This is a genomic window from Nocardioides dokdonensis FR1436 (genome assembly GCF_001653335.1).
Classification (GTDB): Bacteria; Actinomycetota; Actinomycetes; order Propionibacteriales; family Nocardioidaceae; genus Nocardioides; species Nocardioides dokdonensis.
Window position 1 is genome coordinate 1133848 of record NZ_CP015079.1, and the last position, 112929, is coordinate 1246776.

The 112929-nt window shown below is 72.1% G+C and carries 107 protein-coding genes (2 of these 107 cut by a window edge); 33 read left to right on the top strand and 74 right to left on the bottom strand.

The window, feature by feature from the left end; all coding sequences use genetic code 11:
- The 4 genes in view from I601_RS05430 to I601_RS05445 are tightly spaced (each overlapping or abutting the next) and all read right to left on the bottom strand, a layout consistent with a single transcriptional unit that may run on beyond the window.
- Positions 1–250 carry the beginning of an acyl-CoA dehydrogenase family protein gene (locus I601_RS05430; protein ID WP_068107191.1) on the bottom strand. It extends 890 nt beyond the left edge of the window, so 250 of the gene's 1140 nt are visible here — the first part of the coding sequence; it begins with the start codon at positions 248–250; its stop codon lies beyond the left edge, outside the window.
- Positions 250–2001 (bottom strand): acyclic terpene utilization AtuA family protein, encoded by a 1752-nt coding sequence (locus tag I601_RS05435; RefSeq protein ID WP_068107192.1) that lies wholly within the window; start codon positions 1999–2001, stop codon positions 250–252. Before I601_RS05435 ends, I601_RS05430 begins: the two co-directional genes overlap by 1 nt.
- Positions 1998–2813 (bottom strand): TIGR03084 family metal-binding protein, encoded by an 816-nt coding sequence (locus tag I601_RS05440; protein ID WP_068107194.1) that lies wholly within the window; start codon positions 2811–2813, stop codon positions 1998–2000. The genes I601_RS05435 and I601_RS05440 overlap by 4 nt, the downstream gene beginning before the upstream one ends.
- Positions 2810–3424, bottom strand: coding sequence for a TetR/AcrR family transcriptional regulator (locus tag I601_RS05445; protein ID WP_068114426.1), 615 nt, complete (start codon positions 3422–3424; stop codon positions 2810–2812). The genes I601_RS05440 and I601_RS05445 overlap by 4 nt, the downstream gene beginning before the upstream one ends.
- Before the next feature lie 455 nt (positions 3425–3879).
- On the opposite strand from I601_RS05445, the gene I601_RS05450 reads away from it, so the two are divergent.
- Together I601_RS05450 and I601_RS05455 are read left to right on the top strand one after the other, a co-directional pair.
- The gene (locus I601_RS05450; protein WP_218917660.1) at positions 3880–4893 is read left to right on the top strand and encodes a tyrosine-type recombinase/integrase; all 1014 of its coding nucleotides are present in this window, start codon (positions 3880–3882) and stop codon (positions 4891–4893) included.
- Positions 4890–6134, top strand: a complete 1245-nt coding sequence (locus I601_RS05455) for a tyrosine-type recombinase/integrase (protein WP_068107201.1) — start codon at positions 4890–4892, stop codon at positions 6132–6134. Before I601_RS05450 ends, I601_RS05455 begins: the two co-directional genes overlap by 4 nt.
- Positions 6135–6197: 63 nt before the next feature.
- On the opposite strand, the gene I601_RS05460 is transcribed toward I601_RS05455, so the two are convergent.
- From I601_RS05460 to I601_RS05485, 7 genes are all read right to left on the bottom strand, one after another.
- Positions 6198–6467 (bottom strand): hypothetical protein, encoded by a 270-nt coding sequence (locus tag I601_RS05460; RefSeq protein ID WP_068107203.1) that lies wholly within the window; start codon positions 6465–6467, stop codon positions 6198–6200.
- 76 nt (positions 6468–6543) lie between these two features.
- Positions 6544–7803: an HNH endonuclease signature motif containing protein gene (locus I601_RS05465; protein WP_068107205.1), complete on the bottom strand. Its 1260-nt coding sequence runs from the start codon at positions 7801–7803 to the stop codon at positions 6544–6546.
- 187 nt (positions 7804–7990) lie between these two features.
- On the bottom strand, positions 7991–10636 hold the full coding sequence (locus I601_RS05470) for an ABC transporter permease (protein WP_084527187.1): 2646 nt from the start codon (positions 10634–10636) through the stop codon (positions 7991–7993).
- Positions 10633–11364, bottom strand: coding sequence for an ABC transporter ATP-binding protein (locus I601_RS05475; RefSeq protein ID WP_068107209.1), 732 nt, complete (start codon positions 11362–11364; stop codon positions 10633–10635). Before I601_RS05475 ends, I601_RS05470 begins: the two co-directional genes overlap by 4 nt.
- Positions 11361–11504 (bottom strand): hypothetical protein, encoded by a 144-nt coding sequence (locus tag I601_RS21095; protein WP_157519901.1) that lies wholly within the window; start codon positions 11502–11504, stop codon positions 11361–11363. Before I601_RS21095 ends, I601_RS05475 begins: the two co-directional genes overlap by 4 nt.
- The gene (locus tag I601_RS05480; RefSeq protein WP_068107212.1) at positions 11501–12088 is read right to left on the bottom strand and encodes a PadR family transcriptional regulator; all 588 of its coding nucleotides are present in this window, start codon (positions 12086–12088) and stop codon (positions 11501–11503) included. The genes I601_RS21095 and I601_RS05480 overlap by 4 nt, the downstream gene beginning before the upstream one ends.
- Positions 12089–12267: 179 nt before the next feature.
- A complete protein-coding gene (locus I601_RS05485; protein ID WP_068107213.1) occupies positions 12268–15300 on the bottom strand; it encodes a S8 family serine peptidase in 3033 nt (1010 codons plus the stop codon).
- Positions 15301–15497: 197 nt separating this feature from the next.
- Here I601_RS05485 and I601_RS05490 point away from each other — a divergent pair, with 197 nt between their 5' ends.
- On the top strand, positions 15498–16256 hold the full coding sequence (locus tag I601_RS05490; RefSeq protein ID WP_068107215.1) for an SDR family oxidoreductase: 759 nt from the start codon (positions 15498–15500) through the stop codon (positions 16254–16256).
- On the opposite strand, the gene I601_RS05495 is transcribed toward I601_RS05490, so the two are convergent.
- From I601_RS05495 to I601_RS05530, 8 genes are all read right to left on the bottom strand, one after another.
- On the bottom strand, positions 16213–17274 hold the full coding sequence (locus I601_RS05495) for a VanZ family protein (RefSeq protein WP_068107217.1): 1062 nt from the start codon (positions 17272–17274) through the stop codon (positions 16213–16215). The genes I601_RS05490 and I601_RS05495 overlap by 44 nt on opposite strands.
- Before the next feature lie 11 nt (positions 17275–17285).
- Positions 17286–17975: a histidine phosphatase family protein gene (locus I601_RS05500; protein ID WP_068107219.1), complete on the bottom strand. Its 690-nt coding sequence runs from the start codon at positions 17973–17975 to the stop codon at positions 17286–17288.
- Complete coding sequence (locus I601_RS05505) at positions 17975–19066, bottom strand: phosphotransferase family protein (protein ID WP_068107221.1); 1092 nt, start codon at positions 19064–19066, stop codon at positions 17975–17977. Before I601_RS05505 ends, I601_RS05500 begins: the two co-directional genes overlap by 1 nt.
- Before the next feature lie 11 nt (positions 19067–19077).
- Positions 19078–19575 (bottom strand): thioesterase family protein, encoded by a 498-nt coding sequence (locus I601_RS05510; protein ID WP_068107223.1) that lies wholly within the window; start codon positions 19573–19575, stop codon positions 19078–19080.
- Positions 19576–19692: 117 nt separating this feature from the next.
- Entirely contained in the window at positions 19693–21213 is a 1521-nt protein-coding gene (locus I601_RS05515) for a hypothetical protein (RefSeq protein WP_068107225.1), read from the bottom strand.
- Complete coding sequence (locus tag I601_RS05520; RefSeq protein WP_237089561.1) at positions 21188–21898, bottom strand: ABC transporter ATP-binding protein; 711 nt, start codon at positions 21896–21898, stop codon at positions 21188–21190. Before I601_RS05520 ends, I601_RS05515 begins: the two co-directional genes overlap by 26 nt.
- Before the next feature lie 131 nt (positions 21899–22029).
- Positions 22030–24234 carry a 3-hydroxyacyl-CoA dehydrogenase NAD-binding domain-containing protein gene (locus I601_RS05525; protein ID WP_068107229.1) on the bottom strand — a complete coding sequence of 735 codons (2205 nt, stop codon included), beginning with the start codon at positions 24232–24234 and terminating at the stop codon, positions 22030–22032.
- Positions 24235–24269: 35 nt separating this feature from the next.
- Positions 24270–25481 carry an acetyl-CoA C-acetyltransferase gene (locus tag I601_RS05530; protein ID WP_068107232.1) on the bottom strand — a complete coding sequence of 404 codons (1212 nt, stop codon included), beginning with the start codon at positions 25479–25481 and terminating at the stop codon, positions 24270–24272.
- 132 nt (positions 25482–25613) lie between these two features.
- Between I601_RS05530 and I601_RS05535 the strand changes: the two genes are divergently transcribed.
- Positions 25614–26384, top strand: coding sequence for a MerR family transcriptional regulator (locus I601_RS05535; protein WP_068107234.1), 771 nt, complete (start codon positions 25614–25616; stop codon positions 26382–26384).
- A gap of 9 nt (positions 26385–26393) precedes the next feature.
- Positions 26394–27284 carry an NAD(P)H-binding protein gene (locus I601_RS05540; RefSeq protein WP_068107236.1) on the top strand — a complete coding sequence of 297 codons (891 nt, stop codon included), beginning with the start codon at positions 26394–26396 and terminating at the stop codon, positions 27282–27284.
- 87 nt (positions 27285–27371) lie between these two features.
- Here the strand turns inward: I601_RS05540 and I601_RS05545 are convergent, their stop codons facing one another.
- From I601_RS05545 to I601_RS05570, 6 genes are all read right to left on the bottom strand, one after another.
- A complete protein-coding gene (locus tag I601_RS05545; protein WP_068107238.1) occupies positions 27372–28454 on the bottom strand; it encodes a cytochrome d ubiquinol oxidase subunit II in 1083 nt (360 codons plus the stop codon).
- On the bottom strand, positions 28451–29869 hold the full coding sequence (locus I601_RS05550) for a cytochrome ubiquinol oxidase subunit I (protein ID WP_068107240.1): 1419 nt from the start codon (positions 29867–29869) through the stop codon (positions 28451–28453). Before I601_RS05550 ends, I601_RS05545 begins: the two co-directional genes overlap by 4 nt.
- Before the next feature lie 166 nt (positions 29870–30035).
- The gene (locus I601_RS05555) at positions 30036–30740 is read right to left on the bottom strand and encodes a CPBP family intramembrane glutamic endopeptidase (RefSeq protein ID WP_068107242.1); all 705 of its coding nucleotides are present in this window, start codon (positions 30738–30740) and stop codon (positions 30036–30038) included.
- A 16-nt stretch (positions 30741–30756) separates the two neighbouring features.
- Positions 30757–32226: a DEAD/DEAH box helicase gene (locus I601_RS05560; RefSeq protein WP_068107244.1), complete on the bottom strand. Its 1470-nt coding sequence runs from the start codon at positions 32224–32226 to the stop codon at positions 30757–30759.
- Between the two features lie 218 nt (positions 32227–32444).
- The gene (locus I601_RS05565; protein ID WP_068107247.1) at positions 32445–32639 is read right to left on the bottom strand and encodes a CsbD family protein; all 195 of its coding nucleotides are present in this window, start codon (positions 32637–32639) and stop codon (positions 32445–32447) included.
- Positions 32640–32726: 87 nt separating this feature from the next.
- Positions 32727–33203 (bottom strand): hypothetical protein, encoded by a 477-nt coding sequence (locus I601_RS05570; protein WP_157519907.1) that lies wholly within the window; start codon positions 33201–33203, stop codon positions 32727–32729.
- Positions 33204–33263: 60 nt separating this feature from the next.
- On the opposite strand from I601_RS05570, the gene I601_RS05575 reads away from it, so the two are divergent.
- Together I601_RS05575 and I601_RS05580 are read left to right on the top strand one after the other, a co-directional pair.
- Complete coding sequence (locus I601_RS05575) at positions 33264–34355, top strand: hypothetical protein (RefSeq protein WP_068107251.1); 1092 nt, start codon at positions 33264–33266, stop codon at positions 34353–34355.
- Positions 34355–34741: a hypothetical protein gene (locus I601_RS05580; RefSeq protein WP_157519909.1), complete on the top strand. Its 387-nt coding sequence runs from the start codon at positions 34355–34357 to the stop codon at positions 34739–34741. Before I601_RS05575 ends, I601_RS05580 begins: the two co-directional genes overlap by 1 nt.
- Before the next feature lie 18 nt (positions 34742–34759).
- On the opposite strand, the gene I601_RS05585 is transcribed toward I601_RS05580, so the two are convergent.
- The 7 genes from I601_RS05585 to I601_RS05615 all read right to left on the bottom strand — a co-directional run bounded on the left by I601_RS05585 (position 34760) and on the right by I601_RS05615 (position 41724).
- Entirely contained in the window at positions 34760–36226 is a 1467-nt protein-coding gene (locus I601_RS05585; protein WP_068107255.1) for a flavin-containing monooxygenase, read from the bottom strand.
- Between the two features lie 65 nt (positions 36227–36291).
- Positions 36292–37023 carry a glutamine amidotransferase gene (locus tag I601_RS05590; protein ID WP_068107256.1) on the bottom strand — a complete coding sequence of 244 codons (732 nt, stop codon included), beginning with the start codon at positions 37021–37023 and terminating at the stop codon, positions 36292–36294.
- 19 nt (positions 37024–37042) lie between these two features.
- On the bottom strand, positions 37043–38206 hold the full coding sequence (locus tag I601_RS05595; protein ID WP_068107257.1) for a CaiB/BaiF CoA transferase family protein: 1164 nt from the start codon (positions 38204–38206) through the stop codon (positions 37043–37045).
- Between the two features lie 61 nt (positions 38207–38267).
- Positions 38268–39182, bottom strand: coding sequence for a glycerophosphodiester phosphodiesterase (locus I601_RS05600; RefSeq protein ID WP_157519911.1), 915 nt, complete (start codon positions 39180–39182; stop codon positions 38268–38270).
- A 21-nt stretch (positions 39183–39203) separates the two neighbouring features.
- Positions 39204–39971, bottom strand: coding sequence for an amino acid ABC transporter ATP-binding protein (locus I601_RS05605; protein ID WP_157519913.1), 768 nt, complete (start codon positions 39969–39971; stop codon positions 39204–39206).
- Positions 39968–40834, bottom strand: coding sequence for an amino acid ABC transporter permease (locus I601_RS05610; RefSeq protein WP_068107261.1), 867 nt, complete (start codon positions 40832–40834; stop codon positions 39968–39970). Before I601_RS05610 ends, I601_RS05605 begins: the two co-directional genes overlap by 4 nt.
- On the bottom strand, positions 40831–41724 hold the full coding sequence (locus tag I601_RS05615; protein WP_084527193.1) for an ABC transporter substrate-binding protein: 894 nt from the start codon (positions 41722–41724) through the stop codon (positions 40831–40833). Before I601_RS05615 ends, I601_RS05610 begins: the two co-directional genes overlap by 4 nt.
- Positions 41725–41786: 62 nt before the next feature.
- Here I601_RS05615 and I601_RS05620 point away from each other — a divergent pair, with 62 nt between their 5' ends.
- The 4 genes from I601_RS05620 to I601_RS05635 are packed head-to-tail and all read left to right on the top strand — an operon-like array spanning position 41787 to position 46007.
- On the top strand, positions 41787–42317 hold the full coding sequence (locus I601_RS05620) for a PadR family transcriptional regulator (RefSeq protein WP_068107265.1): 531 nt from the start codon (positions 41787–41789) through the stop codon (positions 42315–42317).
- Positions 42314–44374, top strand: coding sequence for an NADPH-dependent 2,4-dienoyl-CoA reductase (locus I601_RS05625; RefSeq protein WP_068107266.1), 2061 nt, complete (start codon positions 42314–42316; stop codon positions 44372–44374). The genes I601_RS05620 and I601_RS05625 overlap by 4 nt, the downstream gene beginning before the upstream one ends.
- A gap of 32 nt (positions 44375–44406) precedes the next feature.
- Positions 44407–44856 (top strand): HIT family protein, encoded by a 450-nt coding sequence (locus tag I601_RS05630; protein WP_068107268.1) that lies wholly within the window; start codon positions 44407–44409, stop codon positions 44854–44856.
- Entirely contained in the window at positions 44853–46007 is a 1155-nt protein-coding gene (locus I601_RS05635; RefSeq protein WP_068107271.1) for an aminotransferase class I/II-fold pyridoxal phosphate-dependent enzyme, read from the top strand. Before I601_RS05630 ends, I601_RS05635 begins: the two co-directional genes overlap by 4 nt.
- 62 nt (positions 46008–46069) lie before the next feature.
- Here the strand turns inward: I601_RS05635 and I601_RS05640 are convergent, their stop codons facing one another.
- The 3 genes from I601_RS05640 to I601_RS05650 are packed head-to-tail and all read right to left on the bottom strand — an operon-like array spanning position 46070 to position 49498.
- Positions 46070–46996 (bottom strand): hypothetical protein, encoded by a 927-nt coding sequence (locus tag I601_RS05640; RefSeq protein ID WP_068107273.1) that lies wholly within the window; start codon positions 46994–46996, stop codon positions 46070–46072.
- Positions 46993–48066, bottom strand: coding sequence for a sulfotransferase family protein (locus I601_RS05645; protein ID WP_068107275.1), 1074 nt, complete (start codon positions 48064–48066; stop codon positions 46993–46995). The genes I601_RS05640 and I601_RS05645 overlap by 4 nt, the downstream gene beginning before the upstream one ends.
- A 28-nt stretch (positions 48067–48094) precedes the next feature.
- Entirely contained in the window at positions 48095–49498 is a 1404-nt protein-coding gene (locus I601_RS05650; protein WP_157519915.1) for a GH1 family beta-glucosidase, read from the bottom strand.
- Positions 49499–49514: 16 nt separating this feature from the next.
- On the opposite strand from I601_RS05650, the gene I601_RS05655 reads away from it, so the two are divergent.
- On the top strand, positions 49515–50192 hold the full coding sequence (locus I601_RS05655; protein WP_169834666.1) for a pirin family protein: 678 nt from the start codon (positions 49515–49517) through the stop codon (positions 50190–50192).
- A gap of 194 nt (positions 50193–50386) precedes the next feature.
- Here the strand turns inward: I601_RS05655 and I601_RS21885 are convergent, their stop codons facing one another.
- Both I601_RS21885 and I601_RS05665 read right to left on the bottom strand, forming a co-directional pair.
- Positions 50387–51568, bottom strand: a complete 1182-nt coding sequence (locus I601_RS21885; RefSeq protein WP_157519917.1) for a PKD domain-containing protein — start codon at positions 51566–51568, stop codon at positions 50387–50389.
- Between the two features lie 59 nt (positions 51569–51627).
- Complete coding sequence (locus I601_RS05665) at positions 51628–51927, bottom strand: hypothetical protein (protein WP_068107280.1); 300 nt, start codon at positions 51925–51927, stop codon at positions 51628–51630.
- An 80-nt stretch (positions 51928–52007) separates the two neighbouring features.
- Between I601_RS05665 and I601_RS05670 the strand changes: the two genes are divergently transcribed.
- The 3 genes from I601_RS05670 (at position 52008) to I601_RS05680 (ending at position 54719) form a co-directional block, all read left to right on the top strand.
- The gene (locus tag I601_RS05670) at positions 52008–52652 is read left to right on the top strand and encodes a hypothetical protein (protein WP_068107282.1); all 645 of its coding nucleotides are present in this window, start codon (positions 52008–52010) and stop codon (positions 52650–52652) included.
- Between the two features lie 148 nt (positions 52653–52800).
- Positions 52801–53994 carry an HNH endonuclease gene (locus I601_RS05675; protein WP_068107284.1) on the top strand — a complete coding sequence of 398 codons (1194 nt, stop codon included), beginning with the start codon at positions 52801–52803 and terminating at the stop codon, positions 53992–53994.
- A gap of 47 nt (positions 53995–54041) precedes the next feature.
- Positions 54042–54719 carry a hypothetical protein gene (locus I601_RS05680; protein ID WP_157519919.1) on the top strand — a complete coding sequence of 226 codons (678 nt, stop codon included), beginning with the start codon at positions 54042–54044 and terminating at the stop codon, positions 54717–54719.
- Between the two features lie 23 nt (positions 54720–54742).
- On the opposite strand, the gene I601_RS05685 is transcribed toward I601_RS05680, so the two are convergent.
- Together I601_RS05685 and I601_RS05690 are read right to left on the bottom strand one after the other, a co-directional pair.
- Positions 54743–55657, bottom strand: coding sequence for a diacylglycerol/lipid kinase family protein (locus I601_RS05685; protein WP_068107289.1), 915 nt, complete (start codon positions 55655–55657; stop codon positions 54743–54745).
- Complete coding sequence (locus I601_RS05690) at positions 55654–57216, bottom strand: FAD-binding oxidoreductase (protein WP_068107291.1); 1563 nt, start codon at positions 57214–57216, stop codon at positions 55654–55656. The genes I601_RS05685 and I601_RS05690 overlap by 4 nt, the downstream gene beginning before the upstream one ends.
- Before the next feature lie 74 nt (positions 57217–57290).
- On the opposite strand from I601_RS05690, the gene I601_RS05695 reads away from it, so the two are divergent.
- The 5 genes from I601_RS05695 to I601_RS05715 all read left to right on the top strand — a co-directional run bounded on the left by I601_RS05695 (position 57291) and on the right by I601_RS05715 (position 62197).
- Complete coding sequence (locus I601_RS05695; protein WP_068107292.1) at positions 57291–57902, top strand: TetR/AcrR family transcriptional regulator; 612 nt, start codon at positions 57291–57293, stop codon at positions 57900–57902.
- Positions 57899–59485 (top strand): glycerol-3-phosphate dehydrogenase/oxidase, encoded by a 1587-nt coding sequence (locus tag I601_RS05700; protein ID WP_068107295.1) that lies wholly within the window; start codon positions 57899–57901, stop codon positions 59483–59485. The genes I601_RS05695 and I601_RS05700 overlap by 4 nt, the downstream gene beginning before the upstream one ends.
- Positions 59486–59549: 64 nt before the next feature.
- A complete protein-coding gene (locus tag I601_RS05705) occupies positions 59550–60566 on the top strand; it encodes a sigma-70 family RNA polymerase sigma factor (protein ID WP_068114435.1) in 1017 nt (338 codons plus the stop codon).
- Positions 60563–61189 carry a maleylpyruvate isomerase N-terminal domain-containing protein gene (locus I601_RS05710; protein ID WP_068107297.1) on the top strand — a complete coding sequence of 209 codons (627 nt, stop codon included), beginning with the start codon at positions 60563–60565 and terminating at the stop codon, positions 61187–61189. The genes I601_RS05705 and I601_RS05710 overlap by 4 nt, the downstream gene beginning before the upstream one ends.
- Positions 61190–61228: 39 nt before the next feature.
- Positions 61229–62197: a helix-turn-helix transcriptional regulator gene (locus I601_RS05715; RefSeq protein WP_068107299.1), complete on the top strand. Its 969-nt coding sequence runs from the start codon at positions 61229–61231 to the stop codon at positions 62195–62197.
- Here the strand turns inward: I601_RS05715 and I601_RS05720 are convergent.
- Positions 62187–63227: a DUF2332 domain-containing protein gene (locus I601_RS05720; RefSeq protein ID WP_068107301.1), complete on the bottom strand. Its 1041-nt coding sequence runs from the start codon at positions 63225–63227 to the stop codon at positions 62187–62189. The two genes, I601_RS05715 and I601_RS05720, sit on opposite strands and share 11 nt — an antisense overlap.
- 151 nt (positions 63228–63378) lie before the next feature.
- Between I601_RS05720 and I601_RS05725 the strand changes: the two genes are divergently transcribed.
- Complete coding sequence (locus tag I601_RS05725; protein WP_068114437.1) at positions 63379–63894, top strand: NfeD family protein; 516 nt, start codon at positions 63379–63381, stop codon at positions 63892–63894.
- Positions 63895–63948: 54 nt separating this feature from the next.
- On the top strand, positions 63949–65463 hold the full coding sequence (locus I601_RS05730; RefSeq protein WP_068107303.1) for a flotillin family protein: 1515 nt from the start codon (positions 63949–63951) through the stop codon (positions 65461–65463).
- A gap of 120 nt (positions 65464–65583) precedes the next feature.
- On the opposite strand, the gene I601_RS05735 is transcribed toward I601_RS05730, so the two are convergent.
- The 3 genes from I601_RS05735 to I601_RS05745 all read right to left on the bottom strand — a co-directional run bounded on the left by I601_RS05735 (position 65584) and on the right by I601_RS05745 (position 70099).
- Entirely contained in the window at positions 65584–67062 is a 1479-nt protein-coding gene (locus I601_RS05735; protein ID WP_068107305.1) for an NAD-dependent succinate-semialdehyde dehydrogenase, read from the bottom strand.
- 180 nt (positions 67063–67242) lie between these two features.
- Positions 67243–69192, bottom strand: coding sequence for a penicillin-binding transpeptidase domain-containing protein (locus tag I601_RS05740; protein WP_068107307.1), 1950 nt, complete (start codon positions 69190–69192; stop codon positions 67243–67245).
- Between the two features lie 70 nt (positions 69193–69262).
- On the bottom strand, positions 69263–70099 hold the full coding sequence (locus tag I601_RS05745; RefSeq protein ID WP_068114439.1) for a TetR-type transcription factor C-terminal domain-containing protein: 837 nt from the start codon (positions 70097–70099) through the stop codon (positions 69263–69265).
- Positions 70100–70197: 98 nt separating this feature from the next.
- On the opposite strand from I601_RS05745, the gene I601_RS05750 reads away from it, so the two are divergent.
- The 3 genes from I601_RS05750 to I601_RS05760 are packed head-to-tail and all read left to right on the top strand — an operon-like array spanning position 70198 to position 73239.
- Positions 70198–71211 (top strand): phosphotransferase family protein, encoded by a 1014-nt coding sequence (locus tag I601_RS05750; protein WP_068107309.1) that lies wholly within the window; start codon positions 70198–70200, stop codon positions 71209–71211.
- 44 nt (positions 71212–71255) lie between these two features.
- Entirely contained in the window at positions 71256–72461 is a 1206-nt protein-coding gene (locus I601_RS05755) for an acyl-CoA dehydrogenase family protein (protein WP_068107310.1), read from the top strand.
- Positions 72462–72471: 10 nt separating this feature from the next.
- Positions 72472–73239, top strand: a complete 768-nt coding sequence (locus I601_RS05760; protein ID WP_068107313.1) for an SDR family NAD(P)-dependent oxidoreductase — start codon at positions 72472–72474, stop codon at positions 73237–73239.
- A gap of 22 nt (positions 73240–73261) precedes the next feature.
- On the opposite strand, the gene I601_RS05765 is transcribed toward I601_RS05760, so the two are convergent.
- The 7 genes from I601_RS05765 to I601_RS05795 all read right to left on the bottom strand — a co-directional run bounded on the left by I601_RS05765 (position 73262) and on the right by I601_RS05795 (position 79486).
- Positions 73262–74503, bottom strand: a complete 1242-nt coding sequence (locus tag I601_RS05765) for a cytochrome P450 (RefSeq protein ID WP_084527198.1) — start codon at positions 74501–74503, stop codon at positions 73262–73264.
- A gap of 2 nt (positions 74504–74505) precedes the next feature.
- The gene (locus I601_RS05770) at positions 74506–75651 is read right to left on the bottom strand and encodes a thiolase family protein (RefSeq protein WP_068107315.1); all 1146 of its coding nucleotides are present in this window, start codon (positions 75649–75651) and stop codon (positions 74506–74508) included.
- On the bottom strand, positions 75648–76001 hold the full coding sequence (locus I601_RS05775) for a Zn-ribbon domain-containing OB-fold protein (protein WP_084527199.1): 354 nt from the start codon (positions 75999–76001) through the stop codon (positions 75648–75650). Before I601_RS05775 ends, I601_RS05770 begins: the two co-directional genes overlap by 4 nt.
- A gap of 112 nt (positions 76002–76113) precedes the next feature.
- Positions 76114–76848 (bottom strand): SDR family oxidoreductase, encoded by a 735-nt coding sequence (locus I601_RS05780; RefSeq protein WP_068107320.1) that lies wholly within the window; start codon positions 76846–76848, stop codon positions 76114–76116.
- The gene (locus tag I601_RS05785) at positions 76845–77183 is read right to left on the bottom strand and encodes an EthD family reductase (protein ID WP_068107321.1); all 339 of its coding nucleotides are present in this window, start codon (positions 77181–77183) and stop codon (positions 76845–76847) included. Before I601_RS05785 ends, I601_RS05780 begins: the two co-directional genes overlap by 4 nt.
- A gap of 65 nt (positions 77184–77248) precedes the next feature.
- Entirely contained in the window at positions 77249–78010 is a 762-nt protein-coding gene (locus I601_RS05790; protein WP_068107323.1) for an SDR family NAD(P)-dependent oxidoreductase, read from the bottom strand.
- 93 nt (positions 78011–78103) lie between these two features.
- Positions 78104–79486: a phenylacetate--CoA ligase family protein gene (locus tag I601_RS05795; RefSeq protein ID WP_068107325.1), complete on the bottom strand. Its 1383-nt coding sequence runs from the start codon at positions 79484–79486 to the stop codon at positions 78104–78106.
- A 147-nt stretch (positions 79487–79633) separates the two neighbouring features.
- Between I601_RS05795 and I601_RS21100 the strand changes: the two genes are divergently transcribed.
- On the top strand, positions 79634–79837 hold the full coding sequence (locus I601_RS21100; RefSeq protein WP_068107327.1) for a ferredoxin: 204 nt from the start codon (positions 79634–79636) through the stop codon (positions 79835–79837).
- 11 nt (positions 79838–79848) lie between these two features.
- On the opposite strand, the gene I601_RS05805 is transcribed toward I601_RS21100, so the two are convergent.
- A complete protein-coding gene (locus I601_RS05805; protein ID WP_068107329.1) occupies positions 79849–80430 on the bottom strand; it encodes a TetR/AcrR family transcriptional regulator in 582 nt (193 codons plus the stop codon).
- Between the two features lie 172 nt (positions 80431–80602).
- On the opposite strand from I601_RS05805, the gene I601_RS05810 reads away from it, so the two are divergent.
- The gene (locus tag I601_RS05810; RefSeq protein WP_068107331.1) at positions 80603–80926 is read left to right on the top strand and encodes a 2Fe-2S iron-sulfur cluster-binding protein; all 324 of its coding nucleotides are present in this window, start codon (positions 80603–80605) and stop codon (positions 80924–80926) included.
- Complete coding sequence (locus I601_RS05815) at positions 80923–82146, top strand: NAD(P)/FAD-dependent oxidoreductase (protein WP_068107333.1); 1224 nt, start codon at positions 80923–80925, stop codon at positions 82144–82146. The genes I601_RS05810 and I601_RS05815 overlap by 4 nt, the downstream gene beginning before the upstream one ends.
- Before the next feature lie 114 nt (positions 82147–82260).
- Here the strand turns inward: I601_RS05815 and I601_RS05820 are convergent, their stop codons facing one another.
- Complete coding sequence (locus tag I601_RS05820; protein WP_068107335.1) at positions 82261–83370, bottom strand: LLM class flavin-dependent oxidoreductase; 1110 nt, start codon at positions 83368–83370, stop codon at positions 82261–82263.
- Positions 83371–83547: 177 nt separating this feature from the next.
- Positions 83548–84045 carry a flavin reductase family protein gene (locus tag I601_RS05825; RefSeq protein ID WP_068107337.1) on the bottom strand — a complete coding sequence of 166 codons (498 nt, stop codon included), beginning with the start codon at positions 84043–84045 and terminating at the stop codon, positions 83548–83550.
- 122 nt (positions 84046–84167) lie between these two features.
- On the opposite strand from I601_RS05825, the gene I601_RS05830 reads away from it, so the two are divergent.
- Positions 84168–84470: a hypothetical protein gene (locus tag I601_RS05830; RefSeq protein ID WP_068107339.1), complete on the top strand. Its 303-nt coding sequence runs from the start codon at positions 84168–84170 to the stop codon at positions 84468–84470.
- Between the two features lie 94 nt (positions 84471–84564).
- On the opposite strand, the gene I601_RS05835 is transcribed toward I601_RS05830, so the two are convergent.
- From I601_RS05835 to I601_RS05865, 7 genes are all read right to left on the bottom strand, one after another.
- Positions 84565–85818, bottom strand: a complete 1254-nt coding sequence (locus tag I601_RS05835) for a cytochrome P450 (RefSeq protein WP_068107342.1) — start codon at positions 85816–85818, stop codon at positions 84565–84567.
- Between the two features lie 11 nt (positions 85819–85829).
- Complete coding sequence (locus I601_RS05840; protein ID WP_068107343.1) at positions 85830–86279, bottom strand: nuclear transport factor 2 family protein; 450 nt, start codon at positions 86277–86279, stop codon at positions 85830–85832.
- A 75-nt stretch (positions 86280–86354) separates the two neighbouring features.
- Positions 86355–87296, bottom strand: a complete 942-nt coding sequence (locus I601_RS05845; protein WP_084527204.1) for an ABC transporter permease — start codon at positions 87294–87296, stop codon at positions 86355–86357.
- Entirely contained in the window at positions 87296–89416 is a 2121-nt protein-coding gene (locus I601_RS05850) for a dipeptide ABC transporter ATP-binding protein (RefSeq protein ID WP_084527206.1), read from the bottom strand. Before I601_RS05850 ends, I601_RS05845 begins: the two co-directional genes overlap by 1 nt.
- Positions 89413–90324, bottom strand: coding sequence for an ABC transporter permease (locus I601_RS05855; protein WP_084527208.1), 912 nt, complete (start codon positions 90322–90324; stop codon positions 89413–89415). Before I601_RS05855 ends, I601_RS05850 begins: the two co-directional genes overlap by 4 nt.
- Positions 90325–90328: 4 nt before the next feature.
- Positions 90329–91882 (bottom strand): ABC transporter substrate-binding protein, encoded by a 1554-nt coding sequence (locus tag I601_RS05860; RefSeq protein ID WP_157519921.1) that lies wholly within the window; start codon positions 91880–91882, stop codon positions 90329–90331.
- 188 nt (positions 91883–92070) lie between these two features.
- A complete protein-coding gene (locus I601_RS05865; protein WP_068107351.1) occupies positions 92071–93231 on the bottom strand; it encodes a thiolase family protein in 1161 nt (386 codons plus the stop codon).
- A gap of 146 nt (positions 93232–93377) precedes the next feature.
- Here I601_RS05865 and I601_RS05870 point away from each other — a divergent pair, with 146 nt between their 5' ends.
- Positions 93378–94961, top strand: a complete 1584-nt coding sequence (locus I601_RS05870; protein ID WP_068107353.1) for an AMP-binding protein — start codon at positions 93378–93380, stop codon at positions 94959–94961.
- Positions 94962–94966: 5 nt separating this feature from the next.
- Here the strand turns inward: I601_RS05870 and I601_RS05875 are convergent, their stop codons facing one another.
- The 14 genes from I601_RS05875 to I601_RS05940 all read right to left on the bottom strand — a co-directional run bounded on the left by I601_RS05875 (position 94967) and on the right by I601_RS05940 (position 111262).
- The gene (locus tag I601_RS05875; protein ID WP_068107355.1) at positions 94967–96355 is read right to left on the bottom strand and encodes a dihydrolipoyl dehydrogenase family protein; all 1389 of its coding nucleotides are present in this window, start codon (positions 96353–96355) and stop codon (positions 94967–94969) included.
- Positions 96352–97578, bottom strand: a complete 1227-nt coding sequence (locus I601_RS05880) for a dihydrolipoamide acetyltransferase family protein (protein ID WP_068107357.1) — start codon at positions 97576–97578, stop codon at positions 96352–96354. Before I601_RS05880 ends, I601_RS05875 begins: the two co-directional genes overlap by 4 nt.
- Entirely contained in the window at positions 97578–98561 is a 984-nt protein-coding gene (locus I601_RS05885; protein ID WP_068107359.1) for an alpha-ketoacid dehydrogenase subunit beta, read from the bottom strand. The genes I601_RS05880 and I601_RS05885 overlap by 1 nt, the downstream gene beginning before the upstream one ends.
- Positions 98558–99712, bottom strand: coding sequence for a thiamine pyrophosphate-dependent dehydrogenase E1 component subunit alpha (locus I601_RS05890; RefSeq protein WP_068107360.1), 1155 nt, complete (start codon positions 99710–99712; stop codon positions 98558–98560). The genes I601_RS05885 and I601_RS05890 overlap by 4 nt, the downstream gene beginning before the upstream one ends.
- Positions 99709–100791 carry a branched-chain amino acid ABC transporter permease gene (locus tag I601_RS05895; protein ID WP_068114447.1) on the bottom strand — a complete coding sequence of 361 codons (1083 nt, stop codon included), beginning with the start codon at positions 100789–100791 and terminating at the stop codon, positions 99709–99711. The genes I601_RS05890 and I601_RS05895 overlap by 4 nt, the downstream gene beginning before the upstream one ends.
- A gap of 5 nt (positions 100792–100796) precedes the next feature.
- Complete coding sequence (locus I601_RS05900; RefSeq protein ID WP_084527226.1) at positions 100797–101546, bottom strand: ABC transporter ATP-binding protein; 750 nt, start codon at positions 101544–101546, stop codon at positions 100797–100799.
- On the bottom strand, positions 101543–102436 hold the full coding sequence (locus I601_RS05905) for a branched-chain amino acid ABC transporter permease (protein ID WP_068107363.1): 894 nt from the start codon (positions 102434–102436) through the stop codon (positions 101543–101545). The genes I601_RS05900 and I601_RS05905 overlap by 4 nt, the downstream gene beginning before the upstream one ends.
- Complete coding sequence (locus tag I601_RS05910; protein ID WP_179948557.1) at positions 102433–103218, bottom strand: ABC transporter ATP-binding protein; 786 nt, start codon at positions 103216–103218, stop codon at positions 102433–102435. The genes I601_RS05905 and I601_RS05910 overlap by 4 nt, the downstream gene beginning before the upstream one ends.
- Positions 103215–104435, bottom strand: coding sequence for an ABC transporter substrate-binding protein (locus I601_RS05915; RefSeq protein ID WP_068107366.1), 1221 nt, complete (start codon positions 104433–104435; stop codon positions 103215–103217). The genes I601_RS05910 and I601_RS05915 overlap by 4 nt, the downstream gene beginning before the upstream one ends.
- An 84-nt stretch (positions 104436–104519) precedes the next feature.
- Complete coding sequence (locus I601_RS05920; RefSeq protein WP_169834667.1) at positions 104520–105701, bottom strand: alpha-hydroxy acid oxidase; 1182 nt, start codon at positions 105699–105701, stop codon at positions 104520–104522.
- Between the two features lie 11 nt (positions 105702–105712).
- On the bottom strand, positions 105713–107077 hold the full coding sequence (locus I601_RS05925) for an FAD-binding oxidoreductase (RefSeq protein ID WP_068107368.1): 1365 nt from the start codon (positions 107075–107077) through the stop codon (positions 105713–105715).
- 157 nt (positions 107078–107234) lie between these two features.
- A complete protein-coding gene (locus I601_RS05930; protein ID WP_068107370.1) occupies positions 107235–109007 on the bottom strand; it encodes a DEAD/DEAH box helicase in 1773 nt (590 codons plus the stop codon).
- Between the two features lie 101 nt (positions 109008–109108).
- Positions 109109–110953: a glutamine--fructose-6-phosphate transaminase (isomerizing) gene (gene glmS, locus I601_RS05935; RefSeq protein ID WP_068107372.1), complete on the bottom strand. Its 1845-nt coding sequence runs from the start codon at positions 110951–110953 to the stop codon at positions 109109–109111.
- Positions 110954–110968: 15 nt separating this feature from the next.
- Positions 110969–111262, bottom strand: coding sequence for a hypothetical protein (locus I601_RS05940; protein ID WP_218917756.1), 294 nt, complete (start codon positions 111260–111262; stop codon positions 110969–110971).
- 152 nt (positions 111263–111414) lie between these two features.
- Between I601_RS05940 and I601_RS21105 the strand changes: the two genes are divergently transcribed.
- From I601_RS21105 to I601_RS05950, 3 genes are all read left to right on the top strand, one after another.
- The gene (locus tag I601_RS21105; RefSeq protein WP_157519923.1) at positions 111415–111558 is read left to right on the top strand and encodes a hypothetical protein; all 144 of its coding nucleotides are present in this window, start codon (positions 111415–111417) and stop codon (positions 111556–111558) included.
- Positions 111559–111742: 184 nt separating this feature from the next.
- Entirely contained in the window at positions 111743–112408 is a 666-nt protein-coding gene (locus I601_RS05945) for a YceI family protein (RefSeq protein ID WP_084527230.1), read from the top strand.
- A 71-nt stretch (positions 112409–112479) separates the two neighbouring features.
- Positions 112480–112929, top strand: the 5' portion of a protein-coding gene (locus tag I601_RS05950) for a GNAT family N-acetyltransferase (RefSeq protein ID WP_068107374.1). The gene runs 474 nt beyond the window's last position; only the first 450 of its 924 coding nucleotides appear in the window; the start codon lies at positions 112480–112482; its stop codon lies beyond the right edge, outside the window.

The window sequence follows — 112929 nt, forward strand, 5'->3', positions numbered from 1 at the left end:
TGGTGAACAGCCCGGCCAGCAACCCGCTGGACGCGCCGGCCGACAGCATCCCCTCCTGGAGGTCGACGGAGTCGAGCATGCTGCCCCCCTCGCCACCGACCTCGGCGGGGAACGTCAGCCCGAGCAGCCCCTGCTTCGCAGCGGCCGCGTGCAGCGCGCGGGGGATGCTGCCGGCGTCCTCCCACTCCTGCAGGTGCGGCGCCACCTCGCGGCGGGCGAACTCCGCACCGAGCTCGCGGATCTCCGACATCAGAGCAGCCCCTCCTGCACGTGGACGGTGCGGGCGCGGGCCCACTCGCCCAGGCCCTTGGCCTGCGGGTCGAAGCGGGTCGAGGAGGCCACGCCCTCGCCGAGGAGTCCCTTCAGCACGACGTTGACGGCACCCAGGGTGGGCAGCACGTGCACCTCGATCGCGTCGTCGGGCAGCGCGGCGGCCTCGGGCAGCAGCTCGCGCACCTTGCGCGGGCTGATCAGCTTGGTCAGCCAGGTCACCCGCGCCGCGTAGTGCGGCGAGCCGTCGTGGGCCACCCACAGCCCCAGGTTGGCGTCGCCGCCCTTGTCGCCGGAGCGCGCGTGCACGAAGGTGCCCAGCGGCAGCCGGCGGTTGAGCGTGTCCGCGGGGGCGGGGTACGGCGAGGGTCGCAGCCCCACGGTGTGGTCGGCCTCGGTGAACGACGTCGGGTCCGCGACGACCTCACGGGTCCCGTCGGGCAGCACCACGACGTGCTCGACGGCCGACCGGTCGACGTACGCCGCCCGGTACACGCCGTACGGCGTGGGCTGGCCGGGTGGTCCGGTCAGGGTGAACCCGGGGTAGGAGGCGAGCGCGAGCTCGACCGCCGGGCCGGTGAAGGCCTTGGCGACGGGACCCGGCTCGCTGTCCTTGACCGTGCAGCGCAGCAGCACCGACGCACCCTCCTCGGTGTCGGCGTCGAGGCTGGAGCCGGCGGCGCGGTTCCACGTGACGGACTCCGCGGCCAGGCGCGGGGACAGCTGCTCGCGCACCCAGTCGGCCTTGGCCTCGATGTCGAGACCGGTCAGCACCAGCTCGATGCTGTTGCGCCAGCCGCCGAGCTCGTTGACGCAGACCTTGAGCCGCTCCGGCGGCGCCGAGCCGACCACGTCGCTGATCCGGACCCGGTCGGGGCCGGTCTGCTCGAGGCGCACCGTGTCGAGGTGGGTGGTGACGTCGGGGTTGAGGTAGCGGGTCGACTGGATCTCGTAGACCAGCTGCGCGGTGACGGTGTCGACGGTGACCGCGCCGCCGGTGCCGGCCTGCTTGGTGATCGTGCTGGAGCCGTCGGCCTCGATCTCGGCGACCGGGAAGCCCAGCGGCACCGACAGGTCGACGCCGGCGCGGGCGAGGTCGCGGAAGCCGCTGAAGTTGCCGCCCGTGGCCTGGGTGCCGCACTCGAGCACGTGCCCCACGACCACCGCCCCGGCGAGCTCGTGGTGCTGCTCGGGCGTCCACCCGAAGTGGGCGGCGGCGGGGCCGACGACCAGGGAGGCGTCGGTGACGCGGCCGGTGACCACGACGTCGGCGCCGGCCGCCAGGGCGCGGGCGATGCCGAAGCCGCCCAGGTAGGCGTTGGCGGTCAGGGCGCCCTCGAAGCCGAGCTCGGCGGCCCGCTCGCGCAGGTCGTCGCCCTCCACGTGGGCCACGGACACGTCGAGGCCGAGACCCTGCGCGACCTCGCGGACCTTGGCCGCGAGCCCGGCGGGGTTGAGGCCGCCGGCGTTGCTGACGATCCGGGTGCCGCGCTCCAGGGCCAGGCCCAGGCAGTCCTCGAGCTGGCGCAGGTGGGTGCGTGCGTAGCCGAGCGCGGGGTCCTTCATCGTGTCCTTGCCGAGGATCAGCATGGTCAGCTCGGCCAGGTAGTCGCCGGTGAGCACGTCGAGGGTGCGCCCGTCCTCCAGGCTGCCTTCGAGCATCTCGCGCATCGCGGAGATCCGGTCGCCGTAGAAGCCGGAGCAGTTGCCGACCAGCAGGTGCGGGGTCATCGGGTCTCCCTGCCAGGTCCGGCGGGGCCGGCGAAGGCCTGAGCGATGGTGAGCCAGTGCTCGGCGTCGGCACCGGTGGCCACCAGATCGGTGTCGTCGCGGTGCACGCGCTGGGTGACCAGCAGGCAGAAGTCGTACGCCGACCCCGTCACCGTCTGCGTGGCCTCCTCCGGGCCCCAGGCCCAGGTCTCGCCGGAGGGCGAGACGAGCTGCACCCGGAACTGCTCCGCGGGCGGCTGCTCGGCGTGCACGCTGTAGGAGAAGTCCCGCGTGCGCACTCCGAGGTGCGCCACGTGGCGGATGCGGTCGCTGGGCTCGGGGCGGGTGGCGAGGCCGAGCGGCACGAGGGCGTCGTACACGTCGAGCGCGTGCGCCCAGGTCTCCATGAAGCGCGCCGTGCCCATCGAGGTGGGCGACATCGGCGGCCCGAACCAGGGCATCTTCTCCCCTGCCGGCACCTCGCGCAGCGCGGTGGTCAGCGCCTCGCGCGCCGTGCCCCACCGCGCCAGCAGCGCCTGGGGGGTCAGTCGGGCCGCCTCGTGGGCGCTCGTGTCGACGAACCCCTCCGGGTCGCCGATGGCGGCCAGCACGACGTCGTCCCAGGCGGCCTTGCCCTCGGGGGTGCCGCTGCGCGCAGCGAGGGCGGCGACCTCGTCGGTCCAGGCGAGGTGCGCCACCTGGGTGGCCACGCTCCACCCGGGTGCGGGGGTGGGCGTGGCCCAGGCCTCGGCGTCCAGGCCGGCCACCGCCGACCAGAGCTGGTCGCCCTCCGCACGCAGGTCGCCCAGCAGGGCCTCGAGCAGGTCACTCATCGCTGTCTCCTCGTCAAGGTGGTGTCGAGCGTGTGCGCCCAGCGGTCCAGGATCCGGGCGCGCCGGGCGGCGTCGTCGCTGATGGTGTTGGCCAGGCCCAGGCCGCGGACCAGGTCGAGGGTGGCCTGCACGAGCTCGCGCACGCCCTCGACGGACTCGTCGGCGTCGAGCAGCTCGACGGTCAGCCGGTGCGTCTCGCGACCGACCTTCTGCTCCAGCGGCCCCAACGAGGCCTGGAGGCCCGGGTCGGTCCGGGCGGCGACCCACAGCTCGAGCGCGGCCACGAACACCGGGGAGGTGAAGTGGTCGCCCAGCACCTGCAGCACCCCGCGGGTGCGGGGCACGTCGGGCGGGAGCGCCGCGGCGGCGGCGGCCAGCTCAGCACCCCGGACCTCAGTCAGGTGCTCGACCGCCGCCACGACCAGGTCGTTCTTGGTCGGGAAGTGGTGCAGCTGGGCACCCCGGCTGACCCCCGCCCGCTCGCTGACCAGCGTGGTCGTGGTGCCCGCGAAGCCGCGCTCGACCAGCAGGTCGACAGTCGCGTCCAGCAGCCGCGCCCGCATCAACCGGGTGCGCTCCCCCTGGGGCACGCGGGCGGGGGTCTCGGTCACGGGCACAGCCTGGCCGTTCAACAACAAACAGTCAAGCCTGACTTTTGTCGTCAGATCCACCCGGCCGTGGTGGAGCTTTCGGACGACGGGTCTGCCAGGGCCGCTCGGTCCTTCCGACTACGAAGCCCTCGCACCATCCGCTCATGCCGAGAGTCGTGCGCGCGGGTCAGCGGTGACCCAGCAACCATGTGCCGACCGCATCCGGTTGCTGATGCACCGCCGACCTGGCCGGACGGGGGCCAGCGGTGAACCGGCAACCGAACGAGCAGTCAGAACGGTTACTGACGCACCGCCCGGAACTGCCGCTGATTGTGCGCTGTCGTGCTTGTTATGCACGTGATCCAGCAGGACATTTCGACCAGCCGTTGTGGCTGCCTGTCGACGGAGCTGGAGGCCCCGAGATGTCGCTGCTCGATCCGTGTCTGATCCGTTCTCGAGGGCCGTCGGGGCAGGTGGTGGCCCGGCTCGGGGTGCCGCTGGTCGATGACTACCTGGAGTTCCTGGAGGGGCGGTGTAGACCGAACACGGTGCTGGCTGCGGCCTATGACCTGCGGGTGTTCTTCGCGGTGGTGGCCAAGCCGGCCCACGAGGTCCGTGCCTGCGACGTGCTCGGTTTCATCACCGCTCAGCGCACCGGTCGCACCAGCACCGAGGCGCTGCAGCCGGTCGGTGAGGACGACGGCACGGTGGGGGTGTCGATGAGCACGGTGGCGCGGAGGTTGTCGATCATCTCGGGGTTCTTCGCCTATCTGCAGGCTCGTGGTGACATCACCGCGAACCCGGTACCGCGCGGTCTGCCCACGCGGAGGGAACGCTCGCGTCCGGGGCAGGGGGTGCCGCTGACCCGGCGCACGCGTCGGTTGCCGCGCATCCTGACTCCCCTCGAGGTTGACCAGCTCACCGCCGCGCTGCGCACGCACCGCGACCGGGCGATGGTCGCGGCGATGGTGTTCGGTGGGCTGCGGCGCTGCGAGGTCCTGGGGCTGCGGCTGGAGGACCTGCGGGTCGCGGAACGGCGGGTGTTCATCGCCGACGGCAAGGGCGGCCACCAGCGGCTGGTGCCGGTCTCATCGCGCTTCTTCGCCACCCTCGCGGCCTACCTGGACACCGAACGCCCAGCCGATGCGGACACCGACCGGGTCTTCGTGGTCCTCAAGGGGCCCACCCGCGGTCGCGCGTTGTCGGTACGCGGGCTGGACGAGGTCCTCGCCGGCGCCAAGCGGCGGGCAGGGTTGGCGCACGCGACCTGCCACGAGCTGCGCCACACCTGCCTGACCCGGCTCCGCGAGGCCGGGATGGCACTGGAGGCGGTCCAGGCCCAGGCCGGACACGCCTCGATCGAGTCCACCCGGATCTACCTGCACCTGGCCGATGACTGGCTCGCGGCGCAGTACCGCAAGGCCGCTGAGGTCCTCGACGCCCAGCTCTACGCCGGGCACCAGGACCCCACCGGTGGGAGCACCCGGTGAGCGGGCCGCTGCTGCTGCCGACCTGGGAGGAGCTGGGCGTGCGCCCGCAGGTGGTGGCCACGATGCGGCGCTACCTGGAGCAGCTCGGATGCGTGCTGCGCCCAGGCAGCGTCGCTGGCGCCGACCTGGCGCTGCGCTCGTTCGCTGCGTACTTGGTCGAGGCCGCCCCGGAGGTCACCAGCATCGCCCAGGTCACCCGGCGCCACGTCGAGGACTACAAGCCCTGGCTGGCGGCCCGTCCGGGCCAGAACAAGGACCGGGTCACCATCGCGACCCTGGCACACCGGCTCGGCACACTGCGGATGTTCTTCGTCCGCATCGATGAGTGGGGCTGGGACCAGGCACCACCACGGGTGCCGATGTTCCCCGGCGACCTGCCCCGCCAGGACCATCCGTTGCCCAAGGCGCTCGACGATGCCGCGGCCGCGAAGCTGCTCCGCGCCGCCCAGGCCGAGCCCCGGCTGCTGGTCCGCGTCACCATCGAGGTGCTCCTGCGCACCGGGCTGCGGGTCAGCGAGTTCACCGCGCTGTCTGCCGACGCGGTGGTCCAGATCGGCGCCGCACCCTGGCTGCACGTCCCGGTCGGCAAGCTGCGCGAGGACCGCTACCTGCCGCTGCACCCACACCTGGTGGTTCTCATCGAGCAGTACCGCACCGCTCACGTGCCCGCCGAACACCCGCTGCTGCTGCCCCGGGAGAACGGGCGAGCGTTGGACCGCCACACCGTCACCAGGTTCATCAACAAGGCCGGCACCGCAGCCGGATTGGCGCACATCCACCCCCACCAGCTGCGACACACCCTGGCCACCCAGGCCATCAACCGCGGCATGTCGCTGGAGGCGATCGCAGCGATGCTCGGCCACCGCAGCATGGACATGACGCTGCGCTACGCCAAGATCGCCAACCGCACCGTGGCCGATGAGTACTTCGCCGTCACCGACCAGGTCGACGCCCTCTACGCCAAGACCGAACCGCTGCCCGCCGACGCCATCGGACCCAAAATGGCCCGGCTGCGCCGCGAGCACCACCGACTCCTCGGCAACGGCCACTGCACCCGCCCCGCCGAGCTGGACTGCGCCTTCGAGTCGATCTGCGAGAACTGCAGCTTCTTCCAGACCAGCATCGAGTTCCGACCCACACTCCAGGCCCAGCACGACGACGCCGAGAAGAAGGGCCAACACCACCGCGCCGACCTCTTCGGCCAGCTCCTCACCGGCCTCACGGAAGGCGAAGCATCATGAGCGACCGCCCCGATCCTGTGCATAATGCCGATGAGCGGGCTGTCTCCCCGAAGAGAATCCGATCTAGTTCTCCTGTGCCTTTGATGTCCGTTCGCGCAGTACGCGGTGCGCAAGCCACCAGACGGCCACATAGAGCACCAGCCCGGCCAAGAAGTACGGCAGCGTTTCCAGAACGAAGATGATGCCGCAGTCGTCGCAGTCCTCAATCTGGGCAGGCGTCGTGTAGCCGCTCTGAAGGCGGCGAGACTCCGCGACTTGCCAGGCGATGGCCCATAGCGGAACCAAGCCGAGAAGGAACCAAAGCCACCTTGGCCCCCACTCTGACGTCTTCATGGAGGCAGAGTGTCACCTGGCGCTACACAGGGAGGCGAAACTAGCTATAGCGCCGAAGGCGTCACACAGGCCTCTTCTAGGTTCGTCGGTGGAACCGGACCTCGTTGTCGGGGCCGACATCGACGTCGTAGTCGGGGTCGTGGATGCGGCGGTGGTGGAAGGGGCAGAGCAGCCGACCGTTGACCAGGTCGGTGCGCCCGTCCGGGGACCAGGGCCGGTCGTGGTGGGCGTGGCACATCGCCGGTGGTGCCTCACAGTCGACAGCGGTGCAGCCCCGGTCGCGCACGAGCAGCGCGAGGCGTTGGGCGTAGGTGAAGAACCGGCGGCTGCGGCCCACGTCGAGCGGTTGGCTCCTGCCGCCGAGCACGACGGGCACGATCCCCGCCTCGCAGGCCAGGCGGCGTGCGGTGACGGCGCTGACGCAGCCACCGGTGTCCAGCGCCGCCGTAGCGAGCCCGCCGGTGAGGCTCTCGAGCGTCATCGTGACCACCACGGTGGCGTTCACTCCGCCCGCCTTCGGCAACGCCGCGGGGTCGAGGCGCTCGATGAGCTCCACGAACGCCTCGCCCAGCCGCACCGCCGACGGACGACGACGAGCACCCTCGGGTGTCTCGGCACCAGTGCTAGCGCGGTGGGCGATCTGGTGCTTCGGGGCGGCGTAGGCCAGCACGACCTTCTCCAGCATCTGCCCCACCACCAGCGGCACCGTGAACGTGCCCCGGTACCGCCCGTGGCCGTCCTCGCGGATCCGGAACACCGCCGCCTTCTCCGCCTCCCGCTCCTCGCGCGCCAGCCGCTCGGCCTCCCACGCCTCGGCCACCTCCGGAGCCACGACGTCGAGGATGCGCCGACCCAGGACCTTCAACGCCTTCGCGTCGTGGATCTCGGCGTAGGCCACCAGCGCCTTCTCCGCCTGCTCCACCACCCCGGCCTCGAGGTCCTCGGGCAGCACCTCCAACGCTGCGGTGATCACCACCGCCTGCTCGGCATTGACGTCACCGCGACCCAGCGCCTCCCGCACCAGCCCGTGCCGCGCGAGCCCCTCGGCGAGGCGGACCTCGCGGAACGACTCCCGCTTGGTCGAGCGGGTCGCGTTCGCGTGCCACACCGCCAACGACGGCGACGCGTTCCGCTCCCGGACCGCGATCGTCTCGGCGTGCGCGAGCGCCCGCGAGCGCAGCTCCACCAGCCGGGCCTCGGCCCGCGCGATCTCCACCAGCACCCGCGCGGTCACCTCCTGGCCCATCGACCAGACCGGCGCCTCGGCCACCGCATCGAGCGCCGAGTGCACCCGCGCGACCGCCCCGTCGATGGGGTGCGCGGCGAGGGTGGCCATGAGAGAAGTCTCCCAGGGCCCACCGACAAAGAAGCAGGTCAGAAGGGGTTTTCCACAGACCCAACCAAACTTTTCTCGATCACTTCCTCAAGCACATCGGGTGGCCGGTTAAAGCGGTGAGTAGGCAACCGTCCGAGCGACCAGGAAGGTTGCTGGGTCACCGCTCCGAGTCCCGTCCGCGGCACCCTCACTCCAACCGCGCCACCAGCGGCAGCCGCGACCGCGCCGCCAGCCCGACCACCGCTGCAGTGAGCAGCGGCAGCCCGAGGACGACGACGCCCAGCAGCAGCCACGGCACCTCCAGGTAGTGCGACGCCTCGCCGGCCTGCGATCCGTACGGCGCAGTCAGCGGGTAGCTGATCGCGATGCCGGGCACGAGCCCCACCAGCGCCCCCAGGACCGCGCCCACCAGCCCCACCACCAGCGCGTACGCCGCCGCGACGCCGCGGCGGGTGCGGGGGCTGGCGCCCACGGCGGACAGGGTGGCGAGGTCGGGTCGGGCGTCCGAGAGCGCGAGGAAGGTCGCGGTCAGGGTGCCGCCCAGCATCAGCACCGCGCCCAGCGCACCGAGGATCAGCTGCACCACCGCGATCTCGTCGGGGGTCTCGTAGCCGTGCTCGACGTAGAAGGACGGTCCGCCCAGGGCGTTGACGACCTCCTCTGCGTCCTGCTCCTGCGCGGCGCTCCAGGTGCCGTCGAAGACCAGCGCCGTGGTCGCCGGCTCGATGCCGAGCGCAGCCGCCGCAGGCGTCGACACGACGGCCTGCGCGTTGGCCGCGCCGCGGGTGACCGGCAGCGTGAGCGCTGGCACCGTCGTGCGCACCCGGTCCACCCTCCGGCCGCGCTGGTCGTACACCGTGGCGAGCATCCGGACCTCGGTGAGGTTCGCGCCGCTGTCGCTGAGCACCACCACGCCGCCGGCGGCCAGGACCTCCCGGGCCCGGCCGCGGTCGGCGTCGGAGAGCTCGTCGAGGCCGGTGAGGGTGGCGGGCAGGTCGCCGTCCGAGACCGGAAAGGAGCCGCCTGGCCCCTCCGCCCAGGACCACAGCACCGGCTCGCCCTGGCCCTCACCCTGCCGCTCACCACGGGCGCCGCGGAGCTCGACGTAGCGATCGACCCCGTCGCCGTCCCCGGCGATGCCCTGCACCCGTCGCACGTCGGCGCCGGGGAGCTCGCGGGCGAGCACCTGCTCGACGCTCGCCCAGTCCACGCGCCGGCCGTAGCCGGTCACGAAACCGTCGCCCTCGGACAGCTGCGCCTGGTAGGTCGCGGCGTTCTGGGCCTCGTCGCTGGTGATGGCGATGCCCAGCGCGACCACGCCGGCTACGGTCGCGGCCACGGCCGCCACCGCCGGCACCGTGCGGGTGCGGTGCCGGGCGGCGTCGCGAGCCGCGAACCGCAGCGTCAGCGGCAGCCGCCGGGCGAGCCGGGCGACGCCGACGACGACCACCGGGACCACCAGGACCATGCCGAGCACGGCCAGGATCGCCGAGCCGGCGATGAAGATCTCGCCGCTCGAGCGCCCGAGGGCGCCGTACGCCGAGCCCGCCACGCCGGCCGCGAGCAGCACGAGGCCGAGCAGCGGGGACCGCCGCGACGCCCGGGTGTCACCCCGCCGGCCGCCGAGGACCGCGACGACGTCCTGGCGCGCGGCGGTGAACGCCGGGACGGCGGCCGCCAGCAGCGCGCTGACGAGACCGAACACGCCCACCCCGAGCAGGTGCAGCCAGGTGACGTCGAAGGGGCCGAAGGGGCTGTCGCTGAAGGACTGGAAGAGCGGCATCAGCAGCCGAGCCCCCACGAGGCCGAGCCCGATCCCGACCAGGGCGCCGAGGAGCCCGAGGACGACCCCGGCACCGAGCACCACGCGGCGCGCGTCGCGGGGCGACCCGCCCGCGGCGGCGATGAGGGCGAGCGTGCGCGTCTGGCGCCGCGCACCGACCGCGAACGCGGGTCCCGCGAGGAGGACCACCTCGATCAGCACCATCACCACGACCAGCGCGAGCACGGTGAGCGCGGCGTCGTCGATCCCGCCGACCATCATCTGCGCCTCGGGCGCGAGCTCGTCGGCGCTGGGAGGATCGGCCAGCACGGCCCGGGAGAGCACCGTGACGCCCAGGCCGTTGAGCTCGCGCACCTGCGACCAGGTGACCGGGTCGCCCCCCACCAGGTAGGTCCGCTGGCCGTAGTGCGGCACGTCGAGGGAGCCGATCTCCCCGAAGACCCAGGGCTGGGACCGCGAGCTGGTCGACTCGGCGCTGCCCACGATGGCGCGGGTGCTGCCGTCGGCGAGCTCGAGGACCCCGCCGACCTCCGGCCCGCGCTCGAGCAGGGCGGCGTTGGCGACGACCTCGTCGCTGCCGCGCGGCCACCGGCCCGCGCTCAGCTCGGCCAGGCCCTGGGCCAGCGGGTCGTCCAGGTCGACCTGGACGACCTGGGCGTCCGCGACGCCCACGTCGGTGACGAACGCGGTGGCGCCGTAGCGCAGCTCGATCGCAGGCAGGTCCTCGGCGAGCGCTGCGCGCACGTCGTCGAGCGTGGCACCGTCCGGGCCCACGTCGTCGCCCTGCTGGAACGAGGCGACGTCGGGGTCGGCCACCTGCGCCACCTCGGCCGCGGTCCCGAGCTGCACCCGCGCCTGGGCCGCACCGACCCGGCGCTCGATGCCCTCGGCCCCGTCCAGCGAGGCGGTGCTGTAGACGGTGGCGGCGATCGAGACGGCCAGCACCGGCAGGGCGATCATCACCAGGACGAGGAGGCTGCGACCGCGTGCCCGCCGGGCGTCGCGCCAGGCGATGCGCAGCGGCAGCCGCCACCCGCGCAACCTGCTCATCGGGTCTCGCTGGGCTCGAGCAGGGCCTCGACCGGCTCGCTGCCGGACTCGTCGACGACCACGCCGTCGCGCAGGAAGACGACGCGGTCGGCCCAGGCGGCGTGCCGGGCCTCGTGGGTGACCAGGACGCCAGCCGCGCCGGCGTCGCAGCGGGCGCGGAGCAGCCGCAGCACCTCCTCGCCGGTCTCGCTGTCCAGGGCTCCGGTGGGCTCGTCGGCCAGGATCAGCCGCCGCTCCCCCACGATGGCGCGGGCGATGGCCACCCGCTGCTGCTGGCCACCCGACATGTCGTCGGGGAAGCGCTCCGCGAGGTCGACGATGCCGACCTCCTCCAGCGCCCGCAGCGCCGCCTTGCGGGCGGCACCGGTGCGCTCGCCGTCGAGCTCGCGGGGCAGCGCGACGTTCTCGACGGCGGTCAGGGCGGGGATCAGGTTGAAGCCCTGGAAGACGTAGCCGATGGAGGTACGCCGCATCCGGGCCCGCTCGGCCTGCGACAGCGCGACCAGGTCGGTGCCCTCCACCTCGACCCGGCCCCCGGTGGGCTGGTCGAGCCCGCCCGCGATCGTGAGGAGGGTCGACTTGCCGGAGCCACTGGGGCCCATCACCGCCACCAGCTCGCCGGCGTGCGCCGAGAAGGAGACCCCGCGCAGCGCCTCCACCCGGGTGGCGCCCTCACCGTGCACCCGGGTGACGCCCGTCAGTCGCAGCACGGCGCCGCCGGCGTTCATCGGGCCGACTCCTGCGTGGTCTCGCGGCGGGCGCGGGTGGCGGACACGGCCTCGCGCAGCCGGTCGGCCGACTGGACCAGCCAGCGCTGCTCCTCGCGGCGCAGACGGGCCGCCTGGGCGACCTGCAGCTCGCGGCTCATCGCCCGGCCTCCTGCTCGACGTCGGCATCGCTCGGGCGCCCGGACGGCGCCGGGGTCTGCAGGGCAGCGCGGCGTACGCGGGCCTCGCAGTGGTCGAGCCAGCGGATCTCGGCCTCGGCGGCGAAGACCAGCGAGTCGAGCACCAGGCTCCAGGCGAGGTCGGCGCGGCCGGTCGCCGCGTCCGCGCGCCGCTTGAGGCGGGTGTAGTCCTGCAGCGCGCCCATGGTGGCGCTGCGCTGCTGCTGGATGAGGGTGCCGACGTCGACGCCGGGCACCGTGACGGCCAGGGCGAGCTTGATCGCCAGCTCGTCACGCGGCGGCTGGGTGCGCTCGACGGGCGTGGTGAACCAGGCGGCGACCTCGTCGTGACCGGCGGCGGTGAGCCGCCAGATCTCGTGGCCCTCGTCGTCGGCGCCGGCGGGCTCCACGAGACCGTCACGCTCGAGGCGGGTCAGGGTCGTGTAGACCTGCCCGACGTTGAGCGGCCAGGCCGACCCGGTGCGCGACTCGAACTCCGTGCGGAGCTGGTAGCCGTACATCGGCTCCTGCTCCAGCAGCGCCAGCAGCGCCTGCTTGACCGACATCTCGTGCTCCCACCCGTCGCGGGCACTCGGGCCCTCGGACTGCGTACCGGGTATGTATACCACGTATGCATACCCGGTATCCAGCCTCACTCCGACCGACGCAGAACGGCCGCCCCGGTGTCCCGGGGCGGCCGCTCGCGCGTGCTGGTGTGGTGCTGGTGCTGGTGCTGGTGCTGGTGCTACTCGGTGACGACCGAGAGCACGGTCGGGGCCAGCGCCCCCTCGTAGGTCAGCAGGCCGAGGTACTCCGCGTCCGCCTCCAGGCCGGTCCAGCTCACGTCGAACGTGGTGGGCTGCTGGGCCTGGGTCGGGACCGGGTTCGGGTCGACGGTGAGGTCACCGAGGTCCGGACCGGCACCGACGAGGAAGGTGTCGAAGTCGTAGGCCATCGGGCTGCCCTCCGAGCCGGCGGCGTAGCCGTCGATCTCGAAGAAGTACGCCCCGGCCTCGGGGGCCAGCACGTCGACCCGCTCGTCGGCCGAACCGGTCGCGGACTGGCCGGCGTAGGCGTAGATCGTGGCCGGGTCGCACGAGTCGGCGGCGTAGACGAAGAGGTCCAGGTCGCTGCTGTCGTCGGCCACGTCGAGGTCGAAGCGCGCCAGGTCGACGCCCTCCGGGATCTCCACGCAGTCCGAGAGCACGGACCTGCCCTCCGCGACCGAGCCGTCGGCCGAGATGCCCTGGGCCAGACCGGCGGTGCCGATGGCCAGCTCACCGCTGCTGGACGGGGTGATCTCGACCGTGGTCGAGCCGTCGGTGCCGGTGCCCTCGACGGACAGCGGCGCCTTGACCGAGACCGGGCGCAGGGCGACCGGCAGGCGCATCTTGGTCGGGCCGGACAGCTTCACCACGCCCTGGGCGAACTCGCCCAGGGGCGCGTCGGTGCGGGTGAAGTCGATGGTGAGGTCCTCGATGTCGCCCTTGCGCTTGGCGGTGACGGTCGCAGGGTGGGTGGCCTTGAAGCCGGGCACCTTGACCTTGACCTTCCAGGTGCCGGTGCGGGTGGCGACCATGGTGCGGGTGAACGAGGCGGTGCCGGCGACCTGGCCCTGGGCCATCGAGGGCAGGTTGACCTCGGTGGCGGCGAGCGCGGGGACGCCGGTGTCGAGACCCTGACCGGTCAGGAAGCCGCGCCACTCACGAGCACCGGAGCCGATGAGCCAGCCCGGGTCGAAGAACTTCTTGGGGTTCACGATGCCGGCGCCCTGGGCGTGCGCGTCGTTCGAGGCGTTGCCCTCGGCCGTGCGGGTGCGGTTGGCGGTGGTCATCATCGCCGACTGCACGTCCTGGGGGGACCAGGCCGGGTAGGTGCCCATCAGGAACGCGCCCAGGCCCGCGATGTGCGGTGCGGCCATGGAGGTGCCGGAGTACAGGTCGTAGTCGCGATCGGAGTTCGTCGGCGGCGACACCGCGGCGAGCACGCTGGAACCGGGGGCCGCGATGTCGGGCTTGAGGATGTCGGACTCGTTCGCGACGGCCGGGCCGCGCGAGGAGAACCCGGAGACCTGCGGCAGCGGGGTGACCGTGTCGGTCTTGTTGCCCAGCAGGAACGCCGCGGTGGCGGACTCGCCGGCCTCGTCGATGTACTCGTAGATCGCCGCGCCGGCGGTCTCGTCGACGTGGACGGTCGGGATCACGTGGAAGTCGGCGTCGAGGCTGTTGGGCGTCGGGTTGACCAGGATCATCGCGACCCCGCCGGCCCGGGCGACCTCGGCGGACTTGTCGACGCGGGCGTAGGCGCCGCGGTCGCAGACCACGACCTTGCCGGCCGCGAGGGCCGGGTCCAGGGTGCCGGCACCGCACAGGGCGGCGTCGGCGAGGTCGTCGGTGCCGGCCACGGAGACCGAGTCGACGAGCGGGGTCGACGCGAGGCGCTCACCCGCGATCGAGGCACCCACGAGCTTGGTGCCGTCCCCGAGCTTGACGGTGTTCTCGAAGTTCACGTGCGTGGTCGAGGCCACCGTGGTCAGCCACGGGCTGTTGTGCGCCACGGTCGAGGCGTCGGGACCGCTGTTGCCGGCGGAGGCGGCGACGAAGACGCCGGCCTCGGCCGCGCCCTCGAAGGCCACCTCGACGGAGTCCACGACGGTGTCGGTGGCACCCGAGATCGAGAAGTTCAGCACGTCGACACCATCGGCGACGGCGTCGTCGATGGCACCCAGGATCGCGTCGGTGTAGCAGCCGCCGCTGTCGGGGTCGGTGTCCTCCCAGCAGACCTTGTAGACCGCGATCCTGGCGGCCGGGGCCATGCCGGACAGCTTGCCGAACTCGCGACCCTCGACCTCGACGCCCTTGACGATGTTGCCGGCGGTGGTCGACGCGGTGTGCGAGCCGTGGCCGCCACCGTCACGCGGGGAGAGGAACTCGTCCTCGGCCATCTCCGCGGTGCCCGCGGCGATCTGGGCCTCGAAGGAGTCGGAGTAGAAGCGCGCCCCGACGACCTTGTCGTTGCACAGGGTGACCTCGAAGTCGTCGCCCGCCTCGCAGGCGCCGGTGAAGACGCCTCCGTCGAGCTTCTCCATGCGGGTGTTGCCCTCGGCGTCCATGGAGATGTCCCACTTGGTGCGGGGCTGCTCGCTGAGCGCCTTCCCGGAGAACGAGGCCGACTCGGGCCAGTAGCCCGAGTCGATGACACCGGCCACGACGCCGTCGCCGGCCTTGGGACGCGGGCCGTGCTTGGTCCAGGCACCCTTCTTGCCGGTCATCCCGAGGGAGTCGCCGGTGTTCCAGGTGTCGAGCTCGCGGGTCTGGTTCTTCTCGACCAGCAGCACACGACGGTCGCCGGCGAGCTCGAGGGCCTGCTTGGCACTCAGGTCGGCGACGAAGCTGTTGCTGGCGATCGTGTTCGTGCTGACCGGGCGCACGCCCGCGTCACTGGCGAGCTCGCGCTGCGCGCGCTCCAGGTGGGCGCTGTAGGCGCGCACCTTGTCGGTGTCGGCGCGGAACTGGCCACCCTGGGGCGCGCGGGTGGGCGCGAGGCGCTGGGTGCCGCCGGCGTACGACGCCGCGGCGGGCTCGCGCAGGACGACGACGTAGCGCCCCGCGTCGTAGGAGGTCAGCGCGTCGGCGCCGCTCCGGGTCGGAGGGGTCGTGGAGTCGTCGGCGGCGGAGGCGGCCGGCACGGCGGCCGCGACTCCGGCCGCGAGCAGACCCGCGGAGATGAGGCCGATGCTGCGCCGGATCGCGGCGCTGCTCGAGGGGTTCGTGTGCACGAGTGTGTGTCTCCCTGTACTACCCGAGATCCCCACCGTGCGCCGAGCCCGAGAAGGTCGGTCGCGAACACGGGGGGTGAGGTGAACCACAACCCACGCGCCCCACCCGGGTCAAGCGATTGCCCCGGGGGGCATGGCAACAGTTTCGTAACGGTGCCCCGGTGGGTGGCCGCCGGGGTGGGCACCAGACTGGTGTCATGACCACCACCCTGATCACCGGCGCCTCCTCGGGACTCGGCGCCGAGATGGCCCGCCAGCTCGCCGCCCACGGCGAGGACCTCGCGCTGTGCGCGCGGCGCACCGATCGGCTCGAGGAGCTGCGCGCCGAGATCCTCGCCGCCCACCCCGGACGCCGCGTCGCCCTGCGCACCCTCGACGTCACCGACCCCGACCAGGTGCCGGTCGTCTTCGGGGAGCTGCGTGCCGAGCTCGGGGGGCTCGACCGGGTCGTCGTCAACGCCGGCCTCGGCAAGGGCGCCCCGCTCGGCACCGGCCAGGCCGCGGCCAACCGGGAGACCGCGACCACCAACTTCCTCGGCGCGCTGGCGCAGACCGAGGCGGCGATGGAGATCTTCCGGGCCCAGCGCTCGGGCCACCTGGTGATGGTCTCGTCGATGTCCGCGATGCGGGGCATGCCGAAGTCGATGACCACCTATGCCGCCACGAAGATCGGCGCGGCGTTCCTGGCCGAGGGCCTGCGCACCGAGCTGCACGGCACCGAGCTGGGCCGCACGGTCGACGTCACGGTGCTCTACCCCGGCTACATCGCCTCCGAGATGAACGAGCAGGTGGCCCAGCGCACGCCGCTGATGGCCTCGACCGAGAAGGGCGTGCGCTCGATGGTGGCTGCCATCGAGAAGCGCGCCGGCTCCGCCTGCGTGCCGGCCCTGCCCTGGGCGCCGATGTCGGTCGTCATGAGGCACGCTCCGCTGGGCGTGCTGAAGCGCCTGCTCTGAGGTCCAGGCCCGCGAGCACGTGGCTCAGGCCCCGGTGCTCGCGGGTGGGCCCGGTCGCCAGCAGGGTCAGCGCCAGGTACGCCGCCAGCGCGGCACCGCCCCACGGCAGGTCGGCCAGGCCCAGGGCGAAGACCGGGCCCAGGCCGGCGGCGAGCTTGACCACCCGCTGCGGCACCAGCAGCCAGCGGCGTCGCGAGCGGGTGTGCAGCGACACCACCCACTCACCGACGGTGCGGCCGGAGCCGAGCACCAGCACCGCCTCGAGCGCGAACGGAACGCTCCACTGCAGCAGCACCTGCAGGTCGCGCCAGGTGGGCAGGTCGAGGACGTAGACGTGGACGACGCGCAGCCCCAGCGCGACCGCCGCGCCGACGGCCACGACGAAGACCGCGTCGCAGGCCATCCCGACCAGCCGCCGACCCCAGGTGACGCGGCTCGGCAGCGGCCGGGCCTCCGGTCCGCTGCGGCGCACCAGGGCCCAGGAGGCCAGGGAGCCGAGCACGGCACCCAGCGTGTTGAGGAGCAGGTCGTCGACGTCCAGCAGCCGGTAGGCGCAGTCGTAGAAGCCCCACAGGCCGGTGCCCTGCGTGGTCTCGATCAGCGCCGAGGCGAGCAGCCCGAGCAGGCCCGCGACGAGCACGCCGCGCCGCAGCACGCGGCGTACGAAGAAACCGAAGGGCACGAAGAGCAGCACGTTGAGCGCCACCTGCAGGAACGCGGGCTGGCGCAGGAGCGCGCGCACTCCCCCGCTCTCGGGCAGCGAGACCCGGCCCACCGAGGTGAACGGGTCGAGCTGGGTGGGCCGGCAGACGAACGAGCCGGGGTCGGGCAGCGGCAGGAGGGTGTAGGTCCACAGCGCCAGGCCGTAGACCGCCGCGGCCAGCAGCACCAGCAGCTCGGCGGGCGGGAGCCGGCCGTGGCGGCGGTAGCGCACGGCCGCGGTCGGCACGAGCAGCAGCACCGCCACGACCGAGCCGAGCCCGATCGCGACGAGTGCGTTGAGGGCCTGGTCCGACACGATCGGCCGGCCTAGCGGTAGGTCAGCTGGTCGGGCGCCAGGTGCTCGTGCTCGTTGAAGGTCAGCAGCCGCGCCCCGGTGGACCCGACGACGACGCGGGTCACCGACGAGTTCACGCACACGGTGTTGAAGCGCTGCCAGGTCGCGGCGTACGACGCCGGGTCGGCGTCCTCGCCCAGCACCAGGGCGGCGCACAGCGCGGCCACGACGCCGCCGGAGGTGACCGCGACGACGCTCTCGCCGCGCCCGGCCCGCGCGGTGGCGGCCTGCAGCGCGCCACGGGCGCGGGCCCGGAAGGCGGCGTAGGTCTCGGGGTAGTCGGCGTCGTGATCCCCCGTGGTCCAGCGCGCGGTGGCCTGCTCGAAGACCCGTTGGAACGCGCGCCGGTCGAGCTCGCCCCGGTGCGCCTCGGCTGCGGGCGGGTCGGGCAGCGCGCCGATGACGCCGAGGTGGTCGAACTCGTCCCAGCCCTCGTCCACGGACGCACCGTCCCCGGCCCAGCCGGCGCCCTCGACGAGGGCCTCGGCGCTCTCGCGGTGCCGGCGCATGGAGCCGCGCACCACCGCGGTCGGGGTCACGCCGCGCGCGGCCAGCCAGGCCCCCAGCGTGCGGGCCTGGTCCCAGCCGGTCGGCGAGAGCACGTCGTAGTCGTCGGCGCCGAACGAGGCCTGGCCGTGCCGCACCAGCAGGACGAGTCCCATCAGCGGCCGTCGAGCAGCCGGCGGCAGCGCTGCTCGAGGTAGGCCACGACCTGGCCCAGCGGGGCGTAGGCCTCGTTGGTGGTCTGGCCGTCGACGTAGCGGTACCAGATCTGCTGGGCGATGACCGCGAGGCGGAACAGCCCGAAGACCTCGTAGAAGGCCAGGTCGTCGGTCGAGGGCGTGCGGCCGGTGCGCTCGCAGTAGCGCTCGACCAGCTCGGCGCGCGTCCACATGCCCCGGACGTGGGTGGGCTGGCGGCGGAAGAGCTGGAACGTCTCGTCGTCGTCGGCCTGCACCCAGTAGGCCAGGGTCGAGCCGAGGTCCATCAGCGGGTCGCCGACGGTGGCCAGCTCCCAGTCGAGCACCGCGCGCACCCGCGGGTCGCCGGGGCCGCCGTCGAGGACGAGGTTGTCGAAGCGGTAGTCGTTGTGGATCAGGACCTGCCCCACGTCGGCGGGCTGGTGCTCGGTGATCCAGGCCAGCACGTCGGACCAGTCACCGGTGTCGTCGGTGCGCGACCCGTCGAGCCGGGAGGTCCAGCCGCGCACCTGCCGGGCGACGTACCCGTCGCCGCGGCCGAGCGCGGCGAGCCCGGGCACAGCGGCCACGTCGACCGCGTGGAGCTCGACGAGGACCTCGAGGGCCCGCTCGCACAGCAGCCCGGCCGTCGCCGGCGCGACCTGGCCCCACGAGGCGGGCAGGTCCTGGCGCAGGATCGTGCCGGGCACCCGCTCCATCACGTAGAACTCCGAGCCCAGCACGGACTCGTCGCCCTCGTGGCCGATCATCACCGGCACGTGGTCGAAGACCGGCGCGAGCGCGGCCTGGAGGTCGTGCTCGCGACCCATGTCGTGCGCGCCGGCCGCCTTGCGACCACCCGGCGGGCGCCGCAGGATCACGTCGTACGACGTGTGGTCGGGGCGCGGCTGGCGCACCAGGTAGGTCAGGTTCGAGGCGCCGCCGCGGAACTGGCGGACCTCGCTGATCTCGTCGAACCCGGTGCGCGGTGCCAGCCACGCGGCCAGCGCAGCCACGTCGAAGGCGTCCTCGTCGCGGACGCGGCCCGCCGGGTTCTCGTCGACCGTGCTCATGGCGTCGGGGATCAGCGCAGCTGCATCGAGCCCGACACGGCCACCTCGAAGGGCAGGGCGGCGTGCTCGGCGATGCGGGCGTCGAGCGCGGCCGCGACGTCGTCGGGCCACGGCGCCGTCCGGCGGGTCTCCATGTCGATGTGGAGGAAGATCTCCTCCATCACGTAGCTGACCCGCTCGTGGGTGTCGTCGAGCAGGTAGACCAGCACGTGGGCCGCCCGCTCCGAACGACCCAGGAGGCGCACGCGCGCCGACATCTTGTCGCCGGTGCGGAGCTCGGCGAGGTAGAGCAGGTGGTGCTCGGCGGAGAAGCAGGCGTGCCCGTCGGCCGGCCAGTTCTGCGGGATGCCGAGCTCGACGAGCGACTCGTCGAGGCCCTCGCTCGCGATGCCGGTGTAGTGCCGGACGTTGAGGTGGCCGTTGGCGTCCTCGAACGCGACGGGCACGGGCTGCTCGGCCCAGGCCGGGAGGTCGACGAGCTGGCTGTAGGAAGGCTGCGGAGTGCTCACGGACCAAGACCCTACTGATCCGACCTCACCCTGCCAGCCCCATCCCGCGAGTCGGCGCAGATGTACCGCCTCGCGGGGACATCTGCGCCGGGTCGGCGCGACATGTGGGCCGGGTCGTCAGGCACTGACCGCGACCACGACCCGGGCGCGCTCGACCGGGTCGGACCAGCGGCGAGCGGTGCGCAGCAGCCGCGCGGTGGACCAGCAGGCGAAGGGCACCGCGGCCAGCAGGCACACCGCCGGGTCGTCGAGGCGAGCCAGCCCCGAGAAGAGCAGGCCCGTGACCGTGGTGCTCAGCGCCAGGCGGACCGAGTAGCCGACCATGGTCAGCGGCGGGGCGGGGGTGGCGCGCGCCGAGCGCAGGTCGACGGCGTACGGGCGCTGCAGCGACCAGCGCATGGAGGCACCGACGACCTGCAGCGTGACGACCACCAGGACGGCGAGCAGCGCGGACGCCTCGCCGGCGTCCGGCCGGCCCGAGCGCAGCCCGCCGAGCACGATCGTGGTCAGCGAGGCCGCGAGCAGGAACTCTGCCAGCACCACCGCGCGGGCGAGGAAGACCTGGTCGGGGCGCACCGGCAGGCTCTCGCGCCACAGCCCGCCGCGACCGTCGAGGCACCAGGCGTTGACGCCGAACAGCAGCGCGCCCCCGGAGGCCACCAGCCCCGGCAGCACCACGAGCTGGGCCCAGTCGAGGGCGCCGAGCAGCGCCACCAGGCCCGGGCCGACCGCGAGGACGGCCAGGCCGCGGCGCATCGGCACCGCTCGCCACACCGAGGCCCGGTCGGTGCGCACGAGGGCGCCGAGCACGGTCCGGGACAGGGGCCGGGCCTCGTGGACGCCCGACTCCAGCCGCAGCTCGTCGCGCGGGGCGCGCCGGGCCGCGAGGTGGGCGGGCACCGCACCCAGCACGACCGCCGCCAGCACCGCCGCCGTGAGCGAGACCACCGCCAGCGCCCAGTCCCGGTCGGCACCGCCGGTGAGCGCGACGACGAGCCGGACCGTGGGCACCCGGTCGAGCACGGGCACCAACGACCCGGTGACCTGCAGCGCCAGCACCGCACCGATGGCCCCGACCGTGGTCGCGCGGACCAGCAGCGGGCCGTGGCGCAGCCGTCGCACGGTCTCCACGCACCACGCGACGACCTGCGCCGCCGAGGTGGCCAGCGCCACCCACAGCGCCACGCCGACCTGCGCAGGCAGCAGCCGCTCGGGCCCCACGGCGTACGCCGTCGCCCCGAGGAGGCCCCAGGCCTGCAGCAGCCACGCGATGTTGAGGGGCGCGAGGAGCAGGGCCCCCAGGTGGTCGGTCGTCGGGCTGAGCGGGTGCACCACAGCGGCGTCGCGGGCGATCAGCTCCCGTCCGCCCCCGGAGGCGACCGCCGAGACGACCGCGACCAGGACCAGGGCCACGAGCGTCGTCGGCAGCAGCACCAGCACCTCGAAGGCGCGGTCGGACGACCCTGCTCCGGGCACCAGCGCGGGTCCCACGGCCACGGCCAGGGTGGCCAGCGCGAGGACCCCGACCGCGAGCCGGAACGGTGCCCGACGCCGCACGGCCCCGGCCCGGAAGGCCAGCAGCGCCCGGGTGTCGGCGACAGCGCGGGCCGCGTCAGTCCAGGAGCGCCCGGTAGGCACGTGCGCCCTCCTCGCCGGCCATCTCCGCGGCGCCGAGCTCGGCGACCCGGGCTCCACCGCGCAGCACCAGCATCGACGAGCAGGCCTCGATGGCGAGCTCGCGCAGGTGGGTGGAGACCAGCACCGTGGCGCCCCGCGCGCAGGCGTCGGCCACCACGTCGAGGGTCGCCTCGACGCCGAGCGGGTCGACGCCGTCGAAGGGCTCGTCGAGCAGCAGCACCGCCGGCTCGTGCAGGGCCGCCAGGACGACGGAGAGCCGGCGGCCCATCCCGTGCGAGAAGCCGGCGGTGACCCGGTGGGCGGCGTCGCCGAGCTCGAAGCGCTCGAGCAGGTCGCGGGCCCGCTCCTCCCAGCCCCGGGGCAGGCGGCGCAGCCGCGCGGCCAGCTGGAGGTGCTCCCACGGCGTCGCGCGGGGCACCAGCCCGCCGACGTCGGGGCAGTACCCGACGGCGCGCTTGGCCTCGAGCGGCTGGCGGCGTACGTCGTGCCCGGCGACCCGCACGGTGCCCGCCGTCGGCGGCACCACGCCGGCCAGCACCCGCATCGTCGTGGACTTGCCGGCGCCGTTGCATCCCAGCAGGCCGGTCGCCCGCCCCGCCTCGGCCACCAGGTCCACGCCCGCGACGGCCTCGACCGCGCCGAAGCGCACGTGCAGCCCTCGCACCTCGACCCCGGGTTCGCCCACCTGCAGAGTCTCCCCGACCCCGTGCGGGAGCGTCGGACGATCCACGAAACGCGGCCGGGCCGGCGCCCCCGGAGGGACGCCGGCCCGGCGTGGTTCGTGCGGTGCAGCAGGTGCTGCGTGGTGCGGACGGCTCAGGCGGGGAACCCCTCGCCCGTCGCCGCCATGTCGCGCAGGTGCTGCGTGGGGCGGAAGCGCTCGCCGTAGGTCTCGGCGAGCTCGTCGGCGCGACGCACGAACGCCTCGAGCCCGACCTCACCGTCGGCGTGCTGGTAGCCGGTCATGAACTGCGCGGCGCCACCGGTCATCGGCGGGAAGCCGATGCCCATGATCGAGCCGATGTTGGCGGCCGCCGCGGAGGTGATGACGCCCTCCTCGAAGCACTTGGCGGTCTCGAGGGCCTCGGCGAAGAGCATCCGGTCCTTGCAGTCCTCGATCGGGGGCTGCTGCTCGGCGAGCGGGAACAGCTCGGAGAGGCCGTCCCAGATCGTGGTCCGCTTGCCCTGCTCGTCGTAGTCGTAGAAGCCCGCACCGCGCAGGCGACCGGCACGACCGGCCTCCAGCATCCGGCTGACCACGGCGGTGCCGGGGTGCTCCTCGACCTGGACGCCGTCACGCTCGTTGGCCTCACGGGTGGCCTTGGCGATCTTGCCCATCAGCTCGAGGTTGAGCTCGTCGGAGAGCTGGAGCACCGGGGCGGGGTAGCCGGCCTGGCTGGTGGCGCGCTCGATGGTCCACGGCGCCACGCCCTCGGCGAGCATCGCCATGCCCTCGTTGACCATGAAGCCGATGACGCGCGAGGTGTAGAAGCCCCGCGAGTCGTTGACCACGATGGGCGTCTTGCGGATCTGCTGGACGACGTCGTAGGCCTTGGCCAGCGTCACCTCGGAGGTCTGCTCGCCCTTGATGATCTCGACGAGCGGCATCTTGTCCACGGGGCTGAAGAAGTGCAGGCCGATGAAGTCGGCGGGACGGTCGACACCCCCGGCGAGCTCGCTGATCGGCAGCGTGGAGGTGTTCGAGCACAGCAGCGCGTCGTCGTTGACGTACGGCGCCACCTCGGCGAAGACCTTGGCCTTGAGTGCCGGGTCCTCGAAGACGGCCTCGATCACCAGGTCGCAGCCGGCCAGGTCGGCCGGGTCCGCGGTGGCGGTGATCCGGCCGAGCAGCTCGTCGGACTTCTCCTGGGTGAGCTTGCCGCGCTCGACGGCCTTGGCGTTGAGCTTCTCGGAGTACGCCTTGCCCTGGGCGGCGTTCTCGGCCGAGACGTCCTTGAGGACGACCTGCATGCCGGCGCGGGCGCAGGAGTAGGCGATGCCCGCCCCCATCATCCCGGCACCCAGGACGCCGACCTTGGTGGCCTTGAAGGGCTCGATGCCCTGGGGGCGCAGCTTGCCGGCGCCGATGGCCTGCAGGTCGAGGAAGAACGCCTGGATCATGTTCTTCGAGCCCTGGTTGACGACCAGGTTGGTCAGGTAGCGCGACTCGATCCGCGAGGCGGTGTCGAAGTCCCGGCTGGCGCCCTCGACCGCGGCCGAGAGGATGGCCCGGGTCGCGGGGTAGACCGCGCCCTTGGTCTGCTTGCGCAGCAGCGCCGGGAAGACCGGCAGGAAGCCGGCCAGGCCGGGCGAGCGCGGGCTGCCGCCGGGCATCTTGTAGCCGGGGGCGTCCCACGGGTTGGCGTGGGCGTCGGGGTTGGCCCGGATCCACGCCTTGGCGGCCGGGACCAGCTCCTCGCGGGTGGCCACGAGCTCGTCGACGAGGCCGACCTCCTTGGCCTGGGCGGGCTTGAACTGCTTGCCCTCGAGCAGCACGCTCATGAGGGCGTCCTGCAGGCCGAGCATGCGCACGACGCGGGTGACGCCGCCGCCGCCGGGCAGCAGGCCGAGGGTGACCTCGGGCAGGCCGAGCGAGACCTTGGGGTCGTCGACGACCACGCGGTGGTTGCAGGCCAGGGTGATCTCGAGGCCGCCGCCGAGGGCGGCGCCGTTGATGGCGGCCACGACCGGGCGGGGGAGCTTCTCGAGCCGACGCAGCGAGGCCTTGACGTCCTCGGCCATCGCGAACACCTCGGGGGCGTCGCCCGGCGTGGTGGTGACCATCGACTTGAGGTTGCCGCCGGCGAAGAAGGTCTTCTTGGCGCTGGCGACGACGACGCCGGTGACGGCCTTCTCGTCGGCCGCGATCTCGTCGTACAGCCGGTCCACGCAGGCGTTCATCGACGTGCGGTAGAGCTCGTTCATGGTGTTGGCCGACGCGTTCGGGTCGTCGAGGGTCAGGGTGACGATGCCGTCGGCGTCCTTCTCGTAGCGGACGGCCGTCTCAGTGGTGGTGCTCATGCGGTGTGTGCTCCTGGAGATCGGTGAGAGGGACGTCAGACGAGCTCGACGATGGTGGCGATGCCCATGCCACCGCCGACGCAGAGCGTGGCCAGGCCGCGCTTCTGGTCGCGGCGGGCCAGCTCGTCGATGAGCGTGCCGAGGATCATCGCGCCGGTGGCGCCGAGGGGGTGGCCCATCGCGATCGCGCCACCGTTGACGTTGGTGATCTCGTGGCTGATGCCCATGTCGCGCATGAAGCGCATCGCCACGGCCGCGAAGGCCTCGTTGATCTCGAACAGGTCGATGTCGCCGACCTCGAGACCGGCCTTGGCCAGCGCCTTCCGGGCGGCCGGGGCCGGACCGGTGAGCATGATCGTCGGGTCGGCGCCGGAGACGGCCATCGAGATGATGCGGGCGCGGGGGGTCAGGCCCAGGTCGCTGCCGACCTGCTCGTTGCCGATCGCCACCAGGGCGGCGCCGTCGACGATGCCCGAGGAGTTGCCGGCGTGGTGGACGTGGTTGATCTTCTCCACCCAGTGGTACTTCTCCAGCGCCACGTCGTCGAAGCCGGCGTCGCGGCCCGGCTGGGCGAAGGAGGGCTTGAGACCGGCGAGGCCCTCGGGGCTGGTGTCGGGCCGGATCGTCTCGTCGTGGTCAAGGATCGTCAGCCCGTTCATGTCGCGCACCGGGATGACCGCGTCGGCGAAGTAGCCGTTGGCCCACGCCTTGGCGGCGCGGTGGTGCGACTCGGCGGCGTAGGCGTCGACGTCGTCGCGGCTCCAGCCCTCCAGGGTCGCGATCAGGTCGGCGCCGATGCCCTGCGGCACGAAGCCGGTGGCCAGCGCGGTGGCCGGGTCGGAGGCCCAGGCCCCGCCGTCGGAGCCCATCGGCACGTTGCTCATCGACTCGACGCCGCCGGCGAGCAGGAGGTCCTCCATGCCACCGCGCACGCGGGCCGCGGCCTGGTTGACGGCCTCGAGGCCCGAGGCGCAGAACCGGTTGAGCTGGACGCCCGCGACCGTGTCGGGGTAGCCCGCGGCCAGGGCCGCGGTCTTGGCGATGTCGCCGCCCTGCTCGCCCACCGGGGTCACGACGCCCAGGATCACGTCGTCCACGCGGTGCGGGTCGAGGGTCGGGTTGCGCCGCTTGACCTCGTCCAGCAGCCCGACCACGAGGTCGACGGGCTTGACCTCGTGCAGCGAGCCGGCCGCCTTGCCCTTGCCGCGCGGCGTACGGATGTGGTCGTACACGAATGCTTCTGCCATGACCGTCCTCGGTTCTCGGGTAGCGCCGCGACCGCCGGAAGGCGTGGGCGCGCACGTTCTGACTCGATTGTGACACTATTACTGTCAGTGTCGTCAAGGACCAGGACGACCCGATCCGTGCGGAGGGGTGTGATGGGCGCCACGTCGAGCGAGCGGCCCGAGGGGCTGCTGACCCTCGAGGAGCTGACGGCGCGGGTCGGCATGAGCGTGCGCAACGTGCGCTTCTACACGACCAAGGCCCTGGTGCCGCCGCCGATCCGGCACGGCCGCTCCGGCTACTACAGCGACGACCACGTCGCGCGGCTCGAGCTCGTGCGCGAGCTGCAGGGCCACGGGTTCACCCTCGCCGCCATCGAGCGCTACGTCGCGGCGGTGCCCGACGACGCCAGCCCCGAGCAGATCGCGCTGCACCGCACGATGCTCGCCCCCTGGCAGGCGGAGGCCACCGAGCAGATGAGTCGCGCGGAGCTCGAGACCCGCGCCGGGCGCACGCTCAGCGACGACGACCTCGACCTGCTGGCGGCCCTGGGCATCCTGCGCCGGCGCGGCTCGAGCGCCGAGGTGACCCCCACCCAGCTCACGGTGGGGCTCGGCCTGCTCGACCTGGGCTTCCCGACCGCGGCCGCCGAGTCGGCCGCGGAGGTCTACGCGCGTCACGGCCGCCAGATCGCCGAGGAGCTCAACGACCTGTTCCGCACCCAGGTGTGGCCGGCCTACAAGGAGGCCGGCGCCTCGGCCGAGCGGATCCGCGAGGTCGTCGAGCGGATCAAGCCGTTGTCGATCTCCAGCCTGGTCGCGGCCTACGAGGCGGCGATGGACGAGAGCCGCCGCGAGGAGATCGAGGCCCGCGCCGCCCGGGCGCAGCCGTCGCTGGGTGACCCCCCGGGGCCCGCGACTGCCTAGGGTGGGGGGATGAGCCCCACCGTCCTCGTCACCGGAGCCACCGGCTTCGTCGGCCGCCGTCTCGTGCCCGCCCTGATCGACGCCGGCCACGAGGTCAGGGCGATGACCCGCCGACCCGAGCAGTACGACGGCCCCGGCGAGCCGGTCCACGGCGACGTGGACGACCCGGGCACGCTCGGTGAGCCGCTGTCCGGCGTCGACGTGGCCATCTACCTCGTGCACGCCCTCGACGACAACGACTTCGAGCGCAAGGACGCCGCCGCGGCGAAAGCCTTCGCGCTCGCCGCGGCGGCCAGCGGCGTACGCCAGATCGTCTACCTGGGCGGGCTGGGCAAGGACGGCACGGACCTCTCCCCGCACCTGCGCTCGCGCCGCGAGGTGGAGTCGCTGCTGGGCACGTCCGGGGTGCCGGTGACGGTGCTGCGCGCCGCGATCGTGGTCGGCGCCGGCGGCATCTCGTGGGAGATGACCCGCCAGCTGGTCAAGAACCTGCCCGCGATGGTGGTGCCCAAGTGGGCCGCCACCCGCACCCAGCCGATCGCCGTCGACGACGTGGTGCGCTACATCGTCGGGGTCACCGGCCTCGAGGACTCCTACGACCGCGTGCTCGAGATCGGCGGCGCCGACCAGCTCTCCTACATCGGCATGATGCAGGAGGCCGGTGAGGTGATGCTCGGGCGACGGATCCCGGTGCTCAAACTCCCGGTCGGCACCCCGGTGCTGTCCTCGTGGTGGATCAAGCTCGTCACCGGCGTCGACACCACCACCGCCGGCAACCTCATCGAGTCGATGGGCACCGAGGTCGTGCAGACCGACTACGCCATCCGCGACCTGGTCCCCGGCGAGCCGCTCACCTACGCCGAGGCCGTCCGCCGCGCCCTCGAGGACGACAAGGACTGACCCCCCCCGACGGCCGAGCGGTCACTTCTGCACCATCGAGCAGTCACTTCTGCACCATCGAGCAGTCGGTCATGCACCTTCGAGAGGTCAGGTCCGGCCCCGCCGGCGTACGCCGTCCGGGTGCGGAAGTGACTGGTCGGCGGTGCGAAAGTGACCGCTCGTCGAGTCGGGTGGGCTGGTCCAGCTCTCGCTCTGGGTGAGCCACAGCAGGTAGCCCAGCGCGGGCAGCACCAGCACGACGGCGATGCCGACCACCACCAGCAGCCCCTGGAGCGTCGCGGGCGCGCCGGCGGCGTCGCTGATGGTCACCTCGTCGACCAGCAGCCAGGGGTACTGCGCGACGCCCCACCCGCTGACGACCGACGCGACGGCGGTGACGGCGCTCCAGCGTGCCGGCCCGAAGCGGCGCAGGGCGACGAGCGCCACGGTGCCGGCGCCCGCGACCGCGGACAGCACCACCAGCGGCAGGGCGCGGCCCGAGAGCCCGGCCCACAGGGTGGGGGCGTCGTCGTGCAGCGGGACGAGCGCGGCCAGCACCAGGGCGCCGGTGACCAGCCCCACGGCGAGCACGCGGCGGCGCAGCTGGTCGGTCAGCCGGGCCCGCCCGGCCCGGTCGGCGTCGGCGACCAGGAAGACCCCGGCCAGGAAGGCACAGGTGCCGACGGCGACCACGCCGCCGACGAGGGACGTCGTCGTGAGCCACGAGCCCCACGGGTCGCCGTTCCCCTCGGGGGGCACCCGCCCGGAGGCGATCGCCCCGGCCACGGTGCCCAGGAAGAAGGGGGTGATCAGCGAGGAGCCCGCGAAGACGACGCCGAAGAGGCGCGCCTGGCGCAGGGTGGCGGCGTACTTGCGGAACGCGAACGCCGACCCGCGCAGCACGATGCCGCCGAGGGCGAGGAGCAGCGGCACGACGAGGGTGCTCATCACGGCCGCGAAGGTCTCCGGGAAGCCGGTCCACCACAGGACCAGGACGAAGATCAGCCAGACGTGGTTGGCCTCCCAGACCGGACCGATGCTGTGGTCGACCTGGCGGCGCAGCTCGGCGCCGCGGCGGGCACCGCCGGCGGTGAGGTCGAAGAAGCCGGAACCGAAGTCGGCGCCGCCCAGCACGGCGTAGGCCAGCACCCCGGTGAACATGGCGGCCGCGACCGCGATCTCGAGGCTCATCGGGTCGTGCCCACCCGCTCGGGCCCGTAGGGGCTGGGCAGGTCCTCGTCACCCTCGCGCCAACGGCGCGCCATCGAGCGCAGCACCGTGACGGCGCCCACGGTCATCGCCGCGTAGACCACGGTGCTCACCCCCAGCAGCCACCACAGTCCCGAGCTGTCCCCTGCGGCCTCGACGGTGCGCATCACGCCGTAGACGACCCAGGGCTGGCGACCCACCTCGGTCGCGACCCAGCCGGCCTCGAGGGCCACCACCGCGAGCGGGCCGGCGAGGACCACGCCACGCAGCAGCCAGGTGCCGCCCCGCGCGCCGGGGGTGAGCAGGTCGTGCCCACGCCAGCGGGCGACCCAGTAGATGATCGCGACGAGGGCCAGCAGGGTCCCGATGCCGACCATCGACTGGAAGGCCAGGTGCGTGATGTTCACCGGCGGGTGCTGGTCGGCGGGGATCGAGTCGAGACCGGGCACCGGTGCGGTGAGCGAGTTGCGAGCAATGATCGAGCCCAGGTAGGGGATGTCGATCGAGAACCGGGCCTCGCCGTCGATGAGCAGCCCGCCCAGGCGCAGCGGGGCGGGGCTCTCGGTCTCGGTGGCCAGCTCGAAGGCGGCCAGCTTGGCCGGCTGGGTGTCGGCGAGGCGCGAGCCGAGCAGGTGCCCGATCAGCGGCTGGGCCACGGCGGCCACCGAGGCGAAGGCGAACGGCACGGTGAAGCCGAGCCGGTGGTGGCGGTCGCGGCGACCGCGCAGCATGCCGGCGGCGTACACCGCGGCGATGCAGAAGCCGGCGACCATGAAGGCGGCCACCCACATGTGCAGGAACTGCCACAGCACGCCGCTGTTGAACATCGCGGCCCAGGGGTCGACGTCGGTGACCTCGCCGTCGACCATCCGGAAACCGGTGGGGTTGTTCATCCAACCGTTGACGGCCAGCACGCTGAAGGTGCCCGCGATGCCGGTGAGCGCCATCGGGACCAGCATCAGCAGGTGCTGGCGGGGCGGCATCCGGCCCCAGCCGTAGAGGTAGATGCCCAGGAAGATCGCCTCGAGGAAGAACGCGACGCCCTCGAACGCGAACGGCAGACCCAGGACGTCCCCGAAGGTGCCCATCAGCCCCGGCCACAGCAGCCCCATCTCGAAGCTGAGCACGGTCCCGGAGACCGCGCCGATGGCGAAGAGGACCGCGGAGACCTTGGCCCAGCGTCGCGCCAGGACCAGCGCCACCGCATCCTCGCGGTAGATGCCGCGCCAGTGCATCACCGCGATCATCGTCGGGAAGGCGACGCCGAAGCAGGCCAGGATGATGTGCCAGCCCAGCGAGAGCGCCATCTGCTGGCGCGCCGGGAGGAGGCCCGCGGGCTCGGGGAGGTCGGCGGCCAGGACGCCGAGGCTGCTCAGTGCGGAGAGGAAGGGGTCCACACCTGGGACCGTACGCCGCTCCCGTGGCCGCCCCCAGGCTTTGTGAACGGATTCACGAAGTCGGTCCGGCCCCGCCGGCGTACGCCGTCAGGGTGCGGAAGTGACCGGTCGAGGGTGCGGAACTGACCGGTGGATGGTGCGAAAGTGACCGCTCGTCGGACCGGGGTCAGAGGTAGATCAGGGGCAGCAGGAAGAGCATCGACAGCGACCAGGTCAGGTGCGTCAGGATCGGGGCGAGGATGCCGCCGGAGGCGCGGCGCTGCAGCCCCACGACGACACCGAGCAGCACCGCCGCGAAGCTGAGCATCACGTTGCCGGTGGCCAGCGTCGCCACGGTGTAGGCCACCGTCGTGACGGTGACCGGGTGCCGGGTGACGGCGGCGAACGCCGCCCCCCGGAAGAACAGCTCCTCGGCGATGCCGTTGAGCGCGGTGACGAAGACCAGCAACGCGATCGGCGTCTGCTCGGTGTAGCGCAGCACCGACCGGATCTGGCGCACCAACGGGTCCGCCAGGGAGACCTCGCGGATCACCAGCGCGCCGACGGTGAACACCGCCACGAGCAGGACCCCCAGGAGGATCGGGGACAGCACGGGTCGGCGCAGCCCCTCGCCCCGCGAGATCCGGCCCAGGTGCAGCGGCCCCGAGGTGAAGGCACCGACGGCCCACACGGCCGCCAGGACCAGCGTGGCCAGGTAGAAGTCGCTGCTGCCGGGGTCGGTGCGCAGCGAGAAGCCGAGCACCACGGCTCCGACGAGGACGAACCCGATGGTCACGAGCTGACGTCGACGCAACGCTGTCGGGGTCTGCTGGTGGTCCCGAGGGACCACCTCCCACAGGCTGCGGCGTACGAACTCGCGCACCGGGCTCATCCTCTCGTCGTGTGGATCAGCGCATGCCCGCGCTGAACTTCGCCGCACCGTGCGAGCCGCCACCGGAGGCCGACTGGCCGGAGCCGGAGCGCGAGCGACCACCCTGGCCGCCCGAGCTCTTCTGCGGGCCCTGCTTGGCCTGGCCGCGACCGCCCTGGCCACCGCCCTGGCGGCTCTGCCCGCCGGAGGGGGCTGCGCCGGCACCGCTGCGGCGACGGTTGCGACCGCCCCCGCCGGCACGGGCGCCGCCGCCCGACCCGGAGGTCGAGCCGCTGGCGGGACGGGGAGCCTCGACGATGATGCCGCCGGGCACCAGCACGCGCTCGCCGGGGGCGAGCTCGGCGAGCACCGGGTGCGAGACCGTGTCGAGGCGGGTGATCGTGGGCTTGATGCCCGCGGCCTTGGTCAGGTCGCGCACGTCACGCTCCTGGTCGGGGGTCATCAGCGTGATGACCGTGCCCGAGGCGCCGGCGCGGGCGGTGCGGCCCGAGCGGTGCAGGTAGGCCTTGTGCTCGGCCGGCGGGTCGGCGTGCACGACCAGCGCCACGTCGTCGACGTGGATGCCGCGCGCAGCGATGTCGGTGGCGACCAGCGTGCTGGCCTTGCCGGAGTGGAAGGCGTCCATGTTGCGGGTACGCGCGTTCTGGCTCAGGTTGCCGTGCAGCTCCACCGAGGGCACGCCGCTCTTGTTCAGCTGACGCGCGAGCGCCTTGGCGCCGTGCTTGGTGCGGGTGAAGATGACCGTGCGGCCCGGAGCGCTGGTCAGGTCGACCAGCACCGGCACCCGGTGCTCGCGGGACAGGCGCAGCACGTGGTGGTCCATCTGGACGACCGGCGACTGCGCCGAGTCGGCCTGGTGGGTGACCGGCTTGGTCAGGTAGCGACGCACGAGGACGTCGATCGCGTTGTCCAGGGTGGCCGAGAAGAGCAGGCGCTGGCTGTCCTTGGGCGTGGCGTCGAGCAGGCGGCGCACGGCGGGCAGGAAGCCGAGGTCGGCCATGTGGTCGGCCTCGTCGAGGACGGTCACCTCGATGTCGTCGAGGCGGCAGTGGCCCTGCTTGATGAGGTCCTCGAGGCGGCCGGGGCAGGCCAGCACGACGTCGGCGCCGCGCTTGAGGCCCGCGACCTGCGGGCCCTGGCCGACGCCGCCGAAGACGGTCTGCATGGTGAAGCCGTGGACCTTGGCCAACGGGACGAGGGCCTCGTGCAGCTGGTTCACCAGCTCGCGGGTCGGGGCCAGCACCAGGGCGCGGGGCTTGCCGGCGCGCGGGGTGCGCCCGGAGGCAGCCAGGCGGGCCACCAGCGGCAGCAGGAAGGCGTAGGACTTGCCGGAGCCGGTGCGACCCCGGCCCAGGACGTCGCGTCCGGCCAGGGAGTCCGGCAGCGTCGCGGCCTGGATCGGGGTGGGGACGGTGATCCCGGCGGCATCGAGCACGCGGGTCAGGTCGGTGGGGACGCCGAGCTCGGCGAAGGAGGGTGAAGACACGGTAGGACTACTCACTGTTGGCGTGTCTCGCCAGAACGTGCTGCGCTCGGATGAGACGCACAGCAGCCTCTCGCAGGAGAGGGACGCGGCGCCGAAGCGCCAGCGGGGGGCCCGAGGCAAGACTGGACGGGCTGCTCCCCACCCTAGGGGGAGCAGCCCTGGACGACCTAGTCGCCGCACACGTGTTCCGCACCACGTCGTGGCGCGGGACCGGGCGGCTACTTGGTGAAGCCGTCCTTGATGTCCTTGCCGGCGTCCTTGATCTTCTCGCCGGCGCCCTTGACCGAGGCGGAGGCCTGGTCGCCCTTGCCCTCGCCCTCGAGCTCGTGGTCGTTGGTGGCCTTACCGGCGCCTTCCTTGCCCTTGCCCTTGAGGTCCTCGGCCTTGTTGGACGCCTTGTCAGCGAGTCCCATTGTGATACCTCCTGGTGTCGGGTGGATGTCGCCACCAATGAACCAGCACGACTGCCGGGGGACATCACCCCTGCGGGTCGGCGGCGGCTACGCGGTGAACAGCGGCCGCGCCCCAGGCGGCGGCGGTGTCGGGGCGTCCGGCTGCTCGTCCAGCGCGGCACCGGCCGCCCGCGCCTCCTCGCGCAACCGGGTGACGAACTCGTGCACGCCGGGGTTCACCAGGTCCTGACCCTCGGAGACCATGCGCAGGTAGAGCGGCCGTCCCTGGCGCGGAGCCACCCAGGGCCTGCCCATCGTGGAGAGGCCGACCTGGGCGATGTCGCGCAGCGGCAGCGCATGCCGGGTCACCCGGCCCTGCACCACCAGTCGCTCCCCCTCCACCCGGACGCAGCGCCACAGGTCGGCGAGCAGGAGGCCCCCGGCCAGCAGGAAGACCGCCCCCACCGGGTTGCTCCTCAGCAGCAGCCCCAGCCCGATGGCGAGGAGCACGGCCCCCACGCTGGCGCTGCGCAGGCGCGTCGTGCTGTGCGGACGACCCACGAGACCGTTTGACGACATCGACATGTGGGCAAGTGAAGCAAACGCCGCCGACGCCGCGTCCCGGCCGCACCGACGAGGAGTCTCATGGGCCAGTTCGACGTCCACCCCTCAGCCCTGAACACGTTCTCAGGCATCCTCTCCGGAGGCAGCGACAGCGTCGACCTGGATCGGGCGTTCTCGACGACGGCGGTCGGCTACGTCGACTCCTACTCCTCGGTGCCGCACGACGCGGGTGACCTCTTCGCCGAGATCTACCTGGCCAACCGCAACGTCGTGACGCACCTCGAGGGGATCTACCCGCAGGTCGCGACGATCCTGCGGAGATCGGCGGCGGCGCTCGACACCTCCGCCCAGGTCTACCGCGACACCGACACGCAGGTGAGCGCCAAGGCGGACGCACTGTGGCCCGGGGTGGCCCCGCACGCCCTGGACGAGGCACCGTCGTCGCGCGCCCGGGTCGTCGACCCGGCGTCCCTGCTGTCGGCCACGCCCTCGAAGGACGCACCGATCCCGGACATGGTGCACTGGGTGATCGACAAGGCGGGTTGGTTCTCCATCGCCGGCCTCGCCCTCAAGATCTGCTCGCTGTTCGGGCTGGACCCCGTGAAGGACCTCACCCAGGCGGTCGTCGGGGACTACGACGAGCTGGCCCAGGCCGGTCACGCGGCCGAGGCGCTCGCCGCCTTCGAGCGCCAGGCGGCCGAGACGATCGTCGTGGGGCTGCAGCAGATGACCAGCCAGTGGAGCGGCGTGGCCGCCGACGCCGCCACGGCCTACTTCCACGAGCTGGCCAACGCGCTGGGCACGCATGCCGCCGAGCTCGACACCCTGGGTGAGAAGTACGAGCTGCTGGTGCAGACCTGCGCGCAGATCGCCGAGCTCCTGAGCGGAGCCCTCGCGAACGCGATCGACCAGGTCCTCATCTGTGTCGCAGAGCTGGCAGCGGCGGGCTGCCTGGCCTCCGTGCCCGGCATCAACGTCATCATCAGCGTCATCGGCGCCTACCAGGTCTGGAAGACCCAGCAGGCCGTCGCCCTGTTCCTCAAGTACACGGGCAGCGTCACCACGGCGGTCGAGAGCTTCCTCGGGCTGACCACCTTCATCGCCTCCGCCTTCCGCGACGGTGACATCGACTCGACCTTCCCGACGGCTCCCTACGCGAACGGGGCCCAGTGATGGCCGACGTCGACGACTTCTCCGGGATCGACCAGCTCACCCGTGGCGACGTGGCGCAGGCGCGGCGCCTCCGGGCGACCCTGGCGGTGATCTCGCGCCGCACCGAGGATCCTGAGCTGCGTCAGCTCGTCAGGTCGGTGCTCGCCGGGCGTGAGAGCGTCCGCCGTGTCTTCGCGCACGCCTCGTTCTGGCAGATGGCCGAGACGAGCTTCGACAACCTCCAGCGGGGCCTCGACCAGCTCAGCCCCGAGGAGCGTGACCTCGTGGCCGAGGAGACGGGGAGCGCACAGACCGCGGACGCCGAGATCGACCAGCTCCGCGAACCCGCGGCCGACCCCGGTGAGGGGCCCGGCCGCGAGGACCGCGGCCCGCACCGCTGGGGGTGACCCGGGCACCGGGCGCGCTCAGCGGAAGGTCAGCACCCCGTCGTCGATGGGGTCGCGGCGGATCGTGCGCAGGTCGGTGAGGTAGTTCTGCTTCAGCATCCACGGCGCGCGGTCGCCCTGGCGCGGCAGCTCGTCGAGGGCGCGCACGACGTACCCGGACTGGAAGTCCATGAAGGGCCGCTCGGCGACCGTGGGGTCCTTCTCCGCCACGAAGGAGCGGTGGCCGTGCTCGCGCAGGTGCTCGAGCATCCGGACGGCGAAGTCGGCGACCAGGTCGGCCTTCAACGTCCACGAGGCGTTGGTGTAGCCGATCGTGTAGAGGAAGTTGGGGATGCCGGAGAGCATCAGCGACTTGTAGGCCATCGTCTCGTGCAGCTTCATCTCGGTGCCGTCGACGCTGAGGCGGATGCCGCCGAAGGCCTTGAGCTTCAGCCCGGTGGCGGTGATGACCACGTCGGCCTCGAGCTCGGCGCCCGAGGAGAGCCGGATCCCGGTCTCGGTGAACGTCTCGATGGTGTCGGTGACCACCGAGGCCTCGCCGCGGCGCAGCGCGCGGAACAGGTCGCCGTCCGGCACGAAGCACAGCCGCTGGTCCCACGGGTTGTACGCCGGGCGGAAGTGCGTGTCGACGTCGAAGCCGTCGGGCAGCTGCTTGACCGTCTGGTCGCGGATGAGCTTCTTGCCCCACTCTGGCTTGCGCTGGAAGAGCTGGTAGGAGATGACCGCCTCCATGATGTTCTTCCAGCGGGTGATCGGGTGCTTGATCCTGGCGGGCAGCCGCGAGAGCCTCGCGGCCACCGGGTCGGTACCCGGCCGCGTCAGCACGTACGACGGCGAGCGCTGCAGCATGGTGACGTGCCCGGCGGTCCCGGCCATCGCCGGCACCAGGGTGATCGCGGTGGCGCCGGAGCCGATGACGACGACCTTCTTGCCCGTGTAGTCGAGGTCCTCGGGCCAGAACTGCGGGTGCACCAGCCGGCCACGGAAGTCCTGGGCGCCGGGGAACTCGGGTGCGTGGCCCTCGTCGTAGTCGTAGTAGCCCGAGGCGGCCCACAGCAGGCCGCAGGTGGTCTGCTGCTCCCGGTCCTCGTGCTCGTAGGTGACCGTCCACCGGTGGGTGCTGCTGTCCCACGACGCGGCGCTGACCCGGTGGTCGTAGCGGATCCGCTGCTCCACGTCGTACTCCTCGGCGACCGTGCGCAGGTAGTCGAGGATCAGCGGACCGTCGGCGAGCGCGGTGTCGCTGGGCCAGGGGCGCCAGTGGTAGCCGAAGGTGAACATGTCGGAGTCCGAGCGGATGCCGGGGTAGCGGAACAGGTCCCAGGTGCCGCCGCTGACGCTGCGGCCCTCGAGGACCGCGACGCTGGTCCCAGGGACGCGGGACAGGACCTGGGCCGCGGCACCGATGCCGGAGAGGCCGGCGCCGACGACCAGCACGTCGACGTGCTCGGGTGCGGTCGCGTCAGGGGACTCGGGAGTGCTCATGGACGGGAACTGTAATCGAGATCCCGTGCTATTGACAGATGTTCAGCAACAGGACCTGGGCGGTGTCAGCGCGCGTAGAGCTCGACGAACCGGGCCAGCAGCCGCGGCGGCGCGGTGACGTCGGCGGCCCGGGCGCCGGCGAGGGCGTCCTCGAGGCCGCCGGGGGCGACGTACCCGTGGTCGCGGTAGATCGTGAGCCGCCGCACCAGCCCCTCGGCGTCGAGCTCGGGGTGGAACTGGGTGGCGTAGACGTGGCGGCCGAGCCGGAAGGCTTGCACCGGGCAGGTCGCGGAGCCGGCCAGCAGCACCGCGCCCTCCGGGAGGCGGGCCACCGCCTCCTTGTGGCCCACGAACGCGTCGAAGCGCGCAGGCAGCACCCCCAGCAGCGGGTCGTCGAGCCCGGCCCCGGTCAGCGCCACGTCGAGCGCGCCGACCGGCTCGCCGTAGGTGCGGTCGACCAGGCCGCCGCGCAGGGACCCGAGGGTGCCGATGCCGTAGCAGGCGCCGAGGAAGGGGGAGTCCGCCGCGACCACCCGCAGCGCCAGCGCCCGCAGCTCGGCCTCGACGCGGCGCTGCACGTCGCTCTTGGCCTCGGGCGGGTCGGAGAGGTTGAACGGACTGCCGCCGAGCACGACCCCGGACCAGTCGGCGAGGTCGACCTCACCGAGGGCGCCCCGCTCGAGCCGCACCCGTCGTACGTCGCGCTCGTCGAGGCCGGCGCAGCGCAGTACGGCGTGGTACTCGCCGTCCGCGGCCTCGTCCTCGGCGCGCGTGCCGAGGAACAGGAAGGGCAGCACCCGCGCAGGCTAGTCGCTCTCAGGCCTCGGCCTGGACCGCGGCCCCTCGCTCGATCAGCCCGTCGACGTCCGCGACCCCCCAGGCCGTCAGGGCCTCGCGGGTGTGGGCACCGGCGACCGGGGCCGGGGGCAGGTCGAGGGTGGCGGCGGTGCGCGAGAACCGCGGGGCCGGCTGCGGCTGCACGAGCCCGTCCTTGGTCACGAAGGTCTCGCGGGCCGCGAGGTGCGGGTGCTCGACGGCGCGGCTCAGGGGGAGGATGCCGGCCACGCAGGCGTCGGTGCCCTCGAAGAGCTCGACCCACTCAGCCTGGGTGCGCTGCGCGAAGGTCTCGGCGAACAGGGCCCGCATCTCGTCGTACTGCTCGAGCTCGAACTGGCCCGGGCAGCGGTCCTCCACCCCCAGCAGCCGCACGAAGGTGGCGAAGAACTGGGGCTCCAGGGCGCCGACACTCATGTGCTGGCCGTCGGAGGTCTCGTAGATGTCGTAGAACGGGGCGCCGCCGTCGAGCAGGTTCGAGACCCGGTCCTCGGTGAAGACGCCGGAGGCCAGGAACGAGGCGCCCATCGCGTTGAGGTGCGCGGTGCCGTCGACGATCGCCGCGTCCACGACCTGGCCCTGCCCGCTGACCTTGGCCTCGAGCAGCGCGGCCAGGATCCCGATGACCAGGTACGTCGACCCGCCGCCGAAGTCGCCGACGAGGTTGCCCGGGAAGTGCGGGCGGCTCCTGTCCTGGCCCAGCCCGTGCAGCGCGCCGGTGATCGCGATGTAGTTCATGTCGTGCCCGGCCGCGGTGCTCAGCGGACCGCTCTGGCCCCAGCCGGTCATCCGGCCGTAGACGAGCGCGGGGTTGCGCCCGTGGCACTCCTCGGGGCCCAGCCCGAGCCGCTCCAGGACGCCGGGGCGCATCCCCTCGACGAGCACGTCGGCGCTCGCGACCAGGTCGAGCACGGTGGCCACGGCCTCGGGGTCCTTGAGGTTCAGGGCGACGCTGGGCCGGCCCCGGTTGAGCAGGTCGTGGCTGCCGCCGCTCAGCATCTGCCCGCCCGGCCGCTCGACCCGGATCACGTCGGCGCCGAGGTCGGCCAGGATCATGCAGGCGTGCGGTCCGGGACCGATCCCGGCGATCTCGACGACGCGGACGCCCTTCAGCGGACCGGTCTTGGTGCCCAGCTCGATGCTCATGGCACGCATCCTGACAGCACCGCTGTCACGGTGCCAGCGGGAGGTTCGTCCGGCGAGACGCTCAGCGCCCCTGGCCCTGCTTCCGGCTCCAGGTCCGGTAGCCGGGGACGTCGTCGGTCATCACGCCGTCGACGCCGTAGCGGCGCAGTCGCGCCCAGTCCCGGCGGGCCTGGGTGTTGCGGCCCAGCACCAGCAGGCCGGCGGCCTGCAGGCGGCGCACCCGCTTGCGCGTGAGCTGACGCACCCAGACGTTCACCCCGTCGACCCAGGTGGTGGGGTCGCGGCGCGCCCGGTGCACCTGCTGCTTCCACGAGGTGACGATCCACTGCGTCTCGAGGTCGGGCACCGTCTGCTCGGCCAGCGCCAAGGTCGGTGCGTGGAAGCACAGCAGCAGCGTGCGGTCCCGCATCCCGGCCTTCTCGACCGCGGCCCGGAGCCGGGTCAGGGCCGCGGCGTCCCACTCGGCCCCGGGGTGCCGCTTGATCTCCAGCAGCAGGTCGACGTCCGTGCCGCGCAGGTAGGCCAGCGCAGCGTCGAGCGAGGGCACCGGCTCGCGCCCGCGGACGCCGCGGCAGTGGCTGCGGATCCAGCGCAGCGAGCGGCGTACGGCGGGTCCGCGGCAGGTGGTCGTGCGGTCCAGGGTGGCGTCGTGCAGCAGGACGAACCCGCCGTCCGCGGTCAGCGAGACGTCGAGCTCGACCGCGCTCGCCCCGGTGCCCACCGCCCGCTCCAGCGCCGGCAGGGTGTTCTCGGTGACGTGGCGGGCCGGCGCCCCGCGGTGCGCCACGACACGGTAGTCACCGACGTGGGTGCTCGCCGCCGCGTCCTCCTCGGCCTGCGCGGCCGGGCCGCCGGACGCCAGCGCGAGCGTCAGGGCCGCCGTGGTCACGGCGCGGGTCATCCTGGTCGGGCTGTGCCGCGCCATGTCCTCGTACGTCCTCTCGACCGCGCCGCAGTCGACGCCAGCGGAGATCACACCAGGGCGCGGCCCGTGCCGTCAGGCGTTCGGCGCACGTGTGGTGTTCGTCCCACCGTCGAGCACCCGCCGGAGGAAGGCGCGGGTGCGCTCCTCGCGAGGGTTCGTGAAGATCTGCGACGGCGGGCCCTGCTCGAGGATCCGCCCGTCGTCGAGGAAGGCGACCTTGGTGGCCACGTCGCGGGCGAAGGCCATCTCGTGGGTGGCCAGCACCATCGTGGTGCCGCCGGCGGCGAGCTCTCGCACGATGTCGAGGACCTCCCCGACCAGCTCGGGGTCGAGCGCGGCGGTGATCTCGTCGAGCAGCAGCAGCGTCGGCTGCGTGCACAGGGCACGGACGACGGCCGCGCGCTGCTGCTGACCGCCGGAGAGCCGGTCGGGGTGCTTGTCGACGTGCTCGGCCAACCCGAAGCGCTCCAGCAGCTCCAGCGCCCGCGTGCGGGCGGCCCTGCGGCGCAGGCCGTGGGCGTGCCGCGGGGCCAGCGTGCAGTTCTCCAGGACCGTGAGGTGCGGGAAGAGGTTGTAGGCCTGGAAGACCATCCCGATCCGGCGGCGCACCTCCCGGGGGTCGGTGCGGGGGTCGGAGATCTCCCGACCCTCGAAGGTGATGACCCCGTCGTCGATGTCCTCGAGCAGGTTGAGGCACCGCAGCAGGGTCGACTTGCCCGAGCCCGACGAGCCGATCAGGCACACGACGTCGCCGGGCTCGATGCTCAGCGAGACGTCGTCGAGCACCACCCGGTCGCCGTAGCTCTTGCGCAGCCCGGTCACCTGCACGAGCGCGCTCACAGCGACCCCGCCCGCTCGCGCTCCATGACCCGGCGCTGCAGCCAGTCGGTGAACCGGGCCAACGGGACGGTGAGCACGATGAAGAAGAGCGCGACCACGACCAGCGAGGTGTAGTTGAAGTTGTACGACGCGTAGTCGCGCGCGGCGAAGACGCCGTCGTAGACGCCGACGAGCGAGACCAGGGCGGTGTCCTTCTGCAGCGAGATGAAGTCGTTGAGCAGCGGCGGCACCACCCGGCGCACCGCCTGCGGCACCACGACGTGGCGCAGGGTGCGCACCGGCCCGAGTCCGAGCGCCCGGGCGCTGGCGATCTGGGAGGGGTGGATGGACTCGATCCCGGCCCGGAAGACCTCGGCGACGTAGGCGGAGTAGGACAGGATCAGCGCGACCGTGGCCCAGACCAGACGGTCGGTGGTCAGGCCCTGGAGCTGCAGCGCCGGCACGCCGAAGCCGAGCAGCACCACCAGCAGCAGCGTGGGGATGCCGCGCATGATGTCGGTGAAGGCCACCGCCACGATGCGCACCGGGGCCAGCCAGGCCGAGCGGGTGCCGCGCATGACTGCGACCAGCAGCGCCAGCACCAGGATGGCCGGCTCGGCGACCAGGAAGATCCGGACGTTGAGCCAGAACGCGTCGAGCATCAGCGGGAAGGAGTCCTGCGCCGCCGACCAGGAGAAGAACGTCTCGCGCACCTTCTCCCAGCCGGGCGAGAGCACCAGGCCGACGCCCAGCAGGACGAAGAACGCAGAGGTCGACGCGCCGGCGACGAGCAGGGAGCGTCGGCGCAGGCGGCGGCGTACGTCCTGCCGCTCGAGCTCCCGGTCGCTGGGCGCCCAGGCCGGCCCCGGGGCCGGGATCGTCACTGGAGGGTGGGCACGTCGACCACGTCGGAGAGCCACTCCCGCTCGAGGTCCTCGAGCTCGCCGTCCTCCTGCATCGCGGCGAGCGCCGCGTCGACGCAGGAGGTGAGCGCACTGTCCTTCTCGAGGAGGATCCCGAACTCCTCCTGCTCACCGGTGTCGGGCTGGAACTGCCCGACGATGGTGCTGCCCTCGATCTCGACCGCGGAGATGTAGAAGGCGGTGGGCAGGTCGGCGAGCACCGCGTCGATCTGGTCGTTGGCCAGCGCCTGCTTGGCGGCGTTGGTGTCCTCGAAGACGGCCGGGTCGGTCTCGGGCTGGACGATGTCGCGGATCGCGGTGAGCGAGGTGGTGCCGGTCTGGGCACCCAGACGCAGGCCCTGCAGGTCAGCCAGGCTCGTGGCCTCGGCGCCGGCGGTGCCCTCGAGCGCGATCACAGCCTGCGCGGCCTGGTAGTAGCCGGTCGAGAAGTCGACGACCTCGGCGCGCTTGGGGGTGATCGAGATCTGGTTGATGTCGAAGTCGAAGTCCTTGGCGCCGGGGGCGTAGGAGGTGTTGAACGGGACCCGCGCCCAGCTCACCTCGTCCGCGCCGAAGCCGAGGCGCTCGGCCACCGCGTAGGCGACCGCGGACTCGAAGCCCTCGCCGTTGGTCGGGTCGTTGTCGGTGAACCACGGCTCGTACGCCGGGGTGTCGGTGCCCACGGTCAGGGTGCCGGCCTCGAGGAGCATGTCGTCGGTGACGCAGGTGGCCGGGTCGACGTCGGCGTCGACCGAGGCCGAGGCGCCCGGGTCGGACGCGGTCGGCTCCTCGTCGGCGGGCGCGCAGGCGACCGCTCCGAGGAGCAGGGGCAGGGAGGCGAGGGCGGGGACGACCGCAGACCGGCGCAGCATGGGTGCATCGTAGGACGACGCGGGGCTTGCAACTCGTTGCATAGGTCGTTCATGATGTCCGCATGGCCCTCGAGCACGCCCTGCTGGTCGCCCTGCGCGAACAGCCGGCCTCCGGACTCGAGCTCAGCCGACGCTTCAGCCGCTCGATCGGCTACTTCTGGAGCGCCACCCACCAGCAGATCTACCGGGTCCTGGGGCGGATGGAGTCCGACGGCTGGGTCGGGGCGACCACGGTCGAGCAGGCCGGCCGACCGGCCAAGAAGGTCTACGAGGTCACCCCCGTCGGGGCCGAGGTGCTCGCCTCCTGGCTGGCCGAGCCCACCGGCGCCGAGCCGCTGCGCTCGGAGCTGGCCGTGAAGATGCGCGGCGCCTCCTTCGGGGAGCGCGCCGCGGTGCTCGACGTGGTCCGCGCCGAGCTCGTCGAGCACGTGGCCCGCCTGGCCCGCTACGAGCAGCTGACGGCCCGCGACTACCCCGACCCCACCACCCTGACCGGCCTGGCGCTGGACCAGTACCTCGTCCTGCGCGGCGGGGTGCTGACCGAGCAGACCTGGGTCACCTGGCTCACCGAGTACCTGGAGGCACACGCATGACCAGTCCCTACCCGCACCTGCTCAGCCCGATCACGCTCGGCTCCGGCCCCGCGGCGCTGACCCTGCGCAACCGGGTCGTGATGGGCTCCATGCACACCGGGCTCGAGGACGCGCCCTGGCACGTCGCCAAGCTGGCGGCGTACGCCGCGGAGCGCGCACGCGGCGGGGTCGGGCTGATCATCACCGGGGGCTACGCCCCCACGAAGCGTGGCTGGCTCAAGCCGTTCGCCTCCGAGATGACCACCCGGATGCAGGCCATGCGGCACCGCCAGGTCACCGACGCGGTCCACGAGGAAGGTGGCGCGATCGCGCTGCAGGTGCTGCACGCGGGCCGCTACGGCTACCACCCGCTCATCCACTCGGCCTCGGCCCGCAAGAGCCCGATCACGCCGTTCAAGCCGTCCGCGATGTCGGCGGCGCAGGTCGACCGGACCGCGACGGCCTTCGCGAGGAGCGTGGCGCTCGCGGTCAAGGGCGGCTACGACGCGGTCGAGGTCATGGGCTCCGAGGGCTACCTGATCAACCAGTTCCTCGCCGAGCGGACCAACGACCGCAGCGACGCGTGGGGCGGCAGCGCCGAGAAGCGGATGCGCTTCCCCGTCGAGGTGGTGCGCCGCACCCGCGACCTCGTCGGCGACGACCTGCCGATCGTCTACCGGATCTCGCTGCTCGACCTCGTCGAGGGCGGCCAGAGCTGGGACGAGGTGCTGACCCTGGCGCAGCTGCTCACCGAAGCGGGCGTGAGCGTCCTCAACACCGGCATCGGCTGGCACGAGGCGCGGATCCCCACGATCATCACCCAGGTGCCGCGGGCCGCGTGGCGCTCGGTGACCGCACGGCTCAAGGCCGAGGTCTCGGTGCCGGTCTGCGCGTCGAACCGGATCAACAGCCCCGAGCTCGCCGAGTCGATCCTCGCCGACGGCGACGCCGACCTGGTCTCGATGGCGCGCCCGCTCCTGGCCGACCCCGAGTTCGTGGTGAAGGCCGCCGCCGGCCGGGCCGACGAGATCAACACCTGCATCGCCTGCAACCAGGCCTGCCTCGACCACACCTTCGCCAACAGGACGGCCTCCTGCCTGGTCAACCCGCGCGCCTGCCGCGAGACCACGCTGGTCCTCGCCCCCACGCGCGTACGCCGCTCGGTCGCCGTCGTCGGCGCCGGCCCGGCGGGCCTGGCGACCGCGGTCTCCGCGGCCGAGCGGGGGCTGGCCGTCACCCTCTTCGAGGCCTCCCCCGCCCTGGGCGGGCAGTTCCGCCTGGCGATGGCGGTGCCCGGCAAGGAGGACTTCGCCGAGACGCTGCGCTACTACACCCGGCGCCTCGAGGTCCTGGACGTCGACGTGCGGCTCTCCTCGCGGGCGACGCCCGACGACCTCGCCGGCTTCGACGAGGTCGTGGTGGCCACCGGCGTCGAGCCGCGGCTGCCCGCCCTGCCCGGCGCCGACGACCCGCGGGTGGTCTCCTACGCCGACGTCCTCTCGGGCCGGGTCGTGCCCGGTCGCCGGGTCGCGGTCATCGGTGCCGGCGGCATCGGCGTCGACGTCAGCCACTGGCTGGTCCACGACCCGGCCGCGCCCGGCCCCGACGAGCAGGCGGGCGTCGACGAGTGGATGGCGCACTGGGGCGTCGGCGACCCGAGCCTGCACCCCGGCGGGCTGACCGAGCGCAAGCCGCGCGAGCCGTTCCGGGAGGTCACGCTGCTGCAGCGCAAGACCTCGGTCATCGGCAAGGACCTGGGCAAGACCTCAGGGTGGGCGCACCGCGCCGTGCTCAAGCAGTCGGGCGTCACCCAGGTCGCGGGTGCGACGTACGAGCGCATCGAGGCGCGCGCCGACGCCGTCGTCCTGCACGTCACCGTCGACGGCGAGCCGCGCGGGCTGGTCGTCGACCACGTGGTGCTGTGCGCCGGCCAGGAGTCGGTGCGCTCGCTCTTCGACGACCTCCGCCACGCCGAGGCGCACCCCGGCCTGCACCTCGTGGGTGGTGCCGACGTGGCCGCCGAGCTCGACGCCAAGCGCGCCATCGAGCAGGGCACCCGGGTGGCGGCCGCCCTGTGAGGACCTGGGGCACCGCTGACTAGGGTCGGGGCATGCCGGGCGAGATCCACCGAGACGACAGCTGCCTGTTCTGCGCGATCGTGGCAGGCACCATCCCCTCCACCAGGGTCGACGAGGACGAGCGGACGGTGTCCTTCATGGACATCAACCCCGCCTCCGACGGCCACCTGCTCGTGGTGCCGCGGGCGCACGCGGTCGACCTGACCGACATCACGCCGGAGGACCTGGGCGCCTGCGCACTGACCGCGCAGCGGCTGGCGAAGCGGCAGCTCGAGGTGCTCGGCGCCGACGGGGTGAACCTGCTCAACTGCACCGGCGAGGCGGCCTGGCAGAGCGTCTTCCACTTCCACCTCCACGTCGTGCCCCGCTACGTCGACGACCCGGAGCGCGACCGTCTCACGCTCCCCTGGACCCCGACCGCCGGCGACCCCGACCGGATCGGCGCCGCGGGGCGCCGGCTGCAGGACGGGGCCGGCAGATGATCCGCGACCTCACCGACTCCGAGGCCCGGGCCGCCCTGCCGCTGAAGTGGGGTGCGGTGCCGCAGGGCACCGTCCCGGCCTGGGTGGCGGAGATGGACTTCGCCCCGCCGCCCGCGGTGACGGCCGCCCTGACGGCGGCGGTCGGCCGCGGCATGCTCGGCTACTCCTGCCACCCCGGCACCGCCCAGGCCGCTGACCTCAACGCCGCCTTCCGCGGGTTCGCGGAGCGGCACTGGGGCTGGGACGTCCCCGCGGACTCCTCCACCCCCGTCGGCGACGTGGTGACCGGGCTCCGCCTCGCCCTCGACGAGCTGTGCCCGCCGGGACCGGTGGTCGTGCCGCTGCCGTGCTACCCGCCCTTCCGCGACGTGGTCGCGCTGGCCGGGCGCGAGGCGGCGTACGTCGGGCTCGACCCCGACCACGACCACGACGACCGCGCCGCCGCCGCACTGGACCTGGCGGCCGTCGAGCAGCACCTCGAGGCCGGGGCCCGCACCGTGCTGCTCTGCCACCCGCACAACCCGCTCGGTCGGGTCGCGCACCGCGCCGAGCTCGAGGCGCTGCGCGACCTGGTGCACGCGCACGGCGCCCGGGTGCTGGTCGACGAGGTCCACGCGCCGCTGGTGCTGCCCGGCCAGGAGCGCTTCGTCCCGTACCTGAGCGTCGACCCCGAGGCGGTGCTGGTCACCAGCCACTCCAAGACGTTCGGCACCCCCGGCCTCAAGACCGCCCAGATCGTGCTGACGGACCCCGAGGAGACCCAGCGGCTGCGCGCGCTGCCGATCGCGGCCAACCACGGCCACTCCGGCCTCGGGATGGTCGCCGGCGCGGCCGCGTGGCGCGACAGCGACCTGTGGCTGCACGCCCTGCGCTCCCGGCTGCGGGTGCAGGCCGAGGACCTGCGCGACCTGCTCGCCGAGCACCTGCCCCAGGCACGCGTGCGCCCGCTCGAGGCGACGTACCTGGCCTGGCTCGACCTGCGCGCCTACGGCGTCGCCGACCCCGCCGCCGTCGCGCTCGAGCACGGCGTGCGCCTGGCGCCCGGCCACGACTACCAGCCCGGCCTCGAGGGCCACGTCCGGCTCAACCTCGCCACCTCCGAGCAGCGGCTGGTCCAGATCGTCACCCGGCTCGCCGCCGCCCTGACCTGACGGCCGAGCGGTCACTTTCGCACCGTCGAGCGGTCACTTTCGCACCGCTGACCGACGGTGGGTCAGACCTCGAGGCGGCCCTTGCGGCGCACGAGCGGGCGCTCGGCCCGGGGCAGCCAGGTCCGGGTGACGTGGTCGACGACGTGCACGCCCTCGGGCGACTCGATGCGGTGCAGGCCGGGGACCTCGTGACCGCGGCCCTCCTTGAGGGCGGAGTAGACCTGCCACTCGCGGCGCTTGCGCGGGGCGCGGGAGCTGTCGAAGTCCATGGCGCTCCAGTGCGCGAACTCGTCGCGGTCCAGCCACTTCAGCTCCACGCACAGTCCCTCCGGCGCGACCAGGCGGGTGGCGGACTCGGGGAACTCGCGCACCTCCCACTCGAAGGCTTTCACGAAGGTGAACTCGGGGCCCATCGGGTAGATCCACGGCTCCAGGAACCGGAAGCCCAGGTCGAGCCAGGCCACCCGGTCGCTCTCGACCGACAGCGGGTGGCGCGGGACGGCCACGACCGCGTCGGAGTCCTCGAGCTGCCAGGCCAGGTCGCGCAGGATGCTCACGCCCTCGCGGGTCAGCACCATGTCGCCGTCCCACTTCATCGAGTAGGCGGTGCGGACCTGGGAGAACGACCAGTTGTAGAAGTGCGTGAGCGAGTGCACCGAGTCGGGTCGCGTGGCCAGGTGCTCGGTGCCGGCGCGCGCCACCTGGAAGGGGTACGACGTCACGGTGACCCGGTCGGCGGCGCCGCACTCCTCGGCGACGCGTCGGGCCACCTCGGGGGTGCCGTCGTCGGAGAGGTTGTCGACCACGACGACGTGCTGGACGGCCTCGAGCATCGGTGGCAGCACCCAGGGCAGGTTGTGCGCCTCGTTCTTGAGCCGGAAGACGCAGGTCAGGCCGGGGGCCAGCGGCCCGTCCTGCCAGGGCCAGCGCACGTCGTAGTCGTGCTCGCCCTCGAGGCTGGGGATGTCCGCGCCCCGCACCGGGCTCATCCGCGCTCCCGCCCGGCGACCTTGCGCAGGCCGCGGCGCACCGACGGCGGGACCATCGCGCGCACCGAGTGCGGCACTCGCTCGACCGCGCTCGGCGCAGCGGCGGCGGCCCGGGCGCCCTCGCGGCGCGCCGCGTCGGTGGTGGAGCCGGTCAGCGCCTGCGCCTCGTCGTACATGTCGGCGTACGCCGCGCGCAGCCCGTCGAGCGTCGCGTGCACCTCGGGGGTGTCCCCGCCGTCCTCGGGCAGCCGGTCCAGCGCCTCCCAGGTGGCCTGGGCCAGGTCGCGCAGCCGGGTCGGCACGTCGACGTCGGCCCAGGTCAGCGCGGCGCGACGCAGCGAGGGGTCGATGAACTGGTGCACCCGACGGATGTCGTTGGCCGAGGCGGCCTTGACCGCGTCGAGGTCGAAGCGCTGACCCAGGCCGAAGACCGGGACCGTCCAGTCGTCCAGCAAGTCGTGGTAGCGGACGAAGGCACGCGCCTGGCCGCGGGTGCTGCGCTCGAGGTGCAGCATCAGGTTCACCCAGGCGGCGGTGCGGTGCACCTCGCTGGTGCGGGCGTCGTGGGCGCGCTGCCGGGAGCCGACGACCTCGGTGACCGGGCGCAGCAGGACGGCGTGGCCCACCTCGGCCTGGCAGCGCATGGCCGCCGAGCGCCACTGCCCCAGGAACCACGCCAGCCGCGGGTCCTTGAGGACCAGCTCGGGCCCACCGGCGACGAGCTGCTCCTCGAGCCAGTCGTGCACCCGGGTGCGCAGCGGCTCGAAGTTGTTCAGCCGCCCGGTGTCGAACCACGCCGAGGGTCGGGCGTCGTCCATCGCCACGTTGGTGCGCTCGAGCAGCTCGTCGTGCAGGTCGAGCACCCACTGCGACTGCGCGAGCCTTTTGGGCCTGGTCTCGTCGGCCGCCACCTCGGGAGCCGGCACGCCCATGCCGAGCGCCTGCAGCGCCCCGGCCATGGCGCTGGTGCCGCTGCGCTCCGGACCCGCCACGAGCACGACGCGGCGCGGCGCCGCCGCGGGGACAGACGGCTGGGCGGGGGGCTCCGAGATGTGGGGGGCGTCGACCATGGAGGTCACCCTACGAGGTGCGGACGGGTCAGCCGACCGAGCGGCTCTGGGCGGCGATCAGCGCGGCGTACCACTCGAAGGAACGCTTGGGGGTGCGCACCTGGGTGGCGTGGTCGACGTGGACCAGCCCGTAGCGCTGGCTGTAGCCGTGCACCCACTCGAAGCTGTCGAGCAGCGACCACACGTAGTAGCCGCGCACGTCCACACCGCGCTGGCACGCCGCGGCGACCGCGCGCAGGTGGGCGTCGAGGTAGGCGATGCGCTCCTGGTCGTCGACGACGCCGTGCTCGTCGGGGCCGGTGCCGTACGCCGCTCCCGACTCGGTGATCATCAGCGGCGGCAGGGCCGCGCGGTAGCGGGCCCGCAGGGTGATCAGCCACTCGCGCAGCGCGGCGGGCACGATCGGCCAGCCGATGTCGGTCTCCGGGTAGCCGACCAGCGGGTAGAGCGCGAACGGGATGGGCGACTCCTCGGGCGCGGCGCCGACCCGGATGGGGCTGTAGTAGTTGATGCCGTAGAAGTCGAGCGGCTGGCGGATGGTGGCCAGGTCACCGGGGCGCACCGCCTCCTCCACCAGCGGCTCGAGGTCGACCGGGTAGCGACCCAGGAGCATCGGCTCGAGGAACATCCCGTTCCACAGGGCGTCGAACAGCTTGGTGGCGCCGACGTCGGCGGGGTCCTCGCTGCGCGGCCACATCGGGGCATGGTTGTTGGCGCAGCCGACCGAGGACGCGCCGGCCGCGCGCAGCTCGATCACCGCCCGACCGTGGGCGAGGAGCAGGTGGTGGGCGACCGGCAGGCTGTCGAAGCCCATCTCGCGCCCCGGGGCGTGCATGCCGCTGGCGTGACCCATGATGGTGGCCGTGCTCGGCTCCACGACCGGGATCCAGTGCTCGACCCGGTCGGCGAGCCGCTCCCCCACCACGGCGGCGTACTCGGCGAAGCGCTCCACGGTGTCGCGGTTCAGCCAGCCGCCGTCGTCCTCAAGGGCCTGGGGCAGGTCCCAGTGGTAGAGCGCGGCCATCGGGGCGATCCCGTGGTGCAGCAGCTCATCGACGAGGCGGTCGTAGAAGTCGAGGCCGGCGGCGTTGACCGGGCCGCGACCGGTCGGCTGGACCCGCGACCAGGAGACCGAGAACCGGTGGCCCCCGACGCCGAGGCGCTCCAGGAGCGCGACGTCGTCGCGGTAGCGGTGGTAGTGGTCGCAGGCCGGGTCGCCCGTGGAGCCGTCGAGGACGGTGCCGGGCAGGTTCGAGAAGGTGTCCCAGATCGAGGGCCCGCGCCCGTCGACGTCCGTGGCGCCCTCCGCCTGGTAGGCCGAGCTCGCCGTGCCGAGCCGGAAACCCGGAGGCAGCGCGGGCGGCCCGGGCGGCACGGTGGCCCGCTCGCCGGACGGGGCGCCGGGCGGGCTGTCGGGCGTTGGCTGCTGCACCGGCACAATGATGCCTGTGACCGTCGAGATCCGCCGAGGAACCTCCCGCTTCTCGACCCGGGTGCCGGGTCGGCTGACCCGGCACGCCTTCTCGTTCGGCGAGCACTACGACCCCGAGCGGCTCTCCTTCGGCCCGATCGTGTGCCACGACGACCACCTCGTCGCCGGCGGGCAGGGCTTCGACGAGCACGCCCACAGCGACCTCGAGATCGTCACCTGGGTCGTCTCCGGCGCGGTGCGCCACGTCGACTCCTCCGGCCGCGAGGAGGTGGTGCCCGCCGGTTCGCTCGCCGTGCTCTCCGCCGGCAGCGGCGTCCGGCACGCCGAGACCGCCGTCCTCGGCGCCGGCCCGACCCGCTTCGTGCAGACCTGGCTGCGCCCCGACGAGACCGGCACGACGCCGTCGTACGCCGTCGCGGCCGTGGACCCCGCAGCGACCGGGCTCGTGCCCGCGCCGCTGCCGGTCGGTGTGGCCGGGGCCCGGCTGTCGGTGGCGCGGCTGCGCGCGGGCGAGCGGCTCGAGCTGCCGGCCGCGCCACGGCTGCACGCCTTCCTGACCCGCGGCGCGCTGCTGCGGTTCTCGCTGGCCGAGCCGCTGGCCGCCGGGGACGCGTGCTGCTTCGTCGACGAGCCGGCCCACCCGGTGGTCGCGGCCGTCGACACCGAGCTCCTGGTGTGGACCTTCGCGTCCTGAGCTCGCCCTGAGCCCCGTCCGCGCCCGGACGCACCACGACCCCGTCGGTCCTCGGTCGACGGGGTCGTGGTGTGGTTGTGAGCTCCGGTTGGTCAGCGGCTACCCCCCGGGGTACGCCTGCCTAACGACCCGGTGCACGGACGGTCACTGGGCCCCACGCGGTGGTCTGGACCAGGGCCTCCCGGACCGGCGCCTCAGCGCTTCTTGGGCTTGCCGATCTTGATGACGAACCTGGTCCTCACGGTCTCGATGCCGTCGCTCACCAGGAGGACCACGCGGTACTGACCGCGGAAGTCGTAGTGGTTGATGGCCCTCTTGTCGCGGGACTTGTTGCCGTCACCGAAGTCCCAGCGGTAGCTGAGCCTGTCACCGTCCGCGTCGGTGGCCTTGACCCGGAAGCGGATCGGCGACTTGGCGCGGGCCTTGCCCTGCCCCTCGAGGGGCTTCGCCGCGATCTTCTTGATCTCCGGCGCCCGGTTGCCCGGAGGTGCGGTCACGGTCTGGGTCGCGGTGGCGGTCGCCGTGGCCGTGGGCTGGCTCGTGACGGTGGTGGTCGCGGTGGCCGTGGGCTGGCTCGTCACCGTGGTGGTCGCGGTGGCCGTCGGGTCGCTCGTCACGGTGGCCGTGGCCGTGGCTGTGGCCGTGGCCGTCACCGTGGTCGTCGGGTCGGGACCGGGGGTCTTGTCGCCGATCCGGTACGAGCAGGTGCCGACGGCGTGGTCGGCCTCGGCGTCGATCACGACCAGGGACCGCGAGGACACGATCGTGAAGTCGCTGACGACGTCGCCGACCTTGAAGGCGGTCTGGGCCGGTGAGGAGCCGGTCAGGTCTGCCTGCGCGAGGGTCACCGTGACGACGTCGAGCGCCGGGTCGAAGCTGCCGGCGAGGCCGCTCTTGAGCGTCGCCCCGGCGGCGTCGAGGAGGCTGTAGTCGCCGGGCGCCTCGATCGGCAGCGTGGGCTGCAGGAGTGGCCGCTCGGCCCGGACCGTGTACGACGCCCCGTTCAAGGTGAAGCTCCACGTGAAGAGCTCGCTCGCCCCCCGCAGTCCACCGCTGAGCACGGACAGGTCGCTGACCTTGATGTGGAAGGTGATGGCGTCGTCGGTGTCGTTGGTGCTGAGCCAGGCCTCGCGCAGGTCGAGGCCGTCGGGGTCGAGGGCGGGGTCGACGGGCACGATCAGGAGGTCGTTGACGTCGCCCGCGGGGTCGAAGAGGCGCGCGTCGTAGGCGCAGCTGCTGGGGGCCGTGGCCGGCGCCGCGGGCGCGCTCACGGCTGCGAACACCGCGAGGACCGGCAGCCCCACGAGGGCCGTGCAGGCCGCCGTGGCCGTCGCCGCGGTCCGTCTCCAGGAACGGTCGGTGGGGAGAAGCCTCATGATGGGGGTCGCTTCCGGTGGAGGATGGCGCTCGGTGGATACCTAGGTTCAACGCGGCTTCACCTCAGGGGTGACCCCCCACGACCGAGTGGTCTAGTCGGGCCGGCCCCCGGGCGACCCTCCTGGCGCAGGTCCTCCTCGCCGAGCCCGCCGAGATGGGTCGCCAGCGCTACCAGCAGCAGGAAGCCGCCCCAGATCAGACCACCGACCAGGACCATGCCCGGCGCCTGCAGGTCGCCCGTGACGCGCACCAGCAGCAGGGCCAGCGCGGTGGCGATCGCGATGGTCCAGCCACCGCGGCGCGCGAGCCGGGCGGGACGGGTGGTCGAGGGCCCGGGGGGCGGCACGGGCTCGGTCACACCCGTCACTGTAGGGCGCCCCGGTCTGGCCCCGGCCGGCCCCGGTCGGGCCGCCGCCGGCGATGCGGCAGGCTGGTCGCATGGAACCCGACAGCACCCGCGAGCGGCTGGCGACCTGGCTCGAGGAGCTCGGCCTGGTCGACCACCTGGCCGAGGCCGGGCTGCCGAGCCTGGCCCGGGCCGACGACGGCCGTGCGGTGTGGACCGATCCGCGCACCGGCGGCGAGCTCGACGACGCCCAGGTCGCCGACCTCGACGCGGTGCTGCACCAGGAGGGCAGCGACCCGGCGCACGCCGTCCCGGTGCCGCTGCTGCAGATCGCCCGGCAGGCGCGGGTGCACGACGAGCTGCTCGCCAGCGCGTGGCACACCTACGAGAGCCTGGCCCGGCTGCGTGGCGCCACGCTCGAGCGGACCCGGTTCGCGGTCCACAAGGCGGCCGGCCAGCACCGGCTGCTGGTGGTGACCGGGCCCTCCGGTGCCATGGTGCCGGCCTTCCAGCTCGACGCCGACGGAAGCGTGCGCCCCGAGGTGGTGGAGCTCCTCGAGCCGTTGCTCGCCGCCGGCATGGACGTCTGGAGGACCTGGGCCTGGCTGACCCGGCCCGCCGCCCTCGCCGCCGGGCTGGTGCCGGCCGAGGCGGTCGTCGGTGAGGACCCCGCCGACGCCGACGTCGTACGCCGCGCCGCGCAGCGGCTGGCCCGCACCGTGGCCGGGAACGGCTGACGCGGACGGGACGGCCCCGAAGCGCCCAGGTGCGGTCGAAGCGACGCGCCGCGAGGTCGCTGCACCGGATCGATCCAGGTGCGTCAGCTCGTCCACAGCCATTCTCAGGCCCTGGACAGGGGTCCGCGAGCCACCTAGAATCGAACACATGTTCGAGACGGATGTCGACCCGCTCCCCGGTACGCCGGGCGAGTGCGTCGCTGCGCTCGAGGAGCTGGAGGCGCTCAAGGCCCACCTCGCCGCCCGCCAGGTGCGGATCACCGCCCACCTCGACGACCTCCAGGCCGACGCCTCCGACCGCTCCGTCGGCGCCCAGGTCGCCCTCGCCCGCCACGAGTCACCCCACCGCGGCACCCGGCTGCGCGCGATGGCCTGCACCGCCGAGGCCGAGCACCTGCCCATGAACACCCGCAGCGCCTACGACACCCAGCTCGGTGACCTGCTCAGCGCCCGCACCACCCTCGGCGACCGGGCGCTGCGCCTGGCCGCACAACGCATCGCGATGCACCTCGACGAGCAGTCGGTCCTCAAGCGCCGCGAGCGCGCCCACCGCAACCGCCACGTCACCTGCCAACGACGCGAGGACGGCACCGCCCAGATCACCGCCACCGTCTCCGACGTCCACGCCGCCGCGATCATGCAGTCCCTGCACGCCCGCGCCGCTCAGGAGAAGGCCGCCCAGGACACGTGCGACGAGGGCGAGGAACGCTCCTTCGGCCAGGTCGTCGCCGACCTGTTCGTCGCCCGCCTCACCGGCCAGGTCACCGCCGTCGCCACCCCCATCGCGCTCAACCTCGTCGTCTCCGCCGAGACCCTCCTCGGCGACAGCGACGAACCCGCCGAGCTGGTCCCCATGACAGGCGGCGCCGGCGGCCCCATCCCCGCCTCCGTGGCCCGCAAGCTCATCACCTGCGCCCCCGAACAAGGCACCCGCGTACGGCGGCTCTTCGCCGACACCGAGCACCTCGTCGCCATGGAGTCCACCTCCCGCACCTTCGACGGACTGCTGCGCCAGTTCGTCACCCTGCGTGACCGGACCTGCCGCACCCCCTGGTGCAACGCCGCGATCCGACAGCACGACCACATCACCCCCGACCACGCCGGCGGCCCCACCAGCGCCACCAACGGCCAAGGGCTCTGCACCGCCTGCAACCAGCTCAAGGAAGAACCCGACTGGACCCACACCGCCCTCCACCGAGATGACCTCGACCCCCACGAAGTACAGATCACCTCACCCGCCGGCCAGACCACCCATACCCGTGCACCCGACCCACCCGGCCTCGCCCCACCCGCACCCACCTGGATCGAGGAATGGCCCGGACACTGGGTCCTCACCGCCTGACACAGGCCTCGCTCGGTCCCTCCTGCTCACTCCTCTACTCTCGGCCCGTGCTCCACGGAACCGGTGACAGCGATCGCGGCATCGAACCGCTGCGTCGACCGGACGGTGCGTCGCTGCGGGCCTGGCGCGCCGATCCGGTGCTCTCGGCCCTGCCGGACCAGTTCGCTCTCTCGCGTGCGCCGGGGCGACCGCTCATCCTGGCCGCGGCGGCGGCGTCCGCCGCTCTGACAGCGATCGTCGCGCTGAGGTTCCACGCGCTGGTCGAGTGGCTCCACGACGGTCGAGGTGGCGTCATACAGAAGCCAGGCGAGCTTCCGATCGTGGTCGACGCCGAGACGGGTCCCAGAGTCGTCGTGGGGGCAGCCCTGATGATCTTGATCTGCTTCTCGGTCGCACTGGTCTATCACTGGCAGAGCAGCGCAGCGCGCTGGAAGGACCTCGAGACCGGGCGGCGGCTGCACACCCGACGTCGTTTCGTCACCGGCGGGGTCGAGGACGCCGCCGCGTTGCTCGCGTTGTTCCGCGCCGGCGACCTCTCCTCGCTGCCCTCCTTCACTGGCTCCCGACACGGGGCGATCCGAGTGACGACGCACACCGATTCCAGCGACAAGCGGGTCTTCCTCACCATCACGCTGGCCAGGGACGATGACCTGGTCGCAGCGCCCCTCATCACTCTCGGAGGGCCGGAAGCGACCCGATTCGGTCTGCCGGACGCCCCGCGGTGACGGTGGCGCGTCGCCTGGTCCAGCTAACCGATGACCCGGAGCGCCCCTGGACGCACCTGCACCACAGCGGGCGCTGCGCCGAGCGGGGGCAGCTCGCCGAGCGGCTCGCCGTCGCCGCCGACCTGGAGCGGGGTGCGACCGTCGGCGTTGAGCTCGATGCGCGCGCCCCGCAGGCAGGTGACCTCGGGCAGCTCGACGTGGGAGCCGTCGTAGATCTTGGGGAACGACCGCACCAGCGCGGTGCGGGAGGCGGCCTCGACCACGATGACGTCGAGCAGCCCGTCGTCGACGATCGCACCGGGCGCGACCTTCATGCCCTTGCCGTAGTAGGCCGAGCCGGCCACGACGACCAGCGCGGCGGCGTACTCCTGCGCCTGTCCGTCGACGCTGACCCGGAAGCGTCCGGGCTGGTAGGTGGCGATGGCGCGCACCGCGGCCACGGGGTACTGCAGCTTCTGCGGGGTCCACCGCATCCTGTCGACCAGGGCCGCGGCGCGGGCGTCGATGCCGGAGTAGACCGATCCGGCGACCAGTCGGGTCGGGCCGCCGGGCGGCGCCCACTCGAGCAGGTCGACCTCGCGCACGGCCGTGTGCAGGAAGTGCTCGGCGATCTCCGCCGGCTCGGACGGCAGCCCGAGCATCCGGGCGAAGTCGTTGCCGCGCCCCGCGGGCAGCACCCCGAGGATGCCGCCGGCCTCGGAGACCGCGCCCGCCAGGTGCGAGACCATCCCGTCGCCACCCACCGACACCACGACGTCGCCGCGCTCGACGGCGGCCAGCACCAGCGCATCGGTGGCGCGCGGGCCCGGTGAGTAGGTGACGTCGACCGACGCCCCAGCGTCGCGCAGCAGCCGGGCGACGGGCACCACGGCCTCGGGGGCCGCGCCGCCGCCGGAGTGCGGGTTGACCAGGAACGTGAAGGAGCGGGGCGCGCTCACGGGATCAGCACTCCCGGGTTGAGCACCCCGGTCGGGTCGAGGTCGGCCTTGACGGCTCGCAGCACCGAGGCGCCCAGGTCGCCGATCTCGGCGCTCAGCCACGGCCGGTGGTCGGTGCCGACCGCGTGGTGGTGGGTGATCGAGGCGCCCTGGGCGACGATCGCGTCGTTGGCCGCGGCCTTGGCCCGCCCCCAGCGCCCGAGCGGGTCGTCCCCGGCGGAGGTGGCCACGGTGAAGTAGAGCGAGCAGCCGGTCTCGTAGACGTGGGAGAGGTGGCACAGCACGATCGCCGACCCGCCGTCGGCGCCGAGCTCGCGCTCCAGCGCCTCGCGCACGGCGGCGTACAGCGCGTCGGCCCTCGACCAGAACGTCGCGGTCTCGAGGGTCTCGACGAGGACGCCGACGTCGAGCATCGAGTCACGCAGGTACGGCGCCTGGAACCGGCCGTGCTCCCACGACCGGCCCGGCTCCTCGCCGAGCGGGGTGCCACCGAGGCCGGCGAGCACCTCGGTGACCGCGGCGCGGCGGGACTCGACCTGGGCGCGGGTGCCCTCGTGGCCCACGATCATCAGGCACCCCGAGGACTCCTCGCCGATGGCGTCGGGACGGGCGAGGTTGAGACCGGTCTCGGCCTCGTCGGAGAGTCGCAGCACGGTCGGCAGCATGCCCGACTGGACCAGGGTGCGCATCGCGGTCGCGCCCTCGGCGAAGGAGGACCAGCGCCACCCCTCGTAGACCTTGACCTCGGGCAGTCGCCGCACCCGCACGGTGACGGCCGTGATGACGCCGAACGCGCCCTCGGAGCCGAGCACCAGCTGGCGCAGGTCGGGGCCGGCGGCGTTGGCCGGCGACGAGCCGAGCCGCCACTCGCCCCGCGGCGTGGCCACCCGCAACCCGACGACCATCTGGTCGAAGCGGCCGTAGCCCGCGCTGGACTGGCCCGAGGAGCGGGTGGCGGCGAACCCGCCGATCGAGGCGTGCTGGAAGGACTGCGGGTAGTGGCCCAGGCACAGACCGTGCTCGGCGAGCAGCGCCTCGGCCTCGGGGCCGCGCAGGCCCGGCTCGAGGGTGGCGGTCATCGAGATCTCGTCGACCTCGAGCAGCCGGTCGAGGCGCACGAGGTCGAGCGAGACCAGGCCGGCGAACCCGTCGCGGCGCGCGGCCAGGCCCCCGGTGACGCACGTGCCCCCGCCGAAGGGCACGACGGCGACGTGGTGCTCGACCGCGAGGGCGAGCACGGCCGCGACCTCCTCGTGGCTGCCGGGCCGCACCACCACGTCGGGGGCGTCGACGAGGTCACCGACCCGGGCCCGCAGCAGGTCGGGGGTCGACTTTCCCCGGGTGCGCAGGCGGCGGGTCTCGTCGTCGACGTGCACGTGCTGGGCGCCGACGGCGGCGCGCAGCGCCTCGAGCACCACCTCGTCGGTCCCGACCGGCGGCAGTGCGACGTCGGTGGCGGCCGGGGACTCGCTCAGCCCGAAGGCGAGCTCGACGAGGCCGCGCGCCGCGTCGGGCAGCACGGTCGCGGCGGCCGGGTCGCCCCACCGCTGCGGGTGCATCTCACGAGGGTGTGCGCCGGTGGGCAGGTCGCTGGATCGAGTGGTGTCCTGGGTCACGTGTTACAGTGTTACACATGACGTCACTTAGTCACAAGCAGGAGGTAGCAGACCCCCGCGACAGCTACCTCGACGCGGCCCGCGCCTGCATCCTCGACGTCGGCTGGCGGCGTACGACGCTCACCGAGGTGGCGCGCCGTGCCGGCGTCTCCCGGATGACGATCTACCGCTCCTGGGCCGACATGCCCACCCTGCTCGCCGACCTGATGACGCGTGAGTGGGCGGGCCTCGTGGCCCGCTCCGTCGCCGACGAGCAGGAGTCCGCCCCGGCATCCGAGGACCTCGTGGACACGCTGGTCGCGGAGGTGCTGCGCACCATCCACGCGCTGCGCCACAACGAGCTGTTCGTGCGGATCGTCGAGCTCGACCCCGACCTGGTGCTGCCCTACCTGTTCCACCGCCGCGGCCGGTCGCAGGAGCTGATCGTGACGATGCTGACCGACGAGATCGTCCGCGGCCAGGCCGCCGGTGTGGTCCGCACCGGCCCGGCGCCCGCGATGGCGCGCACCCTGGTGCTCGCGGTGCACGGGTTCGTGCTGTCGCTGCACACGATGGTCGACGACACGGTGGGTGCCGCCGAGCTCGACGGCGAGCTGCGCCACCTGCTGGTCCGGATGCTGCGCCCGTGAGCGGCCCCACCCGCATCCGGGCCGGCCTCACCGACGCGCCCACCGACGTCGACCTCGTCGTCATCGGTCTGGGCGTCACCGGCGCCGGCGTCGCGCTCGACGCGGCGACCCGTGGTCTGGGCGTGCTGGCCGTGGACGCCCACGACCTCGCGTTCGGCACCTCGCGCTGGAGCTCGAAGATGGTCCACGGCGGTCTGCGCTACCTCGCGCAGGGCCAGGTCGGCGTCGCCCACGAGAGCGCCGTCGAGCGCGGCATCCTGATGGAGACCACCGCCCCGCACCTGGCCCGCGCGATGCCGATGCTGATCCCGATCACCTCCGGCACCGCCCCGCTGCAGCGCGTCCTCTCGCGCAGCGGACTGATGGCCGGCGACCTGCTGCGACGCGGCGCCGGCACCGACGTCGAGACGCTGCCCCGCCCACGGCACCTCTCCCGCACCGAGGCGCTCGCGATGGCACCCGGCCTGCGCCCGGCCGGGCTGCGGGGCGCGCTGCTCGGCTGGGACGGCCAGCTCGAGGACGACGCCCGCCTGGTCACCACCATCGCGCGCACCGCGGCGGCGTACGGCGCCGAGGTGCGCACGCGCGCCCGGGTCCTGCACGCCAGCGGCACCGAGGTGGCGCTGCGCGACGAGATCACCGGCGCCACCAGCACCGTGCGCGCCCGTGCGGTGGTCAACGCGACCGGCGTCTGGGCGGGCGACCTGGCCGACGAGGTCACGCTGCGCCCCAGCCGCGGCACCCACCTGGTGCTGCGCGGCGACCGGTTGCCGGGGCTGCGCACCAGCGTCTTCGCACCCGTGCCCGGCTCGACGAGCCGCTTCGTGATGGTGCTGCCCCAGCCCGACGGCACCATCTACGTCGGGCTCACCGACGAGCCGGCCCCGGGCCCGGTGCCCGACGTGCCGCAGCCGACCGAGCCCGAGATCGGCTTCCTCCTCGACGTCGTGGCCGCGACCTTCACCGGTCCGCTGCGCCGGGAGGACGTGGTCGGCGCGTTCGCCGGGCTGCGCCCGCTGCTCGACGTGGCCGACTCCGAGGGGGTCGACTCGACCGCGGACCTCTCGCGGCGCCACGCCGTGCTGACCGGACGCACCGGGATGGTCACGGTCGTCGGCGGCAAGCTCACGACCTACCGGCGGATGGCGCAGGACGCGGTCGACGCCGCGGTCGCCCACGCCGGTCTCGACGCCGACCCGTGCACCACGCCCACCCTGCCGCTGCTCGGGGCCGCGCCCCGGGTCGTGCTCGACGCGCTGGAGGAGCCGGTCCGCCTCGTGCGTCGCTTCGGCACCGACGCCGCGCTGGTGCTCGCCGAGGCACACGAGGTGACGGGGCGCGCCGGTGAGCAGCTGAGCGACGAGGAGCTGCTGGCCCCGGCGGCGCCGACGGTGCCGGTCACCCTGGCCGAGCTGGTCTTCGCCGTGACCCACGAGGGTGCCCACGACGTCGACGACCTCCTCGACCGGCGTACGCGGGTGGGGCTGGTGGCGCCCGACCGGGCGCTCGCCGAGCCGCTCGCCGAGCGCGCCCTCGCGCTGGTGCAGCGCGCTCGGGCGAACGGGTCGCTGCCCCGGCGATGAGTCTGGGGCCCCGGTCGGGTCCGTCCCTGGACGACCCACCCGAGGAGCACCCATGATGACGAGCATGACCGGACCCACGACCCGTCAGCCGGACGTGGCGCGCGAGGAGCTGGGCGACTTCCCGGCCCTCACCGAGCGCTACTCGCGCGAGCTGTTGGCGCACTGCTACCGCATGAGCGGATCGGTGCACGACGCCGAGGACCTGGTGCAGGAGACCTTCCTGCGCGCCTGGAAGGCCTCGGCCGACTTCCAGGGCCGCTCCTCGGTGCGCACCTGGCTCTACCGCATCGCCACCAACGTCTGCCTGACGAACCTGGAGGGCCGGCCCCGCCGACCGCTGCCCAACGGGCTCGGCACCGCCGACCAACCGGCGGGCGACGCCCTCGAGCAGGACCACGAGATCGCCTGGCTCGAGCCGGTGCCCGACGCAGCGGTCGTCGTGGCCGAGCGCGACTCCATCCGCCTGGCCTTCGTAGCGGCCCTGCAGCACCTGCCGGCCAAGCAGCGCGCGGTGCTGATCCTGCGCGACGTGCTGCGCTGGCGCGCCGCAGAGGTCGCCGAGGCGCTCGACACCTCGGTGGCCGCCGTGAACTCCGCCCTGCAGCGCGCCCACGCGCAGATGAGCGCCCGCGCGCTCACCGAGGACACCGTGCAGGAGGACCTCTCCCGCGAGCAGCAGCACCTGCTCGAGCGCTACGTCGACGCGTTCTGGCGCAAGGACGTCGACCAGATCGTCTCGATGCTCACCGCAGAGGCCGTGTGGGAGATGCCGCCGTTCACCAGCTGGTTCCGCGGGCGCGCCAACATCGCCTGGCTGATCAGCCACGAGTGCCCCGGCGGCGCGCGCGAGATGCCGATGATCGCGACGTCGGCGAACGGCCAGCCCGCGTTCGGGATGTACATGCGCGGTCCCGACGGCGACTACACGCCCTTCCAGCTGCACGTCCTCGAGCTCTCCGGCACCCCGGAGGATCCCCGGATTCGCCAGGTCGACGCCTTCTTCGACCCCCGGCTCTTCGCGACCTTCGGGCTGCCGACGAGCCTGCCCGCCGACCACGTCCGCGAGGGCGCACCGGCGTGAGCACGCGGCTCGACCGGGCGGTCGGGCTGCTGGAGCGCTCGCTGATCGGCACCCGCGAGGCCCTGGGCCGGGTCCGTCCGGCCGACCTGGCGCGACCCACCCCGTGCGCCGCGTGGGACCTGGGCGCGCTGCTCCGGCACATGGACGACTCCCTGGGCTGCTACCTCGAGGCCAGTCGGGGACTCCTCGGCCTGTCGTCGGCCGCGGTGGGCGACGACGACGCGGACCCCGCGGCCTCGTTGCGGGCCAGGGCCTGCACCCTGCTCGGCGCCTGGAGCGCGGCGGCCGAGCAGGGACTGGACGAGGTGGCGCTCGACGCGCGTGTCGGCCGACCGTCCCCGGCAGCGCTGCCGGCCGACCTGCTGGTCAGCACGGCCGCGCTCGAGATCGCCGCCCACGGCTGGGACGTGAACCGCTCCCTGGGCCACCGCCACGACCTGCTGGACGAACCGCTTGCCGCAGCACTGGTCCCGGTGGCCCGCTGCACCGTCGGCGCGGGGCGGGAGGCACACCACTTCGCAGCGCCCGTCGTGGCAGCCGCCGGAGCCGGCTCCCGGGACCTGCTGCTCGCGATGCTCGGCCGCGACCCCGGCTGGACCGCGCGTCCGGGTCCACTGGGATAAGTCGACTTCGACCTCTTTACCTTGGCTACGCTTCCGGCCATGGCACACGCCGGGTCGGGGGGCCCGTCCCCGATCGCTCACGCCCTGCAGGTGCTGCGCGCCGGTCGCGTCGACGAGGCCACCACCCTCCTCGACGCGCTGGACGTCGTCCCCCTCCCCGGGACCGAGCGGGCCGGCCTGCTGGCCGCCAGGGCCGACGTGCTGGTCGGGCGCGGCGACCTGGCCGCCGCCGCCGCGCTGGTGGGCCCGCTCACCCGGCTCCTCGGGCGACCCGGGCCCGACGGACGGGCCACCGGAGCCGTGGCCCACCACGCCCTGGGCGACCTCGCCGCCGCCGCCGGCCACCTCGAGGCCGCCGTGGAGCACCAGGCGCGCGTCGGCAGCCTGGCGCCCGACGCCGATCCCGAGCAGCTGCCGTGGCGGGCCCACCAGGCCGTGGCCCTGGTCCGCGCCCGCCGAGGGCACGAGGCCGACCAGCAGGCCCGCGCGCACCTGCGCCTGGCCCGGGCGGCGGGCTCGGCGTACGGGATCGCCGTGGGGTTGCGCACCGTCGCCACGGTCACCCGCGCCGGGGAGGGCCTCCACCTGCTCGAGGAGGCCCGCGAGGTGCTCGCCGACGTCGAGGCCGCCCGTCTGGCGGCCCAGGTCGACACTGACCTCGCCGGCCTGCTCGTCCTCGCCGGCGAGGGTCCCTCGCCCCGGGTGCTGGCACTGCTGCGCGGGGCGTCGACGTACGCCGCCGCCGAGGGCCTGTGGCCGCTCCAGCAGCGCGCCCGACGCCTGCTGGACCTGGTCGGGGCGGCACCGTCCGGGGCCGCCGAGGCGTTGGCCGGGCTGACCGTGGCCGAGCGCCGGGTGACGGTGCTCGCGGCGCAGGGCCTGAGCAACCGCGAGATCGCCACGGCGCTCGTGGTGACCGTGAAGGCAGTCGAGTGGCACCTGTCGCGGGTCTACCGCAAGGTCGGCGTGCGCTCGCGCCGCGAGCTGCCCGGCCTCCTCACCGGCTGAGTCGACCCCCCGGTCCCGTGGACCCGGCCGTCCAGGTCAGGGTGCGTCCGTGCCCGTGCGTCCACCCCACCGAGCGACCGTCGACCCCCAGCACGAACGACCCGGAGGGCGGGGGCGGGCCGGTGCGGGTGACCTCCGGCAGCACGTCGGGTCCCTCGTTGCTGATCCAGTGGCAGGCGCCGGCGTCGACCAGGTCGTGCAGCAGCCGGGACGCCTCGACGCGGGCCGGCGCGGGCAGGTAGCTGAGCACCGCGCTGTGCTGCACCACGACCCGCCCGTGCGCCGCCGCCCGCTCGACGAGGGCGGGCAGGGCCTCCACCAGGTCACCGCTGACCAGGTCCGGCGGCTCACGCCGGGCCACGTCGATCGCAGCACGCAGCACCCCGCGCCGGTCCTCGTGCTCGGGCCAGACCAGCGTCTCGAGCCAGGCCATGGCGTCGGTGTCGGTCACGTCGAGCGGGTTCAGGTCCACCCCGCCCCGCCAGGCCACCGTCGGGAGCCCGGTGGGCAGGGGGACCGATGCACCGTCGTGGCCGTCGACGCGGCACTCCAGCACCGGCCGACCGGGCTGCGTCCCGACCTCGTGGGACCCCGGCCGGTCCGCGACCCGGTAGCGGTAGCCCCACCGGTCCGGGTAGAGGCACAGGCCCGCGCTGGCGCCGATCTCCACCAGCGCCACCGGCTCCGGACCCAGCGCCGCGAGTCCGGCCAGCGCCGGCAGCAGGGTCGCCATCCGCGCGGCCTCGTTGGTCTGGGTGGCCCGGCTGAGCACCGTGGCCCGGATCGTCCCGTCGTCCCCCAGCAGCGCCGCGCGCAGGGCGGCGTACGGCGCCGGGGCCGTGAGGCCGTGCCACCGGACCGCGGCGAAGACCAGGTTCGGCTGGCGCTTCGGCTCCGGCAGGGTCTCCAGCCAGGCCTGCACCTCAGGGTCGCCGACGACACCGCGCGCCCACTCCCCGAAGCACGGGGAGTCCTCGGTGTACCTCGCGAAGTCCTCGTAAACCGCGACCACGTCACCCTCGAGCAGCATCCCCCCAACCAACACCGACCCGGCCCAGATGTCGCGTCGACCCGGCGCACATGTCTCGCTATCCGGGTGTGGCTGCCCGGTAAAGGGGGATGATGAGCGGGTCGGGCCGCGAGGAATGCGTCACCGGCACCGGCTGCGGGAGGGTGGGCACGTGACGACGTACCTGATCATCGCCGTGCTCGGTCTCCTGGTCCTCCTGGTCTCGCTCGTCGTGGGCGACCTGCTCGACGGTGCCCTCGACGCGCTGGCCGGCGACACGTTCTCCAGCGCCGTGATCGGCGCGTTCCTGGCCGCGCTCGGCTTCGGCGGCGCGCTGGCCGAGGGGCTCGGCGCCCCGGTGCCGGTCTCGTTGCCCGCCGGCGCCGTCGCGGGCGTCGGGTTCGGCTGGTTCGCGGCCTGGCTGACCCGGCTGCTGCGCTCGGACACCTCCGGCTCCACCCCGCGCACCGACGACACCCTGGGCCGTGAGGGGGTCGTGGTGACCGCGATCCCCGCCGACGGCTACGGCACCGTCAAGGTCCTCGTCGGCGGCCACGCGATGCGCCTCAACGCGCGCCTGGACACCGACCACCCGATCCCCGTCGAGCCCGGCACCCGGGTGCACGTCACCGGCGCCATCTCCCCCACCGCCGTGACCGTCGCGCCGACCTGGCGCGAGCTCGGCTGAGGCCCCGATCCACGCTCCACCTGTCCTGACCCCGCCCCTCCAAGGAGCCCTTGAGTGAATCCGTCCGTATTGATCCCCATCGCGGGGTTCGTCGTCCTCTTCGTCCTGCTGGTCCTGCTGGTGACCAGCCGCTACAAGGTCGCCGGGCCCAACGAGGCGTTCATCGTCACCGGCCGCAAGGGCAAGGCCGTCGTCAACCCCGAGACCGGCGAGCTGACCACCGACCTGTCGGGCCAGAAGGTCATCCTCGGTGGCGGCACCTTCGTCATCCCGTTCGTGCAGAAGCTGGGCACGCTGGACCTGTCGTCGCGGCGCATCTCGGTGCAGATCCGGGGCGCCGTCTCCGGGCAGGGCATCAAGCTCAACGTTGAGGGCGTCGCCATCGTCAAGGTCGGCGGCAACGCCGACCAGATCCGCCTGGCCGCCCAGCGGTTCCTCTCCCAGCAGCAGGACGTCGAGCCCTACACCCAGGAGGTGCTCGCCGGAGCGCTGCGCTCGATCGTCGGAGGGCTCACCGTCGAGCAGATCATCCGAGACCGTGCCGCCTTCGCCCAGCGCGTGGCCGACGAGTCCGAGAACTCGCTGACCGGCCAGGGCCTGATCCTCGACACGTTCCAGATCCAGGACGTCACCGACGACGGCAGCTACCTGGCCGACCTCGGTCGGCCGGAGGCCGCCCGCGTCGCCCAGGAGGCGCGCATCGCGGAGGCGAACGCCCGCCAGGCCGCCGAGCAGGCCCAGATCGCCGCCGAGCAGGAGATCGCCATCTCCCAGCGGGTGCTGGCCCTCAAGCAGTCCGAGATCAAGGCCGAGACCGACGCCGCCTCCGCCCAGGCCGCGGCCGCCGGTCCGTTGGCCCAGGCCGAGCGCGACCAGTCGATCTTCACCGAGCAGGAGAAGGTCGCGGTGCGCCAGGCCGCGCTGACCGAGCGTCAGCTCGAGACCGAGGTCCGCAAGCCCGCCGACGCCGAGCGCTACAAGGTGGAGCAGGAGGCCGAGGCGAAGCGCAGCGCCGAGATCGCCGCCGCCGAGGCTCGCAAGGCCGCCACCATCGCCGCCGCTGAGGGCCAGGCCCAGGAGGCGCGGCTGTCGGGTGAGGCCGAGAAGTCCCGTCGTGCGGCCCTCGCCGAGGCCGAGGCCATCGAGGGTGAGCGTCGCGGTGCCGCCGAGCGCGACCGTCGTGTGGCCGAGGCCGAGGCGACCCGCGCCGAGGGTGAGGCCCAGGCGGCCGCCGTCCTGGCGATCGGGCGCGCCGAGGCGGAGGCGATGGACAAGCGCGCCGAGGCCTTCGCGCACTACAACGACGCCGCCGTGCTGCAGATGCTCATCGAGGTGCTGCCGCAGATCGCGCGGGAGGTCGCCGCTCCGATCAGTGCCATCGACCAGCTGACCGTCATCTCCTCCGACGGGGCCGGCGCGATGCCCAAGCAGGTCGTCGACAACGTCACCCAGACCTTGAGCATGCTCAAGACCACGACCGGCCTCGACCTCGAGGCGCTGATCAAGAAGTCGGTGGCCAACGCCGCTGCCGGCACCGGCCTCGAGGTCGACGCGACCACCCCGGAGTAACCCGCCGCCCCGAGTCGGCGCAGATGTCTCACTGAGTCGGCGCGGATCTACCCCACCCAGGGAGATCTGCGCCGGCTCAGTGGGCTATCTGGGCCGGGTCGGCGAGATATTTGGGCCGGGTCAGCTGCCGGGCAGGGCCACGTAGGTGGTCTCGAGGTACTCCTCGATGCCCTCGAAGCCGCCCTCGCGGCCGAATCCGGAGGCCTTCATGCCGCCGAAGGGCGCGGCGGGGTTGGAGATGAGGCCGGCGTTGATGCCGACCATGCCGAACTCCAGGGCCTCGGCCACCCGGATCGTGCGGGCCAGGTCGCGGGTGTAGACGTAGGAGGCCAGGCCGTACTCGGTGTCGTTGGCGCGGGCGACGGCCTCCTCCTCGGTGCGGAAGGTCGTGATGGGCGCGACCGGGCCGAAGACCTCCTCGGCGTTGATCGCGGACCCGGCAGGTACGTCGACCAGGACGGTGGGCGGGTAGAACCAGCCCTGCCCCTCGGGGCGCTCGCCGCCGACGACGACGCGGGCGCCGTCCTCAACCGCATCGGCGACCAGGCGCGAGACCGAGTCGACCGCGGCCTCGTCGATCAGCGGGCCGACGTCGACGCCGTCGTCCTGGCCGCGGCCCAGCCTCAGCGCACCCATCCGGGCGGCGAGCTTCTCCGCGAACGACGCCGCGACGTCCTCGTGGACCAGGAAGCGGTTGGCCGCGGTGCAGGCCTCGCCCATGTTGCGCATCTTGGCCAGCATCGCCCCGTCGACCGCGGCGTCGACGTCGGCGTCCTCGAAGACCAGGAACGGGGCGTTGCCCCCCAGCTCCATGCTCAGGCGCTGCAGCTGGTCGGCCGACTGGCGCACCAGGGTGCGCCCGACCGCGGTGGAGCCGGTGAAGGAGACCTTGCGCAGCCGGTCGTCGGCCTGGAGCTGCTTGCTGATGTCCTTGGCCCGGGTCGAGGGCAGCACGTTGAGCACCCCGTCGGGCAGCCCGGCCTCGGCCAGGATGGCGGCCAGCGCCAGCATCGTCAGCGGCGTCTGCGCGGCCGGCTTGACCACCATCGTGCAGCCCGCGGCGACCGCGGGGCCGATCTTGCGGGTGCCCATCGCGAGTGGGAAGTTCCAGGGGGTGACGAAGAAGCACGGACCCACCGGCTTCTTGATCGTCAGCAGTCGGCTGCCGCCCGCCGGCGCCTGCATCCACCGACCGTGGATCCGCACGGCCTCCTCGGCGTACCAGCGGAAGAACTCGTTGCCGTAGGCGACCTCGCCGCGGGCCTCCTGGAGCGTCTTGCCCATCTCCAGGCTCATCAGCCGGGCCAGGTCGTCGGCGCGCCGGCCGATCATCTCGAAGGCGCGGCGCAGCACCTCGCCCCGCTCGCGCGGTGCGGTCGCGGCCCACGAGGCCTGCGCGGCCACGGCCGCGTCGAGCGCCTCGACCGCGTCGCCCACCGACGCGTCAGCGACCTGGGTCAGCACGGAGCCGTCGGCGGGGTCGTGCACGTCGAAGGTGGCGCCGCCCTCGGCGTCGCGCCAGCGACCTCCCACGAGGAGTCGGCGGTGCTCGTCGGGGAGCAGCGCTCCGAGGGCGGAGGTGTGGTCAGGACCGGTCATGGGGCGATCCTCGCACTCCGTGACCTTGTTCCCAATGCTTCACCCCGCTGGGCGATGCGTGGCATAATCGTGGTGTCGACTTCGGAGGGAGCACTCAGAAGACGACTGTGAACCCCTCGCCGACCCCATGCGGCGGGGGGTTCATCTGTTCCGGAGCGGGTGCCCGCCCAGGGGTCCGGCTCAGCCGCCCTGGGCCGTCCGCAGGAACGACTCCAGGATCGGGCCCGCCGTGCCGGAGCCCGAGTCGCCCACCTCGACGTAGACGGCCACCGCGAGGTCGCCCTGCGCGGCGACCATCCAGGCGTGGGTGAGGATCTTGCCGTCGCGGGCGAACTCCGCGGTGCCGGTCTTGGCGATGGCGTCGGGCCCAGGCAGGTCCGCCAGGCCTCGTCCGCTGCCGTCGGTGACGACGCCACGCAGCATGGAGCGCAGGTCGGCCGCCTCGTCCTTCGTCAGCGGGGCTGCGCCCTCGGGCGGGTCGTCGGTGAACCCCTCCACCAGCGTGGGGACCACGGTGGTCCCCTCCTGGACGCTCGCGACCACCGCCGCCATCGCCATCGGCGAGGCCAGCACCTTGCCCTGCCCGATCAGCGAGGCGGCGGCCTCGGTGTCGCTCCCGGGCTGCGGGACGCTGCCGAAGTACGCCGGGAAGCCCAGGTCGTGGTCGATCCCCAGCCCCAGCGTGGCCGCGGCGTCGTAGAGGTCGGTGCCGTCGATCTTGTCGGCGCGCGCGATCAGCGCGGTGTTGCACGAGCTCGCGATCGCCCGGCGCAGCGTGATGTCGCCGAGGTCGCCCGCCGGGTAGTCGGAGTAGTTCTTGAACGCCTTGCCGTCGACGACCACCCGGGGCGTGCAGGGCACCGTCGAGTCCGGGGTCAGGCCGGCGCGCAGCAGCGCCAGGCTGGTGACGATCTTGGAGGTGCTGCCGGGGGCGGCCTGCCCGTAGGTGGCCACGTTGGTGGTCCCGCTGCCGGGACCGTTGGCCGCGGCCAGCACCTCGCCGGTGCTGGGCCGCAGGGCGACCAGCGCACTGGCGGGCCCGACCCCGGACAGCAGCCGCTCGGCCTCGCGCTGGAGGCCGGCGTCGAGGGTCAGCCGCAGGTCCTCGCCCGGCACCGCCTCGAGCGCAAGCAGCTCGCGCTCACCGCCGCTGCCCGCCCCGTCCTCGACTGCACGGACCAGGACCCCGGGGGTGCCCTGCAGCTCCTCGTCGTAGCGGGCCTGGAGGCCGGAGAGCCCCGCCTGGTCCCCGATCCGGTAGGTGTCGGGGTCGGCCTCGATCATCTCCGCGGTCACCTCGCCGACGCTGCCCAGCAGCGCCGCGGCGAAGTCGCGGGTCGGGGCCAGCGGCTGCTCGCCGGCGATCGCCACGACGCCCGCGACGTCCGGGTAGCCCTGCGCCAGCGCGCTCGGCACGTCGTCGCGGCGGTAGACGATGGCCTCCACGAAGGCCTCGTCCCCGGACGCGGCCACCCGGTCCCGGTACGCCGCGGCGTCGAGGCCGGCGAGCGCGGCCAGCCGCCCGGCCGCACGCAGTGCCTGCTTCTTCGACACCTGCCCGCGGTCGACGCCGAAGCGCATGACCGGTCGAGCGGTGACCAGGCGGGCCCCGCCGGCGCCGCGGACGTCGCCGCGCTCGGCTCCCAGGGTGGAGGCGTCGAGCACCTCGCCGTCGCCCAGGCTCGGCTCGACCACGGCCGGCTGCCACACCGCGCGCCACTCGTCGTCGACCAGGCGCAGGCTGGTGCTGGTCTCGTAGGCCCACTCCCCCACCGGCAGCGACCAGGTCCAGGCGAGGTCGACCTCGGCCACGTCGTCGTCGTTCTCCCGGACGTCGAGCACCTCGATCCGCGGGACGGCGCCCGCGAAGGCGGGCTCGAGTCCGGCGACGACCTCCTGGTGCGCCTCGTCGGCGGCCGCGGAGGCGGGCTCGGCGAGCGGCACCGCGCCCGGCTCGCCCGCCGCGAGGGCGGCGGCGTACGCCTCGGCGGCGGGGCGCGGGTCGGGGCCCGAGACCTGGTCAGCCACCTGGTCGCAGGCGCTCAACGCGGTGGTGGCCACCAGCGTGAGCGCCAGCACCGCGCCCCTGGTCGGGGACGCGGTGCGGGACGAGCGGAGCCGAGGACGCATGGCCCGGTTCTACCAGGCCCCGCGTGGCGCGAGGTGCGACGACCTGGATCGCCGGGGCTCTCGCGGCGACTCAGCGCGCATTCATCAGGGAAAGCGCGTAGCCGGCGTAGCGCCGGGCCACTTCTTCGGCACTCAGCCGACCATCCAACCGGAACCAGCTGGGCAGGGCGGTGCACATCGTCGCGACAGCCCGGGCGGCGGTGTGGATGTCGGGGCAGTCGAAGGCGCCGGCTGACTGGCACCGAGCCGCTTGGTCGTCGAGTGCGTACTGGACCTCGTTGCGCAGCCGGGCGATCCGCTTCAGCTCGGCTCCCTCGAAGGAACGCATCTCGCTGGCGCCCACGAAGGCCAGGTCCCCGCGGACAGCGTGGAACAGGGCGAGCGCCTCGACCATGCGCGCGAACGACTCGACCTCAGAGCCGCCCTCGACCCGGGCAGCCTCGATGCGCCAGGAGATCTCACTCATGGTCACGTCGAGCACCGCTGAGAGCAGCTGCTGCTTGCTCGCGTAGTGGTGGTAGACCCCGGCCACGCTGAGCCCGGACTCCGCTGCCACCTCCCGCATCCCAGCGGCGTGATAGCCCTTGCGGACGAACACGCGGGTCGCTGCTTCCAGGACGGGGCCCATCTCGATCCGGGAGAAGTCCCGCCAGTCCCGGTCCTGGTCCCCCGGCAGGGCGGGGACCTGTGCCGTCGTGGGTTCTCCCGCGAGCAGTCGAGCAGCCGGCACGTCGAGCAGCTCAGCGAGGCGGTGCAGCCTCTCCAGCGACAGCGGCGTACGACCGAGCTCGATGCCGCTCAGGGTCGCGGGGCTCACCTCCAGCTGGAGCGCCACCCGCCGAAGTGAGAGCCCTCGTGCCTCCCGGGCGCTCCGGACCGCACTGCCGTGCGCCGTCTGTTCAGTCACGTTGAACATGTTAACCGATGCAAGTGCTGCTCAACGCGAACTGAACATGTACCGTACGATCATTCGGTCTGCACACGTTCCCTGCCCGTTGGAGTGCCATGACTTCCGATCTCATCCCGCTCGACCGCCTCGCCCCCGCCATCGTCGCGGCCACGGGCGACGCGCGCTGGGCCCACCCACGCGCCGAGCTGATCAGCGGCGGCAAGTCCAACCTGACCTTCATCCTGAGCAGCGATGCCGGTGAGCTGGTGCTGCGACGTCCCCCCACCGGTGAGCTGCTGCCCAGCGCCCACGACATGGCGCGCGAGGCGCGGGTCCAGCAGGGACTCGCCGGGACCGACGTGCCGGTGGCCAGGGTGGTGCTCAGCGACGCGGGCGAGCTGATCGGCATCGGCTGCTACGTGATGGAGAAGGTCCCCGGTCACGTGATCCGCGCCGACCTGCCTGCAGGCTACGCCGACCGTCCTGACCAGCGCCGGACCATCGGACTGGTCTTCGCCGACACCCTGGCCGCGCTGCACGCGGTCGACCCGGGGGCGGTCGGCCTCGGCGACTACGGCCGCCCCGCGGGATTCATGGCGCGACAGGTGCGCCGCTGGACCGGGCAGTGGGAGGCCAGCCGGACCCATGAGGTCGAGGAGATCGACGAGCTGGGTCGTCGGCTGGCCGCTGCCGTTCCCGAGCAGCAGCGGGCCACGATCGTGCACGGGGACTTCCGCCTCGACAACGTCGTCCTCGACGCCGCCGACCCGGGGCGGATCAACGCGGTCCTGGACTGGGAGCTCTCCACCCTGGGCGACCCGCTCTCCGACGTCGGCCTGCTGATGCTGTTCTGGCGCACCGAGGGCGAGCCGTCGCTGAGCCTGATCCCCGGCGTCACCCACCTGCCCGGCTTCCCCAGCCGCGACGAGATGCTCCAGCGGTACGCCGACGTCTCGGGCGCCGATCTCTCCGACATGGCCTTCTACGAGGCCTTCGCACACTACAAGTTCGCGATCATCGCCCAGGGCGTGCAGGTGCGGGCCGCCGCCGGGGCGATGGGTGGCCAGGACTTCGGCAACCTCGACGACGAGATCCGCCAGCTCGGCCAGTCCGGCCTCGAGCTCGTCTGACCCCTGCCCGACCACAGCCCGACCTCGACTACAAGGAGATCCCCATGGACTTCGCCCTCTCCCCCCAGGCCGCCGAGGCCAGCGAGAAGATGTGGGACTTCATGCGCTCCCACGTGTTCCCCGCCGAACCCGTCTGGAGCGACTACCTCCGCGAGCACGGCGAGAACGCGCACCCACCGGTGATGGAGGACCTCAAGGCCGAGGCCCAGCGCCGCGGCCTGTGGAACCTCTTCCTGCCCAAGGTCTCCGGCCTCAGCAACCTCGAGTACGCCGCTGTGGCCGAGATCTCGGGGTGGTCACCGGTGATCGCCCCCGAGGCGATCAACTGCCAGGCCCCTGACACCGGCAACATGGAGACCCTCGAGCTGTTCGCCACTCCCGAGCAGCGTGCGCAGTGGCTCGAGCCCCTGCTGCGGGGCGAGATCCGTTCAGCGTTCGCGATGACCGAGCCGGACGTGGCCTCCTCCGATGCCACCAACATCACCACCCAGATCATCCGCGACGGCGACGACTACGTGATCAACGGTTGCAAGTGGTGGATCACGGGCGCGGCCGACGAGCGCTGCAAGGTCTTCATCGTCATGGGCAAGACCGACGAGACCGCCGAGGCGCACCGCCAGCAGTCGATGATCCTGGTCCCCCGGGACACCCCCGGTGTCACGATCGTGCGCAACCTGCCGATCTTCGGCTACTCCGACCAGCACGGCCACTGCGAGATCACCTTCGACAACGTCCGGGTGCCGGCGAGCAGCCTCCTGGCCGGCGAGGGTGACGGGTTCAAGATCGCCCAGGCACGCCTGGGCCCCGGGCGGATCCACCACGCCATGCGCGCGATCGGCATGGCTGAGCGAGCCCTGGCCCTGATGGTCGACCGGGCCACGAGCCGCGTCGCCTTCGGCAAGCCGCTCTCCGAGCAGGCCAACGTCCTCGACCTGATCGCCCAGTCCCGGATCGAGATCGACCAGGCCAGGCTGCACGTCTACAACGCCGCGTGGTTGATCGACCAGCACGGCGCCAAGGGCGCCCGCAGCGAGATCTCCGCGATCAAGATCTCGGCTCCCGCCATGGCCTGCGCGGTCATCGACCGGGCCATCGAGGTCTTCGGAGGCATGGGCGTCTCCGACGACACGGTGCTCGCCTACTTCTACGCCTGGGCCCGGGTGCTGCGCATCGTGGACGGACCCGACGCGGTGCACCGCCGCACCGTGGCTCGGGTCGAGCTCAAGAAGACCCCTCCCTACGTCGGCTGAGGAGATCCCCATGGACCCGCTTGCTCGTTTCCGTCTCGACGACAAGGTCGTCGTCATCACCGGCGCCAGCTCCGGGCTCGGAGTCGGCTTCGCCCGCGCCGTGGCCGCCGTCGGCGCGACGGTGGTCCTCGCGGCTCGCCGCGAGGACCGGCTCGAGGCCCTGGCCGCAGAGCTGCGGGGGCAGGGCACCACCGTGCTGACCCGACGCACCGACGTGTCGGTGCTCGAGGACTGCGAGGCGCTCGCGGCCGCCGCGGCCGCCGACCTCGGCCGCATCGACGTGCTCGTCAACAACGCCGGCATCGGCCTGGCAGGCAGCGCGTTGCGACAGGACCCGGACGACTACCGGCGCACCATCGACATCAACCTCAACGGCACCTACTGGATGTCTCGGGCCTGTGCGCCACACATGCCCGAGGGGTCGGCGATCGTCAACGTCGCCAGCGTGCTGGCCAGCGTCGCATCACGGTTCCCGCAGGCGGGGTACAGCGCGAGCAAGGCAGGCGTGCTGGGTCTGACCCGCGACCTCGCCCAGCAGTGGTCCAGACGCCGCGGCATCCGGGTGAACGCCCTGTGTCCGGGGTTCTTCGACTCCGAGATCACCGCCTCCGAAGGCGCCGAGAACCTGCGCGCCATGGTGGCGGAGAGCGCCGTGCTGGGCAGGTACGGCGACCAGGAGGAGCTCGACTCCGCACTGCTCTTCCTGGCCAGCCCCGCGTCGTCCTACATGACCGGCGCCTCGCTGGTCATCGACGGGGGCCTCAGCTCCAGCGTGTGATCGTGGTGGCTCCCGGTGCGGGTCAGGAGGCGTTGAGCCTGACCGGGAGCCGCTTCATCCCCCGAGTCAGGATCACCCGATCCCACTCCAGCTCCTCACCCGCCAGCTCCATGCGCGGGAACCGCTCCAACAACCTCGGCACCACCACCGTGCCCTCCAACCGCGCCAACGTCGCACCCAAGCAGTAATGCACCCCCACACCGAACCCCAGGTGCCCCACACCCTTGCGCGTGATGTCGAACCGATCCGGATCCTCGAACACCTCCGGATCCCGATTCGCACCCGCCAACATCACGAACACCCGATCACCAGCACGAATGGTCCTCCCACCCAGCTCGATGTCCTCCGCCGCGATCCGCACCACCGACTTCGCCGGCCCATCGAAACGCAACATCTCCTCGATCGCCGCACCCGCCAACGAACCGTCCGCACGCAACAGCTCCGCCTGGTCCGGATGCTCGATGAACGCCAGGACACTGTTCGCGATCAGGTTCGTCGTCGTCTCATGACCACCGAACAACAAGTTCACACAGATCGCGACCAGCTCGTCCTCGGTCAACGACTCCTCACCATCACGCGCCTGCACCAACGCTGAGGCCAGATCATCACCAGGCACCTCACGCACCCGCTCCAACAACGCCGAGATGTAGCCCACCAGCTCCAACATCCCCACCCGCGCCCGACCATGACGATCAGGATCATCCAACGCCCCGAACACCAGGGCCGAGATGTCATCGGACCAGTCCTTGAACCGCTCCCGATCCTGCGCAGGCACACCCAACATCGACGCGATCACGATCGCCGGCAACGGGAACGCCACCTCACGAATCAGGTCGACCACACCATCAGCAGCCTCAGCCTCCACCCGAGCCGCCTCCACCAGCTCATCAGCGACCCGCTCCACCTCACCCCGCATCGACGCGATGATCCGCGGCGAGAACGCCTTGTGCACCAACCGACGAAACCGCGTGTGCTCCGGCGGATCCCGAAACACCAACCACCGGTCCAACAGCTCGAACGTCTCCACCAGATCCAGATCCGGACGCGCCCGCGCCCGCTCCCGCGCAATCACCGGCGCAATCCGATCCGACGAGAAACGCCCATCCGTCATCGCCACCGACACATCCGCATGACGCGTCAACACCCACGACCGGTACCGCGCATTCCAGTACACCGGCTCCACCGCACGCAGACCACCCAGATACCCATACGGATCCGCCACCGCACACGCCGACAACATCTCGTCATCCAACCCGGCCTTCATCGTCAGATCCCCCTTCGCCCGAACAGGGCCACGACGCACGCGTTCCCGTCGACGCCGGACACCCCGCCGCCCATCGTCTCGACCAGACCCACCTGCGCGCCGTCCACCTGGCGGCCTCCGGCCTCGCCGCGCAGCTGCCAGACGACCTCGGCCGCCTGGGCGACACCGGTGGCACCCAGCGGGTGCCCCCGGGAGAGCAGCCCGCCCGACGGGTTCACCGGCAGCTGACCGCCGAGGGCGGTCCGTCCGGACTCCGCGTAGTGCCCGGCCATCCCCTGGGGGGCCAGGCCCAGGGCCTCGGTGGTGGTGAGCTCGCCGATGGTGAACGCGTCGTGGACCTCTGCGAGGTCGACGTCGTCGGGCCCCAGACCGGCCAGCTCCATGGCCGCCAGGGCCGTGTCGCTGATGAGCTGGTAGCCCCACACGTCCGGGCTGCGGTGGTCCCAGGGGCCGCCCGCCTGCTGGGCGGAGGCGAGCAGCTCGACGTCACGCGGCGAGGCCGAGGTGGCGCTGAGCACCACCGCGGCCGCACCGTCGGAGATGGGGCTGCACTGGAGCAGCGTGAGCGGGTCGGAGATCATCACCGAGCCCAGGACCTGCTCGACGGTGTACTCGCCCGAGTACTGGGCCCGGTCGTTGTGCATGGCATGGCGGTGGTTCTTCACCGAGACCGATGCGAGCTGCTCGGGCGTGACCCGCCCCTCGTGGAGCCAACGGCTGGCCTCCATCGCGTAGAGGCTCGGCATGGCCAGCCCGGTGCGCCCCTCGGTGTCGCTCTGCTGCGGGATGATCGGCCCCTTGAACAGAGTGCTCATCTGCTCCAGCCCGAGCACCAGCACCTCCTGGTAGCGGCCCTGGCGGATCGCGGTGGCCGCCTCGTGCATGGCCGAGGTCCCGCTGGCGCAAGCGTTCTCGACGGTGATGATCGGCAGGCCGGTGAGCGCGTACCCCTGCAACGCCCGCATCGCGACCCCCGGCTCACCGAAGACGCTCCCGACGTAGACCGCGTCGAAGGGTGGGAGGACTCCACCCGCGGAGGCACGGTCGGCGAGGGCCTCGCCGACCGCCGTCCAGGCCAGCTCCGCCGGGGAGAGGTGGGACTGCTTGCCGAAGTGGGAGGTGCCTGCTCCCGTGATGAAGACGCTCATGCCACGACCTCCACGACCACGTCGCCGTCGCGGGGCGCGAGGAGGCGCACGCGGGACTCGACTGCCGGTGCGCTCACCTCGGCTCCTGCGACGTGGGCCAGGATCCGCGGACCGTCGTCGAGGTCGACGTAGGCCAGCGCGTAGGGCGGGGTCCGGTCGCCGACGGCGATCCGGACCACCGTCGAGGCGTAGACCGTGCCGGTCGGGCCGAAGCCGGCCTCCTCCACCTGACCGCCGCAGGCCGCGCACACCGGGCGGGGCGTGGCCATCGGATGGCGGCACGAACGGCACTTCACTCCGACCACCAGCGGCCCTTCACTGGTGTCGACCTGCGGGCGCGGATCAGGCATCGGGCATGTCTCCTCGTGCGTTGGTTCGCAGGTCGCGCGGACGCGACCTGCGAGGGACGTAACCAAACGATAGGTTGTTCAAGGCGGCAATTCCAGCGCCCGCCGGTGGGGTTTACAAGGAGATGCCGCCGTCGACCATCAGCGTCTGCCCCTGGACCATCCCGCAGGCGGGCGAGGAGACCAGCTCGACGGCAGCCACGACATCGGACATCGCCAGGCCACGGCCACTGGGGTTCGCCCCCGCGGCCGCATCCAGCCGGTCCTGCGCCCGGTCCCCGAACATCGTCCGGAACGCCGGAGTGTCCAGCGCGCCGGCGGCCACGGTGTTGGCGCGCACCCCACGGGGCGCGAGCTCCACGGCCAGGTAGCGGACCAGGGCCTCGCCGAGCGCCTTGGAGGGACCCAGCGCGACGTACGACGGCACGTAGCTCCTGGCCCCGCGGCTGCTGATGTAGACCAGGCTGCTGCCGGGCTTGAGGACCGGCAGCAGCCCCTGCGCCAGCGGAACCAAGGAGGTGGCGTTGACGGCGATGGCCTGGGCCAGGCGCTCCGGATCGATCTCCAGCGCGCTGCCGGTGACAGCGAGCCCCGCGCAGTGGACGAACAGGTCGAGGGAGTCGGTGACCTCCGCGACAGCCGCCACGAGCGCGTCCACCCCGGCCTGGCTGCCGACGTCGGCCTTGACGAGGTGGGTTCGCCCACCGGCCGCCTCGACGGCCGCGACCGCCTCCTGCGCCGCAGCGTCGTTGGCGTGGTAGTTGATGACCACGTCGTGACCCAGGCCGCCCCAGTGCTCGGCGATCGCACGACCGATGCCGGAGGAGCCTCCGGTGACCAGGACCGTCATGCCGGGCTCAGCTCTGCCTCGACCTCGGTGCCGATGCCGACCTCGAGACTCACCCCGAAGCGCTCGATCATCACGCCGGCATCGGCCCGCATGGCGGCGAACTCCGGGGACTGCTCGCTGGCCTGCAGGTCCGCCTCGGAGTCGTAGTGGAGCTCGGCGACCCGGTAGAACGAGGGGTCGCTGCCCCCCAGGTTGGTGTCGGTGCGGATCGCCACGAGCTTGCGCAGGTGCGGCGACCGCGCCGCGGCCGGGAGGTGGACCTCCGCGTAGTGCTTCTCGAAGGCCTCGACGTCCTCGCTCTTGGGCGCTGACCAGCAGGCGATGATCTTGTACATGGTGTCTCCTGAGTTCTCGAGGGTGTGTGGGGGACGGCTTGAGGTGCGGGCGCGGGACCTGACGGTCAGCGGGAGCCCATCCGCATTCCGGCGTCGAGCCGGATGGTCTCGGCATTGAGCATCGGGTTGGCGATCACGTGCTCGACCAGGCTGGCGAACTCGTCCGGGTCCCCGGCCCGCGAGGGGTGGGGCACCTGGGCAGCGAGCGAGGCCTGCACCTCCTCGGGCTGCAGGTCCACGAGCGGCGTCCGGAAGAAGCCGGGCGCGATCGTGTTGACCCGGATCCGGTGCTTGGCCAGGTCACGGGCGACCGGCAGCGTCATGCCGACGAGGGCCGCCTTCGAGGCCGAGTACGCCGCCTGCCCGACCTGGCCGTCGTACGCCGCGGCGGAGGCGGTGTTGATGATGACGCCACGCTCCTCGCCCTCGAGCGGACGTGCCACCATGGCCTGGGCGGTGAGCCGGAGCACGTTGAAGGTCCCGACGAGGTTCACCTCCAGGATCTTGCGGAACTCCTCCAGCGGGAACGGACCGTCCCGGCCGACCACCCGGAAGGCGTTGCCGATCCCGGCGCAGTTGACGGCCACGCAGAGGTCGCCGAGGCTCTCTGCGAGCTCGATCGCGGCGTTGACCTGATCGGTGTCCGTGACGTCCGCCGGCGCGAAGCGCACCTGCTCGCCGAGCTCGGCGGCGGTCTCGTCGCCGGGCGAGGAGGGCAGGTCGACGATCACGACCAGCATTCCCGCCCCGGCCAGGCGCCGTGCGGTGGCACGCCCCAGACCCGATGCGCCTCCTGTGACGAGTGCGACCCTTCCGGTCACCTCCATGGTCTGGTCCTCCTGGCTCGGGTGCTGGCTCTGGTGCGGACGTGAGGCTGGCTCTGGTGCGGGCGGGCGCGCGCTGGCCGGCCGGGCAGCCGGTCAGGCGCGCGGTCGCTCGTCGACGACGCGCCGGGCCTTGAAGACGGTGGACGGCAGGGTCCCGGGGTCGAGCATCTCGACCGGGATCCGGATCCCGGTCAGGCTCTTGAGCCTGGCCTCCCCGGCAGCCTGCGCCCGCTCGCGTGCGGCGTCGTCGGTCACCACCGCCGGGTCCCACTCGGCCCGCACCACGATCTCGTCGAGCGCGCCGCGCTTGGAGACGTGGATGGTGAACTCCGGCCCGAAGCCCGGCACGCTGCGCAGCCCGGTCTCGATCGCGCTGGGGAAGATGTTGGCGCCGCGCACGACGAGCATGTCGTCGAGGCGCCCCAGCACGCCCTCAGGCAGACGCGGGTAGGTCCGCCCACAGGGGCAGGGCTCGTGGGTCAGGTACGACTCGTCGCCCGGCGCGAAGCGGATCATCGGCTGGGAGGTGCGCCAGAGATGGGTGTAGACGAGGGCTCCGCGTCGGCCGTCCGGCACCGGGACGTTGAGGTCGTCCTTGTCCACGATCTCGGGGTAGACCTCGTCGGAGATGATGTGCGTCCCGGTGCCGGCAGGGCAGCCGACATTGGCCTGGAAGGGGTACATCTCTGAGGTGGAACCAGCGTCGACCAGGGTGGCGCCCCACCCCTCCTCGAGGATCTCTCGGGTGCCGGGCAGGCTGCCGCCGGGCTCACCCCCGACCAGGAGCAGCTTGACCGAGCTCTCCCTGAGGTCGATGCCACGCTCGGCGGCGACCGACATCAGGTGCATGCAGTAGGACGGGGTGGCGCTGAAGACGGTCGGGCGGAGCTGTCCGATGCACTGCAGGTGCTTCTCGGACTCGGTGACGCCGAGGGGGAAGAGTGCGGCGCCGATCCTCTCCACACCCTGGACCACGCCCCACCCGCCGAAGAAGAGCCCGAACGGGAAACCGACCTGGACCAGGTCGTCGGGGCGGACTCCGGCACACCACTGCGCCATCGCGTGCACGTCTGCGGCCCGGGCCCAGTCGTCGTTGCTGACCGCGTAGAGCGTCGGCACGCCCGACGTCCCCGACGAGCCGTGGATGCGAGCGATGTCGGCCATGTCGGTGGCGAGCGTGTAGCTGCCGAACGGCGGGTGCTCCTGCTGGTCGGCGACCAGCATCTTCTTCGTGATCACCGGGACCTTGGTGGTGAAGTCCTCGAGGGTCTTGACGTCGTCGGGGTGGAAGCTGTGCGCGTCGTAGTGCCGACGGTAGAAGGGCAGCTCGTCGTACACGCGGCGCAGCTGCTGCTGGATGCGGCCGAGCACCAGCTCGTCCCGCTGCTCCGGCGCCATCGTCTCGCGGGCCTCGTCCCAGAAGCGCGGGTAGCCGCGCTCGTCATGGTTCTCAGAGGCAGGGGGGGTGCTCGTCATCGCAGGCTCCTCGCCGATCCGCGCAGCGCCCAGTCATCGCGGAGCGAGGTCAGGCGACCACGGCGTCGTCTGTTAACCGACCGTTTGTCTGGTTACACTCTGCATGAATGTGACCGTCAGCACAAGCAGTCAGAGCGGAGAAATGACATGAGCGACTCGGACATGGTGCAGGTACGCGTCGACGAGGAGGTGTGCGTCGGATCGGGCACCTGCGTGATGGTCGACCCCGCGCACTTCACCCTCGTCGACGGCAAGGGGCGAGCCCCGGGCGAGCCCGTCGAGCGGACGGAGGACCTCGAGGACGCTGTCCTGGACTGCCCGGTGCAGGCCATCCTGAGCGCCCGGGCCTGAGCCGCGGAGCGTCAGCCCTTACGTCGGGCCAGCGCTCCGGAGAGGAAGATGTCGGAGAGCTGGGCTGCCTTGGCGCGAGCCTGCGCCGGATCGCCGGGCTCGTACCAGCGGGTCATCCAGTTCAGCGCCCCGATCAGCGAGCGAGCCGCCATCTTGGTGTCGAGCGCGCTGTCGAAGTCGCCGGCGCCGACCCCTTCGACGAACACCTGCTCCACCAGGGACATGTACTCGCGATCCATGTCCGTCCACTCCTGCGAGATCCCCCTGCCGGCGATCTCCTGGACGTAGACGCTGACGTAGGGAAGGTGCCGGTCGATGATCTCGATGTGCACAAGAGCGATCTGGCGGAGCTTCTCGGAGGCGGGGAGGTCCTTGGCGTGGAGCTGCCGGGCATGGCTGAGCAGCTCCTCGGCATCCGGGCGGACCACGGCGAAGAGCAGGTCTTCCTTGGACGTGATGTAGTTGTAGAGACTGCCCTTGAGCATCCCGACCTCGTTCGCCACGTCCTCGAGGGAGGCGCCACCGAAGCCCTTCTGGCTGAAGACGCGCGCGGCTGCCGCGACGACGTCGTCCCATCGACTTGGACGAGGCACGACACACCTTCCGCTCAGGGTTCGGGTTGGGCTCCGCAGCCTGGCCGTCGGAACGGGGGCAACATATCCCAGCCGGAGTGCTTCCGACTCCGCGGACCGCAGGGTGGTTTATTTCCAACCGTTTGTTTGTTAACGTGATTTCATCATCCCCCCCTCTTTGGGAGAAGCGCGCATGAGCACAGTCGTCTTCATCGATCCCCACGGGGAGCGTCGCACTGTCGAAGCCACCCTCGGGCGCTCCTTGATGGAAACCGCCATCGACCACGACGTCCCCGGTGTGGTCGGGCAGTGCGGCGGGTCCCTGGCCTGCGCCAGCTGTCACGTCTACGTGCAGCAGCCCTGGAGCGCCCAGGTGGGCGGCCCCTCCGACATGGAGGACGACATGCTCGACGGCGCACTCGCCGAGCGGCGCCCGGAGAGCCGGCTCTCGTGCCAGCTCACCATGAGCGAGGAGCTCGACGGACTGACCGTCGAAGTGGCACCGGAGCAGCTGTGAACGGCCACGTCCTGGTCGTCGGGGCAAGTCACGCCGGCGTGCAGCTCGCCGCCCGGCTGCGCGAGCGCGGCCACCGAGGACCGGTCACGCTCGTCGGCGACGAGACCCCGCTCCCGTACCACCGGCCCCCGCTGTCGAAGGCCTACCTGGCCGGCAGCGTCACGCCCGACTCGATGTCGCTGCGCCCGGAGACCTTCTACGCCACCAAGGAGATCTCGCTGCTGCGGGGCACCCGCGTGGAGGAGATCGACCTCGAAGCCGGGACGGCCCGGACCTCGACCGGCGATCACCTCACCTTCGACCACCTGGCGCTGACCACCGGTGCCGCAGCTCGCCGCCTGGAGGTCCCGGGTGCTGAACTGAGAGGCGTCGCCCACCTGCGCGACATGCGGGACGCCACCGGCCTCCGCGACACCCTGGGCTCCGTGCGCCGAGCCGTCGTGGTGGGCGGCGGGTTCATCGGCCTCGAGGCCGCTGCCGTGCTGCGCCAACGCGGCGTGGAGGTGACCGTCGTGGAGTTCGCGGACCGGCTGATGGCTCGCTCGGTCTCCCGGGAGATGTCCGACTTCTTCGCCGACCTGCACCGGGACCAAGGGAGCCGCGTGCTGCTCGAGACCGGGGTGGTCGCACTGGAGGGCACCGACGACGGCTGCGTCGGGGCAGTGGCGCTCGACGACGGGACGGCCCTGCCCGCAGACCTGGTGGTCGTGGGCATCGGTGTGGTCCCCCGCACCGGACTGGCGGACCAGCTCGGGCTCCAGGTCGACGGCGGCGTCCTCGTCGACCGCCGGGCCCGCACCAGCGACCCCCGCGTGGTCGCCGCAGGTGACGTGACCCTGCTTCCCCACCCTCTGGAGCCGGGCACCCTGCTGCGCCTGGAGTCCGTGCAGAACGCCACCGACCAGTCCGACATCGCGGCCGCCACCCTCTGCGGGCAGGACGTCTCCTACGACGCGGTGCCGTGGTTCTGGTCCGACCAGTTCGACCTCAAGCTGCAGATGGCCGGCGCGGCCACCCGCTATGACGACGTGGTGGTCCGCGGCTCCGCCCGCGAGGGTGGCTTCACGGTGCTCTGCTACCGCGACGACCGACTCGTCGCCGGTGAGTGCGTCAACGCGGGCTCCGACTTCGTCGCCGTGCGCCGCGCGCTGGCTGCGGGTACGTCCTTCCCCAGGGATCTGGCGGCCGACATCTCGGTCAAGCTCAAGACCCTGCTGTGAACCGTGCGTCGCTGACGCACGAGCCGCCGCACGCCGCGAACCCCTGGCGCGACACCGCCGAGGTGTCGCGCCAGGGGTGATCTCGTCTCCGGGTGGTCCACCCGGAGCCTGGTGTCACTCCTGGCCGAGGGCGACCCGAGCCAGCCGGTCCCGCCGCGCCATGTGCTGGTGCGGCTGGAACTGCGGCATGACGTAGCGGGCGAACAGCTCCAGCGAGCGGTTCCACATGTCCGTGGTGACCCAGTCGCGGGAGTTGATGAGGAAGGTGCCGAAGTCGCCGGTCTCCTCGCGGATGTGGTGGATCTGCTCGATGCAGTCCTCCGGGCTACCGATCACCCACGGGATGTTCTCCACCATCCAGTCGAAGGTCAGCTCCTCGTCGGGCATGTTCTGGTCGAGCTTCATCAGGGCGCCGAGACCGAGGCCGCGCAGGTAGTCGTAGGAACGCGTCACACCCTCGCGGATCTCGTTGAGCGCGTCGTTGCGGTTGGCCGCCACGTAGACCTCGCGGCTCACCCGCCAGTTGGCGAGCGCATCCGACGCGTCCAGGCCGGAGTCCGCCGCACCCTTGAGGATCGCGTCGCGGTGGGCCACCAGGTCCGGCGCCGCCGGGTTGTCGGTGGTGTGCAGCGGCGCGAAGTAGACGCTGAGCGGAATCCAACCCCGGTTGCCACACTTCTCGAAGTTGTGGGTCCCGGTGAGTCCGGCGACCGCCATCGGCGGCACCACCTGGTAGGGACCGACCTGGAGCTGACGGTCCTCGTAGTGCCAGAAGACGCCCTCGTGGGTGACCGGGTCCTCGGAGGTGAGGAGCTTCCAGATGATCTCGAGGGACTCGTTGGTCCGGGGAGTGGCCTCCTCGGGGGCCATCTGGAAGAGCGCCTTGTCGGTGGGCAGCCCACCGCCGCCGAAACCGTAGATGAGGCGTCCGTGGGTGAGGTGGTCGAGGAAGGCCAGGCGCTCCGCCACCAGGAAGGGGTCCTGGTAGGGCAGGTTCACCACGCCCGTGCCGAGTCGGATCCGACTGGTGACCGCGGAAGCCTTGGCGATCATCATCTCGGGCATCGGGACGTTCTCGTAGCCGCCGGTGTGGTGCTCGCCGATCCAGAACTCGTCGAAGCCCAGCGACTCGGCCTTGACGATCTCAGCGATGTCGCGGTCGTAGGACAGCGTCCAGTTCTCGCGGGGCGGGTGCTCCGGCATGGTGAAGATTCCGAATTTCATGGTGGTTCCTCTGTCCTCTCGAGGGGGGTCGTGCCAGGGCGGATCTGGGTTCAGGCGGGTAGCAGCAAGCGACGCATCGGCTCGGTCCTGCGTGGGATGACTACGTGCGGGTCGCCGTCGTGCGCGGCCTCACGGCCGTCGGCCTGCAGTGCGGTCGCTGGTCGGTGGTGCCGCTCGTCACGCGATGGCGAGGGTGCGGAACTTGCTGCCGTGGAAGACCAGGGGCTCGACGGCCGCGTCGCACCACAGCTCGTGCACGCGCAGCAGCACGATGGCGTGGTCACCGGCGGGCACCACCGTGTGGATGCCACAGTTGAGCCAGGCGGCAGCCCCCTCGATGAAGACCGACCCGTCGGCGTTCTGCCCCCACGGGACGTCCTGGAAGCGGTCGCCCGCGGGCCGCGCGAGGTTGCGGCAGTCGGGGTCCTGACCGCTGGCCAGCACGCTCACACCGAGGCGCAGCAGCGAGCGGAGCTGACGCCAGGTCCGGGAGCTGTTCTGGATGCAGATGGAGACCAGCGCCGGGTCCATGGAGACCGACGTGAAGGAGCTCGCGGCCATCCCGGTGGGTTCACCGTCCACCATGGCACAGACCGCGGTGACCCCGCTCGGGAAGCACCCGAAGGCGGCACGCAGCTGGTCGGGTCCTACTTCTTGCGCTGGCAGCTCGATCACGATCGATCACGTCCCTCTCGGCGAGACACACGGTGGTGGGGCGGTGACAACGGTCGTAACCAACCATAGAGTAGGTTACGATTGCTGTGTCAAGCGTCACAGCAGCTCATTGGAGGAAAATCTTGTACCTGCTCGTGGACGCCTCTGGCTCTCGCCTGCACGACGATGACGACTTTCGACGGCTCGACCTCAGGCTCACCGACGAGGTGGGGGTCGACCGGCTCCCCGACACTCTCGAGGCCCTGCACCCGGGCTCCGAGATCGACGGCGACCACGTCTGGTTCCCGGTGGACGCCCTGCGCCGGCTCGGCCGGCCCCAGGACCCGCAGTGGGTCGAGCAGTTCGGGGCGATGATCGCCTACGCCGCCCGGTCGGGCTGGACCCGGGACGAGGAGAGGACCGTACGGCTCCACGTCGTGCCCTGATCAGGCGCCGACGCGTACCGCGGCGCCGGGACGCCACGACGCGTTCCCGGCACCGCCGTGGCGGACGGCCCGCCTCCCCGCGGTGCGGTGCGGGTCAGGAGGCGTTGAGCCGGACCGGGAGCCGCTTCATCCCCCGAGTCAGGATCACCCGATCCCACTCCAGCTCCTCACCCGCCAGCTCCATGCGCGGGAACCGCTCCAACAACCTCGGCACCACCACCGTGCCCTCCAACCGCGCCAACGTCGCACCCAAGCAGTAATGCACCCCCACACCGAACCCCAGGTGCCCCACACCCTTGCGCGTGATGTCGAACCGATCCGGATCCTCGAACACCTCCGGATCCCGATTCGCACCCGCCAACATCACGAACACCCGATCACCAGCACGAATGGTCCTCCCACCCAGCTCGATGTCCTCCGCCGCGATCCGCACCACCGACTTCGCCGGCCCATCGAAACGCAACATCTCCTCGATCGCCGCACCCGCCAACGAACCGTCCGCACGCAACAGCTCCGCCTGGTCCGGATGCTCGATGAACGCCAGGACACTGTTCGCGATCAGGTTCGTCGTCGTCTCATGACCACCGAACAACAAGTTCACACAGATCGCGACCAGCTCGTCCTCGGTCAACGACTCCTCACCATCACGCGCCTGCACCAACGCTGAGGCCAGATCATCACCAGGCACCTCACGCACCCGCTCCAACAACGCCGAGATGTAGCCCACCAGCTCCAACATCCCCACCCGCGCCCGACCATGACGATCAGGATCATCCAACGCCCCGAACACCAGGGCCGAGATGTCATCGGACCAGTCCTTGAACCGCTCCCGATCCTGCGCAGGCACACCCAACATCGACGCGATCACGATCGCCGGCAACGGGAACGCCACCTCACGAATCAGGTCGACCACACCATCAGCAGCCTCAGCCTCCACCCGAGCCGCCTCCACCAGCTCATCAGCGACCCGCTCCACCTCACCCCGCATCGACGCGATGATCCGCGGCGAGAACGCCTTGTGCACCAACCGACGAAACCGCGTGTGCTCCGGCGGATCCCGAAACACCAACCACCGGTCCAACAGCTCGAACGTCTCCACCAGATCCAGATCCGGACGCGCCCGCGCCCGCTCCCGCGCAATCACCGGCGCAATCCGATCCGACGAGAAACGCCCATCCGTCATCGCCACCGACACATCCGCATGACGCGTCAACACCCACGACCGGTACCGCGCATTCCAGTACACCGGCTCCACCGCACGCAGACCACCCAGATACCCATACGGATCCGCCACCGCACCCGCCGACAACATCTCGTCATCCAACCCGGCGTCGGTCGTCCCGCTCATGCTCGTCCCACTCATGAGTTCTGGATCAGCTGGTCGACGTGCTGGCTCTCGGAGCGCTCCGCGTAGGCGCCGTGGCGCCAGTCGAAGCGGATGCGCTTGGCCGTCCAGCGCCACACGCCGTCGTCGCATCGGGTCGCCGAGTCGATGTAGTGCCCGTAGGACATGGTCTCGGCGTCCTTGGTGCGCAGGAGCACGAAGTAGCCGCGAGTCTCGGCGGTGTCACCCTCGACCGAGTCGACCAGCACGTTCATGATCTGGTGCCGGTTGCGACTCTCCGCGGAGGCGTCGATCAGCACCGCGATCTGCTCGTGGCCGACGAAGTCGCCGCGGTCGCTGAGGGAGAACACGCCCTCCTCGGTGAAACAGTCGAGCACGTCCGCGGTGTTGCCGTAGTCGAGTGCGAAGCAGTACCTGGAGTAGAGGTTCCGCAGGTGGGCGTGGTCGAGCGCGAGGTCGGTCATGGGCATGCCTTTCGTGAGTGCCGTGCGGGAAGGGAGCCCGGACGAGAGGTCCGAGCGACCAGGGGGAGAGACAAGTCAGGAGTCGCGCATCCTCGGGTCGAGGTAGCGGTAGACGAGGTCGACGAAGACGTTGACGGCGATGGCCATGCAGCCGATGACGAGCGTGGCGGCCTGGATCACCGCGTAGTCGCGCTGACGCATGCCGTCGAAGATCAGCTTGCCCATGCCGGGGATCGAGAAGACCACCTCGATCACCACGACCCCGCCCACCACGGCCACCAGCTGCAGACCCGCGGTGGTGATGATCGGGATCAAGGAGGGCCGCAGCACGTGGCGCCACAGCATCCGCCGACCCTGGACCCCCTTGCTGCGTGCCGTCCGGACGAACTCCTGCTGGAGCGTCTCGGAGACCGATGTGCGGGTGAGGCGGGTGAGCAGACCGATCAGGCCCAGGGACAGGGCGGTCACCGGCAGCACCATGTGCCGCCCCCACTCCCACAGCCCGGCTGACAGCGGCTCGTAGCCGAAGGTGGCCAGCCCGGCCTGGCGGGCGACGAAGACGAGCAGCAGCAGGCCCACCACGAAGTCCGGCAGGCTGGTGCCGACCAGGGCCACACCGGAGGCAGCCTTGTCGGCCGCACGACCTCGTCGCAGCGCCGCGACCGTGCCCAGGACCACCGCCAGCAGCACACTGATGACGACCGCGATGAGCGCGATCTGGAGCGAGGGGACCATCTTCTCCCCCAGAGCCTCGGTCACCGGCTGACCCGTGAGGGCGGTGGTGCCGAGGTCGCCCTCGAGCACGTGGCCGAGCCAGCGCACGTACTGCTCGGGCAGCGGCTTGTCGAGGCCGTACTCCGCGGCGATGGCGGCCTTGGTCTCCTGGCTGGCCCCGTCGACGCCAGTGAGGCTGGTCGTGACGTCACCGGGCATCAGGCGGACCAGGAGGAAGGTGGCCATCGTCAGCAGGAGCAGTGCCGCGACCGCGCTGAGGACGCGACTGAGGAAGAAGCGCATCAGAGGATCTCCTCGGCCAGCTCGCGGTTGGGGGTGCTGCCGACGAAGTGGCAGGCCACCGGACGGGTCGCGGTGAGGTCCAGCATCGGACGCTCGCCCGAGCACTGCTGCCGGTCGGGATGGGCCATGGGACCGACCGGGCACCGGGTGTGGAAGGTGCACCCCGGTGGCGGGGAGGCCGGGCTGGGGGGGTCGCCCAGCAGCACGATGCGGCTCCGGTTCCGCTCCACGACCGGATCGGGGACCGGAGCCGCCGACTTGAGCGCCATCGAGTAGGGGTGCGTGGGCTGCTCCAGGACCTCACGGGCGGGACCGGACTCCACGATCCGTCCCAGGTACATGACCGCCACCTCGTGGCACAGCTCGCGCACGATGCCGAGGTCGTGGGCGATGAAGACGATGCCGATGCCGGTCTCGACCTGGATGTCGGCCAGCAGGTTCAGGATCTGGCCCTGGATCGAGACGTCCAGACTGGAGACGGCCTCGTCAGCGACCAGCATCCGCGGTTTGACGCACAGCGCGCGGGCGATCGCCGCGCGCTGACACTGCCCGCCGGACATCGAGGAGGGATACCGGTCCAGGTAGCCGCGGCCGAGGCCCACCCGCTCCAGCATCTCCGCCGCAGCCTGGTCGAGCTCGGCGCGTGGACCCGTCGCGCCACCGGCGACCAGCGCGATGCGGAGCGTGCGCCCGATGGTGAACGAACGGTTCAGTGAGCTGCGCGGCTCCTGGTAGATCATCTGCGCGTGCCTCCGGAACGCCCGGAGCCTGGCGCCCCTCAGGTCCGAGACCACCTCGTCGTCGAAGCGGATCTCACCCTCGGTGGTGGACTCCATGCCCACCAGCAGCCTGCCCAGCGTGGTCTTCCCGGACCCGGACTCACCCACCAGGCCGAGGCACTCGCCGACGCGCAGGGTCATGTCGACCCCGGCCAACGCCCGGACCGGTGGCCTGCCGCCGAACAGCCTGGACCGCTTGCCGTACTCCTTGACGATCCCCCGGGCCTCCAGCAGCACCGGTCCGGAGGCCGCGGCGGTAACCAGTGAGCTCGATGCCCCCACCGGGGTCTCCACGATGCTCAGCCGCTCGGTGCGCGGGGGCTCCTGGACCGCCGGGTTGAAGCAGGCGGCGCGGTGCCCGTCGGTGACCACGACGTCGTCCAGGTCCGGCCGCTGGGTCGAGCAGGTGGCGATGCGCCCCTCGCACCTGTCGGCGAAGGCACAGCGGTCCTCGGGGACGTTCGGCTCCGGGGGCTGTCCCGGGATGAAGCTGAAGCGGTCCGTGGCACGCGCGCCGTAGCCGGGGGTCGCCCGGAGCAGCGCCTGCGTGTAGTGGTGCTGCGGGTTGGCGAAGACCTCCGCGGTCGGGCCCTGCTCCACGATGCGGCCCGCATAGAGGACCAGCACCCGGTCGCACATGCCCGCGATCACGCCGAGGTCGTGGCTGATGAGCAGGGTGGAGGTCCCGGAGCCGGCCGAGAGGCTGCGGATCAGCTCCAGGACCTGCGCCTGGATCGTGACGTCCAGCGCGGTGGTGGGCTCGTCGGCGATCAGCAACCCCGGACTCATGGCCATCGCGATGGCGGCCATCACCCGCTGGCGCATGCCTCCGGAGAGCTGGTGGGGGTAGGCGTCGCGACGCGCCTCGGGGTCGGCGATGCCGACCATCGAGAGCAGCCGCAGCACCTCGGCCTTCACGTCGGGGTGCCCGCCGTGGGACTCGAAGACCTCTTCGATCTGCTGTCCGACCTTGAGCACCGGGTTGAGCGCGCGCAGAGCGTCCTGGTAGATGATCCCGACGTCCTTGCCCCAAAGCTGACGGCGCTGCTTCTCCGAGGCGCTGATCATGTCGCGTCCCAGGTAGGTCGCGGTTCCCGAGACCTCGAGCTGCAGCTCGTCGAGCAGGCCCAGGGTGCCGAGGACGGCGGTGGTCTTGCCGCAGCCGGACTCACCGACGATGCCGACGGTCTCGCCCGCCGCCACGTCGACACTGAAGTCGGAGACGATCGGGATCCCGGAGCCGCGGCGCGTCACGGTCAGGTTGCGCACCGACAGCAACGGCTCGCCGTCCGCCACGACGACTCCTCCGGAGCGGTCCTGGGTGGTCGTCGGCGCACTCATCGGCTGCTCGCTCGGGTGGTACGGCTCTGCGGGTCGAATCTCTCGGCCATGGCGTCTCCGACGAAGTTGAGGGCCAGCACCAGCACGGCGAGCACGGTGACCGGCAGGACGAGCTGGACCGGGGCGATGAGTACCTGCTGCTGCGCCTCGGCGGCCATCAGCCCCCAGCTGGGGCGTGGCTGCTGGGTGCCGACCCCGAGGAAGCTCAGGCTCGCCTCGATGATGATGGCGCGCGAGGCGATCAGCGTTCCCACCACGATCATCGGACCCATGGTGTTGGGGAAGATCTCCACGGCGAGCGTGCGCACGCCTCGGTGGCCCAGCCCCCTGCTGGCCAGCACGTAGGGGGCGGACTTCTCGGTCAGCACCGCCGCGCGCATCACCCGCGCGGTCAGCGGCGTGTACACCACCACCAGGGCGAAGACGGCGGTCCAGGTGCCGGGGCCGAGGATCGCCGCCAGGACCAGACCGAGGAGGATCGGGGGGAACGCCAGGACCCCGTCGATGAACCGGGAGACGACCCCGTCGAGCACTCCGCCGAAGTAGCCGGCGGCCGCCCCCAGGACGATCCCGCAGAGCAGGCTGCCCAGGGCGACGGCGAGCCCGACCACCCAGGCCAGGCGAGCGCCGTGCACCAGGCGGGAGTAGATGTCGCGACCGATCGCGTCGGTGCCGAGCAGGTGGCCCCCCTCCCCGAAGCCGAGCATCCGGTCCACCGGCACCGCCCGCTCGGGGTCGAACGAGGTGAGCAGCCCGGGTACTGCGGCTGCCACCAGGCTGAGGGCCAGCACCAGCAGCGCGATCCGGGTGGTCCAGCTGCCACCGGCGCGTCGCAGGCTGCGCCACCGCGGGCGGGGCAGGACGCCCCGCTCCGCGGTGGTGCCGGGCCCTGAGGGGCTCTTCGACATGCTCTCAGCCGTCCTTGAGGAACGCCTTCGACAGGCCCCCCTCGTGGTAGATGACGTTGTAGGTGCCCTGCTCGTAGCCCTGGAGGTTGTTGCCGACGCCGACGAAGATGGTCGGGTTCACGGTGTAGTACTGCGCCGCCTGGGCGTAGTTCTCCTCGAGGATCTCCGCGTAGAGCTCCTTGCGGGTCTCCTCGTCGTTCTCCGAGGCGGCCTGCTTGACCTTGTCGGTGAGCTCGTCGTCCTTGAGCAGTCCGGCCAGGCCGTTGTTGGCGTTGTCCTGGGCCAGGTAGGCGTAGGGACGGGTCGGGTCCGTGATCAGACCGATCCACAGGTAGATGACGTCGAAGTCGCCAGCGGAGGAGTCGGTGACGATGGTGGTGATGTCGACCTTGGTCAGCTTGGGCTCGAGCCCGATCTCCGTCCAGGCGGACGCCACGATCTGCGCCTCCTGCTCGGAACCGAGCGCGTCCCAGACCAGCACCTCGACCTCGGTGCCCTCGGCGCCGGCCTCCTGGATCAGCCGCTTGGCCTCGTCGAGGTCCGCGGTCACCGGGTAGTCGGACTCCACGAACCACGGGGACTCGGCGTCGAACGGCTGGTTGGTGGGTTCGGCGAAGCCTCCCCACCCGGCGGCGGCGATGTCCTCGCGGGACACGGCCAGCTGCATGGCCCGGCGGACGTCGACGTTGTCGAAGGGCGCCTTGGTGGTGTTGATGGCGAAGAAGTTGCCGCGGTTCTGGCTGTCGGTCTGCAGCTCGAAGGCCCCGCTGGCCGCCGACGCCTCCGCCTGGGCGGAGTCGAGCCCGAAGGCGAGGTCGAGCTCACCCGAGCTCAGCGCCTGCAGGCGGGCGTTGTCGTCGGGGAGGATGCGCAGCTCGACCTCCTCGATGTAGGCCGGCTCGCCCCAGTAGTCGGCGTAGCGGGCCAGGATCAGCCGGTTGTTGGGGGTGTAGGACTCCCAGGTGAAGGGCCCGCTACCGATGTGGGCGACCATCTCGTCACCGTCGAAGTTGTCGGGCGACTGGATGCCGGCCCGGCCCTGGATGCCCAGCACCGACAGGAACGCCGCGTTCGGCGCCGCCAGGTCGATCACCAGGGTCTTCTCGTCGGGGGTCTGCATCTCGTCGATCTGGGCGAAGAAGGCCTGCTGGCTCGCGCCGGACTCCGGCTTCGCGATGCGCTCGTAGTTCCAGACCACGTCCTCGGAGGTGACCGGGGAGCCGTCGTGGAACGTGGCGTCGTCGAGCTGGAAGGTGTAGGTGAGGCCGTCCTCGCTCACCTCCCACGACTCCGCGATCCCGGGGGCGGGGTTGGAGGCCTGGTCGACGCCCACCAGCGTCTCGTAGACCATGGCGCCCCAGGTCGACCCCGTCTCGCCGCGCACGGCGTGCGGGTCGAGTGCGTCGAGGTCCTCGGGGGCGCCCACGCGCAGGGTGCCGCCCACGGTCGGTTCGCCACCGTCTCCGGTCGTCTCGTCCGCCGATCCACCGCCACCGCATGCCGCCAGCGTCAGCGCGGCGATCACCGCGCCCGCCATCAGGCGAGTCCTTCGTGCCACTGCCATCTCCTTCGGTAGACCCGCCCGAGCAGGTGTGAGCCACGTCATACAGACAAGGCTCGACCCTATTAAACAAACGTGCGGTTGGCTAGTGCTCTGCACTGGCCCGCTGACAAAATGCTGGGAAGGGCCCGCGACGTGGCGCTGCCCGCCACCGGCACGGCGACGGGCAGCGTTCGTGCGGTCCCTCAGCGGCGCAGGTTCTCCACGATCATCGACATGCCCTGCCCGGCGCCGAGGCACATCGTGAGCAGGCCGTAGCGACCGCCGGTACGCCGCAGCTCGTTGGTCGCAGCCATCGTCATCCGGATCCCCGTCGCCCCCGGCGGGTGCCCGATCGAGATCGCGCCACCGTTGCGGTTGACCCGGGAGGGATCCAGGCCGAGCTCACGCACGGCGTTGAGCACGACGACGGCGAAGGCCTCGTTGATCTCCACGACGTCCATGTCGTCGGCGCCCAGGCCTGTGCGCTCGAACAGCGCCTCGGTGGCCGGCACGGGCCCGCGGCCCATGAGGCGGGGGTCGCACCCGACCACGGCCCAGTCGACGATCCGCGCCACGGGATCCAGGCCCAGCCGCTCGACGGCCTCACCCGAGACCACGCCGATGGCAGCGGCGCCGTCGTTGACGCCGGAGGAGTTACCGGCCGTCACGGTGCCCCCGTCACGGAAGGGGGAGTCCATCGAGGCCAGCTTGGCCGCGGTCGTCTGCGGCCGCGGGAACTCGTCCGCCTCCACCCCGACGAAGGCAATGATCTCCTCGCCGAGGTAGCCGGCCTCGAGAGCGCGGGCGGTGCGCTGCTGGCTGGCCAGCGCATACTCGTCCTGCTCGTCCTTGTCGATGCCTGCATGCGCAGCCAGCGCCTCGGCGGTCTGTCCCATCAGGGAACCGTCGAAAGGATCCTGGTAGGCCCAGTCGAGCATGTCCTCGACCTGGGGCACGCCGCGCTTGACACCCCACCGGGAGCGGATCACGTGGGGCGCGGCGGAGTAGACCTCGACCCCGGCCGCGACCGCCACCTCGGAGCGACCCAGGAGGATCTGGTCCGAGGCCGAGGCGATCGCCTGGAGTCCCGTACCACATGCCCGGATCACTCCCAAGGACGCCGCCGACTGGGGCAGACCCGCGTTGAGGGTGACCACCCGGCTGCCGAACGGGGCGTCGGCGGTGGTGTGCACGGTGTTGCCGAGGACCAGGTGGTCCACCTGGTCAGGAGCCAGGTCGGCGCGCTTGAGCGCCTCCTGCACCGCGGGGACCGCAAGGTCGCTCACGGCGACGTCCTTGAACCCACCCCCGAACTTGCCGAAGGCGGTCCTGGCTCCTCCGACGAGGTACGTCGATCGGGACATCACTGACCCTCCCCGCCCCGCAGGGCGAATGCTGGCGATCACCTGCGACGCGCTTCCATCACCTGTGACCTGTGTCTTATGGTGGGGCCCAGCATAGAACAACCATTCGTTTGCTAACACCCCTACACCGCTGCTGGAGCTCCCCCATGGTCATCTCACTCGCCCACCAGCTCGGCCACGCTGCTCGCGCACACGGCGCCGCGACCTGGCTCACCACCCCGCGGGAGGAGGTCAGCTGGGAGCAGGCGTGGGTGGGCGTGCGCCGCACGGCCACCGCCCTGCGCGAGGCAGGTGTGCAGCCCGGCGACCGGGTGGGCATCTTCTGCCGCAACGGGGTGGAGTTCGTCCAGACCTGGTTCGCGGCGCAGGCGGTCGGCGCCACCACGGTCCCGGTCAACACCGGCTTCCAGACGAACGAGGCGCGCTACGTGCTCGAGCACGCGAGGGTCCGGCTGCTCGTCGCGGACACCGACACGGTCGACGTCGTCCGCCGGGCCCGCGCGGACCTGCCCGGCCTGGACCTCGTCGTCGTGGTCGATGGCGACAGCGACGACCTCGGAGCCCACGAGGTCGGCTTCGCATCCTTCACCGACCTGACCCCGTTGGCCGAGGACGAGGTCCACGCGCCGACGGCCGCGGAGACCGCCTCGATCCTCTACACCTCCGGCACCTCGGGCCCCCCGAAGGGCTGCCTGCTCGGCCACGCCTTCTTCGACTTCGGCGCCCGCTCGGTGGCCAGCCAGCTCGAGCTGAGCGAGGCCGACGTGATGATGTGCGTGCTGCCGCTGTTCCACATGAACGCCCAGGCCTCGTCCGTGGCCACCTCGTTGCACGTCGGTGCTCGGTTGGTGCTTGAGGACCGCTTCTCGGCCCGCGGCTTCTGGCCCCGCGTCCGCGAGCAGGGCGTCACCGCGTTCAGCTACCTGGGCATCATCTCCGCCGCGCTGGCCAAGCTGCCTCCCAGCCCGCTGGACCGCGAGCACGAGCTGCGCGTCGCGATGGGTGCCGGGATGCCGGCCGATCTGCACGCCGGCTTCGAGGACCGGTTCGGCGTCAAGATGCTCGAGGTCTTCGGCATGACCGAGACGTGCATCGACCTGGCCACCCGCCTTGTCGACGACCGTCACGTCGGCCGTCGCTCGCTCGGCACGGTGGTGCCCGGCAAGGAGGCGCGGATCGTCGACGAGCAGGGGCAGCCGCTCGCCGACGGGCACCCGGGGCACCTCCAGGTGCGCGGCGAGGGGCTCTTCCAGGGGTACCTGGACGACCCGGAGACGACCGCCTCGTCCTTCGACGGCCCCTGGTTCCGGACCGGCGACCTGGCGGTGCGCGACACCGACGGCTGGTTCTACTACGTCGACCGTTCCAAGGACATCGTCCGCCGGGCCGGGGAGAACATCGGGTCGGTGGAGGTCGAGGCCGTGCTGTCGGCCCACCCCGCCGTGCAGTCGGCTGCGGTGATCGGTGTGGAGGATGACGTGGTGGGCCACGAGGTCAAGGCGCTGGTCGTGCTCCAGGACGACCACGCCGAGTCGCCCGAGCTGTTGGACGAGATCCTCCGGCACTGCGCCACCCACCTGGCCGCCTTCAAGGTGCCGCGCTACCTGCAGGTGCTGCCCGAGCTCCCCAGGACCGAGAGCCTCAAGATCCGCAAGGCCGACCTCCGCCGCACCCACGCCACGCCCGAGGGGAGCTACGAGCGGACCTGGCGCAGGCTGTCGCAGGCCTGACCGGCTCAGCGGCCGTGCAGGCCGAGCCCGAGCGCCAGGTCGGCCATCTCCCCGACCACCTCCGAGACCGACGGGTGCGGGAAGACCATGTCGGCCAGGTCCTGGACCACGGCGCCCATCTCGAGCGCGACGACCAGGCTGGGCACGACCTCCCCCGCTGCCGGGCCGGACAGCTCGAAGCCGAGCACCAGGCCGGTGACCGCGTCGTGCAGGAGCAGTCCGTCACCGTCGACGCCCAGGCCCAAGGCCCGACCATTGCCACGCAACGAGAAGCGGGTGGTGGCCACGTCGTGGCCCAGCGCCTGCGCCTCGTCCGGGGTCAGACCCGCGCGCGCCAGCTCGGGGGCCGAGTAGACGACGCTCGGCACGCAGACCGGGTCGAAGACCTCGTCCGCGCCGTGGGCGTTGTGGCCGGCGACCTTGCCCTGCGCCATCGCCCGGTGCGCCAGGGCGGGGCCCTGGGTCAGGTCACCGATCGCGAACACGTGCGGGGCCGAGGTGCGCAGCCGGTCGTCGACCAGCAGGTGGCCACCCGGCCCCCGGCGCAGGTCGAGCGGGCCGAGGTCGGGCAGGAGCGGCCTACGCCCGACGGCGACCACGACGTGGTCGGTCTCGATCCGCTCCACCTCGCCGGCCGCACTGCGCAGACCTACGGTGGTGCCGTCGTCGTCCTCGACGACGGTCGAGGTGCGGATCGACACCCCACGTTCCCGGAGAGCATCGAGGACCGGTCGCACCACGGTGGCGTCGAACCCGGCGAGCAGCCGGTCCTGCGCTTCCACCAACAGCACCTCGGCACCGGACGCGCCCAGGAAGGTGGCGAGCTCGACGCCGATCGCCCCGCCCCCGACCACGACGACGCGGTCCGGGGTGTGCCGCCAGTCCAGGACGTGGCGCGCGTGCACCACCCGGTCGTGGTCGAACGGAAGGGAGGCGAGCTCGACCGGGGCTGAACCGGTCGCGACCACCGCGTAGTCGAACTCCACCTCGGTGCCGCCGTCCGCACCCTCGACGGCCAGGGTGTGCTCGCCGGTGAAGCGTCCGAGACCGGTGATCACGCGGACCCGCCGGGCCCGCAGCAGGCCCGCGATCCCGCCGCGCAGCCGGCCCACCGTGTCGGTCTTGAACAGCTGGAGACCAGCGTGGTCGAGGGTGATCGGCGAGTTGCTGCGCGCCCACGGCGCGTGGACGACGCTCTCCACGGTCTCGGCGGCGTGCAGCAGGATCTTGCTGGGGATGCAGCCCTCGTTGAGGCAGACCCCGCCGAGATGGTCACGCTCGACCAGGGTCACCTCGGCGCCGAGGGTGGCCGCGCGGAGCGCGGCGACGTACCCGCCGGGTCCACCGCCGAGCACCAGCACCTCGGTCCGGACGCGTTCGGGAGCGGCGCTCATGCCAGTGCCCTCTCCGGCTCCTCGAGGAAGAGGGTCAGGTCGTTGATCATCGCGACGGCCTCCGCCCCGTCGATGAACCGGTGGTCGAAGCTGATCGACCCGGTCAGCACCGGACCTGCCTCGAGCCCGCCCTGGCCCACCCGGGGCGCGTCGGCGATCCGGGAGAGCCAGAGCGTGGCGACCTGGGGCGGGTTGATGATCGGGGTCGTCGAGACCATCCGGGACCGCTCCAGTGATCCCGTGCTCGAGACGGTGAAGGTGGCGCCGTCCATCTCCTGGGCGGTCAGCCTCTGGGCGTGCGCCCGCTCGGAGAGCTCGCGCACCTCGGCATGGACCCGGCGGGCGGACTTCTCCTGGACCGCCCGCACGGCGGGCACGGTGAGTCCGTGCTCGGTCGCGATGGCGACCGCCAGGTCGACGTGGCTGCCCACCAGCAGGGTCCGGCTCTCCTCGTCCACCCGGGCGTTGAAGCGCGGGTTGCGGACCAGGGCGGCCGACACCGCCTTGAGCATCAGCGCGAGCATGCCGACCTGCTCACCCTCGACCTCGCTGCGCAGGGCCGAGCGGAGCCGGAGCAGCCCGTCGCCGTGCACCGTGAACGTCGTCGTGGCCGTGGCGTAGGTGCGGGCCGAGTGCTCCAGCCGCTTGGCGGAGGTCAGCCGGACGCCGCTGAGCGGCAGCTCGGTCCACGACTGGCCCGGGACCGCCGGCGTCGGAGCCGGTGCCGGGGCCCGGTCCGGGGAGGTCGTGGCTCCGGGCTGCTCGAGGTCGGCGCGCAGGATCCGGCCACCGGGGCCGCTCCCCCGGACTCGGGTGAGGTCGATCCCCTGCTCGCGGGCCACCCGCCGTGTGGACGGCGCTGCCACGACCCGGCGGTCCCGGGTCCCGGGCTCGGCCGGCACCCCGGCCGGCTTCGCAGGGGGCTCGTGGGCCGGCTCGGTCTGCTGGGCCGGCTTGGCCGGGTCTGCCGGCTCGGTCTGCTGCTGCCCGGCCGTCTCGATCCGGGCGAGCGTGGCGCCGACCGGGATCACGTCGGTGACGCGCCAGGGGAGCTCACCGATCACGCCGTCACAGGGTGAGGGCAGCTCGACGTTGACCTTGTCGGTGCTCACCTCGGCGATCGGCTGACCCTCGGTGACCTGGTCACCGACCTCGACCAGCCAGGCCAGGAGCTCGGCCTCCGCGAGACCTTCTCCGACGTCGGGCAGCAGGAAGTCACGCATCAGAACTCGAACTCCGTCAGTCGCTTGATCCCGGCGGTGATCCGCAGGACGTCGGGGCGGTAGTACTCGTCCCCGGTGGAGAAGTTGTAGGGGACGTCGTGCCCGGTGACCCTCTCGATGGGTGCGTGCAGGTAGCCGAACGCCTTCTCCTGCACCAAGGTCGCCAGCTCGGCGCCGAACCCGCCGGTGCGCGCGGCCTCGTGCACGATGAGGACGCGACCGGTCCGCTGGACCGACGCCACGATCGCGTCCACGTCGAGCGGCACCAGGCTGCGCAGGTCGAGGACCTCGACGTCGATGCCGTCGGCGGCCAGCGCCTCGGCCGCCTCCACCGAGCGCAGGACCTGCGGCCCCCAGGTCAGCACGGTGACGTCGCGGCCTGCCCGGACGGTGCGCGAGGTTCCCGGCTCGAGCGCCTTGCCGTCCCGCTCCACCTCGCCGCGCAGCGACCGGTAGAGAGGAACCGGCTCGATGACCAGCACCGGGTCGGGGTCGGCGACGGCGGCGAGGAGGCTGCGGTAGCAGTCGTCGGGGGTGGTCGGGGTGAGGACCTTGATGCCGCCGCCGTGGGTGAAGTACGCCTCGGGGCTCTGGGAGTGCCAGAAGCCGCCCTTGATCCCGCCGTACGACGGAGCTCGCAGCACCATCGGACAGCTGTACTCGCCGCCGGTCATCCAGCGGTACTTCGAGGCGCAGAACATGATCTGCTCGAAGGCATCGTGGATGAAGCCGGAGAACTGCACCTCGACGATCGGCCTGAGGCCGTAGAGCGCCATGCCCACGGCGTGGGCGACTATCCCCTTCTCGTCCAGCGGTGTGTCGATCACCCGCTGGGGGCCGAACTGCTGCTGCAGCCCCTGGGTGGCCCGGAAGATCCCGCCGCTGACGCCGACGTCCTCTCCCAGCACCACCACGGAGCTGTCGGCCTCCAGGGAGTCGGCCATGGCCGCCGTGATGGCTTCCAGGACGGTGAGCTCGCTCAAGGCGTAGCCCCCTTCAAGTCGTCGGTCAGCTGGGCGAGCTGCTCGAGCAGCGCCCGGTCGGGAGTGGCCAGCACGTCGTGGAACTGGTCCTCGGGGTCCGGCTTCGGCAAGAGCTCCGCCGCGTGGATGGCCTCGCTGATCCTGGCGCGCTGGCCCGCCACCAGCGCGGTCTCCTGGTCGGCGTCCCACGCTCCGCGGCGCTCCAGGAACCGGCGCGCCCGGTGGAGCGGGTCCCACTCGGCCCAGGCAGCCGCCTCCTCGTCGGTGCGGTAGAGCTCGGGGTTGTCCGACGACGTGTGGAAGCCCTGGCGGTAGGTGACCGATTCCACCAGCGTCGGGCCGTCGCTCAGCGAGCGCTTCCGCAGCCGTGAGGTCGTCTCCCACAGCGCGAGGAAGTCGTTGCCGTCGACCCGGACGCCCGGGAGGCCGTAGCCCGCGGCCTTCTCTGCGAAGGTGTGGGTCGCGGTCTGCACCGAGTTGGGCGTGGAGACGGCCCAGCCGTTGTTCTGGCAGAAGAAGAGGATCGGCGGCCGGTGGACGCCCGCGAAGTTGAGCGCGCTGTGGAACTCCCCGCGAGAGGTCGCGCCGTCCCCGAAGTAGACGATGAAGGCCCGGTCGTCGCCCTTGAGCTTCGACGCCCAGGCCGCCCCGGCGGCGTGCGGGATGTAGGCCCCGACCTGCGTCGTGCAGGGCACGACGTTGCGGCTGCGGTCGCCGAAGAGGAGCGGCAGCCGACGGCCGCGGAGCGGCTCGGCCGCGCGTCCGAAGATCTGCGCGAAGAGCTGCTCCAGGGGCGCGCCGCGCCACAGCATGACCCCGGCCTCGCGGGAGGCGATGAAGATCCAGTCCTCCGGGTCGAAGGCAGCGCTGGAGGCGACGTGCGAGGCCTCCTGCCCCCGCATCGGGATCCAGAACTCCACGCGTCCCGAGCGCTGCAGCTCCCAGCCCCGCTCGTCGAGCAGGCGGGTGGTCACCATCGTCTCGTAGATGCGTCGCGCCACCGCGGGGTCGATGGTCGGCTCCTCACCGATCACCTCCCCGTCCTTGGTGAGGCGCTGGATGATGCCGTTCTCCTCGGCGTGGGCCAGGGGGGGCTCCACCAGCGTGCGGGGGGCGCCCGCGAACTTATGCCCAGTGGTCGGGGTGCTCATCGGGTGGATCCCTCCGGTTGCTCGGACCCACGTCGGGTCACTCGTCGTGCGGCGCGCCGCCAGATGCCGGCCAGCCCCTCGGGCTCGAAGAGCAGGAACAGCACCAGTGCGGTCCCGTAGAGCAGCACCGCCACGTGGTCGGCGCGGTTGTCGGTGGCCAGGAAGGTGGAGTACTCGGCCAGGTAGCTGAGAACCTGCGGCAGCGCCGTGATCAGGACGGCACCGAGGACGGAGCCGAGGACGCTGCCGAAGCCGCCGATGATGATCATCGCCAGGTAGGTGATGGAGAGCTCGAGGGAGAAGGACTCGGGCACCAGGTAACCCAGGTAGCTGCCGTAGAGCAGACCGGTGGCCCCTGCCATGCCGGACGAGACGGTGAAGGCAGCGAGCTTGTAGCGGGTGACGTCCACGCCGGCGACCGAGGCCGCGACCTGCCGGTCGCGGACCGCCATCATGGCGCGCCCCGGGCGGCTGCGGGACAGGTTGTAGATGGCGAACCCGATCAGGGCGGCGAGCGCGAGCGCTGCGAAGTAGTAGCGCACGTCGCGAGTCATCGGCAGGCCGAGCGCGTAGGCGGAAGTCCCCAGGTCGAAGCCGAAGACGTCGAGGTCGGTGGTCGGCGTGCCGCTCACGCCGCCGGTGACCCCGTCGAAGGCGACCACGATCCACTGCCCGACGTAGACCAGACCCAGGGTCGTGATGGCCAGGTAGAGCTCACGCAGACGCAGCGCCACCGGGCCGACCAGCAGTCCGACCAGCGCAGGGAGGCCCACTGCTGCGAGCACGATGACCGGGAACGACCAGCCGTGCTGACCGCCGTAGGCACCGACGTAGGCACCGACGCCGAGGAAGAACGCGTGGCCCACCGAGACCTGGCCGGCGTAGCCGACCAAGAGGTTGAGCGAGAGCGCACCGCTCGCGGCGATCGCACAGAAGACCGCGACCGTGAGCCAGAACGAGGATGCGATGAAGGGGAAGGCGAGGAGGAGGACGACCAGGAGGGCCGGTCCCAGGAGGCGTGCCGGTCGTAGGTGCTGACCGGCCCCTGCCCGGGTCCGGGCCTCGGGGACGTCGAGCATGCTGCTCACGACGCCACCCCCAGGTAGCTCTCCTGGATGACGGGGTCGTCGGCGAGCTCCGCACTGGCGCCGGAGCGCACCACCTTGCCGGCCTGGAGGACCACTGCGTGCGACGAGGCCTGCAGGGCCCGCTCGGCGTTCTGCTCCACCAGGAGCACCCCGATCCCGTCCTGCGCCAGGGATGCGATGGTCTCGAAGACCGAGTCCACGACCAGCGGGGCCAGACCCAGGGACGGCTCGTCGAGGAGGAGCACCTTCGGGCGGGCCATCAGGGCGCGCCCGATCGCGAGCATCTGCTGCTCACCCCCGGAGAGGTAGCCGGCCTGGATCTTGGGTCGCTGGAGCGCCGGGAACCTCTCGAGCAGCTGCTCGATGTCCTGGCCGATCTCCTTGTCACGTCGTGTGGACGCCCCGATCCGCAGGTTCTGCTCGATGCTCAGGTCGGCGAAGAGCCGACGCCCCTCGGGCACGATGGCCAACCCCGCCTTGATCCGGCGCTGGGCGGACGCCCGGGTGACCTCGCGACCGAGCACGGTGACCGAGCCGGAGGTCATCTCCCCCCGGTGCACGGGCATCAGGCCCAGGACGCAGCGCAGGAAGGTGGTCTTGCCGGCGCCGTTGGCGCCGAGCAGGGCCGTCACCCTCCCGGGTTCCACCGTCAGGTCGATGCCGTGCAGGACGTCGGCGTTCTGGTAGCGCGCACAGGCCCCGCGCACGTCGAGCGCAGCGGTGCCTTCCGGTGCGGGGGTCTTCATACCCGCGCTACCTCCTTGCGGCCGAACAGGCCGTAGGGCCGCACCATCAGGACGATGATCATGATGATGTACCCGCTCACCGCGCTGAAGTTGGCACCGAAGATCGCGCTCTCGGACAGGTAGCCGGCGACCATCACCTCCACGATGCCGATGGCCATGCCGCCGACCACGGCTCCGACCACCGAGTCCAGCCCGCCCAGGATGGCGGCCGGGAAGGCCCGCATGCCGAGCATCACCAGCTCCGGTCCGAGGGTCCTCGGGAAGAGGGAGGCCGCGACTCCGGCGACCACGGCGAGCACTCCGGCGATGGCCCAGGCGACCGCGAAGGTGCGTTGGATCGGGACGCCGCTCATCAGGGCGGCCTCCTGGTCGCTGGCGGTGCCCAGCATCTGCACGCCCAGGCTGCTCCACCTGAAGAAGGCGAAGACCGCGGCCATGCAGACGGCCGCCGCCCCGAGGATCCACAGTGAGGCGACGGGTGTCGTCACGCCACCGGCCAGCGTCACCGTGTCGGCACCCCAGGGGTCGCCGATCGGACGCTCCTTGCCCTTCCAGATCAGGTTCATCCCAGCGCGCAGCAGGATCTCGAAGCCGAAGGTGATCATGATGGCCGCGAAGAGCGGGCGGCCCAGCATGCGACGGGCGAAGATCCGCTGCATCAGCACGTTCAGGGCGGCGCAGATCGCTGCGGCCCCGACGAGCGCCACCCCCCAGGGCTGCTCCCAGCGCACCGCGAACGTGTACACGAGGTAGGCACCCAGCGGGAGCATCGCCCCGTGGGCGAAGTGGACGATCTTGGTGGCCTTGTAGATGATGGCGAAACCCATCGCGATGAGACCGTAGATGGAGCCGAGCACCATCCCGGCCAACAACAGCTGCGCTAGCTTCATGCTGCGTGCTCTCCCAGGTAGGCCCGGCGCACGGCCGGGTCGTTGATGACGGTCTGTGGGACGTCGTCGGCGATGAGACGTCCGAAGTCGAGGACAGCCACGCGCTCGGCCAGCGACATCACGAACCGCATGTCGTGCTCGACGACCACGATCGAGATGCCGAGGTCCTGGTGCATGCTGCGCACCAGGTCGGCCATCTCCACCGACTCCGATTCGTTCATGCCCGCGACGGGTTCGTCCAGCAGCATCAGGGTCGGCTCCATGGCCAGCGCCCGGGCGTACTCCACCCGCTTCTTCACCCCGTAGGAGAGGTTCTCCACGGTGGTCTCGGCGATGTCGGCGAGACCGCAGTACTCCAGGTAGTGCAGCACCTTCTCGCGCTGCTCACGCTCCTCCCGGGCCGCGCGGCCGTACCAGGCCATGCCGGCGAGCACACCGGTCCGCATGGCCAGGTGCCGCCCGAGGAGGACGTTCTGACGCACGGAGAGCTTGTCGAAGAGCTCGACGTTCTGGAAGACCCGGGCGATGCCGAGTCCTGCGATCCTGTGGGGCTGCATCCCGTTGAGCACCGTGTCGCCGTAGGAGATGGTGCCGGCGCTGGGACGGTAGACCCCGCTGAGGCAGTTGAGCAGCGAGCTCTTCCCGGCACCGTTGGGACCGATCAGAGCGCGGAGCTCGCCAGGTTCCACGGTGAAGCCGACGTCGTCCAGGGCCCTCAGGCCCGCGAACTGCAACCCCAGCCCGGTGATGTGCAGCCGCCGGGCGTTCGGGGTCTCGCTCACGGGGCGTCGACCTCGTCGGCGGCCTCAGCCACGAAGAGGTCCTTGACGAGCTCGAGGCCGTTGTCGGTCACCTTGTAGATGCGGGTCTCCTTGGTGGTGCCGTAGACGCCGTCCTCGCGGGTGAAGTCGACCGAGGGCGCGATGCCGCCGAAGTCGAGGGTCGCGGTCGAGAGTGCGTCCTTGATGCCCTCGCGGGTCAGGTCGCCCTCCTCGGCAGCCATGGCGATCAGGTCGGTGAGCCCCTTGGCCATCACCCAGCCGACCTGGATCTGCACGTCGGGCTCCTCGTCGGGACCGAAGGCCTCCACGAGCTCCTGCTGCCCCTGCTCATCGCTGTTCCAGGCCGCCCAGGGCGAGGTCACGTAGGCGACCTCCTTGAGCACGGATCCGGTCTTGGTCGCCAGCACCGTGGGGCTGTAGCCGACCGAGCTGATCATGGTCGGGACCCGGAGGCCCTGGCTGTAGCCGGTGCCGATGAACGAGGCGGCCTGGGCGGGCGCGGTCCCGACGAGCATGAAGTCCGGGTCACCACCGGAGAGCGTCTGGACGGCGCCGGTGTAGTCGGTCTCGGTGCTCGGCTTCGCGATGCTGGAACCCGCCTCCACGCCGTAGACCTCGGCACCGATCTCGACCGCGCGGCTGTAGTCCTCGTTGATGCCCGACTCGAGGTTGAAGTTGGAGAGCGTCTTGCCGGCGGCGTCGAGGTCACTCACCATGTAGTCGATGCCGCCGAGGGCCTCGTAGATGTACGGCGTGCTGATCGGGGGGTGCTCGGACTCCAGGTAGCTCTGGCTGTAGGTGCCGGGCCAGGAGAACACGTTGTCCTTGTCCATCTCAGGGACCACAGCCGCGGTGATGCCCTCGCCGACGGTGGTGACGATGCCGAGCACGTCGTCCTCGATCTTGCGGTACTCCTGAACGGCGCGCTGGGGGTTGAACTGGGTGTCCTTGACGACCAGCTCGACCTGACGGCCATCGATGCCGCCGTTCTCGTTGAGGTGGTCCACGTAGGCCTGCGCACCTCGGGCCAGCGGCTCACCGATCGCGGCCACCGGGCCGGTGAGGTCCGGCAGGATGCCGATGGTGATGGTGTCGTCGGTGACACCAGGCACCTCGCCGTTGCTGCCGGTCTCGATCGCAGCGCCGCCGCACGCGGTCACGAGGGAGGCAGCGGCACCTGCGGCGATGAGGACGCCTGTCTTGCGGAACGTGGTCATGGATGTCTCTTCCCTCGTGTGGCGCGGGTTACATTGTCGCCGAACGTAACAGACCGTCCGTTTGCCTACAAGAGGTGGACCGACTCAATCTGTGCGCGGCCCGCGCTCCCGAATGTGGGCCACGGATGGCGCGCCCACCAGCGCCAAAGCGCGAACCAGCTCATCGGTGAGGATCTCGAAGACGCGCTCCACGCCAGCAGCCCCGCCGGCCATGAGTCCGTAGATGAACGGACGGCCGGCAAAAACGAAGTCGGCGCCCGCCTGCAGCGCCACGGCGACGTCCTGGCCGCTGCGGATGCCGGAGTCGAACCAGACGACGGGGTCCGCCCCGACCTCGCCCCGGATCCGGCGCAGCGCCTCCAGGGCAGCCGGCGCCCGCCCGGACTGGCGGCCACCGTGGTTGGAGACCCAGATGACGTCGACGCCCAGGTCGAGCGCGGCGCGCGCGTCCCGCGGGTCCAGGACGCCCTTGACTGCCAGGGGCCCGTCCCAGATCCGACGGATCCAGGCCAGGTCCTCGAAGGTGACCGCGGAGTCGAACATCTGGTGGCCCAGGTCCGACAACGCGGCACCCGTCGACCCGAAGCTGCACCGGTCGACACCACCGGAGCCGAGGAAGCTCCACAGCCACCCGGGGTGCCGGAGGATGCCGAACGCCGAGCGGGGGTTGATGGTCGGGGGCACGGTGAGTCCGTTGCGCACATCGGCGGGGCGGAAGCCCGGGACCGGGACGTCGACGGTCACCACCAGCCCCTCCGCCCCTGCCTCTCGCGCCTCCTCCATCAGCCCGCGGGCAGCGACCCGGTCGCGCCAGACGTAGAGCTGGAACCAGTGCGCCCGCCCTGTGCCCCGGGCGGCCACCTCGTCGTTGCTCCGGGTGCCCATCGAGGAAAGCACGAACGGCACCTGTCGCCGAGCGCACCCGTCCGCGAGCGCGTCCTCGGCGTGCGGGTGGGAGAGTGCCGGGAGGCCGGTGGGAGCGATCCCGAACGGCACCACCGTCGGGGTGCCGAGCAGGTCGGCGGAGAGGTCGACGGCACTCACGTCCACCAGGACCCGCGGGACCAGCTCCGCGGCCCGGAGCGACTCCTCGTTCCGACGCACGACCACACCGTCCTCTGCGCCGCCGTCGACGAACTCGAAGACGACGCGAGGCACCTTGCTGCGAGCCAGGAGCCTGACGTCCTCGATCGAGTGCGCGCGCTCGAGGGGCGTCGACCAGCCCCACGAGACCCACGACCGGATCTGCAGGATGCTCCTGACCACGTGCCGCAGGCTCAACTGCGACGGTCCTCGAACATCTTGCCCGGGTTCATCAGCCCATCCGGGTCGAACGTCCTCCTGACCAGCCGCATCAGCTCCACCACGTCCTCACCGTGCTCAGCGATCAGGTGGGGCCGCTTCGCGGTGCCGATCCCGTGCTCACCCGTGCACGTCCCGTCCAGGTCCAGGGCCAGCCGGGAGAGGGCGTCGCGGTAGAGCGCGAGGTCCTCGGCCTGGTCCTCGGTGTGGGCGACGCAGGTGTGCACATTGCCGTCGCCCACGTGGCCGAAGACCGCCGCGTCGAGCCGGTGCTCGGCCAGCAGCGACCGGGCGCCCTCGACCAGCTCGGGCACCCGCGACAAGGGCACCGCGGAGTCGGTGGAGGTGTAGGTCCGACCGGGGTACTGCGCGATCAGCGCGTACCAGATCTGGTGCCGGGACTTCCACAGCTGCTGGAGCTCCTCGGCAGTCGTGGCCACCTCGATGTCGAGGACTCCTGCCTCACCGAGCAGGTCGACCACGACCTCGACCTCCGCCGCGAGACCCGCACGGGTGCTGGAGTGGAGCTCGAGGAACAACGCCGGCCGCTCCGGGAGCCGCAGGTCCAGGTAGCGGCTCACGGCCCCGATCGCGAGCTCGTCGACCAGCTCGAGCCGAGCGAGCGGCACCCCCGACTGCATCACGTCGAAGGCGGCCCGGGTCGCCGCTTCGACGCCGGGGAAGAAGGCACGGATGCCCTGCACGCAGGCAGGCCGCGGGTGCACCCTCAGGGTGAGCTCGCTGATCACGCCGAGCGTGCCGCCCGAACCGACGACGAGGTCCTTGAGTGCATATCCGCTGCTCGTCTTGCGGACCGGACGCCCCAGGCGGAGTACCCGCCCGTCGACCAGGGCCAGCTCCAGGGAGAGGACGTTCGCGCGCATCCCGCCGTACTTGATGGTCGTGGTGCCCGAGGCGTTGGTGGAGGCCATGCCTCCCAACGTCGCGTCGGCGCCCGGGTCGACGGGGAAGAAGACACCCGCGGAGCGCAGGTGCGCGTCGAGTTGCATCCGGGTCACCCCCGGCTCCACGGTGACCGTCATGTCCTCGACGCTGTGGCTCAGCACCCGGTCCATCTGCGACACGTCGAGGGCCAGCTCGTCGCCGCGGGGGACCACCTGCCCGTCAGCACTGGTGCCTGCCCCCCAGGGGATCACCGGCGTGCCGGTCTCTCGCGCGTACCGAAGGGCCGCAAGGACGTCGTCCCTGCTCTCGGCGAAGACCACTCCGGCAGGGTGGACGATGCTGGAACTGTTCTCGTCCCGCCCATGGGCGTCCAGATCCGCCTGTTGACGACTGATCTCGAACGACAGTCCGGGATGGTTGACAGGCGCTGACATGACGGACCCCCGATTGCCCCACCCGCCCACAGATCAAGCAGCGGGATAACCGACCGTTCGGTTGTGGAACTCGATGGTCGCCAACCTCCGGCACCGTGTCAACAGGACCCGGCCACCGACTGTCGGCAGCGTCGTGGTCGCCGACCGGTCCCCGGCGTCAGGGCTTCTTGTGCCGGGGCTTCTTGCGCTCGGAGCTGTCGCCCCAGGTGTCGTTCGAGCTGCCGCTGTCGGCCCGCAGCTCGATGAGCTTGCCGGAGATGCGGGTGTCGGCCAGCGCCGCGAAGACCTGGGGGCCCAGTCCGGCCGGGAGCTCGACGAGCGAGAAGTCGGGCCGGATCGAGATCTTGCCGAAGTCGCCGCGCGAGAGGCCGCCCTCGTTGGCCAGGGCGCCGACGATCTGGCGGGGCTCGACCTTGTGCCGCTTGCCCACCGAGATCCGGTACGTCGCGAGGTCGACGTCGCCGCCGCGGCGGGGGGCGCGCTCGGCGCGGGCCTTGCCGGACCTCTCGTCGCGACCGCCACGCTCGGGACGCTCGGGGGCGCGACGAGCCTCGCGCTCGGCGCGGGCCCGGTCGGCGTCGGCGTCGAGCAGCAGCGGCGTCTCGCCCTGCGCCACGACGGCCAGCGCGGCAGCCACGTCGACCTCGGGCACGTCGTGCTCGCGCACGTAGTGGGCCACGATGTCGCGGAAGCGCTCGATGCGGTCGCGCTGCTCCAGCGCCTCGGTGATGGCGTCGTCGAAGCGGGTCAGGCGGGTGCTGTTGACGTCCTCGGCGCTGGGCAGCTGCATCTGGGTCAGCGGCTGGCGGGTCGCCTTCTCGATGTGCTTGAGCAGGTAGCGCTCGCGCGGGGTGATGAACGAGATCGCGTCACCGGTGCGCCCGGCCCGGCCGGTGCGACCGATGCGGTGCACGTAGGACTCGGTGTCGGTGGGGATGTCGTAGTTGACGACGTGGCTGATGCGCTCGACGTCGAGACCGCGGGCGGCCACGTCGGTGGCGACCAGGATGTCGAGCTTGCCGGCCTTGAGCTGGTTGACCGTGCGCTCGCGCTGGACCTGGGCGATGTCACCGTTGATCGCGGCGGCCGAGTAGCCCCGAGCCCGCAGCTTCTCGGCCAGGGTCTCGGTCTCGTTCTTGGTCCGGACGAACACGATCATGCCCTCGAAGTTCTCGACCTCGAGGATGCGGGTGAGCGCGTCGACCTTCTGCGGGTAGGACACGGTCAGGTAGCGCTGGGTGATGTTCGCGGCGGTGCGCGCGCTGCGCTTGACCGTGATCTCGGCGGGATCGCGGAGGTACTGCTTGGAGAGCCGACGGATCTGCGTGGGCATGGTGGCCGAGAACAGCGCCACCTGCTTGTCGTCGGGGGTCTCGGCCAGGATCGTCTCGACGTCCTCGGCGAAGCCCATGTTGAGCATCTCGTCGGCCTCGTCGAGCACCAGGAAGCGCAGCTTCGACAAGTCGAGGGTGCCCTTGTCGAGGTGGTCCATGATCCGACCCGGGGTGCCGACGACGATGTGCACGCCGCGGCGCAGCGCCGAGAGCTGCACGCCGTAGGCCTGGCCGCCGTAGACGGGCAGCACGTGCACGCCCTTCATCCGCGCGGCGTACTTCTCGAAGGCCTCGCACACCTGGAGCGCGAGCTCACGGGTGGGGGCCAGCACGAGCGCCTGCGGGCTCTTCTGCGACAGGTCCAGGTTGGAGAGGATCGGCAGCGCGAACGCGGCGGTCTTGCCGGTCCCGGTCTGCGCCAGGCCGACCACGTCGCGACCCTGCAGGAGGGTGGGGATGGTCTCGGCCTGGATGGCCGACGGGGTCTCGTAGCCCACGTCGGACAGGGCCTTCAGCACCTGCTCGGACAGACCGAGCTCGACGAACGTCGGCACCTGCTCCTCGACGGTCGGGGTCTCACTCTCGGGGGAAGTCACCTTGCAACGGTAGTCGCTCGGGGGGTCGCTCTTCCATTCGTGCTCGCGGTGGGCTCGGTCACCCCCTGCTGGGGAGGCTGTTCCGAGCCCACCGCTCGAGGTCACTCGACGGTCACCGACTTGGCCAGGTTGCGCGGCTTGTCGACGTCCAGGCCGAGGTGGTTCGCGGCGTGGAAGGCCAGCAGCTGCAGCGGGATCGTGAGCAGGATCGGGTCGAGCTCCTTCTCGTTGCGCGGCACGTCGATGCGCTGCGTGGTCGAGGAGTGCGCGAGGTCGCCGAGGTCGACTCCCTCGTGGGTCACGACGACCAACGGACCCTTGCGCGCGGCGATCTCGTGCAGCGCGGCGACGTTGCGGTCGACCAGCTCGTCGTCGGGCACCAGCGCGACCGTCGGCACCGCCTCGCTGATCAGCGCCAGCGGGCCGTGCTTGAGCTCGGAGGTCTGGTAGGCCTCGGCATGGCGGTAGGTGATCTCCTTGAACTTCTGCGCCCCCTCGCGGGCGACCGGGAAGCCGCGCACCCGGCCGATGAAGAACAGGCTGTCGGCCTCGGCCAGACGCTTGGCCACCACGGTCAGCTCCGCCTCGGTGTCCAGCACGGCCTGGATCTGCTCGGGCAGCTTGAGCAGACCCTCGATGAGGCGTCGCCCGTCGGAGATGGACAGGTCGCGCACCCGTCCCAGCTGCAGGGCCAGCAGCGAGAAGCCGAGGAACATGGTGGTCAGCGCCTTGGTGCTGGCCACCGCGACCTCCGGGCCGGCGTGCAGGTAGATGCCGCCGTCGCACTCGCGGGCGATGGCGCTGCCGACCACGTTGACCAGCCCGACCACCCGACCGCCCTTGCGACGGATCTCCTGGACGGCCAGCAGCGTGTCGATGGTCTCGCCGGACTGGCTCACCGCCACGTACAGGGTGTCGGGCTCGATGACCGGGTCGCGGTAGCGGAACTCGCTGGCCGCCTCGGCGTCGGCGGGGATGCGCGCCAGCTCCTCGATGAGCGAGGCACCCATCTGCCCGACGTAGTACGCCGAGCCGCAGCCCAGGATCTTGACCCGGCGGATCGCGCGGATCTCGCGGGCGTCCATGTTGAGCCCTCCGAGGTGGGAGGTGCCGAAGCGCTCGTTGAGCCGGCCGCGCAGCACCCGCTCGGCGGCCCGCGGCTGCTCGAGCATCTCGGCGAGCATGAAGGACTCGTGCTCGCCGATCTCGTACGCCGACGGGTCGACGTCGACGGGGGCGGCGTCGCGGTGGGTGCGGTGCAGCTGGGCGGTGTCGTGGCGGTAGGTGGTGAAGCCCTGGGCGGTCACGGTGGCCATCTCGCCGTCGTCGAGGTAGGCGACGGTCGTGGTGTAGCGCACCAGCGCGGCCAGGTCGCTGGCCACGTGCATCTCCTTGTCGCCCACGCCGATGATGAGCGGGCTGCCGTTGCGGGCCACCACGATCCGGTCGGGGAAGTCGGCGTGCACGACCGCGAGGCCGTAGGTGCCCTCGACGGCGGCGAGGGCGTCCGCGACGCGACCCTCCAGCGTGTCGGCGCCAGAGCGGGCGACGAGGTGGGCGAGCACCTCGGTGTCGGTGTCGGAGGCCAGCTCGATGCCGTCGTCGGTGAGCATCGCGCGCAGCGCGGAGGCGTTGTCGAGGATGCCGTTGTGGACCACGGCCACTCGACCGGCGGCGTCGGCGTGCGGGTGGGCGTTGGCGTCGGTGGCCGGGCCGTGGGTGGCCCAGCGGGTGTGGCCGATGCCGACCTTGCCGCCGAAGCGGGCGGGCACCTCCTCGGCGAGGTCACGCACCCGGCCCGAGCGCTTGGCCATCCGCAGCGCGCCCCCGGTGCCGAGGACGGCCATGCCGGCCGAGTCGTAGCCGCGGTGCTCGAGGCGCCCGAGGCCCTCGAGGAGCAGCGGGGCGGCCTGCTGGGTGCCGATGTAGCCGACGATTCCGCACATGGGTGGGGTCCTTGCCTATCCGTAGACGATCCGGCGCAGCTGGCGCTCGGAGAGGGTGGGTGGGGCCACCACGCGCTGCGCCAGCTCGGCGCCCACGCGGGTGAAGATCTCGGGGTTGCGCAGGCCGCGGGCCTGCAGCTGCCCGTGGCGGCGGCGTACGTAGTCCTCCACGCTCTCGCGCTGGAAGGCCGTCACGTCGCCGATGACCCGGCGCGCCTCGGCCTCGTCGAGGCCGGTGGTCGCCACCAGGTGCTGCACCAGCGGCGCCAGGAGATCGGGCTCGTTCGCCCGGCGGCCCGCTGCTGTCACCTGCGCAATCTGACGGGAAGCGCCGGACATGCGCAAGTCCCTGCCCGGAATCGGGCAGAAAGGCGTCACTCGCTCGACTCCAGCACCTTCCGTGCGACGCACCTGCGTTCTTCTGGTACCTTGGTGAACAGAAGATGAACAGGAGGTGTCCGATGTCGGACGCACAGATGACCGGTCGTCCCACGCTGACCTGGGCCCTCGTGGCCGACGCCGACGGTGGCACGCACCTGGAGTCGCACTGGACGATCCCGCAGACCGCGCTCGCGGCCGCCTCGCCGGCCGCCCACGCCGCCTGACGCGCCCCGCGCTCTACCCAGCACCCAGCACCCAGCACCCAGGAGCCGCGTCCCCGAGCCGGGGGCGCGGCTCCTGCGCGTCCCCCCGCTCCTGCACGAGAGATCCATGCCCTGCGGAATAGATCCGGGCACCCCCCGCTTGAGATGGTTGAATCTTCACCCACTATCTCCCAGGAGCTTCCTCATGGCCTTCTTCCGCAAGACCACCGCCCCCGCCGCCCGCACCGCCGTCCAGGCGACCCCCGCGACGACCGCGACGACCGCGACGACCGCGACGACCGCGACCGCCACGTTCGACGCTCCCACCGCGGCGCTCGACGACATCTCCGGCGACTACACGATCGACGCGAGCCACAGCCGCCTCGGCTTCAGCGCCCGGCACGCGATGGTCACCACCGTCCGCGGCCAGTTCTCCGAGTGGTCCGGCACCGCCCACGTCGACACCGCGAACCCGGCGGCCTCCTCGGTCCGCCTGAGCATCGCGACCGCCTCGATCGACACCGGCAGCGCGGACCGGGACGGCCACCTGGTCTCGGCCGACTTCTTCGACGCCGTGGAGAACCCGGAGATCACTTTCGTGTCCACCGACGTGAGCCGCGACGGGTCGGACTGGACCATCACCGGCGACCTCAGCATCAAGGGCGTCGCCCGCCCGGTCACCCTCGAGTTCGAGTCGACCGGCTCGGCGAAGGACCCGTTCGGCAACCTGCGCATCGGCTTCGAGGGCGGCACCACCATCAACCGCAAGGACTGGGGCCTGATCTGGAACGCGGCGCTCGAGACCGGCGGTGTGCTCGTCTCCGAGAAGATCAAGCTCGACTTCGACGTCTCGGCGATCCGCGACGCCTGAGCCCACTCCTCGCCGCCGGCCCCGGGACAAACCGGGTGCCGGCGGCGGTGTCCTTGGGTCATCATCGACTCATGAGCACGAGCGCCTGCGTCCCGTCGCTGCCCGACGGGCTGACCACCCGGCCCCTGCGGCTCGCCGACGCACCGTCCGTCACGGAGGTGATCCGGGCCGAGGAGCTCGTCGACCTCGGCGCCGCCGAGATGAGCGTCGAGGAGGTCCGCGAGGACTGGTGCCGCCCCAGCTACGACCTCAGCACCAGCACCCGGGCCGTCCTCGACCCGGCGGCCGGCGACCGGCTGGTCGCGTACGTCGACCACACGGGGGACGACGTCGCCTACGCCGGCGTGCACCCGGCGTACCAGGGCCGCGGCATCGGGACCTGGCTGGCCGCCTGGGTCCAGCAGCGGGCCCGCGAGGCCGGGGCGACCCGGATCGGCAGCCAGGTGCCGCAGGGCAGCGCCGCCGACAGGTTCATGCAGGCGCAGGGCTATCGGTTGCGCTGGACCGCCTGGGACCTGGAG

Excerpts from the sequence above, each read along its gene's own strand:
- I601_RS05740 (WP_068107307.1), bottom strand. The coding sequence starts at position 69,192 with ATGCGTCCTCGGCTCCGCTCGTCCCGCACCGCGTCCCCGACCAGGGGC.
- I601_RS05595 (WP_068107257.1), bottom strand. The coding sequence starts at position 38,206 with ATGAGCATCGAGCTGGGCACCAAGACCGGTCCGCTGAAGGGCGTCCGC.
- I601_RS05720 (WP_068107301.1), bottom strand. The coding sequence starts at position 63,227 with ATGCTGCTCGAGGGTGACGTGGTCGCGGTTTACGAGGACTTCGCGAGG.
- I601_RS21885 (WP_157519917.1), bottom strand. The coding sequence starts at position 51,568 with ATGAGGCTTCTCCCCACCGACCGTTCCTGGAGACGGACCGCGGCGACG.
- I601_RS05490 (WP_068107215.1), top strand. The coding sequence starts at position 15,498 with ATGACCACCACCCTGATCACCGGCGCCTCCTCGGGACTCGGCGCCGAG.
- I601_RS05820 (WP_068107335.1), bottom strand. The coding sequence starts at position 83,370 with ATGAAATTCGGAATCTTCACCATGCCGGAGCACCCGCCCCGCGAGAAC.
- I601_RS05480 (WP_068107212.1), bottom strand. The coding sequence starts at position 12,088 with ATGTCGGTCAAGCAGGCGCTGCTGGCGCTGCTGGAGCAGGAGCCGATG.
- I601_RS05795 (WP_068107325.1), bottom strand. The coding sequence starts at position 79,486 with ATGACGAGCACCCCCCCTGCCTCTGAGAACCATGACGAGCGCGGCTAC.
- I601_RS05715 (WP_068107299.1), top strand. The coding sequence starts at position 61,229 with ATGGCACACGCCGGGTCGGGGGGCCCGTCCCCGATCGCTCACGCCCTG.
- I601_RS05865 (WP_068107351.1), bottom strand. The coding sequence starts at position 93,231 with ATGTCCCGATCGACGTACCTCGTCGGAGGAGCCAGGACCGCCTTCGGC.
- I601_RS05945 (WP_084527230.1), top strand. The coding sequence starts at position 111,743 with ATGGCCTTCTTCCGCAAGACCACCGCCCCCGCCGCCCGCACCGCCGTC.
- I601_RS05850 (WP_084527206.1), bottom strand. The coding sequence starts at position 89,416 with ATGAGTGCGCCGACGACCACCCAGGACCGCTCCGGAGGAGTCGTCGTG.
- glmS (WP_068107372.1), bottom strand. The coding sequence starts at position 110,953 with ATGTGCGGAATCGTCGGCTACATCGGCACCCAGCAGGCCGCCCCGCTG.
- I601_RS05705 (WP_068114435.1), top strand. The coding sequence starts at position 59,550 with ATGACCGGACCCACGACCCGTCAGCCGGACGTGGCGCGCGAGGAGCTG.
- I601_RS21095 (WP_157519901.1), bottom strand. The coding sequence starts at position 11,504 with ATGAGCCGCGAGCTGCAGGTCGCCCAGGCGGCCCGTCTGCGCCGCGAG.
- I601_RS05535 (WP_068107234.1), top strand. The coding sequence starts at position 25,614 with ATGGGCGCCACGTCGAGCGAGCGGCCCGAGGGGCTGCTGACCCTCGAG.
- I601_RS05460 (WP_068107203.1), bottom strand. The coding sequence starts at position 6,467 with ATGAAGACGTCAGAGTGGGGGCCAAGGTGGCTTTGGTTCCTTCTCGGC.
- I601_RS05635 (WP_068107271.1), top strand. The coding sequence starts at position 44,853 with ATGATCCGCGACCTCACCGACTCCGAGGCCCGGGCCGCCCTGCCGCTG.
- I601_RS05640 (WP_068107273.1), bottom strand. The coding sequence starts at position 46,996 with ATGAGCCCGGTGCGGGGCGCGGACATCCCCAGCCTCGAGGGCGAGCAC.
- I601_RS05615 (WP_084527193.1), bottom strand. The coding sequence starts at position 41,724 with ATGCTGCGCCGGTCTGCGGTCGTCCCCGCCCTCGCCTCCCTGCCCCTG.
- I601_RS05505 (WP_068107221.1), bottom strand. The coding sequence starts at position 19,066 with ATGAGCACGGTCGACGAGAACCCGGCGGGCCGCGTCCGCGACGAGGAC.
- I601_RS05925 (WP_068107368.1), bottom strand. The coding sequence starts at position 107,077 with ATGTCAGCGCCTGTCAACCATCCCGGACTGTCGTTCGAGATCAGTCGT.
- I601_RS05765 (WP_084527198.1), bottom strand. The coding sequence starts at position 74,503 with ATGAAGGCCGGGTTGGATGACGAGATGTTGTCGGCGTGTGCGGTGGCG.
- I601_RS05835 (WP_068107342.1), bottom strand. The coding sequence starts at position 85,818 with ATGAGCGGGACGACCGACGCCGGGTTGGATGACGAGATGTTGTCGGCG.
- I601_RS05915 (WP_068107366.1), bottom strand. The coding sequence starts at position 104,435 with ATGACCACGTTCCGCAAGACAGGCGTCCTCATCGCCGCAGGTGCCGCT.
- I601_RS05585 (WP_068107255.1), bottom strand. The coding sequence starts at position 36,226 with ATGAGCACTCCCGAGTCCCCTGACGCGACCGCACCCGAGCACGTCGAC.
- I601_RS05880 (WP_068107357.1), bottom strand. The coding sequence starts at position 97,578 with ATGCGTGACTTCCTGCTGCCCGACGTCGGAGAAGGTCTCGCGGAGGCC.
- I601_RS05855 (WP_084527208.1), bottom strand. The coding sequence starts at position 90,324 with ATGTCGAAGAGCCCCTCAGGGCCCGGCACCACCGCGGAGCGGGGCGTC.
- I601_RS05895 (WP_068114447.1), bottom strand. The coding sequence starts at position 100,791 with ATGCTCGACGTCCCCGAGGCCCGGACCCGGGCAGGGGCCGGTCAGCAC.
- I601_RS05870 (WP_068107353.1), top strand. The coding sequence starts at position 93,378 with ATGGTCATCTCACTCGCCCACCAGCTCGGCCACGCTGCTCGCGCACAC.
- I601_RS05775 (WP_084527199.1), bottom strand. The coding sequence starts at position 76,001 with ATGCCTGATCCGCGCCCGCAGGTCGACACCAGTGAAGGGCCGCTGGTG.
- I601_RS05890 (WP_068107360.1), bottom strand. The coding sequence starts at position 99,712 with ATGAGCACCCCGACCACTGGGCATAAGTTCGCGGGCGCCCCCCGCACG.
- I601_RS05470 (WP_084527187.1), bottom strand. The coding sequence starts at position 10,636 with ATGAGCAGGTTGCGCGGGTGGCGGCTGCCGCTGCGCATCGCCTGGCGC.
- I601_RS05900 (WP_084527226.1), bottom strand. The coding sequence starts at position 101,546 with ATGAAGACCCCCGCACCGGAAGGCACCGCTGCGCTCGACGTGCGCGGG.
- I601_RS05755 (WP_068107310.1), top strand. The coding sequence starts at position 71,256 with ATGGACTTCGCCCTCTCCCCCCAGGCCGCCGAGGCCAGCGAGAAGATG.
- I601_RS05810 (WP_068107331.1), top strand. The coding sequence starts at position 80,603 with ATGAGCACAGTCGTCTTCATCGATCCCCACGGGGAGCGTCGCACTGTC.
- I601_RS05790 (WP_068107323.1), bottom strand. The coding sequence starts at position 78,010 with ATGGAGGTGACCGGAAGGGTCGCACTCGTCACAGGAGGCGCATCGGGT.
- I601_RS05690 (WP_068107291.1), bottom strand. The coding sequence starts at position 57,216 with ATGCACCCGCAGCGGTGGGGCGACCCGGCCGCCGCGACCGTGCTGCCC.
- I601_RS05570 (WP_157519907.1), bottom strand. The coding sequence starts at position 33,203 with ATGTCGATGTCGTCAAACGGTCTCGTGGGTCGTCCGCACAGCACGACG.
- I601_RS05670 (WP_068107282.1), top strand. The coding sequence starts at position 52,008 with ATGGAACCCGACAGCACCCGCGAGCGGCTGGCGACCTGGCTCGAGGAG.
- I601_RS05875 (WP_068107355.1), bottom strand. The coding sequence starts at position 96,355 with ATGAGCGCCGCTCCCGAACGCGTCCGGACCGAGGTGCTGGTGCTCGGC.
- I601_RS05620 (WP_068107265.1), top strand. The coding sequence starts at position 41,787 with ATGGCCCTCGAGCACGCCCTGCTGGTCGCCCTGCGCGAACAGCCGGCC.
- I601_RS05645 (WP_068107275.1), bottom strand. The coding sequence starts at position 48,066 with ATGGTCGACGCCCCCCACATCTCGGAGCCCCCCGCCCAGCCGTCTGTC.
- I601_RS21100 (WP_068107327.1), top strand. The coding sequence starts at position 79,634 with ATGAGCGACTCGGACATGGTGCAGGTACGCGTCGACGAGGAGGTGTGC.
- I601_RS05760 (WP_068107313.1), top strand. The coding sequence starts at position 72,472 with ATGGACCCGCTTGCTCGTTTCCGTCTCGACGACAAGGTCGTCGTCATC.
- I601_RS05440 (WP_068107194.1), bottom strand. The coding sequence starts at position 2,813 with ATGAGTGACCTGCTCGAGGCCCTGCTGGGCGACCTGCGTGCGGAGGGC.
- I601_RS05735 (WP_068107305.1), bottom strand. The coding sequence starts at position 67,062 with ATGACCGGTCCTGACCACACCTCCGCCCTCGGAGCGCTGCTCCCCGAC.
- I601_RS05530 (WP_068107232.1), bottom strand. The coding sequence starts at position 25,481 with ATGGCAGAAGCATTCGTGTACGACCACATCCGTACGCCGCGCGGCAAG.
- I601_RS05625 (WP_068107266.1), top strand. The coding sequence starts at position 42,314 with ATGACCAGTCCCTACCCGCACCTGCTCAGCCCGATCACGCTCGGCTCC.
- I601_RS05695 (WP_068107292.1), top strand. The coding sequence starts at position 57,291 with ATGACGTCACTTAGTCACAAGCAGGAGGTAGCAGACCCCCGCGACAGC.
- I601_RS05785 (WP_068107321.1), bottom strand. The coding sequence starts at position 77,183 with ATGTACAAGATCATCGCCTGCTGGTCAGCGCCCAAGAGCGAGGACGTC.
- I601_RS05565 (WP_068107247.1), bottom strand. The coding sequence starts at position 32,639 with ATGGGACTCGCTGACAAGGCGTCCAACAAGGCCGAGGACCTCAAGGGC.
- I601_RS21105 (WP_157519923.1), top strand. The coding sequence starts at position 111,415 with ATGTCGGACGCACAGATGACCGGTCGTCCCACGCTGACCTGGGCCCTC.
- I601_RS05465 (WP_068107205.1), bottom strand. The coding sequence starts at position 7,803 with ATGGCCACCCTCGCCGCGCACCCCATCGACGGGGCGGTCGCGCGGGTG.
- I601_RS05630 (WP_068107268.1), top strand. The coding sequence starts at position 44,407 with ATGCCGGGCGAGATCCACCGAGACGACAGCTGCCTGTTCTGCGCGATC.
- I601_RS05905 (WP_068107363.1), bottom strand. The coding sequence starts at position 102,436 with ATGAAGCTAGCGCAGCTGTTGTTGGCCGGGATGGTGCTCGGCTCCATC.
- I601_RS05540 (WP_068107236.1), top strand. The coding sequence starts at position 26,394 with ATGAGCCCCACCGTCCTCGTCACCGGAGCCACCGGCTTCGTCGGCCGC.
- I601_RS05435 (WP_068107192.1), bottom strand. The coding sequence starts at position 2,001 with ATGACCCCGCACCTGCTGGTCGGCAACTGCTCCGGCTTCTACGGCGAC.
- I601_RS05555 (WP_068107242.1), bottom strand. The coding sequence starts at position 30,740 with ATGAGCCCGGTGCGCGAGTTCGTACGCCGCAGCCTGTGGGAGGTGGTC.
- I601_RS05675 (WP_068107284.1), top strand. The coding sequence starts at position 52,801 with ATGTTCGAGACGGATGTCGACCCGCTCCCCGGTACGCCGGGCGAGTGC.
- I601_RS05845 (WP_084527204.1), bottom strand. The coding sequence starts at position 87,296 with ATGCGCTTCTTCCTCAGTCGCGTCCTCAGCGCGGTCGCGGCACTGCTC.
- I601_RS05525 (WP_068107229.1), bottom strand. The coding sequence starts at position 24,234 with ATGAGCACCACCACTGAGACGGCCGTCCGCTACGAGAAGGACGCCGAC.
- I601_RS05580 (WP_157519909.1), top strand. The coding sequence starts at position 34,355 with ATGGCCGACGTCGACGACTTCTCCGGGATCGACCAGCTCACCCGTGGC.
- I601_RS05500 (WP_068107219.1), bottom strand. The coding sequence starts at position 17,975 with ATGGGACTCGTCCTGCTGGTGCGGCACGGCCAGGCCTCGTTCGGCGCC.
- I601_RS05840 (WP_068107343.1), bottom strand. The coding sequence starts at position 86,279 with ATGACCGACCTCGCGCTCGACCACGCCCACCTGCGGAACCTCTACTCC.
- I601_RS05780 (WP_068107320.1), bottom strand. The coding sequence starts at position 76,848 with ATGACGGTCCTGGTCACCGGAGGCTCCTCCGGCATCGGTCGTGCGATC.
- I601_RS05575 (WP_068107251.1), top strand. The coding sequence starts at position 33,264 with ATGGGCCAGTTCGACGTCCACCCCTCAGCCCTGAACACGTTCTCAGGC.
- I601_RS05770 (WP_068107315.1), bottom strand. The coding sequence starts at position 75,651 with ATGAGCGTCTTCATCACGGGAGCAGGCACCTCCCACTTCGGCAAGCAG.
- I601_RS05750 (WP_068107309.1), top strand. The coding sequence starts at position 70,198 with ATGACTTCCGATCTCATCCCGCTCGACCGCCTCGCCCCCGCCATCGTC.
- I601_RS05475 (WP_068107209.1), bottom strand. The coding sequence starts at position 11,364 with ATGAACGCCGGCGGCGCCGTGCTGCGACTGACGGGCGTCACCCGGGTG.
- I601_RS05545 (WP_068107238.1), bottom strand. The coding sequence starts at position 28,454 with ATGAGCCTCGAGATCGCGGTCGCGGCCGCCATGTTCACCGGGGTGCTG.